Raw genomic sequence first — 115,343 nt, 5'->3', positions numbered from 1 at the left:
GAAAATTGATATACGTTCACATACCGATAGTAGGCAAACGATACAGTACAATGATGCATTATCCGATGGAAGAGCCAAATCTACAATGGCCTGGTTGGTTAAAAATGGTATAAAAGCGAGCAGATTAACTGCTAGAGGCTACGGAGAAACTAAACTTGTAAACAAGTGTTCCGATGGTATACAATGTACCGAAGCCGAACATCAAGCCAATAGACGTAGCGAGTTTATCATTACGTCAATGTAGACAAATAAAAAATTGAATAATTAATAACCTCATTTATTATTGTTTCTGGCAGCAACAGTATCTTTTTTATAACAAAAGCATTGAATTTGAAGGCGCTATTCCATGGGGAAATGACGGTGCGGGAACTGTTATCGTGTGGGATTATAGAACTATGCTTTAGACTATGAAAATAGTAAAAAAGGCTTGAAAAAGAGTCGTCTTAGTTTTACTCTTAACGGAAAGAAATTAAAAGGAGAAACTGTATTATTACGAATGAAAATCAAGCAGAAAAACGCTTGGTTGTTAGAAAAATGAAAAATAAATATACAAGTGATTATAATATTTTACTCAATTTAACTTTGGAAAAACTTAATAAAAAGAAATGAAAAAAATTGCAACTCTCTTATTTATCGCCTTTTTGATGATGTCACAAATTGTATGTGCACAAGTTGGGATTGGAACAATAACTCCAGACGCATCATCAATATTAGATTTAACCTCTAATTCACAAGGGATTCTTATTCCTCGAATGACCACCTCGGAAAGGGATTTAATTGCTAATCCTGCAAATGGACTTTTAATTTACAATACGACCACCTCACATTTCAATTATTTTGATCTCGTTTGGAAAGAGTATTCTGAATATACAAATTATTATAATTCTAATTCTACAAATGACGTCACAACTACTGCTACATCAGACGAAGTAGTGCCTGGAATGACAATTGCACCACTCTTGTCAGGAACATATGAAGTAACTTTTAATTGTTTGTACAATAATTCGCCAACAGAGCGAATAGTTTCTGCGGGGGAAAGTTTCCCAAGTACGATGGCTCAACAAGCTAAATCGGATTTGGAGCTATTAATTAATGAATTAAACGCTCTTACAGTAACTAACTCAACTCATCTTGCTGTTTTTGGAAATGGAGAAACTATTTTCCCAGGTGTTTATTTTATAGATGGAGCTGCTTCAATTGCTTTGAACTTGACATTAGATGGTGGTGGGAATTCAGATTCAATTTTTGTTATTAAATCAAATGGGGCTTTGGCTGCTGGTGCAAACACTACTGTTATTTTAACAAATGGGGCACAAGCCAGAAATGTATTTTGGTTAGCTTATGGTGCTCCTTCTTTTGGTGCAAATACTATTATGAAAGGGAATGTAATAGCAGCTTCAACTGGGGCTATTGCCTTTAATACAGGAGGAAATCTTGAAGGAAGGCTTTTAACAGTTTCTGGAGCAATAACTTTTGGACCAGCAGTTGCGAGCATACCCGCAGGAATAGCTCCATATACATTGGGTACAGTAACAGATTTTGTTTTATATACTGCTTCTGGGGACATTACAAATACTGCCGTGTCAACAATCACAGGAAATGTAGGGACTAATTTAGGGACTTTTGTAGGTTTTGAATCAGCAACGGTAAATGGTGCTTTTGTGACTAATACAACTTATACTTCTTCAACATCGACTACAATATCTACACCAAATACGAACAATATTTTAGCCTCTTTTAGTCTATATCAAAATGGGGTTTTAATTCCAAGTTCTAGTAAAATGTTGACTAGTGAAGCTGATTATGGAAATGCCTCTTTGCAAGCCATTTCAACTCTTGAAGCAAACCAAGTAATAGATGTAAGATGGAATACAGATTCCGAAAAAATAGGGATGGGGAATAGGACTTTAACTTTGATAAAAGTACAATAAACATAAAAACAATTAAAATTGATATTCACAAGATGGTTGAATAGGTTTTAAAGAATCACAAATGAAAAAATTATCCTGCATTAAATTATTTTTATTTTTGTTAACACCAATATTTGTTGGTGCTCAGGTAGGTATTGGTACATTTTATCCTGATCCGTCTTCACTTTTAGAATTATTTTCAAATAACAAAGGATTGTTAGTTCCAAGAATGACAAGCTCAGAAAGAGATTTAGTAGTAGCACCAGCTGTCGGGTTGTTAATTTATAATACTAGTACATCAACCTTTAATTTTTTCGATAAAGATTGGAAAGAATATTCTGCTTTTGCAATAAGTTATAATTCAAATTTAACAGATGATATTACAACTACAACCACCTCAAATGAGGTTGTAAATGGTATGTCAATAACACCTCCATTTGCCGGAAAATATAAAGTTACGTTTACTAGTTATTATAGTAATGCTCCAATCACTATTGGTCCTTTTCCTTCAGTTCAGGGTGAGGTAGATTTACAGTCAATTTACGACAATTTACATTCGCTTCAAGGTACGGTAACCCATAATGTTATTTTAGGAAACGGAGAGGTTTTAATTCCTGGGATTTATGATGTAGTGGCAGCAGCATCTATGGTAGGAGCTCTCTATTTTGATGGACAAGGAAATCCAGATGCTCTTTTCGTTATTAGGATTAATGGCGCTTTATCAGCAGGAGTAACTACAAAAATGGTTTTGCTCAACGGAGCAAAAGCTCGTAATGTTTTTTGGGTAATTGAAGGAGCTGCGTCAATCGAAGCTTCAACTATTATTAAAGGCACTGTAATTACTAATTCGGGTGCAATTACAATGGGAGCTGGAGGAAATCTTGAAGGTAGGCTTTTTTCAATCGTAGGAGCTATTAGTGTTAATACAGTAAATGCAATAATTCCTTCTGGAATTTCTGTAATTGATTTAGGAGTGTTGTCCACTTTTATTTATTTTAGTAGTGCAGGTGCAGTTACTAATGGAGGATCTTCGGTAATTACTGGAAATATTGGAACAAATGTTGGCGACATATCAGGATATGGATCACCTACTGTTTTTAGGGGTTCATTTTTAAATGCTGGAGGTACAATAACAACTTTATCGCCAAATAATACCAATGCATTAGGAACTTTTGGTATTTATCAGAATGGGGTTTTGATTCCAAGTTCAAATAAAATTTTAACTAGTAATGCGAATTCTACAAATTTATCATTACAAGGCATAGCAACTATTTTGCCTAATCAAATAATAGATATAAGATGGAATACAGATTCCGAAAAAATAATGATGGGAAATAGGACTTTAACTTTGATTAAAGTACAATAAACTTAAAAATAATTAAAATTGATTATAAATAAAGAGGATTTAAATTAGTTTTAAATAATAACAAATGAAAAAAATATTTTGCTTTTTAATACTTGCATTTTTTCTAGCTCCAGTATTCGTTGTTGCGCAGGTAGGTATTGGTACTGTTAATCCAGATCCTTCAGCATTATTAGAATTATATTCTAATAGTGAAGGATTACTTGTTCCTAGAATGACAAGTTCAGAACGAGATTTGATAGTAGCACCAGCCATTGGACTATTAATTTACAATACTAGTACATCAACCTTTAATTTTTTCGATAAAGATTGGAAAGAATATGCTGCTTTTGCAATAAATTATAATTCAAATTTAACGGGTGATATTTCAACGACCTCAACATCCAATGAGGTTGTAAATGGTATGTCAATAACACCTCCATTTGCAGGAAAATATAAAGTTACCTTTAATAGTTATTATAATAATCATAATAATACTCCAATAATTAGAGGCCCATTTACAGCTGAACAGAGTAAAATTGATTTGCAAATAACTTATGATAATTTGCATTCATTAACAGCTACAATCACAAATCATCTATCTGTTTTAGGAAATGGAGAAACATTAATTCCTGGTGTTTATACTATTGCAGGAGCAACATCAACAGTAGGGACAATCAATTTTGATGCTGGCGGAAATCCAGATGCTCTTTTTGTTATCAGGATTGGAGCTGCTTTCTCCGCAACAGCAAGTACGAAAATGGTTTTGCTTAACGGAGCAAAAGCTGCTAATATTTTTTGGGTAGTGGAAGGAGCTGCTTCAATTGGGGCTTCTACTATATTAAAAGGAACTATAATTACCAATGGTGGTGCTATTTCAATGGCAGCGGGAGGAGATCTTGAAGGCAGACTTTTTGCCATCATAGGAGCTGTTAGCTTTAGTTCAGGAACAGCAGCTGTTCCTTTTGGAAATTCTGGAGTAGACTTAGGGGTATTGTCCACTTTTATTTTTTTTAGTGGTGCTGGTGCAATATCAAATGCGAACACTTCAACAATTACTGGGGATATTGGAACAAATGAAGGGGCTATATCAGGGTTTGGTTCCCCTAATGTTTTTAACGGTTCCATTTTATATCCGGGAACAACAATAACAACTTCAACGCCTAATACTACGAATGCAATAGGAACTTTTGGAATCTATCAAAATGGAGTTTTAATTCCAAGTTCAAATAAAATCCTAACAAGTAATGCTAATTCTGTAAACTTATCGCTACAGGCCATTGCAACTATTTTACCAAATCAATCAATAGATATTAGATGGAAAACAGATTCCGAAGAGATAGTAATGGGAAATAGGACTTTAACTTTAATAAAAATACAATAAATATTAAATCATTATAAATGAAAGATACAGGAAAATTTTTATTGCTTTTACTATTTATAAATTGTCAAATTTCAAATGCACAAGTTGGGATTGGAACAATAAATCCACATGCCTCATCAATATTAGATTTAACATCAAACTCTCAAGGGGTTCTTACTCCTAGAATGACTACAGAGCAAAGGAATTTGATTTTAAATCCAGCAATTGGACTTTTAATTTATAATACAACCACATCGAATTTCAATTATTATGACGTTGGTTGGAAAGATTATGGAACTTATGCAAAATGTTATAGTACAACTGGTGTAAGTGATATTGGAACCAAATCTAATATAGATGCAACACTTCCTGATATGAGCATTTCTCCAATCCCAGGAAAATACTCGCTTTCTTTTGACAGCCAATTAACCAATAATATTATGATTATTGCAGTCAATACTGATACTCTTTTAGCTGACTTTTTTTTAGCTTACAATCAACTTGAAACATTGCCAACAACTAATTCTTCTCACATAAATTTTGGTAATGAAACCATTAGTCCTGGAAAATATTCTGTAGCTAGTGCTATTGAAATTTCGGGTACTCTTACCTTGGATGCTGGTGGAAACCCAAATGCACTGTTTGTTTTTAAAGCAAATGGAGATTTAAATATGGCAGTTGGTACGACAATTATTTTAAAAAATGGAGCCCATCCTGAAAATGTTTTTTGGGTAGCTGAAGGAGCAATTGGCATTGGAGCCAATACAATAGCGAAAGGAATTTTAATTTCTCATAGTTATGCGATTGCAATTGGTAATGCATCAACATTAGATGGAAAAATGCTCACAAACTCAGGAGCGATAGCTTTTGGTACAGGAACGTGTACAACTCCGTCAAAAGAATCTTCGATAATTAGCCTAGGTTCATTGTCAACATTTGTTGCTTTTACAGGATCTGGAGCAATTAATAATACAGGAAATTCTGTTTATAATGGCAATATAGCTTCAGGATTAGGTGCTACTTCAAGTCTTGCTGCCGCAACAGTGAATGGAACCCTTTTTCCTCCAGGAAGTACGGCCGCTGCTAATTCAGGTTATAGTAATGAAAATACAATTGCAACATTTAGTATTTATCAAGGAGGAATTTTGATTCCTAATTCTGTTAGAAAATTTAAGTGCAATTCAAATAGATCTAATTTGTCTTTGCAAACAATAGTAGATGTTGTATCAGGACAGACTATTGATGTTATGTGGAATATCAGTTCAGGAACTTTAGCTATAGGAAATAGGATACTAACACTAATGAGTGTAAAATAGATTTTATTCTAGCTTAATTAGGATTAGAACATTGATTGCAAACAGTGTAAAGTATTCAAATAAAATATTAATATTAATAAGTGTTCAATAAATATAATTTTCAATTATCGAATTTTAAAATAAGATTACTAAATCTAGATTATGATAGACTTTCAAATAAATTATAGGCGGTATTTGGTTATTGTTGGAATTTTAGTTCAGACGTATGTAAATGCTCAAGTGTTTGTTGGTGCTAATACTAATGTTCTTGTAAACAACCAAGTTTTTTATGTAAAACAGAATTTAGAATTAAGCGTTGCAAGTAGTAATTTTTATTTAAGAAATCAAAGCCAACTCTTGCAAGGTACAACAGGGTCAGGAGCGAATAAAGGATTGGGTAGTTTATCTGTTTTTCAGGAAGGAACTGTAAATAATTATCAATTTAATTATTGGTGTTCACCCGTAGGAAATGCAACTTCTTACACAGCTGTAAATAACCCTTTTGGAATTACCCAATTGGGAACACCAACAACCAAAACAAATACAACCCTTGCAACTATCTTATCATCTGGTCAAGTTGATGGTACTGCTGATCCTTTTGCGATTTCTCCTCGTTGGATTAATAAATTTGCAACTAACAACACCTCATATTCTGATTGGGTTCAAGTAGGTGCATCTACATCTATAAATGCGGGTGAAGGTTTTACCATGAAAGGTACTTCAGGAATAAATACGACTACAGTTGATGGAGTTCAAAATAATCCCGATGGAAAACATCAACGTTATGATTTTAGAGGAAAACCAAATGATGGGACTATAAATATTCCGGTTTTATTAGGAGAATGGACATTGACAGGAAATCCCTATCCATCGGCTTTAAATTTACAGGCATTTTTAATTGGAGAAACAAACTGTGACGGAACTGCTTATTTCTGGGAGCAGGACAAAACGGTAAACTCTCATTATATTGCAGATTATAAAGGAGGTTATGCTACCTATTCTGCCGCAACTAATATTTATACGCCAGCAATTTTTTATTCTTATGACGGTTCTGGAAACCAAATATCACCAATAACTAGTCCTGGAAATATGTATGAAAGAAAATATGCTCCCATTGGCCAAGGTTTTATGATTGTAGGAAGTACGAATGCAAATGTTCAAATGAAAAATAATTACAGAGTTTATGTGAAAGAAGGAGATGATAATTCATCACAATTTGAGAAAAGTGCCAACGATAAAACGACTACTAAAATTGGCGTGACACCTCAAATACGTTTTAATACTTTACTAGATAATGGACCGATAAGTCAAATGGTTCTGGCATTTGATCCATCATCTACAGACGGTGTCGATCGTGCCATGGATGCCGCTTCTCCAAATGATGGTCCAGCAAATAACTACTTTGTAATTAAGGATAATGAGTATATAATAAATATTATGCCTTTTGATATTGACAAGAAAATTCCAGTTGGATTTAGAAATTATGCTCAAGCCAATTATAAAATTACGGTAAATCAAATGTTGAATATTCCCGAAGTTACAAATGTATACTTACATGATAAAGTTACAAATGTATATTATGACATTAAAAATAGTTTATTCGATGTTACATTACCAGTTGGAACAAACAATACACAATATGAAATTACCTTTAAAAACGGTACTTTGGGGGTTAATGATTTGGTAAATAAAAGCAGTTTCATAGTGCGACAAGATAATACTATAAAAAAATTAATAATTAGCAATCCCTTCCAAAAAGAAATTGATTCTTGTGGATTATATGATGTTATGGGAAGATTGGTTTTACTAAAAAGTCAGTTGGGAACTGATTTTTATTATACATTTTCAACATCAAATCTAAGTGACGGAATATACATTGTTAAGTTAAGTACAACTGATAAATCAGAAATGGGGATGAAAATTATCGTTAAAAACTAGTATTCCCATTTTTATCTATTCCTAAAAAACGATAGAAGATTAATAAAGATGAAAAAAACATCAAAAAGTTGATGGGTCGTTTCTAGTATCCCATGTTTTTTAATGATGATAAAATTGTTAACTGCTATAGCCATAAGGGTTTACAGAAATATATAGCTCCCACATATGGTGTATTGTAACTCCAATTTTTTTTAGTTCCCGTTCCATTTTAGGAAAAAAATCATGAAGTTTCTGCAATTTAGAACTAATGGATTCCACTGTAGTGTGTGAAAACAAAAGTTCCAGTTCTTCATCTGTTTTTTCATTAATCACTTCAATAATTAATCCGAGGACTTCGAATAAAGAAATATACTTCTTTACTGTATTCCTAGAAAGAGATAAGTAGGCTCTGTCGCATCTAAAGTTAAGTTTTATCTTTGTCTTTTTTAAATTCTTAAACTCATGAATACGAAAGGTTATTGCTATCCGAAATCTATTATACTGCAGGCGGTATATTTTAAGCTTAGGTTTACATTAAGCTATCGTGATGTTGAGAGATCATGAAAATGCGAGGAGTTTCTGTTGATCATGCCACGATTCAGCGTTGGGTGTATAAGTTTACACCTTTGTTTGAGTCAGAGATGAAGAAGAGAAAAGGGAGAGTGGGGGCGAGTTGGAGAATGGATGAGACCTATATCAAAGTAAAAGGTATTTGGTGCTATTTATATCGAGCGGTAGATAAATTAGGCAATACAGTAGACTTTCTTTTGACCAGAAAAAGACAGAGAATGAGTGCTCAGTCGTTTCTAATTAAAGCAATTGGTAGTAATTGCCGGCCAAGAGTAATTAACATTGATAAAAGTGGTTCTAATACTGCAGCGATTAAAGTATATAACAAGCGTTCTTTCTCAAAGATTAAAATCCGGCAGTGTAAATATCTCAACAATATTGTAGAACAGGATCATCGATTTATAAAATGGAGGATACAAAACGGGTTAGGCTTTAAAAGCTTTGAATCGGCCAAACGAACCTTGAGCGGAATTGAAGTTGTCCATATGCTGAGAAAAAATCAGATGATTGGACCAGTGCTAACTATGTTTAAATCTTTCTGTAAATTGGCTGATTAACCTTTAAATTACTTAAATTCTTATATTTGATTCTGACACATGCGACAGAACCTATAAATCAGTACGTATAAATACCTGTTTGCAGATAAAAATTTAGATATTATTTTAATCAAATAAGTATTAATCTAAAAATAATTATTCTTTAACAATCAATTTAAATTGAATTATAAACTTTGATAAAAGTTTTTTGCAATTTGATTTAATAGTCTTTCCATGAAACCAAAATCTAATAAGTCTCAAAAAAGTGATGGAAGTAAAAAAAAGAGTAAAGCAAAGGAAAAACGTGCTGTTATAGTTGATTGGTTTGTCCGAGTTATTGTTGGAAAGACATTTGAAGAATTCTATGAAAAAAATAAGGATAGTGGACGGGATTGAAAAATTTCGATCGAACACTTGTTTTTTTTATATCTTAAGTATTGATTGTTAGTATTTTAAGGTGTTCGATTCCCAGCGGATTCCTTTTTCTTTTTTTAGTATATTTAAGGAATTTGTCTCGATTTTAGAATTATTAAATAGATAAGTATTTGATTTTAAGTGTTTTAAAAAGTAAAAAAGGAAGGTGTTCGACACCTTCCTTTTGTGGAGTCGCCGGCTATTGCGTTTTATATACTAGAATTATGTGTTAACAACTAATAATGAGGCGTTAGAGCCTATTTTGATTGGATTTGTTATATTTGTTATTATGCTGTTTTTATAACCTAATAAAGCAAAATTGTCAACTAAATTGTCAACTGAATGAAATACACATTTAATTTAAAAGAACCAAAATCCGAAAATGAAACACTGATTTTATTTTCCTGTTATTTCAAAGAAGAGAACAAAAAATTCGTTTATTCAGCTGGAGAAAAAATAATTCCAAAGAACTGGGATTTTGAAAATAGATTTGTTTTTACTAATGGTAAAAATAAATCAAAATTTTCAGAAAGCATAAAGAAACAGTTAAATCGTTATTCTGATTTATTTCTTGAAACAGAAAGTTTATACAAAAGGATTAACGAACCATTTACTTCTAAAATTTTAAAAAAAGCATTTGATTTAGAGTTTAAAAAAGTAGCAGCTGGAAAGAATATTTTCTTTGAAGCCTACGATGAATTTATGTCAGAAAAGAAGAATGGAAAAGAATGGTCAGAAGCTACTATCAAACGATATGATAACATAAAAAATATTCTTAAAAAATTTGAAATTGCTAAAAAGTATAAATTTACGTTTAGTAATATTAATGAATTTTTTCATCGAGAATTTACTGTTTATTGTATGGACGATTTGAAGCATATAAATAATACCTATTCTAGAAATTTAGGTCTTTTTAAAACATTTATGTTTTGGGCAAGAAAGAAAAATTATACTTACAATGATGCTTTTCTTGAATTTAAGAAAGTTGAGAGAGTAATAACGAATCAAATTGCTCTAACAATTGAAGATTTAAATAAATTAATGCAGCACCAGTTCGAAAGTAGTAAACTTGAAAGAGTGAGAGATGTTTTTGTATTTGCATGTGTAACAGGAATGAGATTTGGGGAACTTTCTTTAATTACTAAAACTAATGTAACTGACAATTTTATTATTCTAAAAGAAGATAAAGACGAAACAAAAGAAGCAAGAGAAATTCCTTTAACTAGTCTTTCTAGATATATATTGTTAAAATACGATTACGAACTTCCTTTAATTGCAAATCAAAAACAGAATCAATATATAAAAGATGTTTTTCAGGAATTAGAATATAATCATAAGGTTCAGAAAGTAACCACCAAAGGTAAGGAGAACATAAAGGAAGATATGTTTTTTTACGATAGAATAAGTACTCATACTGCTCGTAGAACATTTATAACAATGATGAAAAGGCAAGGAAAAAGTGATAAGTTGATAGCATCTATTACTGGACATAATGATATGAAAACACTTAATCAATATTATCAAATTAGCGAACCTGAAAAGAAAGAAGCAATGGACGAAGTTTTTAATATTGAAATTCCATTAAAGAAAATTTCAGGGAATTAATTAATATTAAAAATAGATTATTTAAATTTCCAGCAGAACAATTTAAATTGATCTTAAATGAATAGAGATAGTATTGCTAAAAAACTTGGAGTAGAAAGGCTAGAAGATTATATAATCGATGAATTTTTAATCGGTAAGAGGGAGGGAGATATATTATTGGAAGCGATTTTTAGAGAGTCTAAAATGGATTTAGAAGAATCTAAATCTGATGAAATTAGGATAGTTGGTATTTTAGGGGAGTTGATTAAAATAAAAAATGAATTTAGTTATACTACTAATAATTATTTCTCTCATGTAATTCAAGAAGCCAAGGATTATGCCTCAAATATTGCACTTGATGTTTTCGATGAAAAAGATGAATTGAATAATCTCGCAAAATATATTTTAGATGTTTACGATTTCAAAAAAACTAAAAATTTTATTGTTGAAGGACAATTATTGAAGATCAGAGAGAATAGTAGAAAGTATCATCTCAAATTAAATTATATTCTAAAGTCAAAAATATATTTCGATTTTTTAAATGATAATTGTAAAATAGATCGATACAATTGGAATTGGCTAAGTTTTGAAAACGGATTAATAAGAGTGTTAGGAAACCATACACTAGAAAAGCTTTCTTTAGAAGCAAATTATAGATTAAAAAATGAAACTTTTGAGATTAATAAAAACAGAGAAATTGAAGATTTACAGACTCAAAATAAAAGGGAAAAAGATAACTTCGAGAATCGAAAAAATAGAGAAGTTGATGACTTAAAGAGTGAAATAAAAGATCTAAAGAGAGAAATTGGTCAATTAAATACAGAAATTGAGATGAGAACCAATTTTCATAATAAATATTATTACGACTCCCAAGTAATGATCAGTAATACATATGTAGGAGATAATCTTCCATTCCTTTTATACCTATATAATTTTCTTAAAATTAACAACCTATTTTCTTATGGTTGGTCATACTTCTTTTCTTGTATGATTATCGGAAACAAAGAAATGATCCCGTTAAAATCATCAAAAAAACAAAATTTTATTGGCAGGATATTTTTTCATTTTAAGGATTATCTGATTTTGCATTATAAGGATGAATCTTTTAAATTTTTACAGTCAAAGTTTTTAATTAATGAATCTCCGATAACAGAAAATTTTAGAACTAATCACATGAAAACTAAATTTGATTCTAATGATGAGCCGGAGTTAGTTATAATTGATGAATTTTTTGCTAAACAAAAGAAAATATACATTAAAATGTAAATTCAGATAAAGTCTAAATAGTTTTTTAATAGATTTTCATATAATTATTTTTTTTAAAATACTGATAGTCAATTATTTTAATTTTTTTTAGTTGTAATATAAAATAGATTTTTGATATATTAAATAGTTTCTTCTGCTTGTAGTTTTACAATATTATAAACAAGCAAATTCACCCTCATACATTAAGGAAGTTTGCATAATTAAAATATTATGAAACTAGTAATCACTACACCAGAAACCTTGGAAGAAATAATTAAATCTTCCTTAGACACAGCTATTCAGGAATTTTATTCAAAGAAAGAATCGGCAAAAGAAAGAAAAAAACACTACACAATTAAGGAAACTTCCATCGAATTAAAAGTTAGTACACTAACCGTTAGAAATTATATCGAGAAAGGATATTTGAAAGCTTTTAAAATTGGTAATAGAGTTTTAATCACCAATGAAAGTTTAGAAAAAGCCTTGAATGAGGTAAAATCTTTGCAGTACAGACGATAAACTCATCATCAAAATCGATTTAACCGTAAAACTAACGTAAAAATTACGCATCATGGATAAATATTCATACACATGCCATAATTGTGGTAGAGACTATATTCCTAAAAGAAGAGTGGTACAAAAGTATTGCAGTAATAGTTGTAGGACAAGAGCTTTTATGTTGAGAAATTCTAAAACTGGATTAAGTGTTCCAGATAATAAAAAGAAAGAGCCAACTAAAATTGAAACAATGAGTTTAGCAGGAGTAGGAAATACTGTTGCTGGAGTAGCAATCGTAAAATTAGCTGAAAATTTATTTATTTCGGAATCTAATAAACCTGCAACTAAGAGAGATATTAAAAATCTCGAAGCTAAAATTATTAAAAGATATTATCCAGTTAAAAACATGCCGCTAAATCTTAATGGACTAAAGCCCTATTTTGATTTAGATTCATGCTTAGTTGTTTATTTTAAATAAGTAATGATGGAAAATCTAGTAATGAACAACGGGTTTGTAAAATTATCCAGATCAATTTTGGAGTGGGAATGGTATGATCATCCTGATGTATTTCGGATTTATATCCATTTACTCATAAAAGCTAACTATGCACCTGCAAAATGGCGTGGAATTGAAATTTTTGAAGGTGAACATATTACTTCAATTAATAAGTTGAGTAAAGAATTATTGATGTCAGAATTTAAAGTTCGGGAGTCATTATTGAAGTTAAAAAATACATCTTACATAGACGTTATAACCACAAACAAATTTACTAGGTTGAAACTAGTAAAATCAGTAGTTTACAATCATAGCTCAGACATAAACCACAAACAAATTTCAGATCCAACCTCAAACAAATCACAATCAAACCAAGAACAAACCACAACAAACAAGAAGAATAAAGAAAATAAAGAAATTAAAGAAAGAAAAGAATTTTTTAAAAATGAAATTTTCAAATTTTCAAATCAATTTCCAAATGATCATCTAATTAAATTTTATGATTATTGGAGTACTGAAAATATACACACCGGGCGGCTGGCATTTGAGGAAGAATACAAATGGAATTTAGAGCTGAAACTTAAAAGCTGGATTGTGTATCCCACGTTAACTGAGAAATGTCTTTTAAGTAAAAACAGACCATAATGGAGCATTGTAATATTTATTCAGTTTCTGATTATATTGAGAAATTTAAAGATTTTCAATATAAAGAATTAAGTTCAAGCCAAAATGAAAAGAATCATTTTCCTAAGTTTCAAGTTTCATTGACTCCGCTTGTTTTTTGGAATTTTTTCTTAATTGAATATGAAATAGTAAATAAAAGAAAATTCGTCATTTCTTATGAATCTAAAGCGTTTGTTTTTACAGTCATGTATTATTTTTTACAATCGTCTAATTTCTACAATTCACCTTTATTTTACCTTGTTCCTAATTGTGAAATTTCATTGAAAAAAGGACTACTAATTGTAGGTGGTGTAGGTGTTGGTAAAACTTCGATAATGAAAACAATAGTTTCTTTGATTAGGAAGTGTAGCTTAAATCATGATCAACAACCTGTAAGAATGCATAATACAGTGGATATTGTAGAAGAATTTGAAAGTTGTACTAACAGTTCTCGGATTGACGTAAGTAGAAAATATAGCAAAAGTTTTAGAGTTTTTGATGATGTTAAAAATGAACGAGAGGCTTCCAATTATGGTAAAGTCGATTTGTTTAAGGATATTTTGTACAAAAGATGCGAAAATCAGAACTTTAGAACGGTCATATTATGTAATTATGAATCTGAATTTAATGGTGATATTTATCAAGCTATAGAAGGTTTTGCTCGATATGGACACAGAAATTATGATAGATTATTCCAAGCATTTAATTTCATAGAACTTAAAGGAAAAAGTAATAGAAAATAGATTTCTTAAAATTACCGCCATAGCGGTAAAATAGCTTTTTGTCCTCCTTATTTAGGTCTCTTTACTGTTATTTATATAAGAATTACTGCTATAGCAGTAAAAATATGTGATTTTATTTTAATTACTTGTGATTTACAGCATATTTGTTTATTTTTACTGTTAAAGCGGTAAAAATGAATGATTTTAATTTAGGTCTCTTCATAAAAGAGCATCGTAAGCAAGCAGGATTGACACAATTAGAACTGGCTAATCTGGCAGGAGTAGGGAAGACTACCATTTTTGATATTGAGAAAAATAAAGAAACAGTTAGTTGGAATAATCTTTTAGCTGTTCTAAAAGTACTAAATATTGAAGTTCAGTTTAAAAGCCCAATCAATAAATAATTATGAAAAAAGCAATCATATTTGTTCACAACAAAAGAGCAGGAATATTGAGTGAAAATACTACTGGAGGGTATGAATTTATTTATGATGACAAGTATGAGGACGAACCCGTATCATTGACAATGCCATTGAATACTAAAACATATTCATTTGCCAAATTCCCTTCTTTTTTTGAAGGATTATTGCCAGAAGGGATCATGCTAGAAGGGCTTTTAAAAATCGGTAAAATTGACAAAAATGATTATTTCGCACAACTAATTGCCACAGGAAATGATTTGGTAGGAGCAGTAACGGTAAAAGAATGGAAAGATGAATAGATGCCCAATAACTTACGAACTATGTGGCACTGAAAAATATAGTAAAAAAGGACTTCGGATGATTGCTCCTAAACTTACTACATTACATGATTTACCATTTACCGCAGCCGAACAAAGACAAGAAGCGGCTAATCGAGCCAAGAAATTGTCAATTCAGGGAGTTCAACCTAAATTAAGTGCTGTTATTTCAGTTATTAATCAACAATTTGAAATTGTAGATCAATTTGGTAATTATATTATAAAACCTCAAAATGACATCTTTCCTGAACTACCAGAAAATGAAGATGTAACCATGAAAATGGCAAAAGTATACGGGCTTGATGTGCCACTTCATGGCTTGATTTATTCAAAAGATGGTAGCCTTTCTTATTTTATCAAACGATTTGACAGATACAGTAAAGGAAAAAAATATGCTACTGAAGATTTTGCACAATTAACAGGGAGTTCAAGAGATACCAAGTATGATTATACTATGGAAAAGTTAGTCAAAGTAATTGACGAGTACTGCACTTTTCCTGCTATAGAGAAAGCAGATTTTTTTAAGCGAGTTTTATTCTGTTTCATAACGGGTAATGAAGATATGCATTTAAAGAACTTTTCAGTAATTACAAAAGCGGGAAAAACAACTTTGACTCCAGTTTACGACTTTTTAAATTCTTCAATTTCCATTAAAAATCCGCAGGAAGAATTAGCGCTATCTCTCAAAGGTAAAAAGAGCAATTTCAAATCAACGGAATTAATAGAGTATTACGCAAAAGAACGTTTAGGACTTAATGATAAAACAGTTACCACTATTTTATCTGATATGAATAAAAGCGTGTCTAAATGGACCGAACTTGTAGAAGTGTCTTTTTTGTCTGATACTATGAAAGAGAAGTATCTCAAGGTATTGGATAATAGGATGAAGAGATTTTAAATACTTCATAGTTTTACGGAAAACCGTAAAACTATGAAGTATTAAGTATCTAAATTTGTTAATAATCAGGTATATCTACGTATAAATAATCGTGTTAAAATCATTTATATTTGGTAGGTTTGGTAAATAACAAATTGCAATACGTACTATGGCTTTAAGCTGGAATGAAATAAAAGACCGAGCATTACGATTTTCTAAAGAATGGGAACATACTACCAACGAAGAAGCAGATGCCAAACCCTTCTTAGATGCCTTTTTTGATGTCTTTGGTATTAGCCGAAAAAAGATTGGAACCTTTGAACATAGAGTAAAAAAACTTTCTGATGCGGATGGTTACATTGACTTACTCTGGAAAGGAACGATACTAGTTGAAATGAAAAGCCGGGGCAAAAACCTGAATAAAGCTTTTCAGCAAGCCATTGATTATACCCATGGATTAAAACAAAACGAATTACCAAAATACGTTTTAGTATGTGACTTCCATTATTTTAGATTGTACGATACGGAAGAACAAACTACATTAGAATTTACTTTAAATGATTTAGTCCAAAATGTCCAAAGTTTTGGCTATTTATTAGGTTATCAAAAGAAAACGTACAAAGAACAAGACCCTGCCAATATAAAAGCGGCTGAATTGATGGGAAAACTTCATGACCGATTGGAAGAAATTGGATATGAAGGACACCCACTGGAAGTATATTTGGTTCGAATATTATTTTGCTTGTTTGCGGAGGATACTACTATTTTTGAAAAACAACAGCTTCAAGATTTCATAGAAAATAGAACTGCCGAGGATGGAAGCGATTTAGCCGGAAAACTTCAAGAACTGTTTCAAGTGTTGAATACACCTAAAGAAAAACGCTTTAAAAATTTGGATGAACAATTAAATGACTTCCCTTATGTAAATGGGAAGTTGTTTGAAGAAGTCCTGCCTTCTGCCAGTTTTGACACCAAAATGCGATTGGCTTTATTGGATTGTTGCTATATCGATTGGAGTAAAATTTCGCCGGCTATTTTTGGATCGATGTTTCAGAGTGTAATGAATCCTAAAGAACGCAGAAACTTAGGAGCGCATTACACTAGTGAAAGCAACATCTTGAAACTCATTAAGCCCTTGTTTTTAGATGAACTTTGGACAGAATTTGAAAGTATCAAAGGAAACAAAAACAAATTACCCGAATTTCATAAAAAAATCAGCCAATTAAAATTTTTAGATCCCGCTTGTGGTTGCGGTAACTTCCTCGTTATTACCTACCGTGAATTGCGTTTATTGGAACTGGAAGTATTGCGGGCAACTTACAAATCTGGACAAGGAGTTTTGGATATTCGGGAGATTATGTGGCTCGATGTAGATATGATGTGCGGAATTGAATATGAAGAATTCCCCGCTCGTATTGCCGAAGTAGCCATGTGGTTGATGGATCACCAAATGAATATGATGATTAGCAATGAATTTGGACAATACTTTGCTCGCTTGCCATTAAAAAAATCTGCTAAGATTGAACACGGTGACGCTTTAGAAGTAGATTGGGAAGAAATTATTTCAAAAGATAAATTATCTTATATTATTGGAAATCCTCCTTTTATTGGTTCAAAAATAATGAGCCAATTCCAGAGAAATCAAATTGTAAAAGAATTTAATAATATTCCCGGATGTGGTGTTTTAGATTATGTAACAGGTTGGTATTTAAAAGCTGCCAAATACATTCAGGACACTACAATAAAGGTTGCTTTTGTTTCTACTAATTCTATTGTTCAAGGAGAACAAACTAGCATACTTTGGGGACAAATGTTAATTAAATATGGCATAAAAATTCATTTTGCACACCGTACTTTTAGATGGAGCAATGAAGCTAAAGGTAATGCGGCTGTCTATTGCGTGATTGTAGGTTTTGCAAACTTTGAGACAAATGACAAACGTCTTTTTGAGTATGAGGATATCAAAGGGGAAGCACACGAAATAAAAGCCAAAAACATTAATCCTTATTTGGTTGACGCAAAAGATTTATTGATAAACAAAAGTTCAAATCCTATTTGTAACGTTCCCAAAATAAAATTTGGAAATCAACCAATAGATGGAGGATTTTTATTATTTGATGAAGGGGAAAAAAATAAAGTAATGAAACAAGAGCCACTAATTTCTAAATATATTAGAAAATATGTCGGTAGTGTAGAATTTATAAACAACATTCCAAGATATTGTCTATGGCTTAAAGGAGCTGACCCTTCTGATTTAAGAAAATCAATATTTATATCAGAAAGGTTAAAAGATGTAAAAAAATTTAGAGAAAGCAGCACTAGAAAAGAAACTAGAGAATTGGCAAATAATCCATCCCAATTTGCATTTGTTTCACATAATGAAAGCGAGTATATAATTATTCCAAGTGTTTCTTCTGAAAGAAGAAAATATATACCAATGGGATTTATGCCATCATCTGTAATTGCAAGTAATTTATGCTTGATTATACCAGATGCAAAAATGTTTCATTTTGGAGTTTTGACCTCAGAAATGCATATGTCTTGGGTGCGTAATTTATGTGGAAGGCTTAAAAGTGACTTCAGGTATTCAAATTCTATAGTTTACAACAACTATCCTTGGCCAGAAAATCCAACTGAAAAGCAAATAAAAACTATTGAAGAAAAAGCGCAAAACGTGTTAGAGATTCGAGCATCGTTCTCTAATAGTTCCTTGGCAGATTTGTACAGTCCGTTGACCATGCCGCATGCATTGGTAAAAGCGCATAATGAATTGGATAAAGCTGTAGATGCGGCTTACAGTAAACAAACCTTTAGCAGTGAAGCCAAACGGATGGAGTTTTTGTTTGAGTTGTATGAAAAATATACGGCTGGGATGTTTGTAAAGGAGAAGGTTAAGAAGTTAAAAAAATAAAATAATTATGAAATTACAGGAATTATATAAGCACAGAACAGAATTTACAATTATTGGTTTAACTGGAAGATTAGGTTCGGGTTGCACGCAAATTGCGAAGATACTTTCAAAAGATATTAAAAATCTGGAACGAGGGTTTAGGAAATCGAATCAATTTACAGATCTTGTTTTTAAAAGAAAGATGGAAATTACCCAAAACTACTTATCATATGGTGATAACTGGCAGAAATATGATATTATAGATTATGATAAAGTTATTGTTTTTATATTAATAAATAATTTAGGTAATAATGTTGATTTGTATGAAAAGATACTTAATGATTATTTAAAAATAAATCTAGAAGCGAACCCTGACTTGTTAAAAAATATTCATTTATTAGTGGATAGATATGGTAAAATAATTAATAGAATTTATGAGATAAACAATATTACAGAGATAGATAATAATAATTTATTAGAATTAAATGCAATTTTTTTTAGTAATGAATTTAGATTTTTAAGTAGTCGTTTGTTAAAAATAATTGATGAAGAGTGTTTATATAAAAAGATGTTTTTTATACACAAATTATCCTGTACCATAAGAAAAAATGGAACTGTATTTATAGAAAATGAAAACACTAATTCAAATTTATATTTTGTCTCCCAGGTAATAAATAAAATTATTAAATCTAGGAGGAAATTTAATATTGAAAAAAATAATGGAAAATCTACCCACATTGTAATTGATAGTCTTAAAAATTCTTTAGAAATCACTTTTTTTAAGGAACGATTTTCAGCATTTTATATGGTTGCTTCAAAAGATATTATAGGAAATACTGAAAAAAGATTAGAATATAGATTCAAAAATAAATTTATTACACCTGACATATTAAACAATCTTATAGAACTTGATGAAGAGGAATATAAAACAAAAGATTTTTCTAAAGGTAAATTTACTTCTCCCGATATAGAAAATTGTATTCAAAAGAGTGATTATCATATTTTTAATCTGAGGGTTAATGAAATTGAAGATTTTTTCACCAATTTATCAAATGGTAATGCTTTAGCGGAAAAAGAAAAATTTAGTAACACGTTTTTAACACGAGAAGAACAATTATTAAAATTGATTGCATTAATTAATCAACCGGGGTTAATAACACCAAGTGCTAGTGAAAGGAATATGCAAATTGCCTATACTGCAAAACTAAATTCGGGTTGTATTTCAAGACAAGTTGGAGCTGTAATTACGGATGAATTATTCATCGCAAAAAGTATTGGATGGAATGACGTTGCTAAAGGTCATACACCTTGTAATTTGAGAAATGTTAACGATTTTTTTAAAGAAGATTTAAATGAGAATCCACATTACAGTAAGTTTGAAAAGGGCTTAGTAAGTAATACCTCTGATTTTAAATATAAAAAGGGTAAAATCAATAATTTTAAAAGTGCAATTATAGATTATTTTCAAGAAAAACTTGAAGTAAATGAGAACGAGTTAAATGGGAAAAATTGTTCTTTTTGTTTTAAAACAATACATAATTATTACGAGGGTGTGTCAAATCAAGTCCATACAAGGTCATTACATGCAGAGGAAAATGCGATGTTACAGTTGACAAAATTTGGGGGGTTTGGCGTGAAAAATGGTTATCTATTCACAACTGCAAGCCCTTGTGAACTATGTTCTAAAAAAGCATACCAACTTGGGATTAGAATAATTTTTTATATTGATCCTTATCCAGGAATTGCTATTAATCAAATTATTGATGGTGGGAAAACACAACCTCTTTTAATTCCTTTTTATGGTGCAATTGGTAGTTCATATCATAGATTGTATGAACCGTATTTATCTGCTAAAGATGAGATATCTATGTCGCTAGAGTTGAAGGACAAGAATATAAATATAAATCAATTTAAGAATGTACTAAAAAGTGTTTATCCTAAATATAATGATGAAGATTTGGATAAAATAAAAACTATAAAAGATGTTCAAACCATAATTAATCAAGGATTAGTTAAGTTTGAAAATGAAAATATTGAAGATACAGATTTCAATAGATAAATCTTTTACTAGTGAAGCCAAGCGTATGGAGTTTTTGTTTGAGTTGTATGAAAAATATACGGCTGGGTTGTTTGTGAAGTAGAAGAGGGGAAGAAGAAAGTGTCGTAAAAAACTTAAAGGTTAATTAATATTTGGTTTGATAAAGTAAATAATATGGGGAGTTCTAAATTTAATGATCTATTACCTGTTTGGTGTAAAATTGGTAAAATAAAAATTGTAGAAAACATTTCTTCAATTAGTTCACTTGCTCCTAAAATTTTAACTAAAAACGAAGATTTAGAAAAGGTACAACCCTATTTAGATAAATTGAAAGATACTTTAAATGCACAAGGAATAAATAATATTGCTTTAACAGGAGGCTACGGTTCAGGGAAAAGTACTTTGCTAAAAACGTTTGAAGATTTACACAGAGATGATTTTAAATTTTTAAATATTTCATTAGCAGCTTTTAATCAAACTAAGACAAAAGACAATTTTAAAGATATCTATGAAATAAAAATAAAAAACGGAAAGACTGAAAAAGAAGCTGAAAAAGAGATTGTTAAAGAATTTAAAAAGACAATAATTAGTAATAATGAGATTGAAAAACAACTTGAAATCAGTATTTTACAACAAATAATTTATAAAGTAAAGCCATCAAATCTTCCTGAGTCTCGATTTAAAAGAATTGCAAATATTCCTAAGTGGAAGCTAATTTTCTTAATTCCTTTTTGTTTTGTCTTATGGGTATTCAGCTTATTATTACTTTTTAAGTATAATTTTTTAGATAACATAAATCCAAATAAATGGATATTAATGAATGATTTAGATTGGATCTCAGTCTTCATTTTTTTAATTGCTTTTTTAGGAATTGGCTATTTTTCAAAATTTGTAGTTGAATTGTTTAGTAATTCAAAAATTAATAAGGTGAATCTAAAAGGTGAAATTGAAATTGGAGATGATTCAAATAAGTCAATACTAAATGAGCATTATGATGAGATACTGTATTATTTTGAAAAAAATGATTTCAATGTTGTAGTGATTGAAGATTTAGATCGATTTGATAATACTAATATATTTACCAAACTAAGAGAGCTTAATATTTTACTAAACAATGCTGACTCTATAAGAAATAGACCCGCTTATAAAGAATTTGGAATCAAGTTTTTATATGCAGTTGGAGATGATTTGTTTAATGACAAAAAAGAAAGAGTAAAATTCTTTGAGTATATTATTCCAGTGATTCCCTTTATTAACTCCTCAAATGCAAATGACCAATTAAAGACACTAATAAAAGAATCTGAATTAGAAGAAAATGTCTTTCCTAAAGAATTTCTTTCGGACATAACTACTTTTATTGATGACATTGATATGAGGTTATTGATAAACATTTTCCATGAGTTTGTTATTTATAGAAACATCCTAAAGCCTGATGTAATTAGTGGTCGTGAAGCAGAACTATTTGCAATGATTACTTATAAAAATATTGATCCCGAAGATTTTAATAAACTAAATAGTAAAGAGGGAAAATTATATAAATTGATTAATGATAAAAAGAAATATGCGCAGAAACTAATTTCTACTTTAGGCTTAAAAATAAGACTTAAAAAAACTGAAATTATAAAAATTAAAGCTGAAAATATTTCTGATATTGAAGAATTAAAACCAATATATTTAATTAAAATTTCAGAAAAAATAGCAAATGCAACACATTTATTTATAAACAATCAACAACTTAGATTTAGCGATTTGATGTCTGACGATTTCTTTAATGAAGTTATTAAGACAACTGCTTTTAAATATTATCAAAATGGAAATGGAGTATATACTAGTAGGGTATCATTTGAAATAATAGAGAATGAGGTTAATTCAGATTTTACTTACGAAGAAAGAGTTGAATTGATTGAAAGTAAACATAATAATAGTATCGAGTTATTACAAAAGGAAATTGAAAAATTAAAAATTGAGAAATCAGAAATTGAAAACTGGGATTTAAAGCAAATTTTTAATGAAGTTGATATAAATCAATACTTAAATGATTTTTCGAATAATGGATTGTTGAGAAACTTGATATTAGAGGGTTATATTAATGAAAATTACAATGATTATATTTCATTATTTCACGAAGTCTCACTTACAAAAGGAGATAAAAAATTTGAGCGAAATGTAAAAAGTGGTACTAATGAAGGTTTTGATTATAAACTAACATATATTGAAAATCTTATTGAAAATCACATAGAATTAAAATACTTTGCAAGGGAAACGATTTTAAACTTTGATCTGTTAGATTATTTAGGAGAAAATTATTCAATATATTCAGAGAAATATGATGCAATTTTAAAACTGTTATCTAATGAAAAGGAAAAATCTATTGAGTTTATTGATGGATATATTGGTTTAGCTTCTTATACTACTGAGGAATCTTTAATTGAAATTGTTGATGAAAAAATTATTGATGATGATTCTTTAAAAAAAATAAATGAAGGGTATGAGAAAAAATTAATCGTTTTTATAGATAAACTTACAAAGTACTGGAGTAGCTTTTGGGAGTATATTTATTTAAAGAGTGTTTACCCTAAGGATAAAGTTAATGCGTATTTGGGATTGATTATTAGATTTTCAAAAATTGAAACAATTATCAATAATCAAAATAATAAATTATTAAAAGAAGCTATTGAGCAGAATCCTAATTTTTTATCTTTATTAAAAAAGACAGATGAACTAAACTTCTTTAATAAAATCACAAACCTTATTGAACAACTTAATGTTAAGTTTGAGAAATTGGAAAATCCAAATGATGAAACCAAAGAATTATTTGAGTTTGTATTTAATAATGGCTACTATGTAATTAATAAGGGTAACCTTTTGCAAATGCTTAAATTATATGGAGAAAAAGAAGAAACCTTTGAAACTGCCAATTACACAACCATACAAAATTCGAACTGTAAACCATTGATTGAATATATTAATGCTGAAATAAATACCTATATAGAAGATGTATATTTAAAGTTAGAGGGGAATAAATTTGAAGATGAAGAAAGTCTAAAAAAACTATTAAATAACAAAGGCATAGAAAGCAAATTAATATTAAAGATTATTGAAAAAGTTGAAACCAAAATATCCAATTTAAGCACTATTAATAATAGAATAATCAAAGGAGTACTATTAGAGGAAAACAAGGTTTTTCCTAATTGGAGTAATGTAATCAATTATTACTCAGCCTGTGAAAATAAAATTGATGAAAAATTAGTAAAATTTTTAAATTGTGGGAATGTTTACACAGAACTATCTGAAAATAAAATACCTGCCCCTACAGAAGAATTCAATAATGAAATTTTTGAAATTGAAATTTTAAAAGGTAAAAATATTTCAGATGAGAGTTATATAAAGTTAATAAATAGTTGTAATCATAAGTGGAAAAACCTCAATTTTAAAGAATTAAGTGAAACTAAAGTTATTCATTTAATTGATAAAAGATTGGCTACAACAAAGGAAAACTATGATTTATTAAGGGAATACTTTGCTCATAATCACATTACATTAATTGAAAAGGATTTTAATAAATTCATCGAAAATATTGATGATTTTGAAACAGATGAAGATGATGTTTTATTGATATTAAATTCTCAAAAAATAAGTATTGAAAATAGATTCAAGTATATCTCTAAATTAAGTGAGCAAAATATTATAGATAACAAAGGCATAGCAAAGAAGGTGGGAGAATTTATCATCCAAAAATCTGCAAAAATTGATTTTGAATTTGATGCAATTAGCTCTATCGTAAAAAATTCAGTTTTGTATGAAAATAAAGTAAAATTAATTAATCTATATTTTTCTAGTTTAAGCAATGATAACATTATTTTATTGGTTAAAAATATTCATTGGGAGTATTTAAAATTATTTGAGAAAGGTAAACCTACCTTTCTCAACAGAGATTATAACAATAAACTTTTTGAAAATCTGAAGTCAAAACAGATAATCAAGAATTTTTATCCTGATAGTTGGAATAAAGATCAAATACGTGTGACAACAAATTATTAAAGATATAATAATGGCAGAATATAAAATTTCGATAAATCAATTAGCAACTTTTTCAAAAGTCTCTGATGCAAAAAAGAGAGCTATAGTCAAACAACAAAAAAATCCGCCTGCTGTATTAGTAGGAAGATATGGTATGGCAAAGGCAAGAATAAGAAAAGCTATTGGATCGGGAGGGGACATAATTCCGGTTCTGCAAGGAATAGAAGAATTGAAACAAAGAAATCCTGACACACCATGGAAGAAAAATGATAAAACAGTTTCTATTGATGCAATGGAACGCTATATAAAAATGACTTTGCCAAATATTCTGAAAGAGCATAAATATGAAATTGTTGCAAAACAAAAAATTAGGTCGTTTTATGTTTCTGATGTAGAGATTTTAGTATCTCCGGATTTAATTATAAAGGTTTTAATTGATAATATTTGGTTTCTTGGAGGTTTAAAATTGCATGTTTCTAAATCTGAGTTGTTTGATGTAGAACAATCAAAATATGTAGCAACTTGTATTTATCAGTACCTCGATTTAGTTTTTGAAGATGAAGAAATAATTGTTTTACCAGAGCTTTGTTTTTCTGTAGATGTATTTGCAGATAGTATTATTTCTGCTCCTAAAAAGATTGAAAAAACGTTAGATGAAATTGAAATTATGTGTTTGGAGATAAAAACGATATGGCCTAATGTTTAATTTAAAAGATTAAACAAATGAAATCATCAACTTCTATAGAACAAAACGAATATGCAAAAGACAACTTTAGTAATCATGTTTATATTCGTGACGTTGTAAGTGGTCAAAAAGGATATTGGTGTATTGGTTGTGGTTTTGAAATGATAGATGTACACGGTACAATAGAAAATAGGAATAGAAGAATGGTCACTATGTATTCGAAGAAATTTATATTTAAAGCAAAATAGATGCTGGAGTGAATGGGTAGATAAATTAAAATCAACTCATTTTTTAAAAGACAATTCCATTAAACTTTTCGACGGAGGTGATTTAATAAATTTATTCAAAGCCCATAACATTTTCAATCAAGTTTTTAAACTTCAAGACTCTTTAAAATTAGCTGATATTATAAATAAAATTGATGATATAAATAAAATTGTAACTAATGATATTTCTTTTGATGAAACTCAAATCCAATTTCATAAAGCAAATTTTTATCTTGAAATGAAATACCAAAATTGATAACATGAGAATAAATTCTTATTTAGCAGAATTAGCATCAGAAGTAAAATCAAATATTCAAAATGATTTTAATATAAACAATGTAGCTTTTAAAAACTTTTCAAGTTTTGATTATAGCAATTTTTACTTGATTTACAAATACATTTTAAATGAGGTTAAAGAAGACTTTTTTATAAGCATTCCTGAAGATGTGTATAGACCAAAATTCTTTGCTTCTATTTTTCAATCACTTGTGTTGATTAAGTTATTTCAAAATTATTTTTATCACAATAATCATAGACCATTACTTCAAACTGGCGATTTAGTATATGGTAAAATAAAAAATGAAAATAGAATTTTACTTATTAAAGGTGTAGGACCTGAAAAGCTGAGAGTAAATTATAAGTTTCCTGTTGGCATTGAAAAGAGAGCAGAAAATATGGTTATTGATTTCAAAAACCAGACTAAAATTAACCCTAATCTTACTAATGGTAGAAATACTGTAAAATATATAGACACTTACAAGGAATTTCTAAATGAAAATTTTGGTTCTAATTTTCCATTCATTACTAACTTTTCAAAGAGGTCTTTAGTGATTGCTGACACAAAATTTTTTAAAGAAAATGATTCATTACCTGTAAACTATACTAATAAAAAGGGTAAAAATAAAAATGAACTTCCATTCTTTAATTATCTAATCGAATGTTGCAACGATTTTAATACTGCTAAAAAATATCTACTTGACAACGAACACACTTTTGATGAAATTGTAGTTATTGGAGATACTAAGTATCGTGAATGTTTTATTGATATATTACAAGAATGTAAGTGGAAAGGCAAAGTTAATAATGTCATTATAATAGGAACTAATGAACCTTCTACAGAACATGCTTTTAAAAAATGGCTTTGGTCAAATCAAGAAATCAGAATTGCAAATAACGAAAATTATAAAATTATTAGTAAAGAAGTAGTAAAATTTGAAAATCTATATAACGAGCTAATTAATTTTTCATCTTTGATAGAAAAATATAAAACTGAAAAAAGTATTAATCTAACATTCGTTCTCAAATATTTAAACTTTTTCTATAAAATAATTGTAACAGATTCAAACATTTCAAAAGGAATATATCAGGAATATGCCGATAGGTTATTACATTATTTTTCCGGTGATAGTTTTGAAGAGGATTTAAAAAATAATTTCTATAAAAATGATATTTATGACCCTTCTCAAATAAACAAATGTAAGGGAAATATTATTCTTCATTTTAAATCAATTGCTGCTATATTACAAGAGAGAAATCCCAAATGGGAAGTTATAGTACGTAAAAGTAGAGAATTACAAAAATTCTATTTATTGGTTGAGAAAAAGAGTTATGACATTATTAAAAATCAATTACAAAAAAACCGTATCAATAATGTGGTATTAGTAAGTGATAAAAGAATTGACAATAAAATTCTTTATTGGGAAAAATGTTTTAATGATGAGTTTAATACAGAAAATAAAATATTTGTAATTCCTTATTTAAACAATTATGATGTTTTAAATAGGTTGTATGAATTGAAAGGTAAAACAATTGTTTTGTGCTATGAGTACATTGATGAAATTGCATTTGATAAGCTAATCAAAAAAAAGTTGGCTGATGAAGATTCAAGAATTACACATTGTGACAGAAACAGTTTTATTACCACTAAATATTGTTTAAAAGAAGAACCTTCTAAACATAATCCTTTAGATAGTCTTTTTGATTTAGATGTTAATTTGCGTGATAAATCGAATACCTCGAATGAAGAATTAGAATTACCAAAAGATAAAATACTCTATGATATCTTATTTTCAGATGGATCTACTGAAAAGTTTGAATCAACAAAAGGGATTTTCTTGATTGAAAACAATGAACAAATCAAAACTACTATTGGTGAAATATATCTTGGAGCAAAAATTAGATTCTATCAAAACAACAACCCAGAGGTATTTAAAAAAATATTAAAAATATTTGATTCAGAAGGATTATTAAAATCGTTTGATAGTTATTCAGAAAGTTGGAGAATAACTTTGAAAAAGTTATTTGTAAACCACAATAGTATTGAAACACTGCATTCAAAAATATTTGATACTTCTAATAAAATCAATCTTGGAACTTTCAAAAATTATTTTGATAACAATTCGAGTACACGATTTCCAAGGATTAAAGTTTTAAATGCTATAAAAAATCATTGTGAAAGAATTGGTTTAATAAACGAATTGATCGTTACTGATTATGATAAATTCGTGGTTTATTCAAAAAAAGACCACTCTATAAGGCAACAAGCTGGTAGATTGCTAGGAAGTGATTTATTAGACTATATAGCTTCTAATAAAACAGAGAAAAGTGATGCTTTGAAAAAACTTAATGATGAAATAATTGAACAACTAATCGATACGATTGTTGAAAAAGTTATAAAACAAAAAATAATTTCTAATGAAGAATAAGTATAAACAAGAACCAAGATTAATATTTAGAGATACCATACAAAAGAACTTAATTGGTCCAAGTTCTGATATTTTAATTAGTGATGCTGAAAATGAAATCATATCAGATTATCCTTTAAGTAGATACTTTTCGGGTATTGTTTTTCCAGAAAAAATTGTTGACACTATTCAAGATAGTTTTGGATTTGAAAATGAATCAAATGCAAATGCTGAAATAATAGATGATAACATTAAAATTACTAATGATTTAGTCGATAAAAATGACTCTATTCAAGTTGAAGATGATAATGCTGAAAAGAAAGCTAAGGTAAATAGTGATAGCGAATATTCAGAAGCTAATCAATATTTTCCAACAAACTTTGGTTTAACTTTTTGTGTTCCTAATGACCAAAAAGAAATTACAGTTGAGTTCATATACGCTAAATACAAACAATTAAAACCACTTGAAGCTAAAGTTGAAATAACTAAAGAAGATTTTGAGAAATTCACTAGTCATCCATTTAATCCAATAAAACAACATTTAGTGTATGAAGATGGTTTTTTAATATTCAATAGAGAAACATTTGGAAAAAGTGGAATAACTGTCAGAAATTTCAAGAAAACATTTCAAGAACACGAACAACAAAAAGAATTAATAGACTCCATTGGATATAAAAAAGTTGACCTACTACTTGGAAGATTATGGAAACGTTTTCCAAATGAACAAAAAATAATCAAAATTAAACTTGAAGATAAAAACTCAAATGAAGCTATTCCAATTCCATTAGAAGTTGAAGAAGAAACAAAAGAAACGATTACTTGTTTTTATAAAAAAGTATTACAAACAACTCACGGTAAGTTTATTAAAATTTTACTTGCTAACAGATTACAACATTCAAAAAAGAAATTTTCATTCAGTAATGAGAGGTTAAACTCAAAAGCAATGTTTCAAGCCCAAATTAAAGTAAATGGAACAACTTTTTTACCGTACAAACAATTTACTGAAAACAACCCTTTTGATGAAGAATTAAACACAATAAACTTTCAATACAGAGAAGAATTTTCTTTTGCTATTGGTCACGGTTGTGCAGTTCATTGGAATGATGATAAACAACCTACTGAACTTAATACAACTTTCTTACCGGAAGTAGACATCAAGAGTTATAGTAATGAATTTAAAGAAGATTTTCCAGAAGGTTTAAAATCCATTACACAACTAAAAAAGTTATCTATTTGGTCTGATTTGAATGATGATGAAATTATAGATCAACTCTATTTATTCGTAAAAGAATATCAAAAATGGATTGATAAACAAATAACAATTAAAACCACAGATAATTTTCAAAATATTAAAAAAAATATAATTGGAAAACAATCGGAAACATTTGAAAGGCTTATTAAGAATATAGCATTTTTAAAAAATAACGATGATGCATTCAAATCGTTTAAGTTAGCCAATACGGCAATGTTCATTCAAATGTTTGTTTCAAATGAGAAACATTTTGGTAAAAAGAATGTAGAGCTAACAGAAATAGACGAAAATATAAAGTATAACAACCTAGATTATTTTAGAGAGAATACAACTTTCAATCCAAAATACAGACCATTTCAATTAGCTTTTTTTCTTTTAAACCTTGAATCACTAATCAATCCTGATTCTGAAGACAGAAATAATATAGTTGATTTATTGTGGTTTCCAACTGGTGGTGGTAAAACGGAAGCATATTTAGCTTTAACTGCTTTTACAATAATTAGTAGAAGAATTTTAAATCAGGACAACGCTGACGGTGTAGCAGTAATAATGCGTTACACTTTAAGGCTTCTAACAGCCCAACAGTTTGAACGTGCAACAAAACTAATACTCTCATTAGATTTTTTAAAAAAACAATTTAACAATAAAGATGAGTATTATTTTGGTAATACTCCTATTTCAATTGGTATGTGGGTTGGAGCTTCATCAACACCTAATTCGTTTAAAGATGCGTTAGGAATTTATAATAAGATAAATGACAACTTAGTAAAAGCAAATTCAAAAAAAAATTACGATTTACAAAAAGTAAATACTTTTCCAATTGAAAATTGTTCCTGGTGTGGATGTAAGATTATATCAAAAAATAAATTCAATTTCTTTGAACAAGGATACCACGCTACAGCAAATTCATTTAAAGTGAAGTGCATAAATAATGCTTGTACATTCAGTAATGAATTACCAATATATTTTGTAGATGATAAAATTTACCATACTCCACCTACATTACTTTTTGCACAGTGGACAAATTTGCTATGATTTCACATAGAGAAGAAGGGCATAAACTATTTAATTCTCTTGAAAAACATAAACTACCACCCGATTTAATAATACAAGATGAGTTGCACCTATTAAGCGGACCACTCGGTTCCATAACGGGAATATACGAATCTATTGTAGAATTACTATCAACAAAAGGAAATAGAAAGCCTAAAATAATTGCATCAACAGCAACAACAAGAAATACAGCACATCAAGTTGAAATGTTGTACGGTAATAGACAGCTAAACATATTTCCTCCAATGGGATTAAGTTATAATGACAACTTTTTTTCTTTCGTATCTAAAGATAGTACAAGAAAACATATTGGATTTATGCCAACTGGTAAAACAGGACTTAATTCACAAATTCAAATATTAGGGAACTTATTCATTGCACGTATTGAACTATTCAAATATTTAATAGAAAACGAAAAACTAACTCAAGAAGAATGCATCAATAAAATGAACTATTTCTGGACAATTGTTTCATTTTACAATAGTCTAAGAGATGTTGGCAAAATTTATAATAAAGTTCCGGCAGAAATACTTTCATTAATAAAATTACTTCACAGCAGATATAATATAAGTAGAGATAAATATGCATTTAATTGGAAAGGATTACCGTCTCGAACAAAAGAATTGACTAGTCGTATTGAAAGCAATTCAATTAAAAAACTTTTAGATCAGTTAGAACAATTATTTAGCTTAAATAGATATGAAGGAAGAGATTATGTTCATCAAACGGTTGATTTAGTTTTAGCTTCAAATATGTTTTCGGTCGGTATTGATATAAAAAGATTGAATGTAATGTTAATGAATGGGCAATCTAAAAACGTAGCTGAGTATATTCAGGCATCAAGTAGAGTTGGACGTGAAGATATGGGTATAGTGATTAATCTTTTAGATGCAAACCGTTCAAGAGATAAATCCTATTTTGAAAACTATGTAAGTTTCCATAATGCTTACTATAAATATGTAGAACCATTAAGTGTAACACCATTTACAGAAATAGCAGTAGATAAAGTTATGGCAAGTCTCTTAGTTGCTTATGTCAGACACAAAAAAGGATTATATTTAAATAGTCAAGCTAAGGATTTCGATGGTAATATTGATGAGCTAAAAACATTTTTATCTGAAAGAATTAAAAACAAAAAGCAACGTGATTATGCAATAAGTAAACTTGATGAGTATGTAAAAAAATGGATTACAAAAGAAGAAGGACTTACATATAAATTACTTATTCAAAAAATTGCAGACCTAGATGAATGGAGCTTGATGATGTCGATGAGAGAAATTGACACTAATAGTATAATAAAATTAGCAAATTAAATGGGGAAATACGAACAAATACAAACAAGGAAAACCATAAGTGCTTATGGTGGTGTTGGCTCTATTATTGAAACAAGGGATGGTTCAATAATAATAAAACCATTTGATGAATGGCCTTTTTTTATTAGTATTGATGGTAATTTCCAAGAACATAATAACATTGAAGATGTACGTTTTAAAAACAGGTTAAGCAAATATTTTATCAATCTTGAGCGATTGGTAAAAATTCCTGTAAATGATTTGAAAAATGGTTTTCAATTGCAAAATGGAGATGAAAATACAATTGCAGCATCCTATTTTCCAGAATGGTTTTATTGCAGTAGCTGTAACAAATTTGATAAAATTTCAAATTGGAAATATAATTGGTTAAATAATGTTGAAATTAATCATAGAGATAATTTTTTTCCTCCTAAATGTTATAAGTGTTATGCAAGAAACCGAAATAGTAAAAGAAAATTCTTTGACTTGGAACAAGTACGTTTTATTTTAACTGCTCCAAATGGAGATATTGCCGATATTCCTTGGGATAAATGGTCAATGTTAAAAAGACAAAAAAGAGATAATTCAAATAGTGAAAATAAAGAAATTGATACTAATGAAGAAACAATTTCATTATCTAATGTTGAAGTGCCGAGTAATTTAGTTTTAGAATATCGAACCTCTGATAAGTTAGATGATTTAAGTGGTATTAATATTATTGCAAAAAATGATAAAGGAGAAACATTAAATTTTGCCACACTATCAGGTTTATTTAATTTAAGAATTAAAAATCAAGAATTAATTCCAAACACTGAAATAAAAGATATCCTCTTTAAACCAGTTATACGCTCGAGTAATAGTGTTTATTACCCAAATATTTTATCAAGTATATACATTCCAGCAAAAGATGAATTGAATGTATCGAAGATAAAAATGATTAAAGACTTGTTTGAAAAAGGACTTACTTCTGATTTAATTTCAAGCGTATTGTTAGCAACTAATTCATTCTCAATTCAAACAAATACTATACAAAGATTAATTGATAATGATTTTATTGAAAGAGATGCAGAAATAACAAAAAGTGAAAATGAATATCGTTTTGATGAATTTAAATACATTACTGAAAAAGGTAATGATGAAATAAAGGACTTATTGATATTTGATAAAGTAGATTCAAATTGTTTTCAGAATGACTTAATAAAATCCATTTTCAGAATGGATAAAATAAAATTTACATCAGTTCAAACATCTTACACTAGACAAGAACCTATCTCAATTGATACTGCACTAAAAGAAGAAGATATTGAAAGTGATAAAGCTGATGCAATAAGAAAAAAATATACTTCCAAGAAAGGCTTAACTACAAAATATCTTCCTGCTATTGAAAGTTTTGGGGAGGGTATATTTTTTGAATTTGATAATGACATTTTAGATAAATGGATAAATTCAAATGAATTAATTCGTGATAGAGTTCAACCTATAATTAACAACTATCATAATTTTGATTCAGCATTTAATAAAGATATTGAAGTTGATCCTAAGCTAATACTAATTCATACTTTTTCACATTTAATAATCAAGGAATTAGAATATTTATGTGGTTATCCATCAACTTCAATTCAAGAACGTATTTATGTTAGTGAAAACCCAAATATGAATGGTGTATTAATCTACACAATAGCAGGTTCAGAGGGTAGTTATGGTGGATTAACTTCATTATGTGATGACAGCAAAATTGGCAAATTAATTCAATCAGCTTTAACAAGAGCAAAAGATTGTGCTACAGACCCAATATGTTATCACACAGCAGGACAAGGTGTAGGTAATCTGAACTTATCAGCTTGTTTTAGTTGTTTACTATTACCTGAAACATCTTGTGAATTATTCAATAGCTTTTTAGATAGAAGACTATTAATTGATGATGAATATGGTTACTTTAAGAGAATTTATAGATAACTTGATATTAAAAAGAAAACATACTATTTTAAAATTAGTATAATATACATTAACAATAATATAATGCTAGAAACAATTAGTTTTAAGGATATGCAAAAAAATTAATAGTTATGACTTTTTTGTTTTCACCATTATCTCATTTACCTATCCAAAATTTTCATTTAGTCCAAGTATTCGAAAAAAAGGTATTAGCTGATGTTGATAGTTGTTTCTTAAATTAACGAGACTAAACCTATGTTGCTTGAATAAAAAAAAATAAAAAATATCTAAGGGTGATACTAACGATTGCTCTACGGTAAAGCATTAAAAAAAATGATATTAACATGTATTGTTGTCAACTTAATTGTCAACTAAAAATAAAAAACCTTGTAATTCAATCGATTACAAGGTTTTCTGTGGAGTCGCCGGGAATCGAACCCGGGTCCAAACAAGCAACTAAAAAGCTTTCTACGCGCTTATTTCCTGATTGGGTTTTCGATAGTGTGCTAGGCCAGAAACAGCCACACAATACTTATCTTCTTAATTTCGAAATCCACCCGAAGCTTATGGAAATCTAGGTTTAAATTTACGATTCACCTTTATCGACCGCTATAAACCAAAGCTTTCGAGGTAAATCCTGCTTCCCTATCTGATAGGGACGAGGCTAATCCTACTATGATTCAGATTATGCAGCAAGAGCGTAGTTTCCTTCGCCGTGTATGTGTTTTGAAACCTTTTATTAACGAGAATTGTCCCAGTTCTCGACGTGCTTACTTCTCAATTCGACTTGCTGTCAAAACCAGTCGACCCCTTTTTTATTTCAAAACCCAAAATTTGAATTTTGAGTTTGCAAATGTACACTTTTAAACTTGAATTAGTACTGCTAAACTTCTAACACTATTTCAAAAATCATTCCTAAATGCTATTCATCACTTATTTTGAACGGATAATCACCAAATAAAACAGCTAACTTCCTTACATCGTATGTTTTTCGGGTAAACTTATTGGATAACGCAATAATGGTAACGCTTTCTTTTTTCAAGGTAATGTATGATGAGGTATTGCCATGCCACCAACCATTATGAAAATAAAAGTTTTGACCCGTCTCCCAGTTGATCATTCTGATACCAAGGCCGTAATTTTTTGTCCCTTTGCGTTCATTGCTATATCCTTTATATACTAGACTTAGCAACTTTGGTGTTAGGAAAGTGGAACTATTTCTTGCTCTATCAAATTTTAATAAATCACGAGGTGTAGAGTAGATGTTTTTATCTCCATAAATAGCATCTAAATAATCCTTACCAATTTCCACTTTATTGCCTTTATAGGAAGTAACAGCAGTGTCTTTATCCCTTTCATAATCAAAAACATAGGTGTTTTTCATGCCCAATGGTTCAAAAATGATTTGTTTCATGGCATCTTTGTAAGGGAGTTTTGTAATCTTTTCAATAATTAATGCCAACATGGCATAATTAGTATTACAATAACTAAAACGAGTGTCGGTTTTGAATTCTAAGCCAATATCCTTTGTGGCCATGATAGTCAGGATATCTTGATTGGTCAATATGTTGTGTCTATCCCAGATGGTTTTGTCACGATCCGTAAAATAGGCATAATTACGCATACCACTTCTGTGATTTAACAATGTTTGTATCGTAACATCCGGATACGGAAACTCTTTCAAGATGGTATTTACCTTTTGATCTAAGTCAAGTCTTTTAGCATTTACGAGTTTTAAAATTGCAGTTGCCGTAATCACTTTGCTCACAGACGCTATGTGGAGCGGAGTAGATTTAGTAATTAATGTTTTGTCTCTAAAATTAGAGTAGCCTTCGTATTTTTCATAAATAATTTGACCATTTTTAGCAACTAGAAAACTTCCGTTTGCACTATTGTTTGGCCAGTTTTTTTTATAAAAAGAGTCAATGGATATCTTTTTTGAATTAATGTATTCGGCAGTTAGTTTTGTCTCCGGTTCACTTAACGGCTTCATCTTAGGTAATGTACTCTTTGGGAGCTGAGCATCATTTAATTCTATTTTCTTTTTCTCTTTATTGCAAGAACTTAAAACCAAAAAGAGGAGGAATATATGTAGTATATTTGTTTTTTTTATAAAATTCATTTCAGTAGGGCTATAAGGGCAAATATATAGAAACAATGTGCTTTGATGAGGTTTTTTTCTGAAACCTTAACACTATTTTATCAGTACAAGAGAACGCTATTTTTGTATTATTTTGGGGTTCAGCTAATAATAGTTTCTTGCTGGTTTATTTTCTAAAAAAAATAAATTGAATTTAGTTTAAATTGTTATATTTGTAACAAATAAACCAAATAAAGTTATAATAAGACAAATCAAAAGCATTAATAAATATGAGATTCGGAATTTTAAAAGAAAGAAAAAACCCGCCTGACAGAAGAGTTATTTTCTCACCAGATGAATTGGCCAGATTAAAACAGCTGTATCAAGGTGCTTCTATAAAAGTAGAAAGTTCCGACATTAGGGTTTTTACAGATGAACAATATAAAAACTTAGGCATTGAAGTGGCTAATGATATCAGTGATTGTGATGTTTTATTTGGAGTTAAAGAAGTTCCTGTAGAAAATTTAATTCCTAATAAAGCCTATTTCTTTTTTTCGCATACCATAAAAAAACAACCTTACAATAGAAAATTATTGCAAGCCGTTTTAGAAAAAAACATTGATTTATATGATCATGAAACCATTGTAGATTCTCATAATCGCAGGTTAATTGGTTTTGGACGTTATGCGGGAATTGTGGGTGCTTATAATAGCATTCGCGCTTTTGGAATAAAATTCGAATTATTTAAATTACCAAAAGCAGAAACACTATCTGGTAAAGAAGCCTTAATCGCACATTTAAAACGAGTGGTTTTGCCTCCATTGAAATTTGTAATTACTGGAACAGGAAAAGTGGGTAACGGTGCAAAAGAGATTTTGGACGCCATAAAAATAAAAGAAGTTTCAGTTGAAAATTATTTGACAAAGAACTACACACAACCCGTTTACACTCAGATTGATGTTTTAGAATACAACAAACGTAAAGACGGACAAGTATTAGATTTCACGGATTTTTATGATAACCCACTGGAATACGTTTCTGATTTTGAGCGATTTACTAAAGTTTCGGATGTTTATATTACAGGACATTTTCATGCCAATGAAGCTCCAGTAATTTTGACCCGTGAAATGCTTCAATCCAAAGATTGTAAAATTAAGATTGTTGCTGATGTTTCCTGTGATGTCAATGGTCCAATAGCCTGCACGCTTAGATCATCAACAATTGCAGAACCTTTATACGGGTATTTGCCAAGTGAAGATAAAGAAGTTGATGTTTTTCATCCTGCGGCAATTGTGGTGATGGCAGTTGATAATTTACCTTGTGAGTTGCCAAAAGACGCTAGTGAAGGATTTGGAGAAATGTTCATGGAGCATGTAATTCCTGCATTTTTCAACGGCGATAAAGATGGAATCTTGCAAAGAGCCAAAATAACTGAAAATGGAAAACTGACTCCAAGATTTAGTTATTTACAAGATTACGTTGATGGGAAATAAATCCTTTTCTTTATAAATAGTAAACCTGCAATATAACGTTGCAGGTTTTTTTATGGAAATTTATTGGCTAACAATTAGCTTCATTTTAAAATATTATAAATCAATTAACACCTCAGAATTTAAGGACTTTGTGTAATTGCCTAATTTTGTTCAAAATTTAGAAATTTATAATGACTAAAAATATTCCAATTTCACTTCTTGAATTAGCAATAATTACCGAAAATAGCAATGCAAGCGAAACATTACAAAAAACAAAAGCGTTAGCGCAACTGGCAGACAGTTTAGGGTACAGCCGTTTTTGGTTGGCCGAACATCATAATATGGCACACGTTGCGAGTTCTGCCACGGTAGTTCTGATAGGTTATATTGCCAGTCAAACGCAAAATATCCGTGTGGGTTCCGGTGGTATCATGTTGCCGAATCATGCTCCGTTAATTATTGCAGAACAATTTGGTACGCTCGAAATACTATATCCCAATAGAATTGATTTAGGATTAGGAAGAGCACCAGGAACAGATGGGTTAACCGCACAAGCGATTCGAAAAGATTTCTTTGAACAATCACAACGATTCCCTCAAAATGTTGCCGCGCTACAGGAATTTTTCTCGGAGGATAATGCTACTGCAAAAGTGCGTGCTTTTCCTGCCGAAGGAACTAATGTTCCCATTTGGATTTTAGGTTCAAGTATGGATAGTGCTGCTTTAGCTGCTGCCAATGGATTGCCTTATGCCTTTGCAGGACATTTTGCACCAAAACAAATGTATCAGGCATTTCAATTTTACCGAGATAATTTTGAACCATCGGAGTATTTAGACCAACCCAAAACGATGGCATGTGTAAATGCAATAGCCGCGGATACGGATGAAGAGGCCGAAAAATTATCCACCAGTTTGACTCAAATGTTCTTGAATTTGATTCGGAATGATAGAAAACCATTACAACCGCCAGTTGATTCTCTAGATGGGATTATGCGTGAAGAAGAACATTTTCATGTCAATCAAATGACTGCTTGTTCTTTTGTAGGAAGCAAAGAAAAATTAGTTGTAGAATTAAAACAATTTATCGAGTATACACAAATTGATGAATTGATGATTACCAGCCCAATTTTTAATCATGAAGATAAATTGAAGAGTATTCGAATAATGAAAGAAATAATGGATACAATTAATAAGAAATAGCATTTGATAGCTTTTTAAAAACAAAAAAATCCCTGCAATTTACATTGCAGGGATTTTTATAGAACTCATAATTAACAATTCATCATTGATAATTAGTTATTTAAGGCTTCCCACCATATCTTCGGGTTTAACCCAAGCATCAAAATCTTCTGGAGTTACGTATCCTAAACGTACTGCTTCTTCTTTTAATGTTGTTCCGTTTTTATGTGCAGTTTGAGCAATTTCAGCTGACTTGTAATATCCTATTTTAGTATTCAAAGCTGTAACTAACATCAATGAATTGTCAACCAATTCCTTGATACGTTTATAGTTAGGTTCAATACCTTGTGCACAATGTTCGTCAAATGACATACAAGCGTCACCTAATAATCGTGCTGATTGCAAGAAGTTTGCAGCCATCAATGGTTTGAAAACATTCAATTCATAATGTCCTTGCATTCCTCCAACAGATATTGCAACATCATTCCCCATAACTTGTGCGCAAACCATAGTCAATGCTTCACATTGTGTTGGGTTTACTTTTCCTGGCATGATAGAAGAACCTGGCTCGTTTTCAGGAATAAGGATTTCTCCAATTCCTGAACGTGGTCCAGAAGCTAACATACGTACATCATTGGCAATTTTATTCAATGAAACTGCTAGTTGTTTTAAGGCTCCGTGTGTTTCTACGATGGCATCGTGTGCTGCCAAAGCTTCAAATTTATTTTCGGCAGTTACAAATGGATGTCCCGTAAATTCAGCAATATATTCTGCTACTTTTACGTCATATCCTTCTGGGGTGTTTAATCCGGTTCCTACTGCAGTTCCTCCTAAAGCCACTTCTGATAAGTGTGCCAAAGTATTTTTAACCGCTTTCAAACCGTAGTTCAACTGCGCTACATATCCTGAAATTTCCTGTCCTAATGTAAGTGGTGTAGCATCCATTAAATGCGTACGACCTATTTTTACCACATTATTGAATTCAACTGCTTTTGCATGAAGTGTATCTCTTAGTTTTTCAACTCCGGGAATGGTAACTTCAACAACTGCTTTATAGGCTGCAATGTGCATTCCGGTAGGAAAGGTGTCATTTGAAGATTGTGATTTATTCACATCGTCATTGGCTTTAATGAATTGTTCGCCTTCGCCAATGTTGAATCCTTTAAGAACTTGAGCACGATTAGCAACAACTTCATTTACGTTCATGTTACTTTGTGTACCTGAACCCGTTTGCCAAATCACTAATGGGAATTCGTTATCTAATTTTCCAGCTAGAATTTCGTCACAAACAGCACCAATAGCATCGCGTTTTTCGACTGGTAAAACACCTAAATCACAATTAGCATAAGCCGCTGCTTTTTTAAGATAAGCAAAACCTTCAATAATTTCTTTTGGCATGGAAGCCGATGGACCTATTTTGAAGTTGTTTCTTGAACGTTCTGTTTGTGCGCCCCAATATTTATCAGCTGGAACTTGCACTTCACCCATGGTGTCTTTTTCTATTCTGAATTTCATTTCTTGTTATTTAAAAATAATTATGTCGTTTAATACGTTTTAGCCCCGATGATCCCGAAGCTTCGGGAGAAATCCTTTTCTTTTTTCTGTCAAAAAGAAAAGATTAGAGTGTACAGCGGGAAACAGCTCCAAATTCTGAGCTCAAAAATACGGATAATTCCTTTTTTATAAAAATTGATTGGTAGTTTTTATGTTTTTTTATTGGTACGAAAAGGAATTAAACTTACATTTGTGGCTACATTCAAAAATTCCGGAAAACATGTTTGAATTTTCACAGTACTTAGGCTTTTTACTTTTCTTAACCATTCTTACTATAGGATTTTGGTTGATGTTTTTTCTTGTAGGTTTCGTTCAATATTGGATTGGTGGAGCTTTATGGGAAAGATATAAAGAAAGAAAAGCGAAGAAAGAACAATCAGTTTAATCTGTTTGTTAAATAAAAAAAGGACTCATTTTCATGGGCCCTTTTTTTTATGCTTTATACGATCTGTTATTTTACTTTTTGACTAAAAAGAAAAAGGACCCGTTTTCACGAGTCCTTATTTTTTTATCCTTGATAATCTCCTTCATTTTCACCTTGATTTCGCTTAGGTTGTTGCTCTCTTTCGTTTTTCTGTTTGTTAAAACGATATGTGAATGATAAGCTGAACTGCCTTTCTCTCCATTGCATTTCGCTGTATGAGCTTACTATTCCAGGAAGATTACTTTCCATGATTCTTTTTCTGGAATTGAATACATCACTTACGTTGAATGAAAGCGTTCCTTTATCTTTTAATACGTCTTTACTGAATGCTATGTTTGCTGCAAAAATACCTAAGCTTCTTCCTTGTGCATTATTTTGCGGACCATTATACGTTGCATTTGTCTGCCAGTCGATTTTGTATGGCAATGTGATTTTAGATGTTAGTCTTGTAGACCATGAAGTTGCTACGTTATCAAAATTTTGTACAATTTCATTATTGTTAAAATCTGTATAGGTAAAATCTCCTTGTGTTTCATTTCTGAAGAAATTGAAATTACTGTTTAATTTCCACCATTTGTATGGAGAATAGTTTAATGTAAATTCAAATCCTGTTCTATATTCAGTTGCCAAGTTGATTGGAGAACTGATTAAGATAGGTGTTCCGTTAATAAAATCACCTGATTCTCTTCTTGCAAATTGAAAAACATCAGTAGTTTTATTTACATATAAGGAAGTATTGAAGGTTAATTTGTCCCATCTTTTGATGTAACCAAAATCAATAGCATCTGAAAACGCTGGATCTAAATCTGGATTTCCAACAAAAATATTGATGTTACTTGATAAGTTACTGAACGGATTCAACATTCTTCCTCTTGGTCTTTGAATTCTTCGGCTGTAGCTTAAAGAAGCGCTGCTTTTATCTGATATTTCATAAGTGAAGAAAGCACTTGGGAAAAAGTTATTGTATTTTTTAGTGTTGAAATCATTGGTTGCTAATTGATTGATTTCAATATTAGAATCCTCAAAACGCAAACCAAATAAAGCTGAAAATTTATTGATTTTTACTCCGTATTGGGTGTAAAGCGCATTTACTTTCTCCTTGTATTCTAATGTATTTGTAAAGTTTTCATTGATTACTCCGTCATTTTCAACTCTGTAATCTGTAAGTAATTCTGAGAAATCACCACGGTAACCTGCTTCAAACTGACTTCCTTTTCCAAGAGGTAAAACATAATCCATTTGAAGTAAATTTCTGCTTTGAGTTTGATTGTTGATGGTATTGTCAAATTTTACCACACTTGTATTTGTGGCTGTATCTGTAATTAGCGCATCGTTGATGTCATCATTAGTTGAGAAGGAACCGTCAAATGTTAATTTATGACCGTCTTTTTTAAATTTCTTAGTGAAGTTTGTTGCAAATTCTACGTTTTCACTGTCGCTATTTTCTAAATTGATACGATTACGGGTGTAGTCATAATTAAATCCTGAATCATAATTATTTTGGAAAACGTTATCAACGTTGTTACCATTACTTTTTCGGTAGTTGAAGGTATTGGTCCAGGAAATGCTTTCGCTTAGATACCATTCCATTCCAAAGTTTCCATTATACCCTTTGTTATCTCTTTCGTTATCTCTAGTTTCATTTACATAATTTCGAGTTGAATTATCAGCGTTTAAATATCTTGAATCTGTAAATGCATTTCCAGGATTGCTACGATCATTGTATCCTTGAGTAGTAAAAAGATTAAAGTTCTTAGATTTATAGTTTAAAGTACCGCTTAAACCGTACGTTTCAGGATATCCTGTTGAAGCTATAAAAGTTCCATTTAAACCTTGATTTTTTCCTTTTTTCAAGATAATATTTAATAAACCACCACCACCTTCGGCATCATATCGTGCAGATGGATTAGTAATAACTTCTACTTTGTCAATTGCATCGGCTGGAATTAATCGCAAGGCTTCAGCAATATTAATAGCATTTGAAGGCTTGCCATCAATAAGAACTCTAACATTTTCATTTCCACGTAGGCTTACATTTCCTTCGACATCCACAGCTACAGAAGGGATGTTGTCTAAAACATCACTTACAGTTCCTCCTTTTACCATAAGGTCACTACCCACATTGTAAACTTTTTTATCTAATTTTATTTCAACAGTTGTTTTCTCAGAACGAATAACTACTTCATTCAATTGATTCGCATCCTCATCTAAACTGATTAAACCTAAACTAGTACTTTTTTGAAGGTTCTTTTGTTTAATTTCGCTTACTTTAAATGATATAAACTCAATTTTTATATCATAAACTCCCGGTTTAATCTCAATATCAAATTCCCCATTTGGATTTGTAATTCCACCAGCAACTGGTTTTGGATTGTTTGGAATTAAAAAAGTAATTGTTGCGTATTCAAGTGGTTGTTTGCTTATTTTCTCAATTACCTTACCTGTTATTTTAATTTTTGGAATTGCAGGGCCTTGTGGAGCTTGCGCAAAACTGAACAGGGTCGTAAAAAAGAGAACAAGAATTAAAACGGATTTCATTTTTTTCATTTTTTAAAAACTTTGGTTACAAACTTTAGATTGTAAAAGTAGGATTTGGTTTAATACTACAAATCACAAAAAAATGTTAATTACAGCAACCCAGTTTTTTATAAAATAAATGATTCCACTTTTTCTAAATCACGCCCTATTATTGCTGATTTTCCATTAATTACAATAGGTCTTTCAATTAGAATTGGATTAGAAATCATGGCTAGAATAATTTGTTCATCAGTCAAATTTTGGTTTTTAAAATTTTCTATCCAAATTTTTTCTTTTTGACGAACTAATTCAATTGGTTTCATGTTTAATTTTTCGATAATAGCAGACAGTTCTTCAAATGAAGGAGGGGTAGTCAGATAATTGATGACTTCAAACTCTTTTTTTGAGTTTTCCACAAATGCGAGACAATTTCTGGATTTTCCACAGCGTGAATTATGGTATATTTGTATCATATGTATTAATATTGGATTATTGTAAATGGGTATTTCAAGAATTAGTATTGATGTAACAAAAGTACTATTTGCTCAACTAATTAATTATAAAAATAAAACGAAAAATAGATGTTTATAGAACAAGGAATAAAATCAGATAATAAGTTTTGGAAATATATTTTAGGTTCGTTCATAATAATTTGTGCTTCATTTGTGGGGCAGTTGCCGCTTTTGATAGGCGTTTTATACGAAACAATGTATAATGGAAAGCCTTATCCAACAAGTAATGAAGCGGTAATGCGTTTTTTTGACTCTAATCTGACTTTGTTTTTAATACTGATTTCATTTGTTTTTATTATGCTTGGCATTGTGTTAGTCGTCCGTAATTTTCACGGACAAACGATGCTTTCAGTAACAACATCAAGAGCTAAAATAGATTGGAAAAGAGTTGGATTTTCTTTTATGATTTGGTCGGTTTTTACAATTGTATCCACGTTACTTTTTTATTTTTCTAATCCCAGTGATTTTGTTGTCAATTTTAAACCAATTCCATTTGCAATATTAGTGGCAATAGGAGTGCTTCTAATTCCTATTCAAACCAGTTCCGAAGAATATATTTTTAGAGGATATTTAATGCAGGGATTCGCTAATCTTGCCCAGAATAAATGGTTTCCTTTATTGATGACTTCGGTTATCTTTGGAGGAATGCATATTTTTAATCCTGAAGTAGCTAAAATAGGGTATATAGTACTTGTTTATTACATAGGAACTGGGCTTTTACTGGGAATTATTACGTTGATGGATGAAGGAATGGAACTGGCTTTAGGATTCCATGCTGCCAATAATTTAGTGGGTGCTTTACTCGTTACATCAGATTGGTCTGCATTTCAAACCAATTCTATTTTTAAAGATATTTCGGATCCCTCAGCCGGATTAGATGTTATACTGCCGGTAGTTCTTATTTACCCAATACTTTTATTTATCTTTAGTAAAAAATACAATTGGACTAATTGGAAAGAAAAATTAACTGGAAATATTTAAACAATAAAACTGTTCAATAATTTAAAATAAACCTATCATGATCGATACAATAACATATCATAATGTCCACAATCTATTTAAACTAAATGGGTTTCATCTGAATCGAAATGATTTATGCAGAGTTGCGTACAGTTTTATAAAAGAGGGAGAAGAATTCGAAAAATCAGTGGGAGACTTTATACTCGATTGGTTTGATAACAAATTGTATATTGAAATGAATACTTCCGGTACTACAGGAACCCCTAAATTGATTCGTGTCGATAAACAAGCTATGGTCAATTCCGCCATTGCAACTGGGGATTTTTTCGATTTAAAACCCGGAGATAAAGCACTACATTGTTTGCCTACTAAATATATCGCTGGAAAAATGATGTTTGTAAGGGGTTTTATTTTGGGTCTTGATGTTGATTTTGTTGCTCCAAGTTCTCATCCTATGATGCAAAATGATACCAAATATGATTTTGTAGCGATGGTTCCTTTACAAGCTCAAAACTCTTTATCACAATTGAAGAATGTAAAAAAGATGATTGTTGGAGGTGCAAAAATGAGCAATACTCTTGAAAAAGGACTCTCTAAATTGAAAACAAAAGTGTATGAAACCTATGGTATGACTGAGACCATTACTCATATTGCAGCTAAGAAAATAGGAGAGGAGGCTTTTTCAATTTTACCAAATATTAAAATTAGCCAAGATGACAGAAATTGTCTAGTGATTGACGCTTTTAAAATTTCAAATGATTCGATTGTTACAAATGATTTAGTGGAACTTTTAGGTGAAAATCAATTTGTTTTTTTAGGACGTATTGATAACGTAATAAATAGTGGTGGAATCAAATTAATTCCTGAAAAAATAGAAGATAAGTTATCCGATAAAATTAACTCAAGATTTTTTGTAGCTGGAAAACAGGATGTTGTTTTGGGTGAAAAATTAGTTATTGTTATTGAAGGGGAACAACAAATATTGGATGAAACTATTTTTGATGGTTTAGATAAATATGAAAAACCGAAAGAAGTATTTTATGTTTCTAAATTTAGTGAAACCGAAAGTGGAAAGATTAAACGCAAAGAAATTGTAGAAAGTATTTAAATTGTTTTAAATAAAAAAGCATCCGCCAAAACGGATGCTTTTTTATTTAATTATTGCTGCATTTTAAAATAATAATCAGCTGAATTTTTTCCACTTCCGTAGAATAAGAAAAATATACAAGCTCCTAATATCAGCAATGCCAAAAGTAAATTTTGGGATTGCATTTCTCCCATAAAATTTACTACAATAGCACCAATCAATATAGGGAGTTGTGCTATTATTGCCCATCTTGTCAGTAAACCAAAAGCAATCATTATACCACCTACCATGTGTGCTGGAGCAATATAATGAACGAGGAACATTCCACCACCAATTCTGTCAATTGGAGATATCAGATCATTTAAATATTGGATGTTCGTTATAAAAGAGATTCCTTTCATAAACAAAAATACACCAAGTGCTATTCGTACCAAATCCACGGGTAAATAAGTGTGCGTATTCGCCCATTTATTTAAATTTTTTACGCTGTTCATAATACTATAGTTTAAATATTTAATACCAAGTTACTGATTTTTAATTAAATAATTTGTTATTGTTAAGGAAAACTAAACTTTGAATGTACTCTTTGTTAAAAAACTTTGCCAGTTAACTTTTCAAATAAACTACTATAAATACCGTCTTAATTTATAGCTGCAGCCTAAGTGAAAAAGTTAAATTTTAAAAAATATTGAATGATTTCTAATAATTTGAAATGCCGTATTTAGTTTATAAATCGATAATTTATTCTTAAATCAAGTCTGTTCTGAGCATCACCATGAGCCAAAAAGTAAGTCAAATCCATAGATAAGTTTACTTTGTTTTTTTGACTATTGATAAATTATTTGCCAAAATTCAGTCCGGAACACAATCCAAATAGTTGTTCACTCGCATACTTAGAAACAAAAGCCAATCCAATTTCACCATCCTCATCAGAAAGTGCAAATTCTAATAATCCAAAAAAGTATTTTGAAATTAAATTAAACTGAACAATTGGTTTAAGACTGAATAAACTAAAATTACTGTATAAAGCCCTTTCTGCCATTGTGCTTTGAGGGGTAATAAGTGTTTGGGTATCGTTTTTATGAACCTATAATCATAATCGAATCGAAATCCGAGTTCTAATTTTTTAGAAATTATTTTTCCAGCTCTTGTATTTATATCTACTGCAAGTCTATGACTTCGATACATTTGTATGTGTACAGGCAGCGATACGTTTATATCCCTTTCTAAATAAAAAGGTATCTTATCCTTCGTCAAAATAGTATTTTCCGTTTTAGTTTGTGCATCTGTAAACTGCCCCACTAACAATAATTGTGTTGTTAGTAAAACCAAAATCTTTTTCATTTTCTTTTAATTTTAGATAATTAAAAGGAATTAGGGTAAGACTTTTTAGGGCGCTAATAATGCTTTTAGGAACTATTTATATAGTTCCTAAAAGCATTATGAACATACGAAATATAGGATTAAGTATTTTTAAATGCGTTGTTAGACTTGAATTACGCCCAAGTTAAATTTTTTCTCAATAGGAGAGTGGTTTGCTGCTTCAATACCCATAGAAATCCAGGTTCTGGTGTCTAAAGGATCGATGATTGCATCTGTCCATAATCGTGAAGCTGCATAATAAGGCGAAACTTGTTCGTCATACCTAGCTTTGATTTTATCAAAAAGAGCTTTCTCTTTGGCTTCATCAACAATTTCTCCTTTTGCTTTAAGCGAAGAAGCTTCAATTTGTGCCAATACTTTTGCGGCTTGTGTTCCGCCCATAACAGCTAATTCGGCACTTGGCCAAGCAAAAATTAATCTCGGGTCATACGCTTTTCCGCACATGGCATAATTTCCGGCTCCATAGGAATTTCCTACGATAACCGTGAATTTTGGCACAACTGAATTGGATACCGCATTTACCATTTTGGCGCCATCTTTTATAATTCCGCCATGTTCAGATTTGGATCCAACCATAAAACCAGTAACATCTTGTACAAATACTAAAGGAATTTTCTTTTGGTTGCAATTAGCGATAAAACGCGTGGCTTTGTCCGCACTATCTGAGTAAATTACGCCTCCAAATTGCATTTCGCCATTTTTGGTTTTTACCACTTTTCGTTGGTTGGCAACAATTCCCACTGCCCAACCATCAATTCTTGCATAACCGGTAATAATGGTTTGTCCGTAACCATCTTTATACGCTTCAAACTCCGAATTATCAACTAATCGATTGATGATTTCCATCATGTCATATTGTTCATTTCGGGCTTTTGGCAAAACGCCATAGATTTCTTTTTCGTCCAATGCTGGTTTTTCTGCTTTAATTCGGCTATAACCAGCTTTGTCAAAATCACCTATTTTGTCGACTATATTTTTTATTTTGTCTAATGCATCTTTGTCATCTTTTGCCTTGTAATCCGTAACGCCCGAAATTTCACAATGTGTTGATGCTCCTCCTAATGTTTCATTATCGATGCTTTCGCCAATGGCAGCTTTGACTAAATAACTTCCAGCTAAGAAAATACTTCCCGTTTTATCCACAATCATGGCTTCATCGCTCATGATTGGTAAATAGGCACCACCGGCAACGCAACTTCCCATTACTGCAGCAATTTGAGTGATTCCCATGCTGCTCATTTGGGCATTATTTCTAAAAATTCGACCAAAATGTTCTTTATCAGGGAAAATCTCATCTTGTAAAGGCAAATAAACTCCGGCACTATCCACTAAATAGATGATTGGCAATCTGTTTTCCATTGCAATTTCTTGTGCACGTAAGTTTTTCTTTGCGGTGATAGGAAACCAAGCACCCGCTTTTACGGTAGCATCATTGGCCACAACAATACATTGTTTTCCTCTGATATATCCTATTTTCACAACAACCCCACCAGATGGACAACCACCATGTTCTGCATACATTCCTTCACCAACAAATGCGCCAATTTCGATAGATTTTGCTTTTGGATCCAATAAATAATCGATACGTTCACGTGCCGTCATTTTGCCTTCGCCATGTAATTTCTGAATGCGTTTTTCACCACCTCCTAATTTGACTACGCTTAATTTTTGTCGCAATGCAGAAAGTAAAAGTTTATTGTGGTCTTCGTTTTTGTTGAAGTTCAAATCCATGATGAAATAGTGTTAAAAAATTTTGTGCTAAAATACAAAATCCAACTAAATAAATTTTATTATTTTAATTGGTTTTTGATGAAAATCGAATATATGTTTACTATTAAAACAAAAAAACAGAAGTTTACCTCTGTTTTTTTATGAATTTAATAAAAAAGTAAGGGTTTATTTTTTAGACTCATTTACAAGTCTTTTCAAAATTGCCCATTGTTTTAATGCGTCTCGAGCTTCTACTGCAGGATATCCTAACATAGTTTTTCCTGCCGGAATATCTCCCGTAACGCCTGAACCAGCACCTACAATAGCACCATCACCTATAGTGGTATGGTCTTTTATAGAGGCGCTTCCGCCAATAATTACGCCGTTCCCTAAAGTTACGGATCCTGCAAGTCCACTGTTTCCAGCCATAATACAGAACTTACCTAATTTACTGTTATGACCAATTTGAACTAAATTATCAATTTTACAACCGTCACCTAAAACAGTAGAACTAAATTTCCCTCTATCAACACAGGAGTTAGCGCCAATTTCGACACTGTTACCAATAATTACATTTCCAATTTGCGGAATTTTGACTAAACCTCTTTGTGGGTCAGGACGAAAACCAAAACCATCGGCACCTATTGTCGCATTAGGATGCAAAATACAATCATTCCCAATGTGACAGCGCTCTCTAATAACTGTTCCAGACCAAATCACGGTGTTTTTTCCTATTGTGCATTCGTCAAGTATAGTCACATTTGGATAAATGGTCGTATTATCTCCAATTATAACTTTAGGTCCTATGTAGCAACCAGCACCAATTCGTACACCATTGCAAATAGTTGCAGTGGTGTCAATCACAGCGGATGGATGAATGTCTATAGTAAATAATGGAGTTGGAGGCGCAAAAAGTTCCAATACTTGAGACATTGCCAAATCAGCATTTTTTACTTTTATGAAAGCCCTGTTTTCGCCAGGTTCGATAGCAATATCTTCATTAACAACTGCAACACAAGCCTTAGATGTAGCCCAAAATTTTTCGTATTTTTTGTTTCCAATAAATGAAATTTCAGATTCATTAGCGGCTTCAAGTTGTTCAGGTGCAGTAATACTTTGAAAAGTGTTCCCGACTATTTCTCCTTTTAGAATCTCATTTATTTCTTGAATTGTGTAGGATTTCATTAAGTATATATTGGATTTGGTTGTTTAATAATTATCAAATAAAAGAATTTAGTGTTAAAATTCCTAATCTTAATAATTTCTTTTACAAGATAAAAAAAGTGTTAGTTATATAACTAATAAAAATAAATTTACAACAAAAGGGAGTATTAAAAAATTAATTTTGCTAGTTAATGTACGCTTGTATCTGATGAAATCATTCCAACTAAAATTTTCAATTCTTATAATCTTCTTTTTTTTTTGTTCTTCAAATGCTCAACTTCAGGCTTTGTTTAACAGTAAGACACAGCTTCGGGATTTGACAGAACGTTGGGAATTAGATACCACTTCGGTTAGAGGGACATTTTTGCTGACTCCCTATAAACCCATGTATGTTTTACCGGTTAGATGGACAAATAATCCAAATGAACAACCTATTTCAGGAAATGTAGATCCTGATTATGTTGCTCCGCCTGGAGTTGACTACAATAATATTGAGACTAAATTTCAGTTGAGTTTCAAGGCCAAAGTCTTGCAGGGGATTTTTTGGGGACATGGCGATTTATGGGTTGCTTATACACAAATATCACATTGGCAAATCTATAATAATGATCTTTCAAGACCCTTTAGAGAAGTTAATTACGAGCCGGAACTAATTTTAAATGTTCCTGTTAAATTTAATTTTTTGGGTTTTAAAGCCCGAATGATTGGAGTGGCTTTCAATCACCAATCAAATGGGAAGAGCGAGCCCTTTTCCAGAAGTTGGAACAGAGTTATTCTTCATGCAGGATTGGAACGCAAAAATTGGACAATTTATGTGAGGCCTTGGTTTCGTCTTCCAGCAGAGAAAGATGATAATCCGGATATTTCAGAATATGTAGGGCGAGGAGATGTGAATGTGATTTATACCAAAAATGGTAATATATTTTCTTTTATTGGTAGCCATAATCTAAATTTTAATTCAAAAACAAGAGGTAATTCATCCTTTTCCTGGTCGTATCCCATAAAAGATAACCTTAAGGGATATTTGTTGATCTCTCATGGATATGGTGAAACGCTAATTGATTATAATAATTTACAAACAACAATTGGAGTAGGAGTATCTTTGATAGAATGGCTTTAAATTTAAAAGATAATTATTAGATAACTAATGCATTTATAGTACAGTAATGGGTATTGTGTATTTTACACGTGTTTCTTTACCATCTATTTTTCCTGGAATCCATCTAGGACTATTTACTAATAATCTTATGGCTGATAAATCCATTTCTTTATTGATACTTTTTACAACTTCGAAGTGGTTTAAAGTTCCGTCTAATTCAACATAAAATCCAAGTCTTATTTCACCTCTACTACTGTTTGGAGATTTAAAATTTTTTGCTACAAAATTATAAAAAGCTTTCATTCCTCCTGGGAATTCTGGTTTTATAAAGTATGGGAAAAATTCTATTTCAGTTCCAGTTTCATCAAAACATTTTCCATCAATGAACTCTCCTTTTTTAAAATTTTCGATACGTTTTATTTGGCCATTTTCAAAATACCGAGTTTGAGTGCCTTCTTGTTTGCCTTTACTATAAATTGCCAGTATTTCTTTTACGCCGTTTTTATACCAACGCTCAGAGGATCCGTTTAAAATTCGTTTTTTATAATTTGAAAATTGATCTTTGGAATAAAGAGTGTTATCTAAGTAGTAAGTTGTTCGTGTTGTTCCTTCTGTATTCTCTTCATAAATAGAATAATAAATCGCTTTATTTGCAGATGGTAATTCTTTAAAGTCCTCAGTAAAATACACTTTTTTCTGTGCATAAAAAGTTATAGAGGATAACAAAACGAATATAACAAGTAATTTTTTCATTTGATAAAGATTGATTTTAAAACAAAAGTAACAAAAAAATCCTACAATATAGCATTTTGCTTATTGTAGGATTACATTTAATAGTAGGATAACGTTACTCTTCTTTTTGTCCCATCATCATTAAATAGGCTTTCAGAAATTCATCGATTTCTCCATTCATTACACCATCTACATTGCTGGTTTCATAACCGGTTCGAACGTCTTTGACTAATTTATAGGGTTGCATTACATAATTCCTGATTTGGGAACCCCATTCTATTTTCATTTTCCCTGCTTCGATATCAGCGCGTTGTGCCTGTTTCTTTTTTAACTCAATTTCGTATAATTGAGATCGTAACATTTGCATGGCACGCTGTCTGTTATCTTGTTGCGAACGTGTTTCAGAACATTGTATTTGAATTCCGGTTGGTTTATGGAACAATTGTACTTTAGTTTCTACTTTATTTACATTTTGTCCTCCCGCACCGCTAGATCGCGAAGTTGTAATCTCGATATCTGCAGGATTTATATCAATTTCGATACTGTCGTCTACAAGCGGATACACATAAACGGATGCAAACGAAGTATGACGCTTGGCATTACTGTCAAAGGGAGATATTCTAACTAATCGATGTACACCATTTTCACCTTTCAAGTAACCAAAAGAATAATCGCCTTCAAATTCGAGTGTTACGGTTTTTATACCCGCAGCTTCTCCTTTCTGGAAATTTAGTTCTTTGATTTTGTAGCCGTATTTTTCGCCCCACATCATGTACATGCGCATGAGCATTTCGGCCCAATCACAACTTTCGGTTCCACCGGCACCAGCGGTTATTTGTACCACAGCACTCAAAGTATCACCTTCGTCAGAAAGCATGTTTTTGAATTCGATTGCTTCAATATGAGCTTGAGTGGCATTGTAATGTTCGTCTAATTCTTCTCCGGTAAGTTCTCCTTCTCTGTAAAAATCATAGGCGAGTTGCAATTCGTCCGTCATTTCGACCGCTTTATTGTAATCTTCAATCCATTTTTTCTTGTTTCTAAGATTTTTTACAATGAGTTCCGCTTCTTTTGCATTGTTCCAAAAGTCGGGAGCAAAAGTTTTCTCTTCTTCGTTAGAAATCTCAATTAGCTTGGCATCAACGTCAAAGATACCTCCTCAACGCACCAAGGCGCTCCACAATACCTTTAATTTGTTCGGTAGTTGTCATAAAATTATATTAATTTGATAGGTCTGTTTTCAATATTTATAAAAAATTCCGGTGTGTAATATATTTAGTTCAGTTTTAACTGAACTAGTTTGAATTAACAAACGGTATTATGTAAATTTGTGGCACAAAAATAGAAAAATTTTACGAAGAGACAATTTAAGAATTGTCCGTACTGATAATAAAAAAAATATGGAAATAAATTTAATTAGCGATACGATTACTAAGCCTTCACGCGAAATGTTGGTACACATGTTGAATGCTGTGGTAGGGGACGATGTTTATAAGCAAGATCCGACAGTTATTGAACTTGAAGCTAAAGTTGCCGAGATGTTCGGAATGGAAGCGGGACTTTTTTTTCCATCAGGAACAATGGCTAATCAAACAGCTATAAAATTACATACACAGCCTGGAGAACAATTGATTGCCGACAAATACGCACATGTTTATCATTATGAAGGCGGTGGAGTATCCTTTAACAGTGGTGTGTCGTGTTGTTTATTAGATGGAAATCGCGGAATGATTACTGCGGAACAAGTTGCTGGAGCGATCAATGATCCGGAATTTTACCACAGTCCATTAACGAGTTTAGTTTGTGTTGAAAATACAACCAATAAAGGTGGTGGTGCTTGTTATGAACTTGAAGATTTGCAAAAAATAAAGATGGTTTGTGATGCTAACAATTTGAAATTTCACATGGATGGTGCTAGAATCTGGAATGCTTTGGTTGCTAAAAATCAAGATCCAAAAGCATTTGGGAGACTTTTTGATACGATTTCGGTTTGTTTGTCAAAAGGGTTGGGAGCGCCTATTGGTTCGGTTTTATTAGCTGACAAAGCGACCATTCACAGAGCGTTGCGTATCCGAAAAATATTAGGTGGCGGAATGCGTCAGGTAGGTTATTTGGCGGCAGCCGGAATTTATGCTTTGGATAATAATATAGAACGTCTCGCTGAAGATCATCGAAGAGCTAAAGAAATAGGAGAAGTTTTGAAAAATGTAAGTTGGGTTGCATCAGTGGAACCTGTTGAGACTAATATTTTGATATTTACATTGGTTCCAAATTGTATTGAAAAAAATTTAATTGAATTGTTGAAACAAAAAAATATTTTAATCAGTTCCATGGGCCATGGAAAACTACGAATCGTTACGCATCTTGATTATAAAGAAGTAATGCACACGTATGTTTTGGAAACATTGCAAAAGTTAGTATAGTTCTTTTTGGAGAATTTGTTTAAAGTTTAAGGTTTAAAGTTTTTATCGTGATCAAAAAACGTTAAACCTTAAACTTTAAACTTTTTTATTTAAACAAATTATCCATTCCTGGAATCATTGGCATATCCATTTTTGCAACAGCATCAAGTTCAGCTTCATTTACTTTAGTAGCTTTTTCGATAGCTTTGTTTAGTACCAAAATCATATAATCTTCTAATTGTTCTTTGTCTTCCAGCAAGGAATCGTCAATAGTGATTGATTTAATTGAGCGATTAGCAGTAAGTGTCACTTTCAATAAACCATCTGTACTTTGCTCATCTATAAGGACTGTATCTAAACGTTTTTTTGTATCTTCTATCTTTTGTTGGGTTTCTTTAAGTTTACCCATCATTCCCATTAAATCCATGTTTTAATTTTTTTAAATTAATTGAATTACAAAATTAGTATATTGCATAGTCATATTCAACAAAATATTCATGAAAAATAGACTCATCATAACTTCTCTTTGTGTTATTTTTGTAACTTCATTTACTAATACAAAAGCACAACAAATGTTAAAAAAAAGTCCAATTCCAGTAGCTAAAATAATTCCAAAATCATTAGAAAAACATAATGAAATAAGAATTGATAATTACTTCTGGTTAAATGACAGAGAAAATCCCGAAGTTATTGATTACCTGAATAAAGAAAACACGTATTATGATGCAATGACTGCACATACTAAAGATTTTCAAAAAGAATTGTTTGAGGAAATGAAAGGAAGAATTAAGGAAGATGATCAATCAGTTCCTTATTTATATAATGGCTATTATTACATCACCCGTTTTGAAAAAGGGCAGGATTATCCCATTTATTCGAGAAAAAAAGGAAGTCTTACTGCCGATGAAGAAATTTTATTCAACTGCAATGATTTGGCCAAAGGACATTCGTATTTTCAATTAGGAGGTTTGAGTGTGAGTCCGGATAATAAATTTGCAAGTTTTGGAATAGACATTGTTGGGAGAAGAATTTACACCATACAGATAAAAAATCTTGAAACGGGAGAAATCCTTTCGGATAAGATTGAAAACGCTACCGGAAACTCCGTTTGGGCAAACGATAATAAAACCATTTTTTATACCAGACAAGACAAAGTTACCTTGCGATCTGATAAAGTTTTCAAGCATAAATTAGCCACAGATGCTGCTGCAGATGTATTAGTTTTTAATGAAAAAGATGATACATTCAACGTTTCTGTAGGTAAAGAAAAATCAAAAAAATACATTGTAATAGGATCTGGAAGTACATTAACTACTGAATATAGAATTTTAAATTCAGATAATCCAGATGGAGAATTTGTTGTTTTTCAACCAAGAGTTCGTGGTTTAGAGTACAGTATTTCTCATTTTGGAGATTCTTTTTATATTCTTACCAATAAAGATAAGGCGACCAATTTCAAGCTGATGAAAACGCCTGAGAACGCTACTGCAAAAGAACATTGGAAAGATGTAATTGCCCACAGAAAAGAGGTTTTGCTGGAAGATATCGAGATTTTTAGCAACTATTTGGTTGTTGAAGAGCGTTCGAATGGATTGAATCACATTCGCATTATGCCTTGGAGTGGAGAAGGAGAGTATTACTTGCCTTTTGGAAGTGAAACGTACAATGCTTACACGACCACAAATGTTGATTTTGACACTGATATCTTGCGCTACAGCTATCAATCATTAGCAACGCCATCTTCGGTTATTGATTTTAATATGAAAACCAAAGAGAAAGAAATCAAGAAAGAGCAAGAAGTTCTTGGAGGCAAATTTGATAAAAATAATTATATAGAAGAACGCGTTTGGGCCACGGCTACTGATGGAACTAAAGTGCCTATTTCTTTGGTGTACAAAAAAGGATTAAAGAAAGACGGTAATAACCCTTTATTGCTTTATGCTTATGGTTCTTATGGTGTTACGATGGATACTTACTTTTCATCGACACGTTTGTCTATCCTAGATAGAGGTTTTGTATTCGCTATTGCACACATTCGTGGTGGTGAAGATTTAGGAAGAGAATGGTATGAAGATGGAAAATTATTGAAAAAGAAAAACACATTCACTGATTTTATCGATTGCTCTAAATTTTTGATTCAGGAAAAATATACTTCACCTGAACATTTATATGCCGAAGGTGGTTCAGCAGGAGGATTATTAATGGGGGCAGTAGTAAATATGGCACCGGAATTATACAACGGAGTGATTGCTCAAGTTCCTTTTGTAGATGTAATTACCACTATGCTTGATGATACTATTCCGCTTACAACAGGAGAATATGACGAATGGGGTAATCCAAACGTGAAAAAATATTATGATTACATGCTTTCTTATTCGCCTTATGACAATGTAAAGACTCAAAAATACCCTAATATGTTTGTTTCTACAGGACTACATGACTCTCAAGTGCAATATTGGGAGCCTGCAAAGTGGGTTGCAAAGCTACGAACTCAAAAAACAAATGACACTGTTTTATATCTTAATACGAATATGGATGCCGGTCACGGAGGTGCTTCAGGGCGTTTTGAAGCCATAAAGGAATTAGCAAAAGAATATAGTTTTCTATTAGATTTAGAAGAAATTAAAAACTAATTAGATTTTTTTGTTAAATTTGTAACATTCGTGTTTAGTGTAAGATTGCCACGACTAACTATTTTTTTATGAAAAAAGAAATAACTGCTTATAATAATGTCTTAGAATTAATAGGTAATACTCCACTTATTAAGCTAAATAAAGTTACTGAAAATTTAGAAGGAAATTTTTACGCTAAAGTAGAAGCTTTTAATCCGGGACATTCTTCAAAAGATAGAATAGCATTATACATAATTGAAGAAGCTGAAAGGAGAGGTATTTTATCTCCTGGTGATACCATAATTGAAACAACTTCCGGTAATACGGGTTTTAGTTTAGCAATGGTCAGTATCATAAAAGGTTACAACTGTATTCTTGCTGTTAGTTCTAAATCATCTAAAGATAAAATAGACATGCTTCGCAGCTTAGGTGCTAAAGTATATGTTTGTCCGGCACATGTTTCTGCTGATGATGAACGTTCTTATTATAACGTCGCTAAACGTTTGAATGAAGAAACGAAAGGTTCGATTTATATTAATCAGTATTTTAATGAGTTGAATGTTGATGCGCATTATAAGTCTACCGGTCCAGAGATTTGGAAACAAACTAACGGAGCAATTACACACTTAATAGCTTGTAGTGGAACAGGCGGAACTATTTCTGGTACTGCAAAATATTTAAAAGAACAAAATCCTACTATTAGAATTCTTGGAGTGGATGCTTTTGGGTCTGTATTGAAAAAATATCATGAAACTAGAGAATTTGATAATGACGAAATTTATCCATACAGAATAGAAGGTCTGGGAAAAAATTTAATCCCATCTGCAACTGATTTTGATATTATTGATAAGTTCATGAAAGTAACAGATGAGGAAAGCGCTCATGCTGCACGAGAAATCACCAGAAAAGAAGGTTTATTTGTTGGATATACTTCAGGAGCAGTGATGCAAGCAATTAGACAATATGCGGAAGAAGGTGAATTTGACGCTAATAGTAATGTAATAGCAATTTTCCCGGATCACGGTTCTCGTTATATGAGCAAAGTATTTAGTGATGATTGGATGAACGAACAAGGTTTCTTTGACAGCATCAACGAAGAAGAAGTTCAAAAAATAGAATTTATAAAATAAATTTAAAATTATAGATTTTTAGTCCCATTTGCCTCAGCAAATGGGACTTTTTTATTGAATATTAAATTTGAATACTTTTTATTTAATCCAATAATTCAGAATTATTAAGTATCAATTCAATTTTTTTAATAGTGATTGTGATCTGACTCATTTGTAATTCTATATTTCTAAAAAAGAGACTAATATCTCTATTGACCCAACTTTCAGAAATAACTCTTGCGCCTAAACTAATTCTTAAAATAGCACTTTCAATTTCTGTAGTATATTTTACATTAACTGCTTGACCAATATGACATTTTTGGGCAGCAAGTCGTATGATTTCTAAAGAAGAACCTTCAAACTGGTCAGATAAATCAGAATTTAATAAAGTATATAATTTTTTTACTTTATCAACAGATAAGACCTCATTGTTTTTAAAAATAAAGAAAGGAAAAATGGTACGAATATTTCTTATTCCAAATTCTTTACTGCTGTACGTCTTAGTTTTTGTTTCATCACCATAAATAGGCTGTAAAAAAGTGGCCTCTTTTATGGAGTCGTCCACAAAATTACAAAACATCTCAATACCCATATTTCGATATAAAATAGGTGTTTTGTAATACCTGTCCATTTCAACCACCGCAGCATTCCAGCGCATATAGGAACCATAGTTATATCCTTCGGATAATTCATTGGAACAAAACCAGGATGTGGGCCAGTCAGAACGATTATAATATTGGTTTAATCCTTTAGGTAATGTATTTTTTACAGCTTGAATTAATTTATTGACATTTTTAGGTAAAATTAATGCACCGCAATATGGAGGACCAGTAAAGAATTTACTCCCCGTTATGGTGACAATATACCCTTTATTCAAATAATTTTGTATGTCTTTTGGATCTAATCTTAGCTGTGATCCATCTACAATTATTTGAATTGATAAATCTTCAAGTGTATTTAGTTTTTTAATAAATTCGTCGCTAGGAGATTGATACCCTAATTTTGACTGGTCCATAGTATGTAATACTATATGCCTGCCTTCATTTCTGGTCTTAACAACGGCATCAAATACCTCTTGATCTAATTGATTAGACGTTTTTAATGCGCCATTTTGATCTCTAAAAGGGATTTGTATTAATTCAACATCTCTAAATCCTTCAATTTTAGTGTCTTTTTTAATTGGATAATTTAATGCTGTAGTGTTTTCAAAATGACACCCTTTTAAGGCGGCAGCTACACCGCTTCCAGTTTCATCAGAGGCCACCAAAATATGTGTAATTTCTTTGTCAGAAATAATTTGTGTTATGGCTGCTATTTGAAGAGAAGAATCAGTACCTGATGGTGAAAAAATTATTTCACATTCCTCATTTAATTTAAAGATATGTCTAAGATTGTTTTTTAGCAATTCTGAAAACTCGATTGTAGTATTTTGAAAACCTTTTTTAAGGCTATTTCTAATCAATATACTTCTCACTTTATCTGTTTTATCAAAAGCAAAATTAGAAACGCTTGACGCCGTAGACGAAGCAAAGGTAAATGCATCAGGTCTTGGGAATGGACGGCATCCGTATTTGTTAAGCAAATGAATTTCGTCGATATTCAATCGAAGATCACCTCCAGACATCAACATGTATTCTGTGGGTTTTGCAAGATTTTCGACAATAGGTTTCCAAGATTTTTTGAGTTCAGTATCAGAATTTTTTAAACCATGAAAAGATTGAAGCTCGTCATTTATTAATGAAGATTCAGTATTTAAAGAGGTATTATTTTTAATTAAGTTAATTAGAATATAATCAAGATTTTCTAATTTTTCCTTATCATCTTTCGGTAGTAAATTATAAAAAATTCGAATCACTTCGAGAGCTGCAATATCACATAAATCAACATCTTTTTTCTCGGCGTTCAAAGCTTTGTACCATAGCTGCCATTCGATTCCATATCTTAAATAGACTAACGCTAAAATGGGTTTGTCTAAAAATGAGGAACCAATTATAATTGATTTGTTGGGTACAATTTTGAAAACAGTAGGCTCACTGGTTGAAGTGATAATATTGATGTTATTTATCTTTGGTACGGTATTGAATCTTTTTAAAATGCGTACTAAATAGTTCACATTTTCTTTTTCAAATAAACTGGTTCTTTTATATTGATTTTCAATTAGAATGTTGTTTGTCATAAGTGTTGTAATTTAAAACGTTCCTTAGAACGATATTCTGTATTTGGAAATTTAGATTGCTAACTAATCTCATTCAATCAGAGGCTATATTTTTGTAGAAGATCATAAAAAAAAATAATTGTGCTCCTAACGGTTTGATGTTTCGCTTGTTTTTGAGGCGTAGCATTTCGCAAAAGTCAGCAAATATAAGAAACTTGGTAGCAGTATAAAAGATATTAAATAATACTCGTTTGCTAAATCTTCTATTTTTAGATAAAGTCGGTAATTTAAACGGTATTTTTAAAATAATTAGAAGGCAAATGTCTTTTAAAAACTTATTTATATACTATTGATTTATTGCTTTATTGCTTGAAAATTTCAGAAAAAGGTAAAAGTCTTAGGAAAACATATTATTACAAGAAACTATTTGGTTTGTTTTATAAATATGTTTTCAGCCGATTTTAAAAAATAGCTCAAAGAATACTTTAAACTATAAATCACAGAGGGATTATTCTTAGTTCATAAATTGTGAAACAAAAAAACTCTAGCTAAAGCTAGAGTTTAAAGTATAATTTTATCAAAGTCTATTCTTCTTCCATAGTGTGATATACGTTCATCACGTCATCATCTTCTTCAATTTTTTCAATAAGTTTCTCTACATCCGCTACTTGAGCTTCTGTAAGTTTCTTAGTAATTTGTGGAATTCTTTCAAATCCAGAAGAAAGAATTTCTAACCCTCTGTTTTCTAATTCTTTTTGAATGGTTCCAAAACTTCCAAAAGGAGCATATATTAAAATCCCGTCTTCGTCTTCAAAAACCTCTTCAGCTCCAAAATCGATTAATTCTAATTCTAATTCTTCAGGGTCGATTCCGTTTGTTGGAATTCTAAAATTACAGGTATGATCAAACATAAATTCAACTGAACCTTGGGTTCCCATAGTTCCATTACATTTGTTAAAATAACTGCGAATGTTAGCTACGGTTCTATTGTTGTTATCAGTTGCAGTTTCAACTAGTATTGCAATTCCATGAGGCGCATATCCTTCAAATAAAACTTCTTTATAGTTGGCTGTGTCTTTATCGGTAGCTTTTTTAATGGCACGTTCTACATTTTCTTTTGGCATATTTACTGCCTTAGAATTTTGAATAACGGCTCTTAATCTGGAGTTGGCATCAGGATTAGGACCGCCTTCTTTTACAGCCATTACAATATCTTTACCAATTCTGGTAAATGCTTTGGCCATTGCCGACCAACGTTTCATTTTTCTACCTTTTCTAAACTCAAACGCTCTTCCCATTTCTATTTTTTATTTTGAACTGCAAAAATACAGTTATTAGTTATTTTTTCAAAAATTTTTATTAGTCAATTGGCACATTGTTTTTGTTCTTCTTAATTTTTTGATTGAATCATTATTTATTCAAATTCTTATAATCGTTTATTATCGCAATTGCTTCTTCTAAATAAGGATTGTTTTTTACCTCTTTAATTTTATAGCGATTAATATCCTGTTGGAAAACATCAAATTTTAATCGTTCCAAATCATAGGAATTATTCGAAATCATATTTTTACTTTCGCTTTCCACAATTTTTTTGACTTTTTTCCAAAGTGAATCAATTTCATGAATATCGTTGAATACATCTTTAAAAACTAATCGTGTCGGTTTTTTGGGATTGTTATAAAGTACATTAATCTGCTCGTTAGCCAAACTAATGTCATTGAAGAGAGAGGTGTTTTTTACTCTTGAATTACTTAATTCGATTATTTTGGGAAAATAAGTTTTTGTGAACGGATTGAATCTTGCTTTTGTAGTAATTACATCATATTTCAAAGCTGTTTTAAAACTGATTTCCCGCGGAATTATACTGTCAAATAAAACGGGTAGAGCAATATCTGGAACAATTCCTTTTATTTGATGGCTGTCACCTGTAATTCTGTAGAATTTTTCAATAGTAAGTTTTACAAATCCCTGTTGGTTATTTTCGTCCAATGGTAAAATGGTCTGCATAGAAGCTTTACCTAATGATGTACTGCCAATAATGATTGCTCGGTTATAATCTTGCATTGACGCAGCAAAAAATTCGCTAGCCGATGCTGAATTTCCACTTATTAACAGCACGATTGGACCATTATAAACACTACCTCGATTGCCGTCTTTTAAAATGGTTTGTTGGTTTTTATTATTAACTAAAACAGATACAGGACCAATATCTAGAAACATTCCGGCTAATTTAATGGCTTCTTCCATCGATCCGCCACCATTGTTTTGAAGATCGATTACTAAACCTTCAACATTGTTTTTTTGAAGTTTCACGATTTCTTTGGCAACATCATCAGCGCAGCCTTGAATAGAATATCCGTCAAAATTAGAATAAAAACTAGGAATGTTGATGTAACCAATTTTTGTTTCCGCTTCGGCAATATAACTGAAAACCGCATTTTCAGTGGCTTTCATTACTTGCTTTCTGAGGAGTACAGATTGTATGGTTCCATTTTTTTTCTGAATGGTCAATTCTATTTCTACATTCGAATCAGAAAGAATCAATTCTTCAATTTTTTCTATTGAGGCACAGGAAACAGAATATTCATCTCCTTTGGTATTGGATACTTTTAGGATTACATCGTCTTTATCAAACTTATCTGTTTTGGCAGCGGGACCACCCGGGACAATTTCTTCGATTATAATTTCCTCTTTTTCATTAAATCCAATATTCAATCCCAACGAAAGATTGCTAGTTGATAAACCCGACATGAAACTGGATTTGGCATCCATTGAAAAATAATTGGAATGAGGATCAAAATAAGTGCAAAAAATATTTAGAAAATTATTTTGAAGGTCATTTTCTAATCTGTTAGTGTCTCCAAGAATACTATTTACCTTGCATAAGTTGGTGTCAAATATTTTTGTTTTAGCGGTTTTCTCCAGCTTTGAAAAATTCTGCGTAAGCGAATCTAAATTGGAACTCAATTTCGAAATATCTTCTAGAATATCGTATTTAATTCTCTTTCTCCAAACCCTTTCTATATCAGTTAAGACCAAATCAAAAGGGAAGTTTTTCTTTGAAAATTTCACAGAGTCATTTGAGTTGTAATCAAAATTTTCCTTTTGCATTTTCTCTAAAATTTTCTTTTTTCGAATCAAAGCCAATTTATAAACGGCAACAAAATCACTCATAAACGAACAATTGTTCTGTAAAATATAATTGTCCAGTTGGAGTCTATGCTCACATAGTTTTTGATATTCAATCTTGGTAAATAAGTTTCGGTTAGTATCTAAAACATCCAAAAAGCTATCAAAAACAAAAACCGATAAACTGTCGTCTACCGGTTTTGGTTGGTAATGTTCACGTTGTATTAACGTATTTATTTTAGAAAGTGTTTCACAAGTTTTTTCATCATTTTGACCTAAAAGTGAAAATGTTGTGAGTAACAATACAAGTGAAAGTTTCTTCATTTATTTTTATTTCTTGTAAAAAGGTAATTTCACCACTTTAGCAGGAACATCATTTTTACGGATTCGGATAAAAATATCACTCTCCAAAGCACTGTTTTCAACAGTTACATAACCCATACCAATTCCTTTATTCATCGATGGCGACATAGTTCCCGATGTTACAATCCCGATTACATTTCCAGCTGCATTCACAATCTCGTAATCGTGTCTTGGCACCGCACGTTCCTGCATTTCAAAAGCGACTAATTTTTTAGTAACTCCTGCTTCTTTTTGTTTTTTCAGGTTTTCTGAATTGGTGAATTCTTTAGTGAACTTCGTAATCCATCCTAAACCAGCTTCTAGTGGCGATGTCGTGTCGTTGATGTCATTTCCGTACAAACAGAAACCCATTTCTAGTCGCAACGTGTCACGAGCCGCAAGACCAATTGGCTTGATGCCAAAAGCCGCACCCGCTTCAAAAACTTTAGTCCAAATTTGTTCTACTTCTGAATTTTTACAATAAATTTCAAAACCTCCAGAACCAGTATATCCTGTAGCCGAAATAATTACGTTTTCGATACCGGCAAAATCTCCCACTTCAAAATGGTAATATGGAATCGCAGATAAATCTTTGGAAGTCAAGGATTGCATCGCTTCAACCGCTTTTGGTCCTTGAATTGCCAATAATGAATAATCATCCGATAGGTTTTTCATCTCTACACCCAAATCATTTTGAGCCGAAATCCAATCCCAATCCTTGTCAATATTCGATGCATTTACGACTAATAAATACTGCTCATCTTTCATTTTATAAACCAGCAAATCGTCTACAATTCCACCATCACTATTTGGCAAGCAAGAATATTGTGCTCTTCCAATAGTCAAAGTAGAAGCATCATTCGAAGTCACTTTTTGAATCAAAGCTAATGCATTTGGACCCGTAAGCAAGAATTCACCCATGTGAGAAACGTCAAAAACACCCACGGCATTGCGCACCGTTTCATGTTCTGCATTTACTCCTTCATATAAAATAGGCATATTGTATCCGGCAAACGGAAGCATTTTTGCTCCCAAACTCTCGTGTATGTGCGTAAGCGCAGTATTTTTCATTGTGTTTTTATATAAAATTTGAAGTCGCTAATTTATTGATTTTATTTCGGGTGACAAAGGCAGAGCGAAGCAAAGTTTAAAGTTTCAAACGTTTTCGGAAGAACACGTACTGTAGGATTTATAATAAGTATTTTTAGGAGCTATTTCCTGCTATTCGCTGTATTCCCACTTAACAAAAACTACGGCTAAAAAGCCTTGTTTTTCTATAGCGGGAGATGCCGCTTTAAACGAAGTTCACTGAACTCCTATAAAAATAAAAGTTTAGTGAAGTAATCAGGGCTAGGGAATTTAGGATCAATTAACGAATTTGTTTCCTATAAAATTCGTAGTTTTAGACAAACAAATTTCAATGAAGAATCCTATTTACATCGACCAAAAAGAAATCCTGAAACGCTACAAACAACCTGACAAAATTACCCACAAAGGAATTCAGGGTCACGCTTTAATCATTGGTGGAAGTTATGGTAAAATAGGAGCAGTGAGTTTATCCTCTAAAGCCTGTTTGAAAACTGGTTGCGGATTAGTCACTGTTTTTATTCCTAAATGTGGGTACACAATTCTTCAAACCGCGATTCCCGAAGTCATGGTTCTTACCGATATTCAGGACGAAATAATTTCTGATATTACTTTCGAAATTGTACCGAAAGCTATCGGAATTGGTCCAGGTTTAGGTCAGGCGGTAGTAACCCAAAATGCGCTGCATCAATTTTTAAAAACGAATAAAACGCCTTTGGTAATCGATGCCGATGCATTGAATATTTTATCCAAAAATAAAGAATGGTTTTCTTTAGTACCGCCCAAAACAATCTTAACGCCACATCCTAAAGAACTGGAACGATTAATAGGAAAATGGGATTCCGAAGAAGAGAAAAGGAGTAAAGCAATCTCCTTCTCTAAACAATACCAACTTATAATAGTTATGAAAGGTGCACCCACCCAAATCATTGATGGTGAAACTGTCTATGAAAATACTACTGGAAATGCCGCTCTCGCAACTGCGGGAACTGGCGATGTTTTGACGGGTATGATTACCAGTTTATTAGCACAATCCTATGAACCTGTTAGTGCCGCAATTCTTGGTGTGTATCTCCACGGAATAACTGCCGATATCGCTTTGCCTAAAACAGGTTATCAATCCTTTATCGCTTCAGATGTAATTGCTAATATTGGGAAAGCCTTTTTGAGTTTAGAAAGTTGAGATATTCTCTAAATTAACTACTTTTAAGAACTCAACAATTAGAAAATGGTCATCAATATGAACAAATTAAAATTATTGTTTTTCGTATTTATCCTTATTTCATGTTCTCGAAACGAAAAAATTATTGAAGGAGATTTTGCTTTTAAGTCGATTGATCTTTTTAACTATTATAATCTTGATCAGAAGAGTATTGATGAGTGGGAAAAAGTACTTAATGGTACGCGTCAAATTAAAAACCCTAGTGCGGATGATGTGTTTATTTTGAATTATTTTGATGCATTAAAAAAACACAAAGTAATAAAGTCTCCTTCTATTAAACTCAAAACAAAAGATTCAATTATAAGAGTCTATTTAAGCGAGAATGATTATCAAAAAGTAAAGAATTATAATTCAAATGATTTGATTTCAAATAATAGAAAAGTAAGTCTTAAAATGAACATTGAAACCAGAGGAAAAGAAATTTATTATTGTAAAGAGTTAATTTCTATAAAAGAAGTTCATGGTGAAACTTACACCAGTAAGTAGCAATATTATTTACTGTTTTAGTAATTACTAATACAAAATCAAGCTACTTATTTGTAAGTTTGTATCCATGCAAAATTGCTTTATCCAATTCGATTATGGAAAAAACACCTCATCTTAGAACCGTAAATGTTACGCGATACATCACTCCGTTGCGGGAAGGCGGTTCTTTGCCTGCGCTCGCTGAAGCCGATGATGATTTTAAATATGTACTGAAATTCAAAGGTGCCGGACATGGCGTGAAAGCTTTGATTGCCGAATTAATTGGCGGAGAAATAGCTCGTGTTTTAAACCTAAAAATGCCCGAACTCGTTTTTGCAAATCTCGATGAAGCATTTGGCCGTTCAGAAGGCGATGAAGAAATTCAGGATTTGCTTCAAGGCAGTCAGGGACTCAATTTGGCGCTTCATTATTTATCAGGAGCTATAAATTTTGATCCTGTTGTCACTTTGGTTGACCCAAAACTAGCCTCGCAAATTGTTTGGTTAGATGCTTTTATCACTAATGTCGACAGAACGTTTAGAAACACCAATATGTTGATCTGGCATAAAGAATTATGGCTGATCGATCACGGTGCAAGTCTTTATTTTCATCATTCGTGGACCAATTGGGAAAAGCACGCGCAAAGTCCTTTTGCACTGATAAAAGACCATGTATTATTGCCTCAAGCTTCCTTATTGCTAGAAACGGATGAAATATTCAAAAAAATATTGACGAAAGAGGTATTACAGAGTATAGTGAATCTTATTCCAGAAGTATGGCTCCATTGGGAAGATACCGATGAAACTCCCGAAGCCATTCGGGAAGTCTATTTTCAGTTTTTATCGATACGTTTAAATCATTCCGAAATTTTTATAAACGAAGCACAAAATGCAAGAGAAGCACTTATATGAGTATGCCGTAATCCGCGTTGTGCCTAGGGTAGAACGCGAAGAATTCCTCAATGTGGGTATTATTTTGTTTTGTAAAAAAGCGAAGTTTATAAAAGTACTCTGCTCGATGAACGAAGCCAAATTGCAACTATTTTCAGCCGATTTAGATTTGGAGCAATTGCATTTAAATTTACAGGCATTCGAGAAAGTGGCGCATGGCGAAAAATCAGGTGGACCAATAGGACAATTTGATATTCCATCGCGTTTCCGTTGGTTGACTGCACTTCGCAGTTCTGCCATTCAAACCTCAAGACCACATCCGGGCTTGTGTGATGATTTGGAACAAACAGCACAAAGGTTATTTGAAGAAATGGTATTATAAATAAATTAAAAAACTGTTAGAAAGTCATTTCACAAAACCAGAATCCCTTTTGCATTTGGTAATAGAATAGTATAATTTAAGAAACTTTATTTAGGTGACGCGCAAGATGCATGCCCATACTAAAACAAGCTTGTAGTAAATAACCGCCAGTGGGCGCATCCCAGTCGAGCATTTCTCCGATACAATAATTACGATTTTTGTTTTTCAATTGGAAGTTTTCATCCACCGCAATCAGTTGAATACCGCCTGTTGTGGATATGGCATCGTTCAAAAGGCTAGTACCGGTAATTTCGATAGGTAAATTTTTTATGTTTTGAGCCAATAATTCCGAATTCAAATAAGTTTCTTTGGAAAGGTATTTTTTCAAAAGTCCAATCTGTGCAGGACTCAATTTAACTTCTTTTTGTAATGTTTCGCTCGTCTTTTTAAAGGTTGATTTTCTAATTTTATCAAGCAAATCATCATAAAGCAAGGTCGGTTTCATATCTAATAAAATTGTAGCGTTTTGATGGCTCTCCAATTCCTCCCGAATTTGTGGACTAAGCGCATAAATAGCATTGCCTTCTAAACCAAAACGTGTGATGACCGCTTCGCCTTTTTGTCTTTTATTCAAACAGCTAATAGAAATATTTTTAAGCGGACTGCCTTCATGTTCTAAGATAAAATCTTCCGGCCAGTTCACGCGATACGCACAATTCGAAGATTGAAAAGGAACGATAGGAATACTTTCCCTTTCGAATAAATCTAGCCAAGAACCATCAGAACCAGTTACTTTCCAGCTCCCGCCGCCCATAGCAAAAATGGTATAGTCTGATTTTATTACTGTATCCGTATTGAAAATAATGTCATCGTTGCTCGTCCAACCAGTCCAAGTGCGTTGGTATTGAATTGTAACACCTTGCTTATCAAGAACATCCAGAATTGCGTTGAGAACTGTTATGGGTTTGATGCCACTTTCAGGATACACCCGCTTGCTACTGCCGATGTAAGTTGGAATACCAATGGAATCAATCCACTTTCTAAAGTCGTTGTTGTCAAAATCAAGTAATGCTTTTTCCAGAAAATGAGGTGGTGTATAACGTGCAATCAGTTCAGCAATAGGTTCCGAATGGGTGAGATTGAATCCTCCTTTTCCAGCTACCAGAAATTTCCTTCCCAGTGTTTTATTTTTCTCGTAAACAGTAACTTTGAATTTATCACAATCTAATAATGCAGCCAATATAAGTGCTGCGGGTCCTCCTCCAATAATTGAAACTGATTTTTTCACGCTACAAAAATAGGTTTTGTTTTACCCGTAAGTGCCGATATGGACTTTTTTATTAGCCAATGTATTTTTAGAGAACAAAAAAAGGCTATTCAATATCATTTTGAACAGCCTTTTTTTTTGAATTCAATCTACCTAATATTTTGCTGATTCTCCGGCTTTAGGCAAGGATTGTTTTATAAATTGTCTGATATCTTCATTGGCCGATTCTAAATCTACTTTTCTTAAGTACATCATGTGTCCGCTTCTATAGCCTTTCCAGGACATTCTTTCTTTTAGTCTTCCGCTTGGATCCATTTGCCACATGTTGTATTTGGAGTTGAAATAATCGCAGGCTCCATCATAATATCCGGACTGAACCATTACATGCAAATACGGATTTTGTGCCATGGCTTGACGCAGGTTTTCTCCGGTTTTATCATTGGAATCATCCCAAGGTCTCACGGAACCAAACATATTGTATTTAAAATCGGTTTTGTAATTCAGATTGTTGCGTAAATACATATTGATAGCAGGGGTAAAGGAGTGAAGCCAAGAAGTAAGTTCCGCATTAAAATCAGGTCCGTCTCCAGCCGCTTTGCGGTCAATTCCTTTGTAGCGGGAATCTAATCTACCTACGGTAAACCCTTGATCGCGCAACAATTCTTTCCAGAAATAATCATAGGGAACATCTAAATTATTTTGTAAAACCACTTTTTCCGAAAGTCCGGAATAACGCGCGATTTTGGTAGCCATTTCTTTTCTTTTTTGGTCATCTAATGCGCCTCCTTTGCTCATTGCGGGAAGCAGTTCATTTATGGTAAAGTCTTCTACTTCCGGTAACATGGCGGTTAAATCTTTGTTCTGTAGATCAGTAGGCAGCATTTTGTGATACCAAGCCGTAGCAGCAAAATAAGGCAGTTTTAGTGCCGCTTCAGAAGCGACTCCACGAGTGATTCCTAATTCAGTTGGCGATACCAGAATAACGCCGTTCAGGTACATCCATTCGCTGTTTTGTAATTCTAGTGCCAGTCCGGAAACGCGCGTCGTTCCATAGCTTTCTCCAATTAGGTATTTTGGCGAAGCCCAACGATTGGTTCGGGATACAAATCCATTAATCCAATCAGCAAGGTATTTAATATCGGCATTCACGCCAAAGAATTTAGTCGTTGGTATTTCTTTACTCGTAGCTCTTGAATATGCGGTATTGACCGGATTTACAAAAACAATATCGGCAACATCCAAAATTGAATACGGATTTTCCTTGATTCCATAAGGCTGTAACGGATAACCTTCATCGTCAATATTAATTAAACTTGGACCAGTATAGGCAATTTGCATCCAAACCGAAGCGGAACCCGGACCTCCATTAAATGAAATTACTAATGGACGGGCGGCACGATCTTTTACATCGGAACGTTCGTAATAGGTGTAAAATAAACCGGCAATTGCTTTTCCGTCTTCGTCCCAAACGGGCATCGTACCAGTTGTAGCTTTATAGGACACTTTTTGACCTTTGATAGTCGTACTATGTTCCGTTACCACTTGCGAATCCGGATTGAAAGTGAGATTTGCGGCTGAATTTTCTTCTTTTGGAGCGGTAGGTGTTGTAGGTGTTTTTGGCGGTTGGGCATGCAAAGCTGTAAAAAATCCAACTAAGAGCAAGGATAGTACTGTTTTTTTCATAAAGAGATTGGTTTGAGGTATTTCAAGACTGTTTTTTGTGAAACAATTTTTACAGCACTAATATATTGCTTTTTAATAGAGTGACAAAAACAGAAAGCAGAATTGTAATTACCTAACCATGAAACCTTATTTGGGCGTAACCTGAAAGCAGAAAATTCCCATTTTGAATGATGTATCTGCAGCTTTGGGCCCGGGCTTTTGGCTCTATCTTTATTTTTTTAAAGAAAAAAATAAAGGATGCCGCCGCAATCCCTTACGCTAACTACCCGAGCACTAAATGAAATCTAGTTTATCGTTAGATTATATTTTCTTGAAATAACGTTTCTAATTGCTCAAGACAAGCGGTAATGCCTTGTTCAAAGCCCATTTCAATCATGGTTTCAATCTCTTTTTCATTGGAATAAAACATTTTGAATTCAACCAATGTACCAGACTCTGTTTTAGCAAAAGCAATAGATCCTATAGAAACCGGTACCGAAGTATTTACGATTCCCTCTTCATCACAAAAACTATCTTTAATTTCAAAACTTAAATATGGTGTTATGGCTGTATAGTCCATTCGTCCCCAATGTTTTTCATTTTCGGGACCCACCATTGCGTACAACCAATAGCCGCCAACGGAAAAATCCATAGTTTTGGTTTCGGCTTTCCAAGGTTGTGGTGCCCACCATTGTTCTAACAATTCACTTTCCGTAAACGCAAGCCAAACTTTTTCAAGCGGCGCAGAAAATGTTCGCGATACCAGAATTGATTTTTCTTCTAAATCTTTTACAACAACAGTTTTATTATTGGTTCCCATTTTATTTTGATTTAAGATTGATTATTACTAATTCTAAACCCTTTTTTCCAAAACAACAAATTCCAAAGGCTCTTCCGTAATTGGAATATGAACATCGCTTGCTGGAAACGGTTCTCTTGCTCCGGTATCTTCATAACCGTTGCGTTTGTACCAAGCAATCAGTTCATCCCGAACGGAAATTACGGTCATTATAATTTTTGGCAATCCTAACTCCAAGGCATGAATTTCTGCCTGTTGTAATAATTTTTTTCCAACACCACTGTTTTGTAATTCGGGTGAAACGGTCAGCATGCCTAAATACAATTCCTGCTCTTTTTCAACCAATAAAACACAACCTATAATTTGGTCGTTGTACGTAAATTTCAGAACTGTATTTTTTGGATTTAGAATCGTTTCTGTGAGTTCTTGTTCTGTGGTTCGTAGTCCTTCCAATATGTTGGCTTCAGTGGTCCATCCTTTTTTAGACGATTCGCCGCGATACGCTGAATTGATTAATGTATTTAAAAGGGAAACGTCTTCTATTGTTGCTTTTGTAATCATGTATAATACTTCTATTCTTTGGTTATTGCTTTGTGTTTTTCAAAGGTAGAAAAAAGGGAGTAATCACTTCGTTTTTTTGATGAAATAATTATTCTTTAAATGTATAAAATAATTCATATAGTATTGATAATCAGTATTTTTAATTATTAAGCAATATTTTTTTTTTATCTTTGAACAAAGAAATTTCACAATAATTTAAAAGATATGATTATGAAAAATTTAAATATTTTTTTGGTAATAATGTTGGCTTGTGTACTCAACATAGCGCCTGTATTGGGACAATCGACCGCTAAAAAAAATAAAATTATTGCTGATAGTAAAATAGCAAAGGCCGAGTTCATTAAAAGTGATCCGCTGATGAAAGCGCTTTTTGATAAAGCTTACGGTTATGTTATTTTTCCAAATGTAGGTAAAGGAGGTCTTGGCGTTGGCGGTGCAGCTGGAAACGGGCTTGTGTATGAGCAGAACAAACGAATAGGAATGGCAAAATTGACGCAATTGAGCATAGGATTTCAAGCTGGCGGACAAGCGTACCGGGAGGTGATATTTTTTGAATCAAAAAATGAAATGAACCGGTTTAAAGAGAGCCGATTCGAGTTTTCCGCACAAGCTTCTGCTGTAGCTGTAACCGAAGGCGCCTCAGCAAATGTAAAATATACGAATGGCGTGATGGTGTTTACCATACAAAAGGGCGGACTCATGTACGAGGCATCTATTGGCGGACAGAAGTTTAAGTTTAACGGATTGTAACGTGCTTTTTTGCTAACCCAAACATCTCGCTCGTGCCAGTTTTAATTTGAATTATAATTTTTATTTCTTCTAATTAACGGACGTGTTCGGGCGCTCGCTTTAGCGTAGGTCAGGCTTTATTTTTTTTGCAACAGTCATCAAGCTTTTCGTATGATGCAACCTCTGCTTTTATTTCATCGGCATCAAAACCCAGTTTTGAAATTCCTTTTTTAATTGTTAGTAAATCTGTTTTTTGTCCGTTGTAGTAAACCGTTATGGTTCTTTTTTTTTCGTCAAGCTCATACATTTTTACACCTTTTATTTTCAGCATATTAGTCTGGAAATTTTTACCACAAGTTTCGCATTCTTTGCAATGGTCACAGTAGATAGAAGTTTTTATAACAACTTTTTCGTTTTTCTTAGCTTGTTGTGCATTAGAGACTTGTACAGAAAAGAATATCATAAACAACACGATACTATTGAAAGAAAAGATTCTATTTATTATTTTTAGGTATTTCATTTTATATATTTTTTAGTTTTTATTGATGATATTGGTAAGCAGCTATGACTGGTCTTTCGATCCGTTTGAGTGTGTAAAATTGTATTTTACATAAGAACTATTTATTTAGGAACAAGATATATCATTTCTTTTTTGTCTCTATTAAAATGTATTTTTTGAATACATATTTCCAAGGCAAGAAGAGTATTGGTATTATAATTCCGGAGAACATATACGCCATTTCTTCGGCTGGAGAACCTTTGAGCGTCCCAGCTGACCATAAAGGATAAGCGACAACTGCAAGCCACAGTCCTTTGTAGAAAATCATAAAAAGCATAATCGGTAACATTCGCAACGTATGGAATACACCCAAAAGTGCCAATGTGGAGTAAGCCGCCCAAGTGCACCAAGCTACAGCTCTTGTAGGATCCCATTCCCCTTCATGAGTAAGAATAACGGGCCAGGAATCTGTGGCAACAAAAATAAACATTAACGCGAAAAACAACCGCATTACATAAATATTGATTCTGCGAACCCCTTCGTAGTTTTCGTAGTCAGGAAGAAAAATATTTTTGATACTGAACTTTGATTGCTTCTGTTGTTGTGACACTTGCTCTGTTGTGTTCATAGTTTTTCTGTTTGGTTTTTATTGTAGAGCCAAGGTATAAAAAAAGCTACATCCTTTAAGGCAGTTGCTTATTTTGTTTTTTAGGTTGTTCGGTAATTTCATTAGCTAACGCCAAGCTGGGGAAATTGTAGATATCTGAGCGATTGGATTTTATTTGGACCCCAAATTATTAAATATACTCGTTTTTATTTTATTTATAATGTAATAGTTTTAATTACTAATAAGTTATTTTGCTATAAATAACTTAAATTCAAACTAATAGGGTAGACTCTGTACCATAAGTATTGCTTTTCTTAATTCCATGAGAATTAATGATTTTACTTATATAAATCTAATCGATCAATAAAAAGAAAATAGAATTGATTTCCATAAAAAAAAACAACTAAAAATCACTTCTCAGTCGGTTTGTATTTGAAAAAAATATTTAATTTTTATCCAAAAAAACTTTTAATTCCTTATAAATCTTAATGTACACATTTCCTTTTCTTGTGGCAAAATAGTACTCATTAAATGCTGTTTGGCATTATTAGTTTTTATAAATAGTTCAAAAAAATCTAAAAAATAATGGAGTTCTGTGGTGCTCTCTTGGTTGTTTTTAGTATTTTGGCAGTAGAATCATTTATAATTAACTGATTAGTATGAAATATAGAGTCGCTACTCCGTCATTAAATCTAAGAGATTTTCCGGCAACGCAGGATAATTCCAAAATTTTAATACAAATACCTTTTAGACATACCGTTAAATTAATTGAAAAAACAGCATCAGATTGGTGGAAAGTAAAACTTTTAAACACTGAAAAAGAGGGGTTTGTCTTTTCAAAAGATATCGAGCTTGTTGATGAAACGAATCAAAAAATTATGGATATTGAAGTGCCCAATTTTGAGCCGGGTACAAAAGCAAGTCTGGACAGTAAAGAGGACACATATAAACCTATTGGCAACCCTTCAATTCCGTTTAGAGATTTAACTAGTCTGGAGTCTAAACTTACTTCAATTCAAAACATCATCAAGGCGCTGGATGTTTCAAAAAGTTTCCGTTATCAGAAAGACGCCTCGGATACTTATTGTAATATTTATACTTTTGATTATTGTTTTTTTGCCAGGGTCTATATCCCCAGATTAAGATGGACTGATACCGCAATCGAGCAACTGGAGAAAGGGAACGAAGTAGCAGTGGTTTTTGATGAAACGGTAAGGCCTTTTTATTCCAATTATATCTATGATTGGTTTTTGCAATCGGGGAGTGAGTTTGGTTGGGAAAGAATCGATGATGTTGATGAACTTCAGAAGAAAGTAAATGCTACTGGAGGAGTAGGAATCATTTGTGCCAAAAGATTCATCTTGAATAAATCAGGGCATATAGTAGTGGTGGTTCCAGAAACGGATACTGATAAAGCCTTTAGAAAAGACGGTAAAGTTATTTATCCGCTGCAGTCCCAAGCAGGTGCTGATAATTATAATTATTTTTCAGAAATTAGAGAAGATTGGTGGGATAATAAAGATCCGGAAAAAGGATATACCTCCGCTATTTTTTATTATCACGATTAGTTAAAAAAACTTCTTGTGAGTAATTACACTTCTTGTAGGTTTATAGTCAACAAGAAGTGTTTTTATTTACGGGTTATTTTAAAAAGATGCTATTGTATTTGCAGTGCAGGCTTGTTTTTTAATTAGTAAAGAACTACAAAAGCCTTTTTCGTAATAACGAGCATGTAAGCTCCTGTATATTTGATCATATATTAATAAAGGATCATTCGACTCTATGGTGATAGATAATATGTTTTCTAAAAGGCTGATGAATTTTGATGGTACATGGGTTTCTTTGCCGTGGATAATAGATTCGTAGACAAAGTTATTCCATTCTAAATCGCAAATTGGATTTTCGATTTCGTTTAATAAGGCATGATCCATAATAAAAACAAGAAAATTCAAAACCTCCTGTAGATATTTTTCGTCGAAATAATCAAATATTCGAAACTCAATGCCATGATTTTTGTGCTTGTGAAAATTAATGTCAAGACCAATTTTATCAATTTTTTCATAATCCGATATTTCAGAATAACGGTTCACCCACCATAACGGGTTATCATGCATTGGATGTTCATCAAAATTCATTTGGACAATTTTCCCAGTTTTCATCACATTAGTATCATAAGTACCCACCCCAATATATCTAGACATGGCACATCTTTGTGATGCTTTTGTTAAATTGACGCTGCTGTCATTATGCGATAAATAATCAGAAGAACCGAATTTTGTCATAAATAATGGACTCAGCCATTGGAATAATCGAATTGCTCTCTGGTGTTTTTTTATAAAACCTGTTTTGTCCTTAATTTCACCTTCATTATTTAACTCAGTAGGAATAGTTAAATTGAAGTGATAGGTCATATTATTAAAAACAGAATAATTGGTGTTGTTTGAAATAAATATGGCAAAAGGATGGTTTTTAGAACATATTTTTATAGTGCCAAATTCCGTAAAGATTTTATCTTTATCAAAGGCGCTTTGTAAGTTGTTTATGAAACCTTGTTTTATTGTTGCTAGCTCAGCAATGGCCGAGTCAATATCTGTTTTGTAAAATTTTTGCGTAACAAATTCAACTGTGTCACCGTCAAAAATAAATTCTTTTTGAAGCTCGTCTATAAAATATGGATTGTTTTTTTGTAATATTTCAAAAATACTTTCCCCTAAATATTCAGGATTTGGTTCGTTAGTTATGGGGTCAAAAGTCTTATGCTGGTTGTTAATGTCCGTTTTTGTAAACGAATGGGAGTTCATCAGTACCGGCAAATAATATTCTTTATCGGATAATATTTTCAGTAATGAATTCTGGTAAACGTTTTCTTTATAATTCTTAAAATGATTCACACTATACTTTTCATGAAGCCCTTTAGTCAGCAAAAAATCTTTGTCTACCACGCGATGGTTTTCAAACTCTAAATAACATTCATTTTCGATTCCTACGCCCCAATACAAATCATTTGACTTATATTGAGTCCTGTAATCTTTGTGCTTATCCAATAATTCAATTTCAAAACTAACAGCATTCATGCTATGATCCGTCATAAACTTTTTTCTCCTTCTTTTAATAAATTATGTTGATATGGGAAGCTACTTTATCAGGTAGTTTTTTAAAGTATTTTTTAATCTGTTGATTTTAGTTAAGATTCAAACAGCGTCTTAAATACTTAGTTGTTTTTTAATGGGGTTCAGGTTTGTTTTTCACTCGCAAAAAACCTGAATAGAGACAACTCAATTTTTTTGCAAAATTAAGTATAATTTAAATCATATTCAAGCTATATTTTCAGATCTGGAATTTTATTTTTTTGTGGCGTAATTTATTGTTATGCTTCTCTGTAAATTACTCATAATTATATATTTAAAATGGAAGTCCAAAATGTGTAGAATTATTTTGTTGTTCCTAAATACAAGTTTAAGAGTACTTTTAAAACAAATTTATTTAGGTACAAAAAAAACGACTAAAATTAGATTTTTAGTCGTTTTTTATTTGTTTAGATCGACATTTTTTATCCCAAAAAAGCTTTCAATTCCTCGTACGTTTTAATTTTTACGCTCGCTTTATCCTTTCCTAAAACACTTTCAATTTGTGTAGGAATCGGAAGCTTTACGTTTAATGTTGGTTCCACCGTATCTAAAAACTTAATAGGATGTGCAGTTTCTAAAAAAATGCCAATCGCATTCGGGTGGTTTTGTAATTCTTTTTTCAATCCGAGATATCCAACAGCTCCGTGCGGTTCTGCAATGTAACCGTCAGTATTGTAAATGGTTTTCATAGCTGCAATCGTTTCTGCATCAGAGAACGTAAACGAAGAAAAATCTTTTTTGAACTGCTCCAAATCATTGTGGTACATTTCTTGAATTCGGATAAAATTACTTGGATTCCCAACATCCATCGCATTCGAAATCGTAGCTATAGAAGGTTTAGGTTCGTAAACTCCGTTTTCTAAAAATCTCGGAACCGTATCATTTACATTCGTAGATGCTACAAAATGTTCGATTGGCAATCCCATTTTTTTGGCAATGATACCCGCGCAAATATTTCCAAAATTTCCACTTGGGCAAGAGAAAACTAATGGTTTGTTTTGTTTCTTTAATGCTTTGTACGCAAAGAAAAAATAAAACATTTGTGGCAACCAGCGCGCAATATTTATTGAATTCGCCGAAGTCAGATTTTTATGTTTTAAACTTTCGTCAAGAAAAGCTTTCTTTACCATATCCTGACAATCGTCAAAAACACCGTCTACTTCAAGCGCTTTAATATTCTGACCCAAAGTAGTCAATTGTCGTTCTTGAATATCGCTCACTTTACCGGATGGATATAGGATGATAACTTCCACACCTTTTACGCCAAGAAAACCACTGGCTACTGCTCCGCCCGTATCTCCGGAAGTCGCTACCAAAACCGTGTTTTTACTATCTGCGTTATCTTTATTAAAATACCCCAAACAACGAGACATGAATCGCGCTCCTACGTCTTTGAAAGCCATCGTTGGGCCATGAAATAATTCAAGGGAATAAATATCTTTTTCTACTTCGACCACAGGGAAATCAAAACATAAGGTTTCGGCAATGATTTGTTTTAAAGTATCTGCTGGGATTTCGTCACCTACAAATTGTTGGATCGCTTCAAAAGCAATTTCTTCATTGCTTAAATTTTCGATGTTGTCAAAAAAAGACTTTGGAAGCGGAGTAATTGTTTCAGGGAAATACAAGCCTTTATCAGTTGCTAATCCTTGTATTACGGCTTCTTTGAAAGAAACTTTGGGTGCGTTATGGTTTAAACTGTAATATTTCATTTTTATTTGCTTTACGCAGTATGCTTTATGCAGTAAGCTTTTTGCCTAATGCCTAATGCTTAATGCTTATAAAATTATTTTCATTCCTTCATCATTCACTTTAGAAACGTGAATTTCATACGGTAAATTCATTTCGTCGTACACAGCGCTCATGGCTTTGGCGATTTTATTAGCCGTTGCTTCCCCTTTGCTTAAAGCAAAAATAGAAGGACCTGAACCTGATATTCCGGAACCTAAAGCTCCGTTTTCGTATGCAGTTTGTTTGATTAAATCAAATCCTGGAATCAAAACACTTCGTAACGGTTCTACGATTTCATCATGCAACGAGCGACCAATTAAGTCATAATCTTTAGTGTACAAACCTGCAACTAATCCGCCTACATTTCCCCATTGTGTGATAGCACTTTTTAAGGAAACAGTTTGTTTCAATACCGAACGCGCATCCGATGTTTTCAACTCAATTTGAGGATGAACTACGGTTGCGTACAATTCGGATGGGCTTTCTATTTTGATAATATCCAAAGGATTTGAACTTCTTACTAATGTAAAACCACCCAAAAGGGCAGGAGCAACGTTATCGGCATGGGCATTTCCACTGGCTAATTTTTCGCCTTGCATAGCGAATAAAACCAATTCTTTGCGTGTAAATGGACGTCCCAGTAATTCATTGATGCCAAAAACAGCACCCGCTGAACTGGCGGCACTGCTTCCAATTCCGCTTCCGGCTTTGATGTGTTTGTATATTTCGATTTCAAACCCAAATTCTGTTTCAATGGCTTCCAGCATCGCTAAAGCTGATACTCCAGCCACATTTTTTTCGGTTTCCAAAGGCAAGTCGGCGCCCACAATTTTAGTGATGCGAATCCCTTTTATATCTGATTTTCGAATAATCATTTCGTCACCCGCAGTTTCTAAACACAGTCCAAGGACATCAAATCCGCAGGAAAGATTGGCGATTGTAGCGGGGCAAAATATTTTTATTTCATTCATAATTTTAGTCTTAAAGTCTAATGTCATAAAGTGGTAAAGTCTTAGGAATGAATATAAAATCAAGTTGGTAACTTTGAGACTTTATGACATTCGACTTTACGACTCATTTATACGTTTCCAATTCTAATTACATCAGCAAATATTCCTGAAGCGGTAACTGCAGCTCCGGCTCCTGCACCTTTTATCAATAAAGGTTGGTCAACATAACGGTCCGTAAAAAACAATACGATGTTGTCTTTTCCTTCCAAATTGTAAAACGGATGATCTTTAGGAATGAATCTTAAACCAACATTTGCTTTTCCGTTTTCAAATTGCGCTACGTATTTCAAACGAGAATCTTTGCTCAACGCTTCTTTATAAATAGTTTCAAAATGAGCTGCGTGTTCTATTAAAGATTTGAAAAAAGCTTCATTATTAGTCGTGTCTAAACATTCAGCAGGCAGGAATGATTCGTTGACAATCTCGTCAATTTCCATTTTGTAACCGCTTTCTCGTATCAGAATTAATATCTTTCTGGCTACGTCAATTCCGCTCAAATCAATTTTTGGGTCTGGTTCTGTAAATCCTTGGACACCAGCTTCTTTTACAACATCATGAAAAGTATTGTTTTCATTAAAATTATTAAAGATAAAGTTCAGACTTCCAGATAACACGGCTTGAATTTTATTCACTTTGTCCCCTGAAGCAATTAGATTTTTTACGGTATCAATGATTGGTAATCCAGCTCCAACATTAGTTTCAAAAAGAAACGGAGCATTGAATTGTCGGGATAATTTTTTTAGTTTTTTATAATTATCGTACTCTGATGCACAGGCAATTTTGTTGCAAGTCACTACGGCAATATTGCGTTTTAAATACTGCTCGTAAGTTTTAGACACACTTTCATTTGCAGTAATGTCAACAAAAATACTGTTGCGTAAATTGAGCTCTTTTACATTGTAAAGAAATTGTTCTTTGTTTGCCGCTTCGCCATTTTCTAAAACAGATTGCCAGTTTTTTAAGGAAATTCCGTCCTCGTCAAAATGCATTTTTCTGGAATTAGATAAAGCAATGACTCTCACATTTATTTTTAGATTGTCTTTTAGGAATTTATTTTGCTGGTAAATTTGCTCAATGAATTTTTCACCAACATTTCCAACACCCATTACAAATAGGTTTAACTGTTTGGTGTTTTCTTCAAAAAAGTTTTCATGTAACGAATTCAGTGCTTTTTTGACATCTCTTTCGTTGATTACTGCTGAAATATTTCTTTCGGAAGCACCTTGAGCAATCGCTCTGATGTTTACGTTATTTTTACCCAAAGTGCTAAACATTCGACCACTTAAACCTTGGTGGTTTTTCATGTTTTCGCCAACCAAAGCAATAATGCACAGGTTTTTTTCAACAATACAAGGATCGATTTTATTTTGTAAAATTTCTACTTTAAAAGCATTGTTGATGGCATCTTCAGCAACATCAGCATCAGAATTTAGAATTCCGATACAAATAGAATGTTCCGATGAGGCTTGAGTAATAAAAATCACATTGATGTTTTCGTGTGATAATACTTCAAAAAGCCTTTTGGATGAACCGGTAACACCAATCATTCCCGGGCCTTCAAGAGTAATCAAAGTAATATTGTCAATATGACTAATTCCTTTTACGGGATTAGTGTGATCCATTTCCTGATTTGAAATATAAGTTCCTTCGGCTTCCGGTTCGAAAGTGTTTTTGATAAGAATTGGAATGTTCTTTCTCAACACGGGCTGAATAGTTGGCGGATATAAAACTTTGGCACCAAAATGAGACAATTCCATCGCCTCCTGATAAGAAATGAATGCAATAGGTTGCGCTTGTTTTACAATTTTTGGATTGGCAGTATACATTCCGTTGACGTCAGTCCAAATTTCCAAGTCAGTTGCGTTCAATGCTCCGGCAAGAATAGCGGCAGTATAATCAGAACCGCCACGACCTAAAGTAGTATTGATTCCGTCCATTGATGCGGCGATAAATCCGGGCATAACAACGACTTGATTTTCATTCGAAGCAAAAAATTCAGCAATTAATTGATTTGAAACTTCAAAGTTTACTGTGGCTTTTCCAAAATGATTGTCGGTTTTGATTAATTCACGGCTGTCTTTATAACTGCTGTTTTTTAGATTTTGTTTTAATGCTTCTGCAATAATATAAGAAGACAATAATTCACCAAAACTCAATATAGTATCCGAAGTTCTAGGCGATAATTCTCCCAAAAGATAGCATCCATCCAACAAAGTTTCAAGATGATTGATGATTCTTTTTATATGGCTTAACAAGCCACTTTGTTCGCTTATAGGAATAAGTTCTTTTAAAGCATCTAAATGTTTTTTCTCTAAATCGGAAAGAATTTCTTTAAAGCTTTCGTCACCGGCAGCTGCTTTTTGAGAAGCAAGTTGGAGTAAATCTGTAATTTTACTAAAAGCAGAAACCACAACAATTAATTTTTCCTCTTTTGCTTTATTGATAATGATATCTAAAACCAGTTTTATATTTTGTGCATTGGCAACCGAAGTTCCACCAAATTTTAATACTTTCATTTTTGTTTATTTTATGTAAAAAATGCAAATGTTTATTATATACCCAAGTACTTTCTTTCTTCAGAAAAAAAAATATAATAATTAGGATTATATGTAAAATGTGTACCCCTAAGGGGTAGTAGTTGTTGTAGTAAATGTAACAGAAGAAGCAACCCAAATTTGAGTTGAAATCGAAGAGTGATATGTTGTTCTGTTGTTTGTCATTTGATTTTTCAAAAGTACAGTTTTTTATAAAAACGAAAGCCTCTAATATCGTTTTTGCGAATATTTTAATTTTTCAATATCATTCAGAAGAATATTGAATATTGTTTAGTTTTCAAGGTCTATGTTGAAGCTATTCGTATTTTTATGAAAAAATTAAACGGTTTGTGATTCGTTTTATAACTATATAGAAATAATTAATTCCATTAATAAAGCCGTTTTGAGGAGTTTTAGTAACTATTTCTGAAGTTTATTATTGCAATTAGTACTATCCATAGCTCTTTATCTCTCGGATTTTAAGTTAATTAGTTTGTGACTTTTTAAGCATAAAACTTAATGTTAGTTTGTCTTTAGGTCTGAATTTTAAATTATAGTCAATAAATGTTGTTTATTAATATAGATTTATTGAATTTTACCCTTTAAATAGAAAATAAAAATGGACAATACACATTATATAAGCACGCAATTACTCAGTTTTGAAACATTAGAAGAGATTATTTCTCATGGTAAATTATTGGCACTTTCTGAAGAAGCCAAAGTTAATATTCAAAAATGCAGGGATTATTTAGATAAAAAAATGGCTTCTCATTCAGAACCTATATATGGTATAAATACGGGATTTGGCTCGCTTTGTAATGTGAAAATATCAAACGAGAACTTATCAAAGCTGCAAGAAAATTTAGTAAAATCGCATTCTTGTGGAACAGGAGAGGAAGTGCCAACTGAAATTGTAAAATTGATGTTGTTGCTTAAAATTCAGTCCTTGAGTTATGGACATTCCGGAATTCAATTACAAACTGTGGAACGATTGATTGCATTTTATAATAATGATATTTTTCCTGTAATTTATACACAAGGATCTCTTGGAGCTTCGGGAGATTTAGCTCCTTTGGCGCATTTATCGTTGCCTTTATTAGGTGAAGGAGATGTTTATTTTGAAGGTAAGAAAGTACATTCTGCTGAAGTTTTGAAGCATTTCGACTGGAAACCAATTGTGTTACAGTCTAAAGAAGGATTGGCTTTATTGAACGGAACCCAATTTATGAGTGCCTACGGAACGCATATTTTAATGAAAGTCAGCAAATTTTCTTATTTGGCAGATTTGATTGGAAGTATTTCATTAGAAGCTTTTGATGGAAGAATTGAACCTTTTCATGAATTGATTCATTTTATCAGGCCTCATAAAGGACAAATTGTAACGGCAAATCGTATAAAAGGATTTTTGGAAGGAAGCGAAATCATCGAGCAAGTAAAAACACATGTTCAAGATCCCTATTCGTTCAGATGTATGCCACAAGTTCATGGTGCATCAAAAGATGCGTTTGATTATGTGAAGAAAGTTTTTAAAACAGAGATTAATTCGGTGACGGATAATCCTAATATATTCATTGAAAGCGACCAAATCATTTCTGGAGGTAATTTTCACGGGCAACCATTAGCATTAGCATTAGATTTTATGGCAATTGCGTTAGCGGAATTAGGAAGTATTTCGGAGCGAAGAACCTATCAGCTGATTTCTGGTTTGCGTAATCTTCCTGCATTTTTAGTGGATAATCCAGGATTAAATTCTGGTTTAATGATTCCACAATACACAGCGGCCAGTATTGCCAGTCAAAATAAACAATTGGCAACTCCTGCAAGTATTGATAGTATTGTTTCCAGTAACGGACAAGAAGATCATGTAAGTATGGGAGCAAATGCAGCTACAAAAACCTTACGTGTTTTAGATAATTTGGAACGCATTCTAGCGATTGAGCTTATGAATGCTTCTCAAGCTATTGAATACAGACGACCGTTACTGTCAAGCGATTTTATTGAGATGTTTTTAAGTGCGTATCGAGAGGAAGTTCCATTGATAAAAGAAGACCGAATCTTGCATTATGATATTGAGAATACCGTTTCTTTTTTGAATACTTTTCAGATAGAAAATGATTTGTTAATGTTAGCTTAACATTAGCATTAAATAATGCAGTAATTTTGCCGGACTAAATTTTAATGAAATGAACATAAATAATTTTTTCCAATTTTTGGTTCCTAAAGATAAAAAGTTTTTCCCTCTTTTTGAGGAAGCTTCTAGTAATTTAATTGAAATTGCTACAAACTTACACGAAGCTGTAAATCTTCCTTTGAAGGAACGTGAGGTTATTTTTCAAAAAATTGATGCTTTAGAGCAAAAAGGAGAAGACATTACACGTCAAACAAATTTAGAGTTAAGTAGAAACTTCATTACTCCATTTGATAGAGAAGATATACACTCATTAATTACTTCTATTGACAATGTTGCGGATAACCTTCACGGTGCAGCAAGTAGAATGAAGTTGTATCAGGTGGATAAAATCACAAAATCGATCAGAAAATTGACTGAAATCAATCTTGAAGCTTGTCAAAATATTGATATTGCTGTAAGAGAATTAAGAGATTTGAAAAAAATAAAGAATATCACTGATGCTTGCGTTAGAATTAACAAGTTAGAAAATAAATCAGATAATGTTTATGATAAAGCAGTTCTTGATTTATTTGAAAACGAAACGGATGCAAAAAACATTATCAAGTACAAAGAAGTATTATCAGTTTTAGAAACAGCTGCTGATAAATGTAAAAGTGTTGCTAGTGTTTTAGAATCAATTTCTGTAAAACATTCTTAATTCAATCGGTTTTATTCTGAAATTATAATTATGGAATTTACTCTACTTATAGTTATTATAGTCCTGGCTTTAATTTTTGATTACATTAATGGTTTTCATGATGCCGCCAATGCTATAGCAACCGTTGTTGCAACAAAAGTATTAACTCCTTTTCAGGCGGTAGTTTGGGCGGCTTTTTTTAACTTTTTGGCGTATTGGGTTTTTGGTTTTGGTGTAGCAGATACAGTTGCAAAAACGGCCAATACCATGGATATTAACCTAGTTGTAATCTTAGCTGGTGTAATCGCGGCTATCATTTGGAATTTATTTACTTGGTGGCAAGGAATTCCATCCAGTTCCTCACACACCTTAATTGGTGGTTTTGCCGGAGCAGCAATTGCGCATGCAGGTTTTGGGGTTGTTTCTTGGTACAAAGAAGGAAAAGATGGCGGAATGCCTTCGGGAGTTTTAATCATTGTTGCTTTTATTATATTGGCACCATTGTTAGGAGCTCTAATCTCTTACTTAATATCGATATGGCTTCTTAATGCCTCTAAAAAGAGCATTTATCCAAAGATTTTCACCGCTTCTTTAATGATCTTGACCGTTTGGTTTGTAGAAAGTCAAATGATTTACTATGATCAAATTGAAAAGCCTCGTTTTGATTCTCCTTTTTGGAGCGTTGCTTTTGAAGCACATAATATTAAATGGTTTTTAGTTGCCTTTATAATCTTGTCCATAAGCACATTTTGTTTAATATTCAGTAGTTTAAATTTAAATCAAGCTACGGCATGGTTGAAAAAAATGCAATTACTGTCTTCTGCAGCCTTTAGTTTAGGACATGGTGGAAATGATTCACAAAAAGTTATGGGTATTATTGCAGCAGCTGTTGCAGTTTATATTCACACCAGTGGTGTAGCTCAAGAATCTTTACCGGCTTGGTTAGATGTTGTTTTGCCAAACGATGAAGGTGCCTTTAAAATGCCAGCTTGGATTCCTTTAGCTTGTTATTCTGCTATTGCAGCAGGAACGTTAAGTGGAGGATGGAAAATTGTGAAAACAATGGGATCTAAAATTACAAAAGTAACTTCTTTTGAAGGTGTTGCCGCAGAAACTGCAGGAGCATTGACACTATATTTTACTGAGCATTTTAAAGTGCCTGTAAGTACAACGCATACTATTACTGGATCTATCATTGGAGTTGGACTTACTAAAAGAGTTTCAGCCGTAAGATGGGGAATGACCGTAAGTTTATTGTGGGCTTGGGTTTTAACCATTCCAATTTCAGCAATATTAGCAGCAATCATTTATTATATCTTTAGTATTTTTATTTAATACAAAAATAACATTCATAAAAAAAAACCATTCTCAGTGAGAATGGTTTTTTTATGCTCTAAAAATTGAATTTTCTAAAACAGTAGATCTTGTATTTCTTTCGTTTTATCAAATACGCTTTTCGCGAAAGGACATAATGGTAAAATTTTAAGATTATTTTCCCGTGCATATTGTACGGCTTCCATCACCATTTTTTTACCTACACTTTGTCCTGCAAAATCAGGATTTACTTCGGTGTGGTCAATAATAAATTTATCAGTCCCTGCCCAAGTATAGGTCATTCTTCCTGCTTCGATGTCGTTATCAACGGCTCTAAAGTAGCCGTTTTTGGTTTCGTTTATTTGTTCAATTGTCATGTTTTTCTAATTTGATGATGTTGTTATTTCGATTGGGTTGGTTAAAATTTTGTGTATCGGGCATTTATTGGTAATGTTTAATAATCGGGCTTTTTGATCAGCGTCTAAAGCTCCAAATAATTGAATGTTGCGCATTATTTTGAATTTATTTTCCGCTGAATCAGTTTCAAAAGTGACTTCAACTTTTACATCGGTTAAATTCCAGCCTTTTCGGTTAGCATACATGCGCAAAGTAATGCAGGTGCAGGCTGCTAAAGAGGACGCAAGTAATTCTTTTGGCGCAAAGCCTAAATCTTTTCCTCCGCTACTTTCAGGTTCATCAGAAATAATCAAATTTGTTTCGGATTGTATTTCTGTTTTATAAAGTTCATTACTAATACTTGCTGTTATTTTGCCCATATTATTGTCTTTTATTTTGATCAGGAAGTGGAACAAATTCAGTTTCGCCGGGAACTTTATCAAACGTTTGTGCCAACCATTTTTCTTTTGCATTTTCAATCAGCTCTTTGGTCGATGCGACAAAATTCCAATAGATAATTCGTTCTTCCGGAAAAGGTTCTCCTCCAAAAATATAAATAGTGGTGTTTTCTGCCATATCGAAGGTGCAGAGTTTACTGTCTTTGGCAATCAAAATTTGCTTTGGACCAAAAACATTTCCCTCACTTTCAATACTGCCTTCTAGAATGTATAAAGCACTTTCGCCAAATAAATGCTCACCTATAGTTACAGTTTGACTCGAAGTGCTTTTTAGTTCTAAAAGATACAGCGGAAAGTAAACTGGAACGGGTGATTTCTTGCCAAGTACCTCTCCTGCTATAAGTTTATAGGCAATATCATCCGTTTTCCATTCTGGTATTTGATTTTCAGGAACGTGGAAAAAAGAAGGCTCCATTTCTTCTAATTCTTTCGGTAATGCCACCCAAATTTGTAGTCCGTGCAGCATTTTATTGGAACGACGCAAATACTTAGGCGTTCGTTCCGAGTGAACGATTCCTTTACCTGATGTCATCCAATTGATTTGCCCGGGTTTGATTTCCATTTCAGTTCCCAAACTGTCTTTATGCATAATGCTTCCTTCAAACAAATAGGTTAAAGTGGAAAGCCCAATATGTGGATGTGGCGGAACATCTAAATTTTCGTAGTCGCTCATGCAAGTTGGCCCCATATGATCAATGAATGCAAATGGTCCAACCATTCTTTTTTCTCGAAAGGGAAGCAATCGCCCAACCATAAAGTTGCCAATATTGCTCGGGCGTTCTTCTATTATCAGTTTTATATTTGACATTTTTATGTATTTTAAAATATAAAAATAAGGATTATTCTTCTAAATAACCGAATTCCCCCATATTCACATCATTGAATGCTTGCATGATTTCGGCTTGACTATTCATTACAAACGGACCGTGTGCTACAATAGGTTCATTGATAGGTTCTCCGCTTAAAATTAAAACGATTGCATTTTCAGTAGCTTCAATGGTAAATTCTTCGCCATCATTTTCGAATAATGCAAAATGGTCAGCAGGAACATTTTCGCTATCATTTACTTTTATACTTCCTTCAATTACAAGTAAAGCAGTGTTGTAATTTGCTGGAAAATGAAAAGATGCTTTTGATCCTTTATTTAATTTGGCATTCTGTAAATGTACGGGTGTAAAAGTAGAAGCAGAACCTTTCAAATTTTCATATTCCCCAGCTATAACTTCAATCACGCCACCTTTTCCAGGAATCTCAAATTTATTAATTTGGTCGTTAGTAATTCCCTGGTATTTTGGTGTTGACATTTTGTCTTTCGCCGGAAGGTTGACCCAAAGCTGTACCATTTGAAAATCACCACCATTTTTACTAAATTCTTCTTCGTGGTATTCTTTGTGTAAAATTCCTGAGGCCGCAGTCATCCATTGTACATCTCCTTCGCCAATTATACCACTGTTTCCAGAACTGTCATGATGCGCTACTTTTCCCTTATAAGCAATCGTAACGGTTTCAAAACCTCAGTGTGGATGAACACTTACACCTCTGGGTTGGTCCGTTGGTGGAAAGTAAAATTTAGAATTATAATCCATCATAATAAATGGACTCATTCTTTTCATGTCTAAATGATACCCACTTGGGATAAAATTGTGTACTCTAAATCCATCACCTACCATGTGTGGTGGAGGTGGAGCCAATACTAATTCGATATTTTTTGTTTTCATTGCGTAGTCAAGTTTTAATTATAGTACAAATTTACTATGGATTAAAACCAGATGCATTGATGTAGGATAAGAAATGAATTTGAAAAGAATTAATAGGGCTTAAAATTTCTTTTGGCTAATTCCTTGCGAACTCTGCTTAAGGTTTCGGGTGTAATGCCCAGATAGGAAGCAATCATCCATTGTGGAATACGCAAAGTAAGACTCGGATAAATCGTTATGAAATCTAAATACCGTTGTTCAGCTGTTGCTCCCAGTAAGAGTTTCACTCGTTTTTGAAGTTGTCGAATGTGATTGTGTAGCGCAATATTGTCCTGCTCTCGAAAAAGAACACTGATTTCTGCAGCTGCATTAATAAAGTTTTTGTCGATGAACACAATTTCAGTATCTTCAATGGCATCAATAAATAATTCAGAAGGCTCATTGAAATAAGAACTGCTTCTATCCGAAATAATCCAGTTCTCAGCCGCAAACTGAATGATATGTTCTTTTCCGGTTTCGTCAATGGTATAGGAACGCAATAATCCTTTGGATACAAAAAAAGAGTGATGACAAATATCGCCTTGATGTAGTAGGACAGTTCCTTTTTCTACTTTTTTTGATTGCAACGTATCTGTAATCAAATGAAACTGTTTGTCTGTTAGATTCGTTTTGGATTGAAAGTATGTTTTGAAAGAATCGAGCATAATTATTTTGACGCAATTCGTTTGTTTTTAAAACCCCTTTAGCTATTTTTTGAGTTCTTTAAGTCTAATTTATTCCACCTAAATTTTTATGAATCCGTCTGCGTTTGTAATGGGTTTGACGAAGACTATTTTCGCCGGATATAATACTAATATTTCCGTCTATTTCTAGCATTGCCAATTTTACATCTTTAAAGTATTCAATACCATGTTCGCGCATAGCTTCTTTTAATTCATCGGAAGTGATGTTTAATTTGCTTAGAGTCTTAAAATCCAAATTGCCATTGTGTATAAGAATTTCTGGTTTTTCTTGCATGAAATCACTGAATTTCGGGTATTTATACATCAATTTTTTTAAAATAAAATTGATAGTAAAAAGTACAGTTGCCGCTGCTATTCCACCATAAAGACTCGTGTTATTGCCAACCATAGCATTCTGAACGGAGTTGCTTATCAGCAATATCAATATCACGTCGGCAGTATTCAGTTGAGACAATTCTTTCTTGCCAAAAAGGCGCAAGGCGATAACCATGAAAAAATAAACAGCAGTGCTTCGAAGAATTATATCAATATATTCGTTCATTTTTTAGATTTTAAAGCATAAGTTCAATGTTTCTTGACGGGTTAAAGTCTGTAATTGGTCATTATTTTAGTTTAAAATTCTTTTCAATCGCTTTTATCATTTCACCGGCTATATCTTTATTGGTAGCACCTTCAATTCCTTCCAATCCTGGAGATGAATTTACTTCTAATAATAATGGCCCTTTTGAAGAACGAATAATGTCAACGCCAGCGACTTTTAAGTCCATTGCTTTAGTAGCTTTTATGGCAATACGTTTTTCTTCTGCGGTTACTTTTATAACCGATGCGGTTCCTCCAAGATGAATGTTGGCTCTAAATTCGCCTGGCATCGCTTCACGCTGAATGGCAGCAACTACTTTTCCGTCAATTACAAAACAACGGATATCTTTTCCGTTTGCTTCTTTGATGAATTCTTGAACTAATATATTCGCATTTAAACTTTTGAAAGCATTGATTACGCTTTCTGCAGCTTTTTTTGTTTCGGCTAAGACGACACCTTTTCCTTGCGTTCCTTCCAGTAATTTTACGATTAAAGGAGAGCCGCCAACCATTTTTATCAAGTCATCAGTATCCAATGGTGAATTAGCGAAGCCAGTAGTAGGAATTTCTACACCGTGATTCAGTAGTAATTGCAAAGAATATAATTTATCGCGTGATTGCGTAATGGCATTTGATGAATTCAAACAATATACTTTTAAGGCTTCAAATTGTCGTGTCAAAGCACAACCGTAAAATGTAATACTAGGCCTGATTCTTGGTATAATGGCGTCAAATTGATTTAATATTTTACCGCCACGATAATGAATTTCAGGTGTTTTTGCATCCAGTTTCATATAGCATTCCTTGATGTTCAGAAAGTGCATTTCGTGACCACGCATTTCGCCTGCCTCCATAATACGCTTGTTACTGTATAATTCAGGATTACTTGCCAAAAGTCCGATTCGTAAACCAGAACTTGCTTTCTCGGAATTTTTATATAATTCTTTTAAAGTGTCAGTTGTAGGCTGTCCCAAAAGATATTTTTGTTCCGGATCAACAAGAACTCTTCCACTCATGGCTTCACGTCCTAAAAGCATTCTGAAACCCATCGAATCTCGATTAGTAAGCGTCATTTCTATTGGCCACTGAGAGCTTCCAATTTGTAGATTTGTTTGAATTACATAGCGTTGTTCTCTAAAACCACTCGAACTTTTAACGATGCGTTTGTCAATTAATGGTGCTTCACAATGAATTACCGTTTTTTGATTATTTTGTATTGGGTTGATGTCAAATTTTACCCAGTTGCTTTCATTTTTTATAAATGGAGCAATGTTTATAGCATGTAAAGCGGATGTTTTTGCGCCGGAATCTACTCGTGCTTTAATTGTAGGAATTCCTAATTCTGGAAAAGAACACCATTCTTCACTACCTAAAATAACTTTGTTATCTGACATAAATTAATTTTGTTTAACCTTTTTTATAAAGACCAAATGTAAATATTTGTTTTCAAAAAAAGTATGTTTACTGTAAAGAATAAACCCGTTATGTTATAAAAACGTAACGGGTTTATTTTACTATAATTGTTTTAATGAATTTAAGGATTTGTAGGTTCTCCAGCTTTATGAATTTGCACTGTTAACTCTTGTGACCCATCTTCAATATCCATAAAGATCTCATCTCCTGAAGTAATTTTCGAAGTGATAATTTCTTCTGCAAGCGCATCTTCAACATACTTTTGAATCGCTCTTTTTAATGGTCTTGCGCCAAATTGTTTATCAAAACCTTTCTCTGCAATAAATGCTTTTGCTTTGTCAGAAAGATTCAATTGGTATCCTAATTCAGCAACACGAGCGAATAATTTTTTCAATTCGATTTCGATAATCAAATCGATGTCATGTTTTTCTAAAGCATTGAAAACAATTACATCGTCAATTCGGTTTAGGAATTCAGGAGCAAAAGTTTTTTTCAATGCATTTTCGATGATGCTTTTCGAATTATCGTCAGCCTGAGCTACTTTGGCGGCAGTTCCAAAACCAACACCTTGTCCAAAATCTTTTAATTGTCTGGCTCCAACATTTGAAGTCATGATGATTATAGTGTTTTTGAAATCAATTTTTCGACCTAAACTATCTGTTAAATATCCGTCATCCAAAACTTGTAATAACATATTGAAAACATCAGGATGGGCTTTTTCTATCTCATCCAATAATACTACACAATATGGTTTTCTTCTTACTTTCTCTGTCAATTGACCACCTTCTTCATATCCTACATATCCCGGAGGTGCTCCAACTAAACGAGAGATTGCAAATTTTTCCATGTATTCACTCATGTCAATACGAATCAATGCATCTTCAGAATCGAATAATTCTTTGGCTAATACTTTGGCTAATTGGGTTTTACCAACACCTGTTTGACCTAAGAAAATGAAAGAACCAATTGGACGATTCGGATCTTTTAATCCGGCACGATTTCTTTGAATAGAACGAGCAATTTTCATTACTGCTTCCCTTTGACCAATAACCTTACCCTCAATTAGTTCTGGAAGCTTAGCTAGTTTGTTACTTTCAGTTTGTGCAATACGGTTAACAGGTATTCCACTCATCATAGAAACCACGTCAGCTACATTGTCTTCGGTAACTTCAATTCGGTTATTTTTAGCGTCTTCTTCCCATTGTTCTTGAGCAATAGCTAAGTCTTTTTCAATACGTTTTTCATCATCACGAAGTTTAGCAGCCTCTTCGTATTTTTGCTTTTTTACCACAACATTCTTCAATTCACGTACGTCCTCTAATTGACGTTCGAGGTCTAAAATTTGTTTTGGAACTTCAATATTGGTAATGTGAACTCTAGAACCTGCTTCATCTAATGCATCAATAGCTTTGTCCGGTAAGAAACGTTCTGACATATATCTATCCGTTAATTTTACACACGCTTCAATTGCTTCTTGTGTATAGGTAACATTATGATGGTCTTCATATTTGTTTTTGATGTTATTCAAAATAGTAATTGTTTCCGCAACTGATGTTGGTTCTACAATTATCTTTTGAAAACGTCTTTCTAATGCGCCGTCTTTTTCTATGTATTGTCTGTATTCGTCTAATGTTGTAGCTCCAATACATTGAATCTCTCCACGAGCTAATGCTGGTTTAAACATATTAGACGCATCCAGTGAGCCAGTTGCTCCACCAGCACCCACGATAGTGTGAATTTCATCTATAAAAAGAATGATATCGTCATTTTTCTCTAATTCATTCATCACAGCTTTCATGCGTTCTTCAAACTGTCCTCTGTATTTTGTGCCTGCAACAAGACTGGCTAAATCCAAAGTAACGACGCGTTTATTGAATAAAGTACGCGATACTTTTTTCTGAATAATTCGCAACGCTAAACCTTCGGCAATAGCTGATTTTCCTACTCCAGGTTCCCCTATAAGTAATGGGTTGTTCTTTTTACGACGGCTCAAAATTTGTGAAACACGTTCGATTTCTTTCTCTCGTCCTACAACAGGGTCTAGTTTTCCTTCTTCGGCCATTTCTGTTAAATCCCTTCCGAAATTATCTAAAACTGGTGTTTTGGATTTTTTATTTGATTTATTGGCTGGATTGTTGAAAGTTCCTTCTTTTAGACTGTCATCTTGTCCTGAATCGTCATTATATGATTCGTTTCGTGGCAAATTTTCTATAAAATCTTCTTCGTTTGGAGTCATGTTTAAATATTGTTCTTTAGCTATATCGTAATCAATTTTTAATTTATTCAATAGCTTGGTTGTTGGATCGTTTTCATTTCTTAAAATACACAACAATAAATGTGCTGTGCTGATAGACGAACTTTGAAAAACTTTTGCTTCAAGAAAAGTAGTTTTCAATGCCCGTTCTGCTTGGCGTGTCAAGTGTAAGTTTTTCTTCTCAACATTTACTTCTAGGCTTGGGCTTGCAGGGCTTAAGATCTCTACTTTTCTGCGTAAATGGTCTAAATCAACAGATAGGTTATTCAATATTTGAATTGCTTTCCCGTTACCGTCTCTTAAGATACCCAGCATTAAGTGCTCAGTTCCTATAAAGTCATGACCTAGGCGCAAAGCTTCTTCTTTGCTGTAAGTAATAACGTCTTTTACTCTTGGTGAAAAATTATCATCCATAATATATATTTGATATCGTAAATTTAGTGAATTACTAATTGAAAAACAAAAACCATTCCTATTAGAAGTGGTGTCAGCTAATAGACAAAAATAAAAATAATATTAGAGTTAAAATTCGCTTAATTTATTAACTAAAATGACTCTAAAATTTGTTAATAAATCATTGAAATAACTACTGCGAAATAGGGCTAAAAATTTCAAAAAGGCGTATATTGGCACGTTTTGAAACTAATATAATTTTTTAATATAACAACTTATGTCTGAAGGAGAAAAGTTAATTCCTATTAACATAGAAGATGAAATGAAATCAGCTTACATCGATTATTCGATGTCAGTAATTGTATCAAGAGCACTTCCAGATGTTAGAGATGGCTTGAAACCAGTACATCGAAGAGTATTATTTGGAATGCATGATTTAGGAGTTAACTCCAGATCTGCCCATAAAAAATCAGCAAGAATTGTCGGGGAAGTTCTTGGAAAATACCACCCACACGGAGATACGTCTGTTTATGATGCGATGGTTCGTATGGCACAAGAATGGAGTATGCGTTATTTATTGATTGACGGCCAAGGTAATTTTGGTTCTGTAGATGGCGATAGTCCTGCAGCGATGCGTTATACGGAGGCTAGAATGCGTAAGATTTCAGAAGAAATTTTGGCAGATATAGATAAAGAAACAGTTGATTTTAAATTAAATTTTGATGATACACTAGAAGAGCCAACAGTTATGCCAACTCGTGTTCCTACCTTATTAATAAATGGGGCAACAGGAATTGCGGTAGGTATGGCTACTAATATGCCGCCTCACAACTTAACTGAGGTAATCAACGGTACATTGGCTTTCATGGACAATAATGATATTGAAGTTGACGAATTGATGACGCATATCAAAGCCCCAGATTTTCCTACTGGTGGTATAATATATGGATATGAAGGAGTTCGTGAAGCATTCAAAACGGGTAGAGGACGTATTGTGATGCGTGCTAAAGTAGGTTTTGAAGAAGTGGATGGAAGAGAATGTATCATCGTTACCGAAATTCCGTATCAAGTCAATAAAGCGGATATGATCAAGCGTACAGCTGATTTGGTTAATGACAAAAAAATTGATGGAATTGCAAATATCCGTGATGAGTCGGATAGGAACGGGATGCGTATCGTTTATATTTTAAAACGTGATGCGACACCAAACGTAGTTTTAAATACACTTTATAAGTTTACTCAATTACAATCTTCGTTTAGTGTAAATAATATTGCGATTGTAAAAGGGCGCCCGCAAATGTTGAATCTGAAAGATTTGATTCATTATTTTATCGAACACCGTCATGATGTTGTAATCCGTAGAACTCAGTTTGAGTTGAAAAAAGCGGAAGCAAGAGCTCATATATTAGAAGGTTTGATTATTGCTTCGGATAATATTGATGAAGTTATTGCTTTAATTAAAGCTTCGAAAAGTACGGAAGAAGCTAGAGAAAAATTAATCGAAAGGTTTAATTTATCAGATATTCAATCGCGTGCCATTGTTGAAATGCGTTTGCGTCAATTAACAGGTCTAGAACAAGATAAGTTAAGAACAGAGTACGAAGAAATCATGAAGTTAATTGAGCATTTGAAAGCTTTATTAGCGGATGTAAACTTGAGAATTGCCTTGATTAAAGAAGAACTAACTGAAATTCGTGATAAATATGGAGATGAGCGTCGTTCTGTAATAGAATATTCTGGAGGAGATGTAAGTATCGAAGATTTAATTGCCGATGAAAATGTGGTAATTACTATTTCTCATGCAGGTTATATTAAACGTACTAATCTTACGGAATACAAAACTCAGAATAGAGGTGGAGTTGGACAAAAAAGTGCTGGAACAAGAGATCAAGATTTCTTAGAGCATATGTTTGTAGCAACGAATCACCAATACATGATGTTCTTTACTCAAAAAGGAAAATGTTTCTGGATGCGTGTTTATGAAATACCGGAGGGAAGTAAAACGGCTAAAGGAAGAGCGATTCAAAACTTGGTAAATATAGAAAGTGACGATAAAGTAAAAGCGTTTATTTGTACTCAGGATTTAAAAGATAAAGAGTACATCAATAGCCATAACCTTATTATGGTAACCAAAAAAGGTCAGGTTAAGAAAACCTCTTTAGAGAAGTATTCTAAACCTAGAGTTAATGGTGTTGCTGCAATTACTATTAAAGAAGGCGATGAATTATTAGAAGCAAAATTAACCAATGGAGAAAGTCAAATTATTTTGGCGGTAAAATCCGGTAAATTAGTTCGTTTTGAAGAAACTAAAACCCGTCCGATGGGAAGAACAGCTTCTGGTGTACGTGGAATTACTCTTAAAGATGATACTGACGAAGTAATTGGCATGGTTACTGTAAATGACATGAACAGCGAAATATTAGTTGTTGCTGAAAATGGATACGGAAAACGTTCAAGCCTTGATGAATACAGAATCACAAATCGTGGTGGTAAAGGAGTTAAAACCTTAAATATTACTGAGAAAACAGGGAAGCTGATTTCGATAAATGCCGTTACAGATGCTGATGATTTAATGATTATCAATAAATCAGGATTAACAATCAGAATGGCTGTTGAAGATTTGAGGGTTATGGGACGTGCTACGCAAGGAGTGAAGTTGATTAACATCAAAGGAAACGATTCGATTGCAGCTGTTACAAAAGTTATGAAAGATGATGTGGCTGAAGTAGTTGTGGATGAAGATGGGAATGTTATCGAAACGGATGCTATTGAAAGAGTCAAACCAGTGTTAGAAGTTCTTGAAGACGAAGGTACTGAAGAGGATGATGACGAAGATGATTCTGAAGAAGAGGAAGCTGATGATGAGACTGATGGCGATGATGAAGATGACGAAGCGTAAATTAAAATTAGAAAACCAAGAATAATTATTAAACAAAAATAGAATATTATGAAAAGTAAATATGTATTACTAGCATCAGCATTATTGATATCAGTAGCTACTTTTGCTCAAAAAGATCAAATTAAAGCCGCTGAAAAAGCATTGAAAGCTGGTAAGTCTCAAGAAGCAGTAACCATTTTGATGGAAGCTGAGTCTTTAATCGCTAATGCTCCAGATGCTGAGAAAGCACAATTTTTCTTTGTAAAAGGAAATTCTTTATTGGATTTAGCAAACAAGAGTGTTGATACTAATACAAATCTTTCGCTTGCTGCAAAAGCATATCAAGATTTAATTGCAGCTGAAAAAGCTTCTGGGAAAGTAAAATTCTCTACACAAGCCGCAGCTTCAATTACAGATATTAAATTTAAATTAATTAATGGTGCAATTGCTGATTCAAAAGTGGATAAGCATTCAGATAGTGCTAAAAAATTATATGATGCTTATTTGTTGGATAAAAAAGATACTATCAACTTGTATTATGCTGCATCTACTTATGTTAATTCTAAAGAGTATGACAAAGCGCTTGAGTTGTATGATAATTTGAAAACGTTAAACTATTCTGGAAAAGGAACTAGCTATTTTGCAGTTAATAAATTAACTAAGGAAGAAGACTTTTTTACTACACTTCAAGAAAGAGACAGAATGGTGAAGTTAGGAACACATGAAAAGCCAAGAACTGAAGTGATTCCTTCTAAAAGAGGTGAAATTTATAAGAATATGGCCTTGATTTTAGTTGAAAAAGGTAAAACTGAAGAAGCAAAAAAAGCAATTTCTGAAGCGAGAAAAGCAAATCCTGAAGATACTTCTTTGACTTTGACTGAAGCTAATCTTTATTTGGAAACAAAAGATTTTGACATGTATAAAAAATTAATAGCTGAAGTATTGGAAAAAAATCCAAATGACGCTGATTTGATTTTTAACTTGGGTGTATTAAGTGCAAATGCTAAGAATGTTGCAGATGCTGAAAAATATTATAAAAGAGTTATAGAGATTAACCCAAAATATATTAATGGGTATATTAATTTAGCTGCCTTGAAATTAGAAAATGAGAAAGCGATCATTGATGAAATGAACAAGCTTGGAACATCTACTAAGGATATGAAGCGTTATGATGAATTGAAAAAGAAAAGAGAAGAGCTTTTTAAAGCAACAATTCCATATCTTGAAAAAGCGGTTGAATTAGACCCAAAAAATGTAGATGTTTCTAAGACTCTTTTAGGAGTTTACAGCGCATTAGAAATGACCGCAGAGTACAAAGCATTAAAAGCAAAGATTTAATGCGAATTACTCAAATAAAAAAAAACCTGTCTAATTTTTAGACAGGTTTTTTTTATACTATTTTTTTTATACTATTTTTTTGATGACTCTTAATTTGTGAGTATGCTTGTTTGTCTCAGCATTAAATATTCCTAAATGATCAATTCGGTCAATTCGTACTTTTCCACTGGCGTGAATGATGTAATTATCGGCCATTATAATTCCTACATGAATAATGTTGCCTTCGTCATTGTCAAAAAATGCTAAGTCTCCAGGTTCGCTTTCTTCAATAAAACTTAAAGCATCTCCCTGTGTTGATTGTTGGGAGGCATCTCGCAATAATTTGTAGCCATTGAGTTTGTATACCATTTGGGTAAAACCGGAACAATCAATTCCAAAAGGAGTTTTTCCTCCCCAAAGATAAGGGCTGTTCAAATACATAAAGGCAGTATTTATTAAGCTTTCTTTGCTTTTCTCTCCACTGGTTTTTGTTCCTTCAAAATCAAAATTCGAAATATTTATCTCATTATGATGTATAAAAGATACCGAAGAACCAAGTGGGATTGGTATTAATACATTATTTGGTGCAGTAATATATTCTATTAAGTCAGCATTTAGAATGATGGCTTCGGTAGATAATTGATTAAAACTGGCTTCGGAAATCAGTTGTAACTGTTTAGAATCGATCCAGCCTTCGTAATCATCATATTGCATTTTGATTCTGGACCATTGTCTCAATTGTTCTAAAATTTCAAAATGTTCACCAAATAAAACTTGAGAAACGATTTCGCTTCTATCACTGGGTTCAAAGCGAAGTGGGATTATGGCTAGATTACAAATTCCGAACATTTAGGTTCTTTTATGAGTTAAGAATTAAGAGTTATAGGTTTTTAAAGTCTATAACTCTTAATAGATGATTATTTAGGCTCTTTCAATTACAATTGCTGAAGCACCGCCACCGCCATTGCAAATTGCAGCAGCACCAATTTTAGCATTGTTTTGTTCTAAAACATTTAATAATGTAACAATGATTCTAACCCCTGAACAACCAAGAGGATGTCCTAAAGATACAGCACCACCATTTACATTTACTTTGTTGTCTTCTAATCCAAGAATTTTTGAGTTTGCCAAACCTACAACAGCAAATGCTTCATTGAATTCAAAATAATCTACATCATTGATTGTTATTCCAGCTTTTTCTAATGCTTTGGGAATCGCTTTAGCAGGACTTGTAGTAAACCATTTAGGCTCTTGAGCTGCATCTGCATACCCTTTGATATACGCCAACGGTTTTAATCCTAAAGCGATTGCTTTTTCCTCACTCATTAATATTACTGCTGCTGCTCCATCATTGATAGTTGATGCATTAGCTGCAGTTACGGTTCCGTCTTTTGTGAAAACGGCATTTAATGATGGTATTTTATCTAATTTCACATTAGTGAATTCTTCATCTTTGGAAACAATAATAGGATCTCCTTTTCTTTGTGGAACTGGAACAGGAACAACTTCATTGTCAAATTTTCCTGAATCCCATGCTTTTGCACTACGCTCATACGATTGAATTGCGAAGTTATCTTGATCTTCACGAGTAAAGTTATATTCTGTTGCGCATAAGTCAGCACACACTCCCATAGCGCTGTTATCGTAAGCATCAGTAAGTCCATCTTTCTGCATTCCGTCAATCATGGTTGCAGGGCCAAATTTAGTTCCATTTCTTAAATTCATGTAGTGTGGAATCAAACTCATGTTTTCCATTCCACCGGCAACTACAATTTCGGCATCACCGCATTGAATAGCTTGCGCGCCCAACATAACTGCTTTCATTCCTGAAGCGCATACTTTATTTATTGTGGTACAGGCAACTGAATTTGGTAAGCCGGCAAAAAGCGCAGCTTGTCTTGCAGGAGCTTGTCCTACACCGGCTTGAACTACATTGCCCATGAATACTTCATCAATTAAATTTGGATCTAACTTTATTTTATCTAAAGCACCTTTAATAGCGATTGCTCCTAATTTTGGAGCAGTAACTGTAGATAATCCCCCCATAAAACTTCCGATAGGTGTCCTAACGGCAGAAACGATAACAACTCTTTTGTTCATGACTTTTTTATAATGTTGGTTTATGTAGCAAATTTAATCTTTTTTAAACAATTTCAAATTTTGATTTTGTCATTATCTTTTTTTAAATTTATTTTTATTCTATATATTTGATTGTGAAGTGTTTTTGTAAAAATGATAAAAAATATTAAAAAAAAGGTTCTAAATAGTTGTGAGAAACGTAAAGATATCTTAAATTTGCAACCGCAAAACAGGACACGTTTCCTTGAGCTTGGAGGGGTGCCAGAGTGGTAATGGAGCAGTTTGCTAAACTGTCATCGAGTAATCGGTGCCAGGGTTCGAGTCCCTGTCCCTCCGCTTTATAATTTGCTTTTCGGGGTGTAGCGTAGCTCGGTTATCGCGCCTGCTTTGGGAGCAGGAGGCCGCAGGTTCGAATCCTGCCACCCCGACTATTTTTTTTTACATGAGCAATGGAGGCATAGCTCAGCTGGATAGAGCACCTGCCTTCTAAGCAGGCGGTCGAAGGTTCGAATCCTTCTGCCTTCACTTAAAACGATACTAGAAATAGTATCGTTTTTTTTGTTTTTATATTTCCTGAAATCCCTTTATTTATTCTATTTTTATAAAAAATAGCGTTTATGACTTCCTGCTTCAAACCATTTGCACTTCTTTGTACCTTTTTGTGTATTGTTTCCTGTAAATCACAAACTATCGTTTCTGCTGTTCAAGAAAATAATAGTTCAATTATCAATGACACTACATTTGTAAATTTAAAAGACTATAGCCAAGATTTTGTCTATGATATGAAGTATGCAACGCCTGATAATTTTCTAAAAGCAAAGGTGTATGATTGTGCAGAATGTTTTTTACGCTTAAAAACCGTTAGTGCGCTTGTTGAAGTGAATAAAAAATTCATGGAGAAAGGCTTTAAAATCAAAATTTTTGATTGCTATCGACCTTTGGACATTCAAAAAAAAATGTGGAAAATTGTATCTAATCCAGAATATGTTGCAAATCCTACCAAAGGTTCTATTCATAATAGAGGAGGAGCCGTAGATATTACTTTGATAGACAGTACTGGGAAAGAATTGGATATGGGAACTTCTTTCGATTTTTTTGGAATTGAAGCGAGTCACAATTATCCGAATGTTTCACAAGAAGTGAAACAAAACAGGATGGTCTTGAAAACAATTATGGTAAATAGTGGTTTCAATTCTTTTGATTCAGAATGGTGGCACTACAATTTGAAGTCAGGTTTGAATGATAAAGTTTCTAATGCTAAATGGGATTGTAAATAGCCGTTATTCAATACATTTTAAATTGTCAATGAAATACGTTTCCGGTTTGTAAATTTCATTCGTTAATTCAGATTTAAACTCTTTTTTGAGGATGTAATCTTCTGTATCCGTAAAATATTTAATACGCATCATTGACACTGGAGAATTTTTTAATTCTTCAAAGCTATCTTTCATAAACATGAAAATCCCTGAATTTACTCTATTGTCGAATCCTTTATCGTCGCGTAGCATAGTACCGCAATTTTCTTGATCGATGTGAATCAACGTGATTATTTTTCCATTATTTAACTGTAAAAATAATTTTGAATTTTTATCAAAACAATTCGCTTTCAAAAAGTCTTTACTTTTTTGGATGATTTGTAGATTCAATGTCGGTAGTCCATCTGTTAATGCTAAAGAATAAAAAATGTAACTGGAATTTCCTGCAAAATTTTTCTCGCTAATCATGTATTCTTTTGTCGATTTGTATGTGCCTAAAGAATCGGTAACATTTGTGTTATATTCACATGGTTTTTGAGCAAATATATTCAGACTGAAGAATAATAAAGTTAGTGTAATAACGTATTTCATTTTTATGATATTTTGGTGCAAATTAAAACTATTTTATGATTATTTTCATCAGTTGTGAAAAAACAATATACATTTCCTCCGTCTTTTATTTTCCATTTTTTTCGAATGCTTTCTACGCTGTCAGGAAAATTACGGGTGGTTATATTTGCTTGATTCTTTTCTAAATGATTTTTCATTTCCGTTTTGTTATAAGGAAATGTATTTTGAATTTCAAAAACGCGACCTGCAAATGGTATTAAGGTAGTTGATGTGTATAAATGGGAGTGTTTGTGTAGTTTATTTAGATTATATGATGAGCTTACTTCATCAAATCCGCCTGATTTCATGATAGCACTATTGGGTTCATATAAATACTTTTGCGGCGAACTAAAGTTTGGAAATTTAGAATCATCATTCAAAATAAAATCGAATGTTTCCGTTTTATCCTTTACAATATTGACAGTTTTGATGCTTATATCTCCAGAATAGCCTTTGTGCAATTCCCATAATAATTCTTTTACTTCATTCTCTAAGGCTACGATATGAATCGTTTTTACGTGTTTTAATTCTGACAAACCCGCCGAAATATCAAGAATGGGTGCTGTTTTTATTAGAACAGCATTTGAATTGGTGAAATAAAAATCAAGATTTTCAGTAACATTTGGTAAGCAATCCTTCAGCATAAATACTTTGCCTTTGGCTTCATTTCGTCTGGAAGGATCAATGTAAATCCAGTCCCATTTTGCATTTAAAGTGTTTAATGTAGTTAAACTATCTCCAGCATAGCAGGTGATATTAGAAACATTTAATTGCTCAAAATTGTGTTTTACCAGACTTGACAGTTCAGGATTAATTTCACAATGTACCAGCGTCTTTGTTTTTTTTGCAAAATAAAAATCATCAACACCAAAACCTCCCGTTAAATCGATTAGCGATTCACCGGATACAATTGAAGCTTTATACGCTGCCGTTTTTTCCGACGAAGTTTGTTCTATTGAAATTTTACTTGGATAAATAATATTTTTTGTAACAAACCAATTCGGTAATTTATCTTTAGATTTTGTTTTGGCTTCTATTTGGTTCAAAACGGAAATCCACTCCACATCTTGAAAGGGATTTTTTTGTAGTGCTAACTTCGAAATACTTTTGCCAATATTATTATTGATAAACGCCTGTATTTCGGCATTTAGAATCCTTAAATCCAAAATTAAATATCTTTAGTTAATAGTTGAATGATTTTGTTGTCAGGAAAGAATTCTTTCCCAAATACTTTTAATATGGTGTACAAAGGAACAGCCACAATCATGCCTAATATTCCAAAAAGGAAACCTGCAATTAAGATGACAAGAAATATTTCTAGGGGATGTGAGCTAACGCTTTTGGAAAAAATTATAGGTTGCGATAGGTTATTATCAATTATCTGAACAATCCAAAAACCTATTAACACATAAATAGTTGTAGGTAAAATTTCAGATTGAAAATCACTTCCTAAATTACTCATCATAGTTAAAATTGCAGCTAAAAAAGAGGCGATTAATGGACCTATATAGGGAATGATATTTAGCACAGCACATAAAAAACCAATAACAATTGCATTTGGAACACCAAAAATAACTAGGACTATAAGGTATAAAATGAATACAATAAACAATTGAAGCAGTAAACCAATAAAATAACGAGACAGTAAATAATTTATTTTTTCCAATGAATTCAAAATTTGATCTTCATGACTGTCTGGAATTAATTTTTTAGCACCAACGATAAACATTAATCTATCTTTGAGAAAGAAAAAAGTAATAAATAATACTGAGCCTAATCCTACACCCAAACTACTAATTGTACCTAGAATTGTATTTAAAAAGTTAGGGATGAAATTAAAATTTATTTTAGAAGTAATGTTTGCTTCTTTTAAAACCTTTGCGGAATCAATTTGGTGATTGTCTAAAAATACCGTGATTTGATTGATTAACTGGACTATGTTTTTCTCAATTTCAGCAGTGTTAAGAAGTGATAGATTTTGTCCTTGAGATAAAATCAAAGGAACGAACATCATTATAAACCCAAATATGATTAGTATGAAAATAAACAAAGTTGCTATTGTTGCAAAAACATGGTTGAACTTCAATCGCTTTTTAAAAAAGTCTAAAATAGGATTTCCTATTAATGTAAGTATAAACGATACAACTAGATAAATTAGTACAGATTGAATTTGATAGAAGAAGAATAAAATTAAACCAACGAAAACTGTTGTTAATAATGCTCTGATAATGCCATTTGAAATGGTTTTAGATGTAATCATATCGCTATTTTAGGTTATAAAGATAAAAAAAACTCGCTAACTAGTAGCGAGTTTTAAAATCTAAAAAAACTAAAAATTATATTCCAAAACTAGCTCTTGATCCGCCAGAAACAAATAAAGCCGCCATTCTTGATTTTTGACCGTTAGAGAACATGTACATTCCTCTATCATCTGTGTAATCCATGTAGTTCATAGTCATTTCTACTGGAGTTCCAGTACAAGTGCTGTAATGTGGATACGCTGGAACACCGTAGTTAGCAGTATTGTGTGTAGGTGTGTCAGAAACTAAATCGCTTCCACAAGTTGCATCACCCCAAATGTGGCGTAAGTTCATCCAGTGACCAACTTCGTGAGTAGCAGTTCTTCCTAAGTTATAAGGATAAGTAGCAGTTCCGGTAGTTCCTACATATTTAGAATCAATAGCTACACCATCAGTTGAAGATGATCCTCCAGGAAACTGAGCATATCCTAAAATCCCGCCACCAATTGTACAAACCCAAAGATTTAATTTTGTAGTTGGAGATGTTGGAGCTAAACCACCTGAAGTAGTTTTTTTCATTGCATCTGTTGTTCCCCAAGATGTTTTAGTGGTTGATTTTCTAATTACTTGATCTAAAACAAAAGAGATACCTACATTGGCTTTAACTCCAGAAAATAATGTAGGAACACTAGTAAAATCGGAGTTAGCTGCGTTAAAATCTTTGTTTAATACATCAATTTGTGATTGAATTTGTGCTAATGAGATATTTTCGGCAGTAGTTCTGTAAAGAACATTTACAACCACAGGAATTTGAACTTTTCCGTTTACTAAACGGGCTGTTGACATTGCTTTTTGTGTGAATGCTTCAATTTCGTTCATTCTTAAGGCTAAAGTTGGGTCAGCCTTCATTTGTGCAGCTAACACCTCTTGAGATGCGCAACCACGTTTTGTAATTGCATCAGCTGAGGGAGTAATTTCTGTTGTTTCATTTTGACAAGAAAAAAGCATCAATAATGCTACAGCAGATAAAAGAATTTTTTTCATAATAAATTTGTTATAAATTAATGGTTTTGGTTAATTATGTAGCAATTTTATAACAAATTTTCCGAAAAACAAATTTTTTAAACATTTATTTAAAAAATAATTTAAAAAATGAGTTAAAATTATGCTTTTAGTATAAGAACATGAGATGGGTTAGTTTTACTATTTTAGAATAGAGTCAAAATATCTTAAAAAAAAAGAAGCGACTTATTAGGTCGCTTCTTTATATTGAGTTTGAAGGGGAATTATATTCCGAAACCTGCTCTTGCTCCACCAGAAACAAAAATTGCAGCCATTCTTGATTTTTGACCGTTAGAGAACATGTACATTCCTCTATCGTCTGTGTAATCCATGTAGTTCATTGTCATTTCTACTGGAGTTCCAGTACAAGTGCTGTAATGTGGGTAAGCTGGTACACCATAATTAGCGGTATTGTGTGTAGGTGTATCAGAAACTAAATCACTTCCACAAGTTGCATCACCCCAAATGTGACGTAAGTTCATCCAGTGACCAACTTCGTGAGTAGCAGTTCTTCCTAAGTTATAAGGATAAGCTCCTGTTCCAGATAATCCAAAATATTTAGAATCGATAACAACACCATCAGTAGTTGTTGATCCTCCAGGAAATTGAGCATAACCTAAGATTCCACCACCAATAGTACAAGCCCACATGTTAAGTTTTGTTGTAGGTGAAGTAGGATCTAAACCTCCTTGTTTTGTTTTTTTCATTGCATCTCTAGTTCCCCAAGATGATTTAGTAGTAGATTTTCTATTTACTGTTTCTAAAACGAAAGTAATACCCACATTTGCAGCAACTCCAGAGAATAAAGCAGGAGTACTACTGAAATCTGAATTAGTTGCATTAAAATCTGCATTTAATACATCAATTTGAGATTGAATTTGAGCATCCGAAATGTTTTCTGCAGCAGTTCTGTACAATACGTTTACTACAACAGGAATTTCAACTTTTCCGTTTACTAAACGACCAGATAGCATTGCTTTTTCAGTAAATGCTTCAATTTCGTTCATTCTTAAAGCTAAAGTTGGGTCAGCTTTCATTTGTGCTTCAAGAACTTCTTGAGATGCACAACCGCGACGTGCCAATACACTGGCTTCTGGTGCAACTTCTGTTGTGTCGTTTTGACAAGAGAAAAGCATCAATAATGCTACGGCAGATAAAAGAATTTTTTTCATAAAAAATTTGTTATAAATTAATAGATTTGGTTAATTATTTCACAATTTTATAACAATTTTTTCACAAAAAAAATTTTATTGAAAAAAAAATCTAAAAAAAAAACCATTCCATTGATTTTACTGCTTTTAGTTAATTTTAGGGGCTTATAATTTACAAGTACTTTCATACAATTTTTTTTTACCAAATTCCAGCAATCAAAATTGTAGAGATGATGTAGTTATTTAAGAGATAATCTGAGATTTAATAAAATAATATTGTAAATGTATATGAAATTGATGTTTTGTGTTTTTGCAGTAAAAAGCCTTTTTGTGGTTGTTGTTCTTGTTTTTTCAATAACTTTAAGAGAAATATATGATTATTGAAACGGTTTTATATAAAAATAGCCTATTCAAATCTAAATATTGAATAAGCCGTTTTAAAATAGAAATTGGCAGGCAGAATTCTTAATTATTAAAAATATAATTAAGGATATTAGCACCCATTTTTAGAGCTTTCTCCCTAACGTTAATTGGGTCGTTATTGACTTCTGGATCTTCCCAACCGTCACCTAAATCACATTCGTAGGTGTAAAGCAATACTAATTTGTTTTCAATAAATATCCCGAAGGCTTGTGGTCGTTTTCCGTCATGTTCGTGTATTTTTGGCAATCCGTTTGGGAATGAATATGGTTTTTGAAAAATGGCATGATTGGCAGGGATTTCGATCAAGTCATTATTTAGAAATATTTTTTTTATTTCTTTTCGAATATATTGGTCAATACCATAGTTATCATCAATATGGAGAAATCCTCCAGCGAGTAAATAATTTTTAAGATTATTCCTGTCAGCATCATTAAAGACTACATTTCCATGTCCTGTCATGTGAACAAAGGGATAGGAAAATAAATCAGGACTGCTGGGTTCAACGGTGGATGGTTTTGTTTTTATTCGGGTATTGATATTGGTATTACAATATTTTATCAAATTTGGTAAAGAAGTAGGATTTGCATACCAATCACCGCCGCCGCTATATTTTACCAAAGCAATTTCTTGCGAAAATGTTGGAATTGAAAACAATAACAGTAGATAAAATAGTTGTCTCATAATGATTTAAATCAGTTTTTATTCCTCCTCATTGACAAAAACTATGCTATGACAGGCTACAATAGCGGCAGTTTCAGTTCTTAATCTAGTATTTCCTAATGAAACAGGATTAAAGTTGTTTTCAAGAGCAAAAGCGATTTCTTTTTCAGAAAAATCACCTTCCGGACCTATGAGTAATGTCACATCTTCATTGGGCTTCAAAACTGATTTTAGTGTTTTTTTATCCGTTTCTTCGCAATGTGCAATCAGTTTTAAACCTTTTCTTTCAAGTTTAATAAATTCTTTGAAGGTTATGGCATCATTTAATTTTGGCAAATACAATTCATTAGATTGCTTCATGGCAGCTAATAAAATTTTATCAAATCGCTCGTTATTGATGACTTTTCGTTCAGAATGATCACAAATAATAGGTGTGATTTCGTGTATGCCTATTTCAGTTGCTTTTTCCAGAAACCATTCGTAACGATCATTCATTTTTGTAGGTGCTACCGCCAAATGCAAATGAAATTTTGAAGATGCTGCTTTTTCGAATGAAAGGATTTTAACGGTGCATTTGCTATCCGAAGCTAATGTTATTTCAGTTTTAAATAAAAATCCTAAGCCATTGGTTACAAATAATATATCAGTATCTTTCTTGCGCAGTACTTTAATAATATGTTTGCTTTCTTCTTTATCAAAAGAAAAGGTTTCTGTAGATTCAGTAATATTTGGATTGTAAAATAATTGCATAATTTATAATTGTATTCTTGCTTTAGAAACGACAGATGAAGTTTCAAATTTTTGAGATAAAAACTTTTGATAACCTACAATTCCAATCATTGCAGCATTATCGGTAGTGTATTCAAATTTAGGAATAAAGGTTTTCCAACCGTATTTATTCTCTGTTTCTTTTAATGTATTTCGGATTCCAGAATTTGCAGAAACTCCTCCGCCAATCGCAATTTGTTTTATTCCGGTTTCTTTTACAGCTAATTTTATTTTGTCCATTAAAATTTCAATAATGGTGTGTTGAATAGAAGCGCAAATGTCATTGAGGTTTTCGTCAACAAAATTTGGGTTTTCTAATTTTTTCTTTTGAATAAAATATAAAATTGCCGTTTTTAGACCTGAAAAGCTGAAATCCAATCCTGGAACTTTTGGTTTTGTAAATACAAAGGCTTTCGGATTTCCAAGTTGCGCATATTTGTCAATTAATGGACCGCCAGGGTAGGGAAGACCCAGTATTTTTGCGCTTTTATCAAAAGCTTCGCCAACCGCATCATCAGTGGTTTCACCAATTACAGTCATTTCAAAATAATTGTCCACTTTTATAATTTGAGTATGTCCACCGCTTATGGTCAACGCCAAAAAAGGGAAAGTAGGTTTTTCATATCCTTCTTCATCTATAAAATGGGCTAAAACATGTGCTTGCATATGGTTTACAGCAATCAAAGGAATTTGTAAGGCCAAAGCAATTGATTTTGCAAACGAACTTCCTACTAAAAGGGATCCCATCAGTCCAGGACCTTGTGTAAAGGCAATTGCCGATAGCTGTTCTTTTTGTATATTTGCATTACGAAGCGCGGCATCGATTACCGGAACTATATTTTGTTGGTGCGCGCGAGAGGCCAGTTCAGGAACAACGCCACCATATTGATTATGTATAAGCTGATTTGCAACAACATTTGACAACACTTTATCGTTTTGTAAAATAGCAGCTGCGGTATCATCACAGGAACTTTCGATGGCAAGAATAAAAACCTCGGGATTTTGCATAAAAAGGCACTAATTTTGAATTACATTTGACAAGTCGATTATAAAAATCACTTTGTAGCAGCCAAAATTAAAGAATTTTTATTTAAGGTGCTTCCGTTTCCAAAGGCAAAATGAAATATTAGAAAATTTAAATAGTATATAGGTATCAAAAAAATAAAAAAAATAGTATTTCGTTCTCTACTTGGACTAATCCTACTTTTGTTGGTACTCGGTATTGCTCTAACCATGCCATTTGTTCAAACAAAAATTGCTCAATACTTTACTAATAGTATCAACAAAGATTTTGGGACTAATATTAATATTGATGAAGTTGCCATTTCAGTTTTTGGAGGTGTAAAATTTAAAAAAGTATTGATTCGGGATCATCATAAAGATACTTTAATTTTTGCCAATAGAATTTCAACCACTATTTTGGAAGGTAAAAAAATGCTCGATGGAGATTTAATCTTTGATGATTTAGATTTGCATGGGTTGCTTTTTAATTTGAGAACGTACAAAAACGAAAAACAATCCAATCTCGATAAGTTTATTGCAGCTTTTGAAACAGGAAAACCATCAAGCAAGAAATTTTTACTAAAAGCGAATACATTAAAAATTTATGATGGTCATTTTATTTTGACGGATGATAATCGTGAAAATCCTAAAGATTTAGATTTTACTAAACTGAACGCTTCGGTAACTGATTTTAAAATATATGGCCCGGATGTTACCACAATGATTAATAAAATGTCATTTTTGGATTTTCGTGGTTTGTATGTTAAAAATTTAAGTTCCAAATTCAGTTATTCAAAAAAGAATATAAAACTGGAAAATCTTGATTTGTTGACTAAAGAATCAACCTTGAAAGGGACTGTTTTATTAAAATATAAAATTGAAGATTTTTCTAATTTTACGGATAAAGTTCAGTTTGATATAAAATTAGATGCAGCATCAATTGCTTCAAATGACATTCGTTATTTTTATAAAGAATTAGGCAGGAATCAACATTTTTATACCAAAGCAAGTATAAAAGGGACTCTGAATGATTTGAAATTTAAAAATTTAGAATTAGTTGATGATCGCAAGACACAAATTAACGGCGATATAAATTTCAAGAATTTGTTTGCCAAAAAAGGGCAAAAATTTTCGATGTATGCTAAGTTTGATAAGTTAACTTCCAGTTACGATGATTTAATCGTAATACTTCCCAATATTTTAGGGAATAAATTACCTACTTCTTTAAAAAAATTAGGGAGATTTACCGCTGCGGGAACGTCTAATGTTTCAACAACTGCTGTTGAAGCTGATTTTTCTATGATTACTGCATTAGGAAAAGTAACTTCAAATTTAGAAATACAAAATATCGATGTGATTGACAAGGCTTCCTATTTTGGGAATGTGATTTTAGAAAATTTTGATATTGGGACATTATTAGATCAGAAGGAATTAGGCAGTGTGAGTTTGAATATTGATGTAGATGGAAAGGGATTCAAGCAAAAATATTTGGATACTGCTATAAAGGGTGATATTAGTCAAATAGATTATAAAAACTACAATTATACTAATATTGTTGTCAATGGAACACTGAAAAGCCCCAATTACAAAGGTCAAATAACGGTAAATGACCCTAATTTGAGTATGACTTTTGACGGTTTATTGGATTTAAGTAAAAAAGACAGCCGATACGATTTTCATATCAATGTTGAAAATGCAGATTTAACTAAACTGAAATTAGTAAAAGATTCTGTTTCTATTTTTAAAGGGGATGTTGTAGTTGAGGCTTCTGGAAATAATATAGAGAATTTTCAGGGAAATGTATACATCAATAAAACCTCTTATCAAAATACAAAAGGCACCTACAACTTTGATGATTTTACAATAATTTCCAGTTTTGACCAAAATAGAATTAGAACTATAACGGTAAACTCTCCTGATATTGTTGAAGGTGAAATTGTAGGTAAATATGAATTCAATCAATTGGAGAATTTAGTAAAAAATTCTTTGGGAAGCCTTTATACGAATTTCCAACCAAGTAAGGTTAAAAAAGGGCAGTTTCTTAAATTTAATTTTTCGATTTATAATAAAATCATCGAAATATTTTACCCTGATATTTCAATCGGTTCTAATACAATAATCAAAGGAAATATAGATTCTGATAATCAGGAGTTTAAACTTAATTTTAATTCGCCACAAATAATAGCTTCTGATAATACATTTGATAATATTAGAGTTTCGGTAGATAATAAAAACCCACTTTATAATGCTTACATAGAATTAGATAGTATAAAAACGAAATATTATAAAATTCGTGATTTTAGTGTAATAAATGTTACAATGAAAGATACTTTGTTTTTTCGTTCTGAATTTAAAGGCGGATCTAAAGGGGAAGATTATTATAATCTGAATTTATATCATACGATTAATAAGGACAACAATAACGTAGTTGGTATCAGTAAATCAGAAGTGAAATTCAAGGATTATCTTTGGTTTTTGAATGAAGATGAAACGCCAAATAATCAGATTGTTTTTGATAAATCATTTAAAAACTTCGACATTGACAATATAATTTTGTCGCATGAAAATCAGTCTATTTCGTTAATGGGTGCTTTTAAAGGCTCAAATGTCAAGGATTTGAAATTAAGCTTTAAGGATGTAGATTTAAACCAAATTACGCCCGCCAATAATAAGTTTGTGGCGCATGGAAATATAAATGGCGAGGTAAATTTCAAGCAGAATAATAATATTTATCAGCCTACATCTTCTATAGTAATTGATAATTTAAATGTAAACAAAACAGATTTGGGTACTTTGAATTTTGAAATTGAAGGGGATGAAAGCCTGAGAAAGTTTACTATCAATTCTAATTTAGAAAATAAAAATTTAGAATCCTTTAATGCTAATGGAAGCTTTGAAATTGTAAACAAGGAAACCATACTTGATTTAAAACTAAAATTCGAAAAGTTTAATATTGCAACTCTTAACTCGCTTGGTGGGGAAGTTTTATCAAATATTAGAGGTTCTATATCAGGTAATTCCACGATTGAGGGAAATCTTAAAAAGCCCAATATTAATGGACGCTTATTTTTGGATGATGCCGGTATAACCATCCCGTATTTGAATGTTGATTATGCATTGAGCAACAATACAATTATTGATCTTACAGATGAGAAATTCCTATTTAGGAACAATACGCTTACGGATACAAAATATGGGACTGTAGGTAAATTGAACGGAAGTATTGAGCATAATAATTTTGCAGATTGGAAATTAGATTTAGCCATTAATTCCAAAAGGCTTTTAGCATTAGACACTCAAGATAGTGAAGATGCGGCCTATTACGGTACTGCTTTTATTGATGGTATTGCCACTATAAAAGGACCAACGAATTCTTTGTTTATAAAAGTTGACGCAAAATCAGAAAAAGGAACAGCTGTTAAAATTCCTATTAATAATGCCGAAAGCGTTAGTGATAATGTTTTTCTACATTTTGTGACTGCTCAAGAAAAATACAATTTAAAAAATGGGATTACGGATAATACCAGAAATTATAACGGACTGGAATTAGAGTTTGATTTTGATATTACTCCGGATGCCGAAGTAGAAGTGATTTTAGACCGAAATACGGGTCATGGAATGAAAGGAAAGGGTTTTGGATCTTTATTGTTTAAAATTAATACTTTAGGAAAATTTAATATGTGGGGAGATTTCCAGGCGTATGAAGGAACCTATAATTTTAAATACGGCGGATTGATTGATAAGAAATTTGCAGTTAAAAAAGGTGGTTCTATTTCTTGGGAAGGAAATCCGATGAGAGCGCAATTGAATCTAGAAGCAGTATATAAAACGACAGCAAATCCTGCCGTATTATTAGATAATTCATCTTTTAATACTAAAGTTCCTGTTGAAGTAGTTATTGGTATTCGAGGCGATTTGACCAGTCCGGAGCCTGATTTTAATATTGAATTTCCAACAGTAAGTAATGTTTTGAAATCAGAAATTCAATACAAGTTAAATGATAAGGATGTAAGACAGACTCAAGCCTTGTATTTATTATCCTCTGGTGGTTTTTTAAGTCCAGAAGGAGTGAGCCAATCTGATTTTTCAGGAAGCTTATTTGAAACGGCTTCAAGCATATTAGGCGGAATAATACAATCGGATGATGAGAAATTTAAAGTGGGTCTTAATTTTATTGGTGCAGACAGAAGAATAGGTAAAGAAACAGACGGGCGATTTGTAGCTACAATTTCATCAAAAATTAATGAAAGAATTACTATAAATGGAAAACTCGGTGTTCCTTTTGGAGGGATTAATGAATCAGCAATCGTAGGTGATGTTGAAGTTTTATATAGAGTTAATGAAGACGGAACACTTAATTTACGTCTTTTTAATAAAGAAAATGACATCAATTATATAGGTCAAGGAATTGGATATACGCAAGGTTTAGGGGTGTCTTATGAGGTCGATTTTGATACTTTCAAAGAGTTAGTCAATAAAATTTTTAAAAACCTAAAAATAGACCGAGCTACCGTGCCTGTTGCTGAAGATCAAGATTCTGATATGTCTCCGGATTATATTAATTTTTCTAAATCAAATAAATCTATCCCCAAAAAGATTAAGAAAAACCATGAAGGTTTGCTTCCTGAGGAAAACTAATAGTTGTTCTTTTATTATACAAAAGCTGCGATTTTTTGTTAATAATACGGTTTAATGTTGGCTTACGATAAGTAATTCCAATAGTCGGGTATTATATCAAATCACAATTATTTTTTAAAGTTTTCAGATGCAAACTCTCTTTTTGTATCTTAGTAACAAATAGTTAAAGTATTCTGTTGGTTTGCAATCAAAAAAACAAGCTAATTGTTAATTATCAAATAAAAATCGATTATTTTTCAATTTTGTTAAATAAAATCCTTTTTATTTTGTTTTTCCAAAAACTTATCAACGAAAACGTTTGAATTTGGAACGCTTTACTAATTTATTAAAAACACAGCTTTAAAAGTGCTGAATGTTTGCTAATTTTACACTTTAATACTTAAATAATGCCAAAAACAATAAAAAAAGTTGGCGTTCTAACTTCGGGAGGAGACTCACCAGGAATGAATGCAGCTATTCGATCAGTTGTTCGAACATGTGCTTATCATAATATAGAATGCATAGGAATTTATAGAGGATATCAGGGAATGATTGAAGGCGACTTCAAAGAAATGGGACCTCGAAGTGTAAACAACATTGTAAATAAAGGAGGGACGATTCTTAAATCGGCTCGATCTTTAGAATTTAAAACTCCAGAAGGAAGAAAAAAAGCACACGAAAATCTTACTAAAGCAGGAATTGATGCTTTAGTGGTAATAGGAGGTGACGGTACTTTTACAGGAGGTTTATTATTCAATTCTGAATTTAA

At 32.2% G+C, this 115,343-nt stretch carries 91 protein-coding genes, 3 tRNA genes, 1 other RNA gene and 1 pseudogene (2 of these 96 cut by a window edge); 52 read left to right on the top strand and 44 right to left on the bottom strand.

Going from position 1 to position 115,343, the window contains the following annotated elements; all coding sequences use genetic code 11:
* The 26 genes from ACNQF8_RS14080 to drmB form a co-directional block, all read left to right on the top strand.
* Positions 1–244: the end of an OmpA family protein gene (locus ACNQF8_RS14080; protein WP_417953735.1), read on the top strand. The gene continues 1,697 nt to the left of window position 1, outside the view; the window shows 244 of its 1,941 coding nt (coding positions 1,698–1,941); its start codon lies beyond the left edge, outside the window; it ends in the stop codon at positions 242–244.
* A 361-nt stretch (positions 245–605) separates the two neighbouring features.
* Positions 606–1,931 carry an ice-binding family protein gene (locus ACNQF8_RS14075; RefSeq protein WP_417953736.1) on the top strand — a complete coding sequence of 442 codons (1,326 nt, stop codon included), beginning with the start codon at positions 606–608 and terminating at the stop codon, positions 1,929–1,931.
* A gap of 61 nt (positions 1,932–1,992) precedes the next feature.
* On the top strand, positions 1,993–3,276 hold the full coding sequence (locus ACNQF8_RS14070; protein ID WP_417953737.1) for an ice-binding family protein: 1,284 nt from the start codon (positions 1,993–1,995) through the stop codon (positions 3,274–3,276).
* Between the two features lie 64 nt (positions 3,277–3,340).
* Entirely contained in the window at positions 3,341–4,636 is a 1,296-nt protein-coding gene (locus ACNQF8_RS14065; RefSeq protein WP_417953738.1) for an ice-binding family protein, read from the top strand.
* A gap of 17 nt (positions 4,637–4,653) precedes the next feature.
* A complete protein-coding gene (locus tag ACNQF8_RS14060; RefSeq protein WP_417953739.1) occupies positions 4,654–5,931 on the top strand; it encodes an ice-binding family protein in 1,278 nt (425 codons plus the stop codon).
* A 141-nt stretch (positions 5,932–6,072) separates the two neighbouring features.
* Positions 6,073–7,848, top strand: a complete 1,776-nt coding sequence (locus ACNQF8_RS14055; RefSeq protein WP_417953740.1) for a T9SS type A sorting domain-containing protein — start codon at positions 6,073–6,075, stop codon at positions 7,846–7,848.
* A 441-nt stretch (positions 7,849–8,289) separates the two neighbouring features.
* Positions 8,290–8,954, top strand: a protein-coding gene (locus tag ACNQF8_RS14050; protein ID WP_417953741.1) for an IS6 family transposase whose coding sequence is annotated in 2 segments (ribosomal slippage) — positions 8,290–8,380 and positions 8,380–8,954 — 666 coding nt in all. Because the reading frame shifts where the segments join, the coding sequence is not laid out codon by codon here.
* Between the two features lie 213 nt (positions 8,955–9,167).
* Positions 9,168–9,329, top strand: a complete 162-nt coding sequence (locus ACNQF8_RS14045; RefSeq protein ID WP_417953742.1) for a hypothetical protein — start codon at positions 9,168–9,170, stop codon at positions 9,327–9,329.
* Between the two features lie 360 nt (positions 9,330–9,689).
* The gene (locus ACNQF8_RS14040; protein WP_417953744.1) at positions 9,690–10,952 is read left to right on the top strand and encodes a tyrosine-type recombinase/integrase; all 1,263 of its coding nucleotides are present in this window, start codon (positions 9,690–9,692) and stop codon (positions 10,950–10,952) included.
* A gap of 57 nt (positions 10,953–11,009) precedes the next feature.
* On the top strand, positions 11,010–12,197 hold the full coding sequence (locus ACNQF8_RS14035) for a hypothetical protein (protein ID WP_417953745.1): 1,188 nt from the start codon (positions 11,010–11,012) through the stop codon (positions 12,195–12,197).
* A gap of 210 nt (positions 12,198–12,407) precedes the next feature.
* Positions 12,408–12,695, top strand: coding sequence for a helix-turn-helix domain-containing protein (locus tag ACNQF8_RS14030; protein ID WP_417953746.1), 288 nt, complete (start codon positions 12,408–12,410; stop codon positions 12,693–12,695).
* Positions 12,696–12,747: 52 nt separating this feature from the next.
* Positions 12,748–13,152 carry a SprT family zinc-dependent metalloprotease gene (locus ACNQF8_RS14025; protein WP_417953747.1) on the top strand — a complete coding sequence of 135 codons (405 nt, stop codon included), beginning with the start codon at positions 12,748–12,750 and terminating at the stop codon, positions 13,150–13,152.
* 6 nt (positions 13,153–13,158) lie between these two features.
* Positions 13,159–13,815 carry a hypothetical protein gene (locus tag ACNQF8_RS14020; protein WP_417953748.1) on the top strand — a complete coding sequence of 219 codons (657 nt, stop codon included), beginning with the start codon at positions 13,159–13,161 and terminating at the stop codon, positions 13,813–13,815.
* Positions 13,815–14,576 (top strand): ATP-binding protein, encoded by a 762-nt coding sequence (locus ACNQF8_RS14015; RefSeq protein WP_417953749.1) that lies wholly within the window; start codon positions 13,815–13,817, stop codon positions 14,574–14,576. Before ACNQF8_RS14020 ends, ACNQF8_RS14015 begins: the two co-directional genes overlap by 1 nt.
* 173 nt (positions 14,577–14,749) lie before the next feature.
* Entirely contained in the window at positions 14,750–14,959 is a 210-nt protein-coding gene (locus tag ACNQF8_RS14010) for a helix-turn-helix domain-containing protein (protein ID WP_091205694.1), read from the top strand.
* 2 nt (positions 14,960–14,961) lie between these two features.
* Positions 14,962–15,276 carry a HipA N-terminal domain-containing protein gene (locus ACNQF8_RS14005; RefSeq protein WP_417953750.1) on the top strand — a complete coding sequence of 105 codons (315 nt, stop codon included), beginning with the start codon at positions 14,962–14,964 and terminating at the stop codon, positions 15,274–15,276.
* On the top strand, positions 15,269–16,192 hold the full coding sequence (locus ACNQF8_RS14000) for a HipA domain-containing protein (RefSeq protein WP_417953751.1): 924 nt from the start codon (positions 15,269–15,271) through the stop codon (positions 16,190–16,192). The genes ACNQF8_RS14005 and ACNQF8_RS14000 overlap by 8 nt, the downstream gene beginning before the upstream one ends.
* A 148-nt stretch (positions 16,193–16,340) precedes the next feature.
* A complete protein-coding gene (locus ACNQF8_RS13995; RefSeq protein ID WP_417953752.1) occupies positions 16,341–19,082 on the top strand; it encodes a DNA methyltransferase in 2,742 nt (913 codons plus the stop codon).
* Positions 19,083–19,089: 7 nt separating this feature from the next.
* Entirely contained in the window at positions 19,090–21,120 is a 2,031-nt protein-coding gene (locus tag ACNQF8_RS13990; protein ID WP_417953753.1) for a hypothetical protein, read from the top strand.
* A gap of 153 nt (positions 21,121–21,273) precedes the next feature.
* Positions 21,274–25,140, top strand: a complete 3,867-nt coding sequence (locus tag ACNQF8_RS13985; RefSeq protein WP_417953754.1) for a YobI family P-loop NTPase — start codon at positions 21,274–21,276, stop codon at positions 25,138–25,140.
* 10 nt (positions 25,141–25,150) lie between these two features.
* A complete protein-coding gene (locus tag ACNQF8_RS13980) occupies positions 25,151–25,825 on the top strand; it encodes a hypothetical protein (RefSeq protein WP_417953755.1) in 675 nt (224 codons plus the stop codon).
* A 17-nt stretch (positions 25,826–25,842) separates the two neighbouring features.
* On the top strand, positions 25,843–26,052 hold the full coding sequence (locus tag ACNQF8_RS13975) for a hypothetical protein (protein WP_417953756.1): 210 nt from the start codon (positions 25,843–25,845) through the stop codon (positions 26,050–26,052).
* A 278-nt stretch (positions 26,053–26,330) separates the two neighbouring features.
* Positions 26,331–28,775 (top strand): hypothetical protein, encoded by a 2,445-nt coding sequence (locus tag ACNQF8_RS13970; protein WP_417953757.1) that lies wholly within the window; start codon positions 26,331–26,333, stop codon positions 28,773–28,775.
* On the top strand, positions 28,765–31,041 hold the full coding sequence (locus ACNQF8_RS13965) for a hypothetical protein (protein WP_417953758.1): 2,277 nt from the start codon (positions 28,765–28,767) through the stop codon (positions 31,039–31,041). Before ACNQF8_RS13970 ends, ACNQF8_RS13965 begins: the two co-directional genes overlap by 11 nt.
* On the top strand, positions 31,038–32,372 hold the full coding sequence (locus ACNQF8_RS13960) for a helicase-related protein (RefSeq protein WP_417953759.1): 1,335 nt from the start codon (positions 31,038–31,040) through the stop codon (positions 32,370–32,372). Before ACNQF8_RS13965 ends, ACNQF8_RS13960 begins: the two co-directional genes overlap by 4 nt.
* Positions 32,373–34,307 carry a DrmB family protein gene (gene drmB, locus ACNQF8_RS13955; protein ID WP_417953760.1) on the top strand — a complete coding sequence of 645 codons (1,935 nt, stop codon included), beginning with the start codon at positions 32,373–32,375 and terminating at the stop codon, positions 34,305–34,307.
* A 393-nt stretch (positions 34,308–34,700) separates the two neighbouring features.
* Here the strand turns inward: drmB and ssrA are convergent.
* Positions 34,701–35,097, bottom strand: a transfer-messenger RNA (tmRNA) gene (gene ssrA / locus ACNQF8_RS13950).
* A 111-nt stretch (positions 35,098–35,208) separates the two neighbouring features.
* A complete protein-coding gene (locus ACNQF8_RS13945) occupies positions 35,209–36,408 on the bottom strand; it encodes a serine hydrolase domain-containing protein (RefSeq protein ID WP_417953761.1) in 1,200 nt (399 codons plus the stop codon).
* A 248-nt stretch (positions 36,409–36,656) separates the two neighbouring features.
* Here ACNQF8_RS13945 and ACNQF8_RS13940 point away from each other — a divergent pair, with 248 nt between their 5' ends.
* Both ACNQF8_RS13940 and ACNQF8_RS13935 read left to right on the top strand, forming a co-directional pair.
* Positions 36,657–37,859: an NAD(P)-dependent oxidoreductase gene (locus tag ACNQF8_RS13940; protein WP_417953762.1), complete on the top strand. Its 1,203-nt coding sequence runs from the start codon at positions 36,657–36,659 to the stop codon at positions 37,857–37,859.
* 170 nt (positions 37,860–38,029) lie between these two features.
* Complete coding sequence (locus ACNQF8_RS13935) at positions 38,030–39,037, top strand: LLM class flavin-dependent oxidoreductase (RefSeq protein ID WP_417953763.1); 1,008 nt, start codon at positions 38,030–38,032, stop codon at positions 39,035–39,037.
* 96 nt (positions 39,038–39,133) lie between these two features.
* On the opposite strand, the gene fumC is transcribed toward ACNQF8_RS13935, so the two are convergent.
* On the bottom strand, positions 39,134–40,531 hold the full coding sequence (fumC, locus tag ACNQF8_RS13930; protein WP_315208276.1) for a class II fumarate hydratase: 1,398 nt from the start codon (positions 40,529–40,531) through the stop codon (positions 39,134–39,136).
* Positions 40,532–40,790: 259 nt separating this feature from the next.
* Here fumC and ACNQF8_RS13925 point away from each other — a divergent pair, with 259 nt between their 5' ends.
* Complete coding sequence (locus tag ACNQF8_RS13925; protein ID WP_099716357.1) at positions 40,791–40,955, top strand: hypothetical protein; 165 nt, start codon at positions 40,791–40,793, stop codon at positions 40,953–40,955.
* Between the two features lie 123 nt (positions 40,956–41,078).
* Here the strand turns inward: ACNQF8_RS13925 and ACNQF8_RS13920 are convergent, their stop codons facing one another.
* Together ACNQF8_RS13920 and ACNQF8_RS13915 are read right to left on the bottom strand one after the other, a co-directional pair.
* Positions 41,079–43,541 carry a TonB-dependent receptor gene (locus ACNQF8_RS13920; protein WP_417983527.1) on the bottom strand — a complete coding sequence of 821 codons (2,463 nt, stop codon included), beginning with the start codon at positions 43,539–43,541 and terminating at the stop codon, positions 41,079–41,081.
* Between the two features lie 98 nt (positions 43,542–43,639).
* The gene (locus tag ACNQF8_RS13915; RefSeq protein WP_417952171.1) at positions 43,640–43,984 is read right to left on the bottom strand and encodes an arsenate reductase family protein; all 345 of its coding nucleotides are present in this window, start codon (positions 43,982–43,984) and stop codon (positions 43,640–43,642) included.
* A 108-nt stretch (positions 43,985–44,092) separates the two neighbouring features.
* Here ACNQF8_RS13915 and ACNQF8_RS13910 point away from each other — a divergent pair, with 108 nt between their 5' ends.
* The gene (locus ACNQF8_RS13910) at positions 44,093–45,004 is read left to right on the top strand and encodes a CPBP family intramembrane glutamic endopeptidase (protein ID WP_417952170.1); all 912 of its coding nucleotides are present in this window, start codon (positions 44,093–44,095) and stop codon (positions 45,002–45,004) included.
* A 37-nt stretch (positions 45,005–45,041) separates the two neighbouring features.
* Entirely contained in the window at positions 45,042–46,091 is a 1,050-nt protein-coding gene (locus ACNQF8_RS13905) for an AMP-binding protein (protein WP_417953764.1), read from the top strand.
* A gap of 50 nt (positions 46,092–46,141) precedes the next feature.
* On the opposite strand, the gene ACNQF8_RS13900 is transcribed toward ACNQF8_RS13905, so the two are convergent.
* From ACNQF8_RS13900 to lpxD, 4 genes are all read right to left on the bottom strand, one after another.
* On the bottom strand, positions 46,142–46,564 hold the full coding sequence (locus ACNQF8_RS13900) for a DoxX family protein (RefSeq protein ID WP_315208267.1): 423 nt from the start codon (positions 46,562–46,564) through the stop codon (positions 46,142–46,144).
* 344 nt (positions 46,565–46,908) lie between these two features.
* Positions 46,909–47,112: a hypothetical protein gene (locus ACNQF8_RS13895; RefSeq protein ID WP_417952168.1), complete on the bottom strand. Its 204-nt coding sequence runs from the start codon at positions 47,110–47,112 to the stop codon at positions 46,909–46,911.
* A gap of 443 nt (positions 47,113–47,555) precedes the next feature.
* Complete coding sequence (locus tag ACNQF8_RS13890; protein ID WP_417952167.1) at positions 47,556–49,184, bottom strand: acyl-CoA carboxylase subunit beta; 1,629 nt, start codon at positions 49,182–49,184, stop codon at positions 47,556–47,558.
* A gap of 165 nt (positions 49,185–49,349) precedes the next feature.
* On the bottom strand, positions 49,350–50,348 hold the full coding sequence (lpxD, locus tag ACNQF8_RS13885) for a UDP-3-O-(3-hydroxymyristoyl)glucosamine N-acyltransferase (RefSeq protein WP_417952166.1): 999 nt from the start codon (positions 50,346–50,348) through the stop codon (positions 49,350–49,352).
* Positions 50,349–50,613: 265 nt separating this feature from the next.
* On the opposite strand from lpxD, the gene ACNQF8_RS13880 reads away from it, so the two are divergent.
* Positions 50,614–51,447 carry a phospholipase A gene (locus ACNQF8_RS13880; protein ID WP_417952165.1) on the top strand — a complete coding sequence of 278 codons (834 nt, stop codon included), beginning with the start codon at positions 50,614–50,616 and terminating at the stop codon, positions 51,445–51,447.
* A gap of 33 nt (positions 51,448–51,480) precedes the next feature.
* Here ACNQF8_RS13880 and ACNQF8_RS13875 read toward each other — a convergent pair whose 3' ends face one another.
* Positions 51,481–52,179 carry an energy transducer TonB gene (locus ACNQF8_RS13875; protein ID WP_417952164.1) on the bottom strand — a complete coding sequence of 233 codons (699 nt, stop codon included), beginning with the start codon at positions 52,177–52,179 and terminating at the stop codon, positions 51,481–51,483.
* A 94-nt stretch (positions 52,180–52,273) separates the two neighbouring features.
* Positions 52,274–53,369 (bottom strand): peptide chain release factor 2 gene (prfB, locus tag ACNQF8_RS13870; RefSeq protein WP_282743311.1). Its coding sequence is split into 2 segments (ribosomal slippage): positions 52,274–53,305 and positions 53,307–53,369, totalling 1,095 coding nucleotides; the frame shifts between segments, so codons are not numbered across the junction.
* A gap of 189 nt (positions 53,370–53,558) precedes the next feature.
* Here prfB and ACNQF8_RS13865 point away from each other — a divergent pair.
* On the top strand, positions 53,559–54,581 hold the full coding sequence (locus ACNQF8_RS13865) for a threonine aldolase family protein (RefSeq protein ID WP_315208255.1): 1,023 nt from the start codon (positions 53,559–53,561) through the stop codon (positions 54,579–54,581).
* Between the two features lie 85 nt (positions 54,582–54,666).
* Here the strand turns inward: ACNQF8_RS13865 and ACNQF8_RS13860 are convergent, their stop codons facing one another.
* Positions 54,667–54,987 (bottom strand): YbaB/EbfC family nucleoid-associated protein, encoded by a 321-nt coding sequence (locus tag ACNQF8_RS13860; protein ID WP_099715715.1) that lies wholly within the window; start codon positions 54,985–54,987, stop codon positions 54,667–54,669.
* Positions 54,988–55,132: 145 nt separating this feature from the next.
* Here ACNQF8_RS13860 and ACNQF8_RS13855 point away from each other — a divergent pair, with 145 nt between their 5' ends.
* Together ACNQF8_RS13855 and ACNQF8_RS13850 are read left to right on the top strand one after the other, a co-directional pair.
* Positions 55,133–57,193 carry a S9 family peptidase gene (locus ACNQF8_RS13855; RefSeq protein ID WP_417952382.1) on the top strand — a complete coding sequence of 687 codons (2,061 nt, stop codon included), beginning with the start codon at positions 55,133–55,135 and terminating at the stop codon, positions 57,191–57,193.
* Positions 57,194–57,261: 68 nt separating this feature from the next.
* Positions 57,262–58,302 carry a cysteate synthase gene (locus tag ACNQF8_RS13850; RefSeq protein ID WP_417952163.1) on the top strand — a complete coding sequence of 347 codons (1,041 nt, stop codon included), beginning with the start codon at positions 57,262–57,264 and terminating at the stop codon, positions 58,300–58,302.
* Between the two features lie 82 nt (positions 58,303–58,384).
* On the opposite strand, the gene ACNQF8_RS13845 is transcribed toward ACNQF8_RS13850, so the two are convergent.
* The 4 genes from ACNQF8_RS13845 to gcvT all read right to left on the bottom strand — a co-directional run bounded on the left by ACNQF8_RS13845 (position 58,385) and on the right by gcvT (position 64,978).
* Positions 58,385–60,457 carry a hypothetical protein gene (locus tag ACNQF8_RS13845; protein ID WP_417953765.1) on the bottom strand — a complete coding sequence of 691 codons (2,073 nt, stop codon included), beginning with the start codon at positions 60,455–60,457 and terminating at the stop codon, positions 58,385–58,387.
* Positions 60,458–61,020: 563 nt separating this feature from the next.
* The gene (locus ACNQF8_RS13840) at positions 61,021–61,734 is read right to left on the bottom strand and encodes a YebC/PmpR family DNA-binding transcriptional regulator (protein WP_282716132.1); all 714 of its coding nucleotides are present in this window, start codon (positions 61,732–61,734) and stop codon (positions 61,021–61,023) included.
* A gap of 112 nt (positions 61,735–61,846) precedes the next feature.
* Positions 61,847–63,889, bottom strand: coding sequence for a S41 family peptidase (locus tag ACNQF8_RS13835; RefSeq protein ID WP_417952161.1), 2,043 nt, complete (start codon positions 63,887–63,889; stop codon positions 61,847–61,849).
* A gap of 6 nt (positions 63,890–63,895) precedes the next feature.
* Positions 63,896–64,978, bottom strand: a complete 1,083-nt coding sequence (gene gcvT / locus ACNQF8_RS13830) for a glycine cleavage system aminomethyltransferase GcvT (protein ID WP_315208244.1) — start codon at positions 64,976–64,978, stop codon at positions 63,896–63,898.
* Between the two features lie 349 nt (positions 64,979–65,327).
* On the opposite strand from gcvT, the gene ACNQF8_RS13825 reads away from it, so the two are divergent.
* From ACNQF8_RS13825 to ACNQF8_RS13810, 4 genes are all read left to right on the top strand, one after another.
* Positions 65,328–66,176, top strand: coding sequence for an NAD(P)H-hydrate dehydratase (locus ACNQF8_RS13825; protein WP_417952159.1), 849 nt, complete (start codon positions 65,328–65,330; stop codon positions 66,174–66,176).
* Between the two features lie 57 nt (positions 66,177–66,233).
* A complete protein-coding gene (locus tag ACNQF8_RS13820; protein ID WP_417952158.1) occupies positions 66,234–66,701 on the top strand; it encodes a hypothetical protein in 468 nt (155 codons plus the stop codon).
* Between the two features lie 95 nt (positions 66,702–66,796).
* Positions 66,797–67,591 carry a HipA family kinase gene (locus ACNQF8_RS13815; RefSeq protein WP_417952157.1) on the top strand — a complete coding sequence of 265 codons (795 nt, stop codon included), beginning with the start codon at positions 66,797–66,799 and terminating at the stop codon, positions 67,589–67,591.
* Positions 67,569–67,952 carry a DUF3037 domain-containing protein gene (locus ACNQF8_RS13810; RefSeq protein ID WP_131995253.1) on the top strand — a complete coding sequence of 128 codons (384 nt, stop codon included), beginning with the start codon at positions 67,569–67,571 and terminating at the stop codon, positions 67,950–67,952. The genes ACNQF8_RS13815 and ACNQF8_RS13810 overlap by 23 nt, the downstream gene beginning before the upstream one ends.
* A 76-nt stretch (positions 67,953–68,028) precedes the next feature.
* Here ACNQF8_RS13810 and ACNQF8_RS13805 read toward each other — a convergent pair whose 3' ends face one another.
* The 4 genes from ACNQF8_RS13805 to ACNQF8_RS13790 form a co-directional block, all read right to left on the bottom strand.
* Entirely contained in the window at positions 68,029–69,219 is a 1,191-nt protein-coding gene (locus ACNQF8_RS13805) for a BaiN/RdsA family NAD(P)/FAD-dependent oxidoreductase (protein WP_417952156.1), read from the bottom strand.
* Between the two features lie 132 nt (positions 69,220–69,351).
* Positions 69,352–70,881 carry a S10 family peptidase gene (locus tag ACNQF8_RS13800; RefSeq protein WP_417952155.1) on the bottom strand — a complete coding sequence of 510 codons (1,530 nt, stop codon included), beginning with the start codon at positions 70,879–70,881 and terminating at the stop codon, positions 69,352–69,354.
* 295 nt (positions 70,882–71,176) lie between these two features.
* Positions 71,177–71,680: an SRPBCC family protein gene (locus ACNQF8_RS13795; RefSeq protein WP_417952154.1), complete on the bottom strand. Its 504-nt coding sequence runs from the start codon at positions 71,678–71,680 to the stop codon at positions 71,177–71,179.
* Between the two features lie 33 nt (positions 71,681–71,713).
* Positions 71,714–72,220, bottom strand: a complete 507-nt coding sequence (locus tag ACNQF8_RS13790) for a GNAT family N-acetyltransferase (RefSeq protein WP_417952153.1) — start codon at positions 72,218–72,220, stop codon at positions 71,714–71,716.
* A 210-nt stretch (positions 72,221–72,430) separates the two neighbouring features.
* Between ACNQF8_RS13790 and ACNQF8_RS13785 the strand changes: the two genes are divergently transcribed.
* A complete protein-coding gene (locus ACNQF8_RS13785; protein WP_417952152.1) occupies positions 72,431–72,970 on the top strand; it encodes a lipid-binding SYLF domain-containing protein in 540 nt (179 codons plus the stop codon).
* Between the two features lie 109 nt (positions 72,971–73,079).
* Here the strand turns inward: ACNQF8_RS13785 and ACNQF8_RS13780 are convergent, their stop codons facing one another.
* Together ACNQF8_RS13780 and ACNQF8_RS13775 are read right to left on the bottom strand one after the other, a co-directional pair.
* A complete protein-coding gene (locus tag ACNQF8_RS13780) occupies positions 73,080–73,469 on the bottom strand; it encodes a cation transporter (protein ID WP_417952151.1) in 390 nt (129 codons plus the stop codon).
* Positions 73,470–73,590: 121 nt separating this feature from the next.
* Complete coding sequence (locus ACNQF8_RS13775; protein ID WP_417953766.1) at positions 73,591–74,076, bottom strand: hypothetical protein; 486 nt, start codon at positions 74,074–74,076, stop codon at positions 73,591–73,593.
* Positions 74,077–74,714: 638 nt separating this feature from the next.
* Between ACNQF8_RS13775 and ACNQF8_RS13770 the strand changes: the two genes are divergently transcribed.
* A complete protein-coding gene (locus tag ACNQF8_RS13770) occupies positions 74,715–75,623 on the top strand; it encodes an SH3 domain-containing protein (protein WP_417953767.1) in 909 nt (302 codons plus the stop codon).
* A gap of 78 nt (positions 75,624–75,701) precedes the next feature.
* Here the strand turns inward: ACNQF8_RS13770 and ACNQF8_RS13765 are convergent, their stop codons facing one another.
* From ACNQF8_RS13765 to thrA, 4 genes are all read right to left on the bottom strand, one after another.
* The gene (locus ACNQF8_RS13765; RefSeq protein ID WP_417953768.1) at positions 75,702–77,144 is read right to left on the bottom strand and encodes a hypothetical protein; all 1,443 of its coding nucleotides are present in this window, start codon (positions 77,142–77,144) and stop codon (positions 75,702–75,704) included.
* Positions 77,145–77,605: 461 nt separating this feature from the next.
* The gene (gene thrC / locus ACNQF8_RS13760) at positions 77,606–78,895 is read right to left on the bottom strand and encodes a threonine synthase (protein WP_417952147.1); all 1,290 of its coding nucleotides are present in this window, start codon (positions 78,893–78,895) and stop codon (positions 77,606–77,608) included.
* Positions 78,896–78,961: 66 nt separating this feature from the next.
* Positions 78,962–79,885 (bottom strand): homoserine kinase, encoded by a 924-nt coding sequence (locus ACNQF8_RS13755; protein WP_315208217.1) that lies wholly within the window; start codon positions 79,883–79,885, stop codon positions 78,962–78,964.
* A 107-nt stretch (positions 79,886–79,992) separates the two neighbouring features.
* The gene (gene thrA / locus ACNQF8_RS13750) at positions 79,993–82,440 is read right to left on the bottom strand and encodes a bifunctional aspartate kinase/homoserine dehydrogenase I (protein WP_417953769.1); all 2,448 of its coding nucleotides are present in this window, start codon (positions 82,438–82,440) and stop codon (positions 79,993–79,995) included.
* Between the two features lie 637 nt (positions 82,441–83,077).
* Here thrA and hutH point away from each other — a divergent pair.
* From hutH to ACNQF8_RS13735, 3 genes are read left to right on the top strand one after another with little or no spacing between them, the layout of a single operon-like run.
* Positions 83,078–84,592 carry a histidine ammonia-lyase gene (gene hutH / locus ACNQF8_RS13745; RefSeq protein WP_417952145.1) on the top strand — a complete coding sequence of 505 codons (1,515 nt, stop codon included), beginning with the start codon at positions 83,078–83,080 and terminating at the stop codon, positions 84,590–84,592.
* A gap of 49 nt (positions 84,593–84,641) precedes the next feature.
* Positions 84,642–85,286 carry a DUF47 domain-containing protein gene (locus ACNQF8_RS13740; RefSeq protein ID WP_315208210.1) on the top strand — a complete coding sequence of 215 codons (645 nt, stop codon included), beginning with the start codon at positions 84,642–84,644 and terminating at the stop codon, positions 85,284–85,286.
* A gap of 30 nt (positions 85,287–85,316) precedes the next feature.
* Positions 85,317–86,600: an inorganic phosphate transporter gene (locus ACNQF8_RS13735; RefSeq protein ID WP_315208208.1), complete on the top strand. Its 1,284-nt coding sequence runs from the start codon at positions 85,317–85,319 to the stop codon at positions 86,598–86,600.
* A gap of 74 nt (positions 86,601–86,674) precedes the next feature.
* On the opposite strand, the gene ACNQF8_RS13730 is transcribed toward ACNQF8_RS13735, so the two are convergent.
* The 8 genes and pseudogenes from ACNQF8_RS13730 to ACNQF8_RS13695 all read right to left on the bottom strand — a co-directional run bounded on the left by ACNQF8_RS13730 (position 86,675) and on the right by ACNQF8_RS13695 (position 94,533).
* Complete coding sequence (locus ACNQF8_RS13730; RefSeq protein ID WP_282728701.1) at positions 86,675–86,956, bottom strand: GNAT family N-acetyltransferase; 282 nt, start codon at positions 86,954–86,956, stop codon at positions 86,675–86,677.
* A gap of 6 nt (positions 86,957–86,962) precedes the next feature.
* Positions 86,963–87,355 (bottom strand): OsmC family protein, encoded by a 393-nt coding sequence (locus tag ACNQF8_RS13725; RefSeq protein ID WP_417953770.1) that lies wholly within the window; start codon positions 87,353–87,355, stop codon positions 86,963–86,965.
* A gap of 1 nt (position 87,356) precedes the next feature.
* Complete coding sequence (locus ACNQF8_RS13720; RefSeq protein WP_417953771.1) at positions 87,357–88,241, bottom strand: pirin family protein; 885 nt, start codon at positions 88,239–88,241, stop codon at positions 87,357–87,359.
* A gap of 31 nt (positions 88,242–88,272) precedes the next feature.
* Positions 88,273–89,151 (bottom strand): annotated as a pseudogene (locus ACNQF8_RS13715) (pirin family protein).
* Positions 89,152–89,240: 89 nt separating this feature from the next.
* Positions 89,241–89,837 (bottom strand): Crp/Fnr family transcriptional regulator, encoded by a 597-nt coding sequence (locus tag ACNQF8_RS13710; protein ID WP_417952381.1) that lies wholly within the window; start codon positions 89,835–89,837, stop codon positions 89,241–89,243.
* Positions 89,838–89,898: 61 nt separating this feature from the next.
* Positions 89,899–90,414, bottom strand: a complete 516-nt coding sequence (locus tag ACNQF8_RS13705; protein WP_417952142.1) for a DUF421 domain-containing protein — start codon at positions 90,412–90,414, stop codon at positions 89,899–89,901.
* A 61-nt stretch (positions 90,415–90,475) separates the two neighbouring features.
* Complete coding sequence (gene rimK / locus ACNQF8_RS13700) at positions 90,476–91,846, bottom strand: 30S ribosomal protein S6--L-glutamate ligase (RefSeq protein ID WP_315208198.1); 1,371 nt, start codon at positions 91,844–91,846, stop codon at positions 90,476–90,478.
* Between the two features lie 140 nt (positions 91,847–91,986).
* Positions 91,987–94,533 (bottom strand): ATP-dependent Clp protease ATP-binding subunit, encoded by a 2,547-nt coding sequence (locus ACNQF8_RS13695; protein ID WP_417952141.1) that lies wholly within the window; start codon positions 94,531–94,533, stop codon positions 91,987–91,989.
* A gap of 256 nt (positions 94,534–94,789) precedes the next feature.
* Here ACNQF8_RS13695 and gyrA point away from each other — a divergent pair, with 256 nt between their 5' ends.
* Positions 94,790–97,411 carry a DNA gyrase subunit A gene (gene gyrA / locus ACNQF8_RS13690; protein WP_417952140.1) on the top strand — a complete coding sequence of 874 codons (2,622 nt, stop codon included), beginning with the start codon at positions 94,790–94,792 and terminating at the stop codon, positions 97,409–97,411.
* 48 nt (positions 97,412–97,459) lie between these two features.
* A complete protein-coding gene (locus ACNQF8_RS13685) occupies positions 97,460–98,728 on the top strand; it encodes a tetratricopeptide repeat protein (protein WP_417952139.1) in 1,269 nt (422 codons plus the stop codon).
* A 66-nt stretch (positions 98,729–98,794) separates the two neighbouring features.
* Here the strand turns inward: ACNQF8_RS13685 and ACNQF8_RS13680 are convergent, their stop codons facing one another.
* Together ACNQF8_RS13680 and ACNQF8_RS13675 are read right to left on the bottom strand one after the other, a co-directional pair.
* Entirely contained in the window at positions 98,795–99,556 is a 762-nt protein-coding gene (locus ACNQF8_RS13680) for a C40 family peptidase (protein WP_417952138.1), read from the bottom strand.
* A gap of 72 nt (positions 99,557–99,628) precedes the next feature.
* Positions 99,629–100,807 (bottom strand): acetyl-CoA C-acyltransferase, encoded by a 1,179-nt coding sequence (locus ACNQF8_RS13675; RefSeq protein ID WP_417952137.1) that lies wholly within the window; start codon positions 100,805–100,807, stop codon positions 99,629–99,631.
* Positions 100,808–101,038: 231 nt separating this feature from the next.
* Between ACNQF8_RS13675 and ACNQF8_RS13670 the strand changes: the two genes are divergently transcribed.
* From ACNQF8_RS13670 to ACNQF8_RS13655, 4 genes are all read left to right on the top strand, one after another.
* Positions 101,039–101,122: transfer RNA gene (locus ACNQF8_RS13670), tRNA-Ser, on the top strand.
* A 17-nt stretch (positions 101,123–101,139) separates the two neighbouring features.
* Positions 101,140–101,214 (top strand) — tRNA-Pro (locus tag ACNQF8_RS13665).
* 23 nt (positions 101,215–101,237) lie between these two features.
* Positions 101,238–101,311 (top strand) — tRNA-Arg (locus ACNQF8_RS13660).
* 92 nt (positions 101,312–101,403) lie between these two features.
* Positions 101,404–102,063, top strand: coding sequence for a M15 family metallopeptidase (locus tag ACNQF8_RS13655; protein WP_417952136.1), 660 nt, complete (start codon positions 101,404–101,406; stop codon positions 102,061–102,063).
* Between the two features lie 3 nt (positions 102,064–102,066).
* Here ACNQF8_RS13655 and ACNQF8_RS13650 read toward each other — a convergent pair whose 3' ends face one another.
* From ACNQF8_RS13650 to tsaD, 8 genes are all read right to left on the bottom strand, one after another.
* Entirely contained in the window at positions 102,067–102,633 is a 567-nt protein-coding gene (locus tag ACNQF8_RS13650) for a hypothetical protein (protein ID WP_417952135.1), read from the bottom strand.
* Positions 102,634–102,635: 2 nt separating this feature from the next.
* On the bottom strand, positions 102,636–103,817 hold the full coding sequence (locus ACNQF8_RS13645) for a class I SAM-dependent methyltransferase (RefSeq protein ID WP_417952134.1): 1,182 nt from the start codon (positions 103,815–103,817) through the stop codon (positions 102,636–102,638).
* A 2-nt stretch (positions 103,818–103,819) separates the two neighbouring features.
* A complete protein-coding gene (locus ACNQF8_RS13640) occupies positions 103,820–104,911 on the bottom strand; it encodes an AI-2E family transporter (RefSeq protein ID WP_417952133.1) in 1,092 nt (363 codons plus the stop codon).
* A 76-nt stretch (positions 104,912–104,987) separates the two neighbouring features.
* A complete protein-coding gene (locus tag ACNQF8_RS13635) occupies positions 104,988–105,935 on the bottom strand; it encodes a zinc metalloprotease (protein ID WP_417952132.1) in 948 nt (315 codons plus the stop codon).
* A gap of 242 nt (positions 105,936–106,177) precedes the next feature.
* Positions 106,178–107,125, bottom strand: coding sequence for a zinc metalloprotease (locus ACNQF8_RS13630; RefSeq protein ID WP_417952131.1), 948 nt, complete (start codon positions 107,123–107,125; stop codon positions 106,178–106,180).
* 444 nt (positions 107,126–107,569) lie between these two features.
* Positions 107,570–108,208, bottom strand: a complete 639-nt coding sequence (locus tag ACNQF8_RS13625) for a DUF4159 domain-containing protein (RefSeq protein ID WP_417953772.1) — start codon at positions 108,206–108,208, stop codon at positions 107,570–107,572.
* An 18-nt stretch (positions 108,209–108,226) separates the two neighbouring features.
* On the bottom strand, positions 108,227–108,937 hold the full coding sequence (locus tag ACNQF8_RS13620) for a 16S rRNA (uracil(1498)-N(3))-methyltransferase (RefSeq protein WP_417952129.1): 711 nt from the start codon (positions 108,935–108,937) through the stop codon (positions 108,227–108,229).
* Between the two features lie 3 nt (positions 108,938–108,940).
* Positions 108,941–109,963, bottom strand: coding sequence for a tRNA (adenosine(37)-N6)-threonylcarbamoyltransferase complex transferase subunit TsaD (tsaD, locus tag ACNQF8_RS13615; RefSeq protein WP_417952128.1), 1,023 nt, complete (start codon positions 109,961–109,963; stop codon positions 108,941–108,943).
* Positions 109,964–110,188: 225 nt separating this feature from the next.
* Between tsaD and ACNQF8_RS13610 the strand changes: the two genes are divergently transcribed.
* A complete protein-coding gene (locus tag ACNQF8_RS13610) occupies positions 110,189–114,595 on the top strand; it encodes a translocation/assembly module TamB domain-containing protein (RefSeq protein ID WP_417953773.1) in 4,407 nt (1,468 codons plus the stop codon).
* Between the two features lie 386 nt (positions 114,596–114,981).
* Positions 114,982–115,343 carry the start of a 6-phosphofructokinase gene (pfkA, locus tag ACNQF8_RS13605; RefSeq protein ID WP_417953774.1) on the top strand. The gene runs 625 nt beyond the window's last position, so 362 of the gene's 987 nt are visible here — the first part of the coding sequence; it begins with the start codon at positions 114,982–114,984; the stop codon falls past the right edge of the window.

Source organism: Flavobacterium labens (genome assembly GCF_048286755.1).
In the GTDB taxonomy this organism is placed as follows: domain Bacteria; phylum Bacteroidota; class Bacteroidia; order Flavobacteriales; family Flavobacteriaceae; genus Flavobacterium.
The sequence above is the reverse complement of the archived record's forward strand: the minus strand, read 5'-3'. Positions and strand labels throughout refer to the sequence as shown.

Coding starts and splice junctions, on each gene's coding strand:
- ACNQF8_RS13620 (WP_417952129.1), bottom strand. CDS start 108,937: ATGCAATTATTTTACAATCCAAATATTACTGAATCTACAGAAACCTTT.
- ACNQF8_RS13990 (WP_417953753.1), top strand. CDS start 19,090: ATGAAATTACAGGAATTATATAAGCACAGAACAGAATTTACAATTATT.
- ACNQF8_RS13840 (WP_282716132.1), bottom strand. CDS start 61,734: ATGGGAAGAGCGTTTGAGTTTAGAAAAGGTAGAAAAATGAAACGTTGG.
- ACNQF8_RS13985 (WP_417953754.1), top strand. CDS start 21,274: ATGGGGAGTTCTAAATTTAATGATCTATTACCTGTTTGGTGTAAAATT.
- ACNQF8_RS13965 (WP_417953758.1), top strand. CDS start 28,765: ATGAAGAATAAGTATAAACAAGAACCAAGATTAATATTTAGAGATACC.
- ACNQF8_RS13975 (WP_417953756.1), top strand. CDS start 25,843: ATGAAATCATCAACTTCTATAGAACAAAACGAATATGCAAAAGACAAC.
- ACNQF8_RS13835 (WP_417952161.1), bottom strand. CDS start 63,889: ATGAAGAAACTTTCACTTGTATTGTTACTCACAACATTTTCACTTTTA.
- ACNQF8_RS13800 (WP_417952155.1), bottom strand. CDS start 70,881: ATGAAAAAAACAGTACTATCCTTGCTCTTAGTTGGATTTTTTACAGCT.
- ACNQF8_RS13945 (WP_417953761.1), bottom strand. CDS start 36,408: ATGAATTTTATAAAAAAAACAAATATACTACATATATTCCTCCTCTTT.
- gyrA (WP_417952140.1), top strand. CDS start 94,790: ATGTCTGAAGGAGAAAAGTTAATTCCTATTAACATAGAAGATGAAATG.
- ACNQF8_RS13925 (WP_099716357.1), top strand. CDS start 40,791: ATGTTTGAATTTTCACAGTACTTAGGCTTTTTACTTTTCTTAACCATT.
- ACNQF8_RS14010 (WP_091205694.1), top strand. CDS start 14,750: ATGAATGATTTTAATTTAGGTCTCTTCATAAAAGAGCATCGTAAGCAA.
- ACNQF8_RS13920 (WP_417983527.1), bottom strand. CDS start 43,541: ATGAAAAAAATGAAATCCGTTTTAATTCTTGTTCTCTTTTTTACGACC.
- ACNQF8_RS13765 (WP_417953768.1), bottom strand. CDS start 77,144: ATGACGGATCATAGCATGAATGCTGTTAGTTTTGAAATTGAATTATTG.
- tsaD (WP_417952128.1), bottom strand. CDS start 109,963: ATGCAAAATCCCGAGGTTTTTATTCTTGCCATCGAAAGTTCCTGTGAT.
- ACNQF8_RS13825 (WP_417952159.1), top strand. CDS start 65,328: ATGAAGAATCCTATTTACATCGACCAAAAAGAAATCCTGAAACGCTAC.
- ACNQF8_RS13935 (WP_417953763.1), top strand. CDS start 38,030: ATGACTAAAAATATTCCAATTTCACTTCTTGAATTAGCAATAATTACC.
- ACNQF8_RS13770 (WP_417953767.1), top strand. CDS start 74,715: ATGAAATATAGAGTCGCTACTCCGTCATTAAATCTAAGAGATTTTCCG.
- ACNQF8_RS13720 (WP_417953771.1), bottom strand. CDS start 88,241: ATGTCAAATATAAAACTGATAATAGAAGAACGCCCGAGCAATATTGGC.
- ACNQF8_RS13675 (WP_417952137.1), bottom strand. CDS start 100,807: ATGAACAAAAGAGTTGTTATCGTTTCTGCCGTTAGGACACCTATCGGA.
- ACNQF8_RS13790 (WP_417952153.1), bottom strand. CDS start 72,220: ATGATTACAAAAGCAACAATAGAAGACGTTTCCCTTTTAAATACATTA.
- ACNQF8_RS14000 (WP_417953751.1), top strand. CDS start 15,269: ATGAATAGATGCCCAATAACTTACGAACTATGTGGCACTGAAAAATAT.
- ACNQF8_RS14070 (WP_417953737.1), top strand. CDS start 1,993: ATGAAAAAATTATCCTGCATTAAATTATTTTTATTTTTGTTAACACCA.
- ACNQF8_RS14025 (WP_417953747.1), top strand. CDS start 12,748: ATGGATAAATATTCATACACATGCCATAATTGTGGTAGAGACTATATT.
- ACNQF8_RS13655 (WP_417952136.1), top strand. CDS start 101,404: ATGACTTCCTGCTTCAAACCATTTGCACTTCTTTGTACCTTTTTGTGT.
- ACNQF8_RS13780 (WP_417952151.1), bottom strand. CDS start 73,469: ATGAAATACCTAAAAATAATAAATAGAATCTTTTCTTTCAATAGTATC.
- thrC (WP_417952147.1), bottom strand. CDS start 78,895: ATGAAATATTACAGTTTAAACCATAACGCACCCAAAGTTTCTTTCAAA.
- ACNQF8_RS13795 (WP_417952154.1), bottom strand. CDS start 71,680: ATGGGAACCAATAATAAAACTGTTGTTGTAAAAGATTTAGAAGAAAAA.
- ACNQF8_RS13900 (WP_315208267.1), bottom strand. CDS start 46,564: ATGAACAGCGTAAAAAATTTAAATAAATGGGCGAATACGCACACTTAT.
- ACNQF8_RS13815 (WP_417952157.1), top strand. CDS start 66,797: ATGGAAAAAACACCTCATCTTAGAACCGTAAATGTTACGCGATACATC.
- ACNQF8_RS14015 (WP_417953749.1), top strand. CDS start 13,815: ATGGAGCATTGTAATATTTATTCAGTTTCTGATTATATTGAGAAATTT.
- ACNQF8_RS13960 (WP_417953759.1), top strand. CDS start 31,038: ATGATTTCACATAGAGAAGAAGGGCATAAACTATTTAATTCTCTTGAA.
- gcvT (WP_315208244.1), bottom strand. CDS start 64,978: ATGAAAAATACTGCGCTTACGCACATACACGAGAGTTTGGGAGCAAAA.
- ACNQF8_RS13775 (WP_417953766.1), bottom strand. CDS start 74,076: ATGAACACAACAGAGCAAGTGTCACAACAACAGAAGCAATCAAAGTTC.
- ACNQF8_RS14005 (WP_417953750.1), top strand. CDS start 14,962: ATGAAAAAAGCAATCATATTTGTTCACAACAAAAGAGCAGGAATATTG.
- ACNQF8_RS13845 (WP_417953765.1), bottom strand. CDS start 60,457: ATGACAAACAACATTCTAATTGAAAATCAATATAAAAGAACCAGTTTA.
- ACNQF8_RS13890 (WP_417952167.1), bottom strand. CDS start 49,184: ATGGATTTGAACTTCAACAAAAACGAAGACCACAATAAACTTTTACTT.
- ACNQF8_RS13650 (WP_417952135.1), bottom strand. CDS start 102,633: ATGAAATACGTTATTACACTAACTTTATTATTCTTCAGTCTGAATATA.
- ACNQF8_RS13970 (WP_417953757.1), top strand. CDS start 26,331: ATGAGAATAAATTCTTATTTAGCAGAATTAGCATCAGAAGTAAAATCA.
- ACNQF8_RS13895 (WP_417952168.1), bottom strand. CDS start 47,112: ATGGCAGAAAGGGCTTTATACAGTAATTTTAGTTTATTCAGTCTTAAA.
- ACNQF8_RS13820 (WP_417952158.1), top strand. CDS start 66,234: ATGAACAAATTAAAATTATTGTTTTTCGTATTTATCCTTATTTCATGT.
- ACNQF8_RS13680 (WP_417952138.1), bottom strand. CDS start 99,556: ATGTTCGGAATTTGTAATCTAGCCATAATCCCACTTCGCTTTGAACCC.
- fumC (WP_315208276.1), bottom strand. CDS start 40,531: ATGAAATTCAGAATAGAAAAAGACACCATGGGTGAAGTGCAAGTTCCA.
- ACNQF8_RS14020 (WP_417953748.1), top strand. CDS start 13,159: ATGGAAAATCTAGTAATGAACAACGGGTTTGTAAAATTATCCAGATCA.
- ACNQF8_RS14045 (WP_417953742.1), top strand. CDS start 9,168: ATGAAACCAAAATCTAATAAGTCTCAAAAAAGTGATGGAAGTAAAAAA.
- thrA (WP_417953769.1), bottom strand. CDS start 82,440: ATGAAAGTATTAAAATTTGGTGGAACTTCGGTTGCCAATGCACAAAAT.
- ACNQF8_RS13940 (WP_417953762.1), top strand. CDS start 36,657: ATGAGATTCGGAATTTTAAAAGAAAGAAAAAACCCGCCTGACAGAAGA.
- ACNQF8_RS13855 (WP_417952382.1), top strand. CDS start 55,133: ATGTTAAAAAAAAGTCCAATTCCAGTAGCTAAAATAATTCCAAAATCA.
- ACNQF8_RS13685 (WP_417952139.1), top strand. CDS start 97,460: ATGAAAAGTAAATATGTATTACTAGCATCAGCATTATTGATATCAGTA.
- ACNQF8_RS13915 (WP_417952171.1), bottom strand. CDS start 43,984: ATGATACAAATATACCATAATTCACGCTGTGGAAAATCCAGAAATTGT.
- ACNQF8_RS13705 (WP_417952142.1), bottom strand. CDS start 90,414: ATGAACGAATATATTGATATAATTCTTCGAAGCACTGCTGTTTATTTT.
- ACNQF8_RS13810 (WP_131995253.1), top strand. CDS start 67,569: ATGCAAGAGAAGCACTTATATGAGTATGCCGTAATCCGCGTTGTGCCT.
- ACNQF8_RS14060 (WP_417953739.1), top strand. CDS start 4,654: ATGAAAGATACAGGAAAATTTTTATTGCTTTTACTATTTATAAATTGT.
- ACNQF8_RS13610 (WP_417953773.1), top strand. CDS start 110,189: ATGCCATTTGTTCAAACAAAAATTGCTCAATACTTTACTAATAGTATC.
- ACNQF8_RS13735 (WP_315208208.1), top strand. CDS start 85,317: ATGGAATTTACTCTACTTATAGTTATTATAGTCCTGGCTTTAATTTTT.
- ACNQF8_RS14040 (WP_417953744.1), top strand. CDS start 9,690: ATGAAATACACATTTAATTTAAAAGAACCAAAATCCGAAAATGAAACA.
- ACNQF8_RS13860 (WP_099715715.1), bottom strand. CDS start 54,987: ATGGATTTAATGGGAATGATGGGTAAACTTAAAGAAACCCAACAAAAG.
- ACNQF8_RS13640 (WP_417952133.1), bottom strand. CDS start 104,911: ATGATTACATCTAAAACCATTTCAAATGGCATTATCAGAGCATTATTA.
- ACNQF8_RS14055 (WP_417953740.1), top strand. CDS start 6,073: ATGATAGACTTTCAAATAAATTATAGGCGGTATTTGGTTATTGTTGGA.
- ACNQF8_RS13980 (WP_417953755.1), top strand. CDS start 25,151: ATGGCAGAATATAAAATTTCGATAAATCAATTAGCAACTTTTTCAAAA.
- ACNQF8_RS13850 (WP_417952163.1), top strand. CDS start 57,262: ATGAAAAAAGAAATAACTGCTTATAATAATGTCTTAGAATTAATAGGT.
- ACNQF8_RS13730 (WP_282728701.1), bottom strand. CDS start 86,956: ATGACAATTGAACAAATAAACGAAACCAAAAACGGCTACTTTAGAGCC.
- ACNQF8_RS13905 (WP_417953764.1), top strand. CDS start 45,042: ATGATCGATACAATAACATATCATAATGTCCACAATCTATTTAAACTA.
- ACNQF8_RS13910 (WP_417952170.1), top strand. CDS start 44,093: ATGTTTATAGAACAAGGAATAAAATCAGATAATAAGTTTTGGAAATAT.
- ACNQF8_RS13995 (WP_417953752.1), top strand. CDS start 16,341: ATGGCTTTAAGCTGGAATGAAATAAAAGACCGAGCATTACGATTTTCT.
- ACNQF8_RS13740 (WP_315208210.1), top strand. CDS start 84,642: ATGAACATAAATAATTTTTTCCAATTTTTGGTTCCTAAAGATAAAAAG.
- ACNQF8_RS13630 (WP_417952131.1), bottom strand. CDS start 107,125: ATGAAAAAAATTCTTTTATCTGCCGTAGCATTATTGATGCTTTTCTCT.
- ACNQF8_RS13875 (WP_417952164.1), bottom strand. CDS start 52,179: ATGAAAAAATTACTTGTTATATTCGTTTTGTTATCCTCTATAACTTTT.
- ACNQF8_RS14075 (WP_417953736.1), top strand. CDS start 606: ATGAAAAAAATTGCAACTCTCTTATTTATCGCCTTTTTGATGATGTCA.
- ACNQF8_RS14035 (WP_417953745.1), top strand. CDS start 11,010: ATGAATAGAGATAGTATTGCTAAAAAACTTGGAGTAGAAAGGCTAGAA.
- lpxD (WP_417952166.1), bottom strand. CDS start 50,348: ATGAAATCCTACACAATTCAAGAAATAAATGAGATTCTAAAAGGAGAA.
- rimK (WP_315208198.1), bottom strand. CDS start 91,846: ATGTCAGATAACAAAGTTATTTTAGGTAGTGAAGAATGGTGTTCTTTT.
- ACNQF8_RS13785 (WP_417952152.1), top strand. CDS start 72,431: ATGAAAAATTTAAATATTTTTTTGGTAATAATGTTGGCTTGTGTACTC.
- ACNQF8_RS13635 (WP_417952132.1), bottom strand. CDS start 105,935: ATGAAAAAAATTCTTTTATCTGCTGTAGCATTATTGATGCTTTTTTCT.
- ACNQF8_RS13725 (WP_417953770.1), bottom strand. CDS start 87,355: ATGGGCAAAATAACAGCAAGTATTAGTAATGAACTTTATAAAACAGAA.
- ACNQF8_RS13755 (WP_315208217.1), bottom strand. CDS start 79,885: ATGAATGAAATAAAAATATTTTGCCCCGCTACAATCGCCAATCTTTCC.
- ACNQF8_RS13695 (WP_417952141.1), bottom strand. CDS start 94,533: ATGGATGATAATTTTTCACCAAGAGTAAAAGACGTTATTACTTACAGC.
- ACNQF8_RS14065 (WP_417953738.1), top strand. CDS start 3,341: ATGAAAAAAATATTTTGCTTTTTAATACTTGCATTTTTTCTAGCTCCA.
- ACNQF8_RS13625 (WP_417953772.1), bottom strand. CDS start 108,208: ATGAGACAACTATTTTATCTACTGTTATTGTTTTCAATTCCAACATTT.
- ACNQF8_RS13865 (WP_315208255.1), top strand. CDS start 53,559: ATGGAAATAAATTTAATTAGCGATACGATTACTAAGCCTTCACGCGAA.
- hutH (WP_417952145.1), top strand. CDS start 83,078: ATGGACAATACACATTATATAAGCACGCAATTACTCAGTTTTGAAACA.
- drmB (WP_417953760.1), top strand. CDS start 32,373: ATGGGGAAATACGAACAAATACAAACAAGGAAAACCATAAGTGCTTAT.
- ACNQF8_RS14030 (WP_417953746.1), top strand. CDS start 12,408: ATGAAACTAGTAATCACTACACCAGAAACCTTGGAAGAAATAATTAAA.